The 115,343-nt window shown below is 69.6% G+C and carries 91 protein-coding genes and 5 pseudogenes (2 of these 96 only partly in view); 31 read left to right on the top strand and 65 right to left on the bottom strand.

Annotation, left to right across the window (positions count from 1 at the left end; translation table 11 throughout):
- The 4 genes from PBV52_RS35485 to PBV52_RS35470 form a co-directional block, all read left to right on the top strand.
- On the top strand, window positions 1–547 hold the end of the coding sequence (locus tag PBV52_RS35485; protein ID WP_274244017.1) for an SUKH-4 family immunity protein. 1,649 nt of this gene lie to the left of the window's left edge; 547 of the gene's 2,196 nt are visible here — the last part of the coding sequence; its start codon lies beyond the left edge, outside the window; the stop codon is at window positions 545–547.
- A gap of 262 nt (window positions 548–809) precedes the next feature.
- Entirely contained in the window at window positions 810–3,053 is a 2,244-nt protein-coding gene (locus tag PBV52_RS35480; RefSeq protein WP_274244014.1) for an SUKH-4 family immunity protein, read from the top strand.
- Between the two features lie 843 nt (window positions 3,054–3,896).
- Window positions 3,897–6,089 carry an SUKH-4 family immunity protein gene (locus PBV52_RS35475; RefSeq protein ID WP_274244013.1) on the top strand — a complete coding sequence of 731 codons (2,193 nt, stop codon included), beginning with the start codon at window positions 3,897–3,899 and terminating at the stop codon, window positions 6,087–6,089.
- Between the two features lie 560 nt (window positions 6,090–6,649).
- The gene (locus PBV52_RS35470; protein ID WP_274244011.1) at window positions 6,650–7,672 is read left to right on the top strand and encodes an LD-carboxypeptidase; all 1,023 of its coding nucleotides are present in this window, start codon (window positions 6,650–6,652) and stop codon (window positions 7,670–7,672) included.
- Between the two features lie 211 nt (window positions 7,673–7,883).
- On the opposite strand, the gene PBV52_RS35465 is transcribed toward PBV52_RS35470, so the two are convergent.
- The 4 genes and pseudogenes from PBV52_RS35465 to PBV52_RS35450 all read right to left on the bottom strand — a co-directional run bounded on the left by PBV52_RS35465 (window position 7,884) and on the right by PBV52_RS35450 (window position 10,739).
- Entirely contained in the window at window positions 7,884–8,360 is a 477-nt protein-coding gene (locus tag PBV52_RS35465) for a hypothetical protein (protein WP_274244009.1), read from the bottom strand.
- A 13-nt stretch (window positions 8,361–8,373) separates the two neighbouring features.
- Window positions 8,374–8,730, bottom strand: a pseudogene (locus tag PBV52_RS35460) (ATP-binding protein); the annotation flags it as partial.
- Between the two features lie 130 nt (window positions 8,731–8,860).
- Window positions 8,861–10,186, bottom strand: coding sequence for an SUKH-4 family immunity protein (locus tag PBV52_RS35455; RefSeq protein ID WP_274244007.1), 1,326 nt, complete (start codon window positions 10,184–10,186; stop codon window positions 8,861–8,863).
- A gap of 70 nt (window positions 10,187–10,256) precedes the next feature.
- Window positions 10,257–10,739, bottom strand: a complete 483-nt coding sequence (locus PBV52_RS35450) for a hypothetical protein (RefSeq protein ID WP_274244005.1) — start codon at window positions 10,737–10,739, stop codon at window positions 10,257–10,259.
- 752 nt (window positions 10,740–11,491) lie between these two features.
- Between PBV52_RS35450 and PBV52_RS35445 the strand changes: the two genes are divergently transcribed.
- A complete protein-coding gene (locus tag PBV52_RS35445; protein ID WP_274244003.1) occupies window positions 11,492–12,010 on the top strand; it encodes a hypothetical protein in 519 nt (172 codons plus the stop codon).
- 96 nt (window positions 12,011–12,106) lie between these two features.
- Here PBV52_RS35445 and PBV52_RS35440 read toward each other — a convergent pair whose 3' ends face one another.
- Window positions 12,107–12,499: a hypothetical protein gene (locus PBV52_RS35440; protein ID WP_274244000.1), complete on the bottom strand. Its 393-nt coding sequence runs from the start codon at window positions 12,497–12,499 to the stop codon at window positions 12,107–12,109.
- A 74-nt stretch (window positions 12,500–12,573) separates the two neighbouring features.
- Between PBV52_RS35440 and PBV52_RS35435 the strand changes: the two genes are divergently transcribed.
- From PBV52_RS35435 to PBV52_RS35415, 5 genes are all read left to right on the top strand, one after another.
- Window positions 12,574–13,236, top strand: coding sequence for a hypothetical protein (locus tag PBV52_RS35435; RefSeq protein ID WP_274243998.1), 663 nt, complete (start codon window positions 12,574–12,576; stop codon window positions 13,234–13,236).
- A 187-nt stretch (window positions 13,237–13,423) separates the two neighbouring features.
- The gene (locus PBV52_RS35430) at window positions 13,424–13,738 is read left to right on the top strand and encodes a type VII secretion target (protein WP_274243996.1); all 315 of its coding nucleotides are present in this window, start codon (window positions 13,424–13,426) and stop codon (window positions 13,736–13,738) included.
- Between the two features lie 112 nt (window positions 13,739–13,850).
- Window positions 13,851–14,513: a WXG100 family type VII secretion target gene (locus PBV52_RS35425; protein WP_274243995.1), complete on the top strand. Its 663-nt coding sequence runs from the start codon at window positions 13,851–13,853 to the stop codon at window positions 14,511–14,513.
- A 72-nt stretch (window positions 14,514–14,585) separates the two neighbouring features.
- The gene (locus PBV52_RS35420; protein ID WP_274243994.1) at window positions 14,586–14,987 is read left to right on the top strand and encodes a hypothetical protein; all 402 of its coding nucleotides are present in this window, start codon (window positions 14,586–14,588) and stop codon (window positions 14,985–14,987) included.
- 107 nt (window positions 14,988–15,094) lie between these two features.
- Window positions 15,095–15,400, top strand: coding sequence for a hypothetical protein (locus tag PBV52_RS35415; protein WP_274243992.1), 306 nt, complete (start codon window positions 15,095–15,097; stop codon window positions 15,398–15,400).
- Window positions 15,401–15,743: 343 nt separating this feature from the next.
- On the opposite strand, the gene PBV52_RS35410 is transcribed toward PBV52_RS35415, so the two are convergent.
- From PBV52_RS35410 to PBV52_RS35395, 4 genes are read right to left on the bottom strand one after another with little or no spacing between them, the layout of a single operon-like run.
- A complete protein-coding gene (locus tag PBV52_RS35410) occupies window positions 15,744–16,238 on the bottom strand; it encodes a hypothetical protein (protein WP_274243990.1) in 495 nt (164 codons plus the stop codon).
- Window positions 16,239–16,262: 24 nt separating this feature from the next.
- Window positions 16,263–16,700, bottom strand: coding sequence for a hypothetical protein (locus tag PBV52_RS35405; protein ID WP_274243988.1), 438 nt, complete (start codon window positions 16,698–16,700; stop codon window positions 16,263–16,265).
- 58 nt (window positions 16,701–16,758) lie between these two features.
- Window positions 16,759–17,919, bottom strand: coding sequence for a PE-PGRS family protein (locus PBV52_RS35400; protein ID WP_274243987.1), 1,161 nt, complete (start codon window positions 17,917–17,919; stop codon window positions 16,759–16,761).
- Between the two features lie 20 nt (window positions 17,920–17,939).
- The gene (locus PBV52_RS35395) at window positions 17,940–18,266 is read right to left on the bottom strand and encodes a hypothetical protein (RefSeq protein WP_274243986.1); all 327 of its coding nucleotides are present in this window, start codon (window positions 18,264–18,266) and stop codon (window positions 17,940–17,942) included.
- Window positions 18,267–18,474: 208 nt separating this feature from the next.
- Here PBV52_RS35395 and PBV52_RS35390 point away from each other — a divergent pair, with 208 nt between their 5' ends.
- Complete coding sequence (locus PBV52_RS35390) at window positions 18,475–18,978, top strand: hypothetical protein (protein ID WP_274243985.1); 504 nt, start codon at window positions 18,475–18,477, stop codon at window positions 18,976–18,978.
- 31 nt (window positions 18,979–19,009) lie between these two features.
- Entirely contained in the window at window positions 19,010–19,594 is a 585-nt protein-coding gene (locus PBV52_RS35385) for a hypothetical protein (RefSeq protein WP_274243984.1), read from the top strand.
- Between the two features lie 125 nt (window positions 19,595–19,719).
- On the opposite strand, the gene PBV52_RS35380 is transcribed toward PBV52_RS35385, so the two are convergent.
- Together PBV52_RS35380 and PBV52_RS35375 are read right to left on the bottom strand one after the other, a co-directional pair.
- Window positions 19,720–21,369: a PQQ-binding-like beta-propeller repeat protein gene (locus PBV52_RS35380; protein ID WP_274243982.1), complete on the bottom strand. Its 1,650-nt coding sequence runs from the start codon at window positions 21,367–21,369 to the stop codon at window positions 19,720–19,722.
- The gene (locus tag PBV52_RS35375) at window positions 21,369–22,856 is read right to left on the bottom strand and encodes a hypothetical protein (protein ID WP_274243980.1); all 1,488 of its coding nucleotides are present in this window, start codon (window positions 22,854–22,856) and stop codon (window positions 21,369–21,371) included. The genes PBV52_RS35380 and PBV52_RS35375 overlap by 1 nt, the downstream gene beginning before the upstream one ends.
- Before the next feature lie 1,014 nt (window positions 22,857–23,870).
- On the opposite strand from PBV52_RS35375, the gene PBV52_RS35370 reads away from it, so the two are divergent.
- Complete coding sequence (locus PBV52_RS35370) at window positions 23,871–24,491, top strand: hypothetical protein (RefSeq protein ID WP_274243978.1); 621 nt, start codon at window positions 23,871–23,873, stop codon at window positions 24,489–24,491.
- A complete protein-coding gene (locus PBV52_RS35365; protein ID WP_274243976.1) occupies window positions 24,488–25,039 on the top strand; it encodes a hypothetical protein in 552 nt (183 codons plus the stop codon). Before PBV52_RS35370 ends, PBV52_RS35365 begins: the two co-directional genes overlap by 4 nt.
- Before the next feature lie 24 nt (window positions 25,040–25,063).
- Here PBV52_RS35365 and PBV52_RS35360 read toward each other — a convergent pair whose 3' ends face one another.
- Window positions 25,064–26,299 carry an IS701 family transposase gene (locus tag PBV52_RS35360; RefSeq protein WP_274249791.1) on the bottom strand — a complete coding sequence of 412 codons (1,236 nt, stop codon included), beginning with the start codon at window positions 26,297–26,299 and terminating at the stop codon, window positions 25,064–25,066.
- A gap of 166 nt (window positions 26,300–26,465) precedes the next feature.
- On the opposite strand from PBV52_RS35360, the gene PBV52_RS35355 reads away from it, so the two are divergent.
- Window positions 26,466–26,870 carry a type II toxin-antitoxin system PemK/MazF family toxin gene (locus PBV52_RS35355; RefSeq protein ID WP_274243974.1) on the top strand — a complete coding sequence of 135 codons (405 nt, stop codon included), beginning with the start codon at window positions 26,466–26,468 and terminating at the stop codon, window positions 26,868–26,870.
- Between the two features lie 412 nt (window positions 26,871–27,282).
- On the opposite strand, the gene PBV52_RS35350 is transcribed toward PBV52_RS35355, so the two are convergent.
- Window positions 27,283–27,492, bottom strand: a complete 210-nt coding sequence (locus PBV52_RS35350; RefSeq protein ID WP_274243972.1) for a DUF397 domain-containing protein — start codon at window positions 27,490–27,492, stop codon at window positions 27,283–27,285.
- 8 nt (window positions 27,493–27,500) lie between these two features.
- The gene (locus PBV52_RS35345) at window positions 27,501–28,352 is read right to left on the bottom strand and encodes a helix-turn-helix transcriptional regulator (RefSeq protein WP_274243970.1); all 852 of its coding nucleotides are present in this window, start codon (window positions 28,350–28,352) and stop codon (window positions 27,501–27,503) included.
- A 237-nt stretch (window positions 28,353–28,589) separates the two neighbouring features.
- On the opposite strand from PBV52_RS35345, the gene PBV52_RS35340 reads away from it, so the two are divergent.
- Window positions 28,590–28,997, top strand: coding sequence for an ATP-binding protein (locus PBV52_RS35340; RefSeq protein ID WP_274243968.1), 408 nt, complete (start codon window positions 28,590–28,592; stop codon window positions 28,995–28,997).
- 185 nt (window positions 28,998–29,182) lie between these two features.
- On the opposite strand, the gene PBV52_RS35335 is transcribed toward PBV52_RS35340, so the two are convergent.
- The 10 genes and pseudogenes from PBV52_RS35335 to eccB form a co-directional block, all read right to left on the bottom strand.
- The gene (locus tag PBV52_RS35335; protein WP_274243966.1) at window positions 29,183–29,824 is read right to left on the bottom strand and encodes a hypothetical protein; all 642 of its coding nucleotides are present in this window, start codon (window positions 29,822–29,824) and stop codon (window positions 29,183–29,185) included.
- Window positions 29,825–29,838: 14 nt separating this feature from the next.
- Window positions 29,839–30,807 carry a WXG100 family type VII secretion target gene (locus PBV52_RS35330; protein ID WP_274243964.1) on the bottom strand — a complete coding sequence of 323 codons (969 nt, stop codon included), beginning with the start codon at window positions 30,805–30,807 and terminating at the stop codon, window positions 29,839–29,841.
- Window positions 30,807–31,130, bottom strand: coding sequence for a WXG100 family type VII secretion target (locus PBV52_RS35325; protein ID WP_274243963.1), 324 nt, complete (start codon window positions 31,128–31,130; stop codon window positions 30,807–30,809). The genes PBV52_RS35330 and PBV52_RS35325 overlap by 1 nt, the downstream gene beginning before the upstream one ends.
- 1,033 nt (window positions 31,131–32,163) lie before the next feature.
- Window positions 32,164–33,384 (bottom strand): type VII secretion-associated serine protease mycosin, encoded by a 1,221-nt coding sequence (gene mycP, locus PBV52_RS35320; protein ID WP_274249790.1) that lies wholly within the window; start codon window positions 33,382–33,384, stop codon window positions 32,164–32,166.
- A 202-nt stretch (window positions 33,385–33,586) separates the two neighbouring features.
- Window positions 33,587–35,035, bottom strand: coding sequence for a WXG100 family type VII secretion target (locus PBV52_RS35315; RefSeq protein WP_274243962.1), 1,449 nt, complete (start codon window positions 35,033–35,035; stop codon window positions 33,587–33,589).
- A gap of 158 nt (window positions 35,036–35,193) precedes the next feature.
- Window positions 35,194–35,289 (bottom strand): annotated as a pseudogene (locus tag PBV52_RS51875) (hypothetical protein); the annotation flags it as partial.
- A 212-nt stretch (window positions 35,290–35,501) separates the two neighbouring features.
- Window positions 35,502–36,635: a type VII secretion-associated serine protease mycosin gene (gene mycP, locus PBV52_RS35305; protein ID WP_274243959.1), complete on the bottom strand. Its 1,134-nt coding sequence runs from the start codon at window positions 36,633–36,635 to the stop codon at window positions 35,502–35,504.
- Window positions 36,636–37,154: 519 nt separating this feature from the next.
- Window positions 37,155–37,439 (bottom strand): WXG100 family type VII secretion target, encoded by a 285-nt coding sequence (locus tag PBV52_RS35300; protein WP_274243957.1) that lies wholly within the window; start codon window positions 37,437–37,439, stop codon window positions 37,155–37,157.
- 100 nt (window positions 37,440–37,539) lie between these two features.
- Complete coding sequence (locus PBV52_RS35295; RefSeq protein WP_274243955.1) at window positions 37,540–37,851, bottom strand: WXG100 family type VII secretion target; 312 nt, start codon at window positions 37,849–37,851, stop codon at window positions 37,540–37,542.
- Between the two features lie 217 nt (window positions 37,852–38,068).
- Window positions 38,069–39,640 carry a type VII secretion protein EccB gene (eccB, locus tag PBV52_RS35290; protein ID WP_274243953.1) on the bottom strand — a complete coding sequence of 524 codons (1,572 nt, stop codon included), beginning with the start codon at window positions 39,638–39,640 and terminating at the stop codon, window positions 38,069–38,071.
- Between the two features lie 532 nt (window positions 39,641–40,172).
- On the opposite strand from eccB, the gene eccE reads away from it, so the two are divergent.
- From eccE to PBV52_RS35275, 3 genes are all read left to right on the top strand, one after another.
- Window positions 40,173–41,495 (top strand): type VII secretion protein EccE, encoded by a 1,323-nt coding sequence (gene eccE, locus PBV52_RS35285; protein WP_274243951.1) that lies wholly within the window; start codon window positions 40,173–40,175, stop codon window positions 41,493–41,495.
- Window positions 41,495–42,337, top strand: a complete 843-nt coding sequence (locus PBV52_RS35280; RefSeq protein WP_274243949.1) for a hypothetical protein — start codon at window positions 41,495–41,497, stop codon at window positions 42,335–42,337. Before eccE ends, PBV52_RS35280 begins: the two co-directional genes overlap by 1 nt.
- A gap of 254 nt (window positions 42,338–42,591) precedes the next feature.
- Complete coding sequence (locus tag PBV52_RS35275) at window positions 42,592–45,792, top strand: SCO5717 family growth-regulating ATPase (RefSeq protein WP_274243947.1); 3,201 nt, start codon at window positions 42,592–42,594, stop codon at window positions 45,790–45,792.
- 67 nt (window positions 45,793–45,859) lie between these two features.
- Here PBV52_RS35275 and PBV52_RS35270 read toward each other — a convergent pair whose 3' ends face one another.
- From PBV52_RS35270 to rimP, 9 genes are all read right to left on the bottom strand, one after another.
- Complete coding sequence (locus PBV52_RS35270; protein ID WP_274243945.1) at window positions 45,860–46,807, bottom strand: bifunctional riboflavin kinase/FAD synthetase; 948 nt, start codon at window positions 46,805–46,807, stop codon at window positions 45,860–45,862.
- A gap of 155 nt (window positions 46,808–46,962) precedes the next feature.
- Entirely contained in the window at window positions 46,963–50,712 is a 3,750-nt protein-coding gene (locus PBV52_RS35265; RefSeq protein ID WP_274243942.1) for a trypsin-like peptidase domain-containing protein, read from the bottom strand.
- Between the two features lie 325 nt (window positions 50,713–51,037).
- A complete protein-coding gene (gene truB, locus PBV52_RS35260; protein ID WP_274243940.1) occupies window positions 51,038–51,943 on the bottom strand; it encodes a tRNA pseudouridine(55) synthase TruB in 906 nt (301 codons plus the stop codon).
- The gene (gene rbfA, locus PBV52_RS35255) at window positions 51,940–52,413 is read right to left on the bottom strand and encodes a 30S ribosome-binding factor RbfA (protein ID WP_274243938.1); all 474 of its coding nucleotides are present in this window, start codon (window positions 52,411–52,413) and stop codon (window positions 51,940–51,942) included. The genes truB and rbfA overlap by 4 nt, the downstream gene beginning before the upstream one ends.
- A gap of 48 nt (window positions 52,414–52,461) precedes the next feature.
- Window positions 52,462–52,758 carry a DUF503 domain-containing protein gene (locus PBV52_RS35250; protein ID WP_128435253.1) on the bottom strand — a complete coding sequence of 99 codons (297 nt, stop codon included), beginning with the start codon at window positions 52,756–52,758 and terminating at the stop codon, window positions 52,462–52,464.
- A gap of 220 nt (window positions 52,759–52,978) precedes the next feature.
- Window positions 52,979–56,095 (bottom strand): translation initiation factor IF-2, encoded by a 3,117-nt coding sequence (gene infB, locus PBV52_RS35245; RefSeq protein WP_274243934.1) that lies wholly within the window; start codon window positions 56,093–56,095, stop codon window positions 52,979–52,981.
- Between the two features lie 146 nt (window positions 56,096–56,241).
- Entirely contained in the window at window positions 56,242–56,538 is a 297-nt protein-coding gene (locus PBV52_RS35240) for a YlxR family protein (RefSeq protein WP_078916515.1), read from the bottom strand.
- Window positions 56,539–56,640: 102 nt separating this feature from the next.
- On the bottom strand, window positions 56,641–57,627 hold the full coding sequence (gene nusA / locus PBV52_RS35235) for a transcription termination factor NusA (protein WP_062702002.1): 987 nt from the start codon (window positions 57,625–57,627) through the stop codon (window positions 56,641–56,643).
- Between the two features lie 2 nt (window positions 57,628–57,629).
- Complete coding sequence (gene rimP / locus PBV52_RS35230) at window positions 57,630–58,136, bottom strand: ribosome maturation factor RimP (protein ID WP_274243929.1); 507 nt, start codon at window positions 58,134–58,136, stop codon at window positions 57,630–57,632.
- Between the two features lie 231 nt (window positions 58,137–58,367).
- Here rimP and PBV52_RS35225 point away from each other — a divergent pair, with 231 nt between their 5' ends.
- From PBV52_RS35225 to PBV52_RS35215, 3 genes are read left to right on the top strand one after another with little or no spacing between them, the layout of a single operon-like run.
- A complete protein-coding gene (locus PBV52_RS35225) occupies window positions 58,368–58,937 on the top strand; it encodes a hypothetical protein (protein WP_274243927.1) in 570 nt (189 codons plus the stop codon).
- Complete coding sequence (locus PBV52_RS35220; RefSeq protein ID WP_274243925.1) at window positions 58,934–59,401, top strand: ferritin-like domain-containing protein; 468 nt, start codon at window positions 58,934–58,936, stop codon at window positions 59,399–59,401. The genes PBV52_RS35225 and PBV52_RS35220 overlap by 4 nt, the downstream gene beginning before the upstream one ends.
- A gap of 51 nt (window positions 59,402–59,452) precedes the next feature.
- Complete coding sequence (locus PBV52_RS35215) at window positions 59,453–60,352, top strand: aminoglycoside phosphotransferase family protein (RefSeq protein WP_274243923.1); 900 nt, start codon at window positions 59,453–59,455, stop codon at window positions 60,350–60,352.
- 7 nt (window positions 60,353–60,359) lie between these two features.
- Here PBV52_RS35215 and PBV52_RS35210 read toward each other — a convergent pair whose 3' ends face one another.
- From PBV52_RS35210 to PBV52_RS35155, 12 genes and pseudogenes are all read right to left on the bottom strand, one after another.
- Window positions 60,360–60,464, bottom strand: coding sequence for a hypothetical protein (locus PBV52_RS35210; protein WP_274249788.1), 105 nt, complete (start codon window positions 60,462–60,464; stop codon window positions 60,360–60,362).
- A gap of 106 nt (window positions 60,465–60,570) precedes the next feature.
- Window positions 60,571–61,710, bottom strand: a pseudogene (locus PBV52_RS35205) (NADH-ubiquinone oxidoreductase-F iron-sulfur binding region domain-containing protein); the annotation flags it as partial.
- A 14-nt stretch (window positions 61,711–61,724) separates the two neighbouring features.
- A pseudogene (locus tag PBV52_RS35200) lies at window positions 61,725–62,045 on the bottom strand (FAD:protein FMN transferase); the annotation flags it as partial.
- 261 nt (window positions 62,046–62,306) lie between these two features.
- Window positions 62,307–62,636, bottom strand: coding sequence for a hypothetical protein (locus tag PBV52_RS35195; protein ID WP_274243920.1), 330 nt, complete (start codon window positions 62,634–62,636; stop codon window positions 62,307–62,309).
- 110 nt (window positions 62,637–62,746) lie between these two features.
- Window positions 62,747–64,450 (bottom strand): proline--tRNA ligase, encoded by a 1,704-nt coding sequence (locus tag PBV52_RS35190; protein ID WP_274243918.1) that lies wholly within the window; start codon window positions 64,448–64,450, stop codon window positions 62,747–62,749.
- 107 nt (window positions 64,451–64,557) lie between these two features.
- On the bottom strand, window positions 64,558–65,124 hold the full coding sequence (locus tag PBV52_RS35185; RefSeq protein WP_274243916.1) for a GNAT family N-acetyltransferase: 567 nt from the start codon (window positions 65,122–65,124) through the stop codon (window positions 64,558–64,560).
- 143 nt (window positions 65,125–65,267) lie between these two features.
- Window positions 65,268–66,116 (bottom strand): GNAT family N-acetyltransferase, encoded by an 849-nt coding sequence (locus PBV52_RS35180; protein WP_274243914.1) that lies wholly within the window; start codon window positions 66,114–66,116, stop codon window positions 65,268–65,270.
- A 277-nt stretch (window positions 66,117–66,393) separates the two neighbouring features.
- Window positions 66,394–67,551 (bottom strand): flavodoxin-dependent (E)-4-hydroxy-3-methylbut-2-enyl-diphosphate synthase, encoded by a 1,158-nt coding sequence (gene ispG / locus PBV52_RS35175; RefSeq protein WP_274243911.1) that lies wholly within the window; start codon window positions 67,549–67,551, stop codon window positions 66,394–66,396.
- 170 nt (window positions 67,552–67,721) lie between these two features.
- On the bottom strand, window positions 67,722–69,014 hold the full coding sequence (locus tag PBV52_RS35170) for an RIP metalloprotease (protein ID WP_274249786.1): 1,293 nt from the start codon (window positions 69,012–69,014) through the stop codon (window positions 67,722–67,724).
- A gap of 8 nt (window positions 69,015–69,022) precedes the next feature.
- Window positions 69,023–70,279 (bottom strand): 1-deoxy-D-xylulose-5-phosphate reductoisomerase, encoded by a 1,257-nt coding sequence (gene dxr / locus PBV52_RS35165; protein WP_274243910.1) that lies wholly within the window; start codon window positions 70,277–70,279, stop codon window positions 69,023–69,025.
- A 106-nt stretch (window positions 70,280–70,385) separates the two neighbouring features.
- Window positions 70,386–72,320, bottom strand: coding sequence for an acyl-CoA dehydrogenase family protein (locus tag PBV52_RS35160; RefSeq protein WP_274243907.1), 1,935 nt, complete (start codon window positions 72,318–72,320; stop codon window positions 70,386–70,388).
- A gap of 110 nt (window positions 72,321–72,430) precedes the next feature.
- The gene (locus tag PBV52_RS35155) at window positions 72,431–73,240 is read right to left on the bottom strand and encodes an endo-1,4-beta-glucanase (RefSeq protein ID WP_274243905.1); all 810 of its coding nucleotides are present in this window, start codon (window positions 73,238–73,240) and stop codon (window positions 72,431–72,433) included.
- A gap of 224 nt (window positions 73,241–73,464) precedes the next feature.
- Between PBV52_RS35155 and PBV52_RS35150 the strand changes: the two genes are divergently transcribed.
- The 3 genes from PBV52_RS35150 to PBV52_RS35140 all read left to right on the top strand — a co-directional run bounded on the left by PBV52_RS35150 (window position 73,465) and on the right by PBV52_RS35140 (window position 78,001).
- On the top strand, window positions 73,465–74,481 hold the full coding sequence (locus PBV52_RS35150) for a LacI family DNA-binding transcriptional regulator (protein WP_274243903.1): 1,017 nt from the start codon (window positions 73,465–73,467) through the stop codon (window positions 74,479–74,481).
- A gap of 140 nt (window positions 74,482–74,621) precedes the next feature.
- A complete protein-coding gene (locus PBV52_RS35145) occupies window positions 74,622–76,706 on the top strand; it encodes a glycoside hydrolase family 31 protein (protein ID WP_274243902.1) in 2,085 nt (694 codons plus the stop codon).
- A 107-nt stretch (window positions 76,707–76,813) separates the two neighbouring features.
- Window positions 76,814–78,001: a sulfotransferase gene (locus PBV52_RS35140; RefSeq protein ID WP_274243901.1), complete on the top strand. Its 1,188-nt coding sequence runs from the start codon at window positions 76,814–76,816 to the stop codon at window positions 77,999–78,001.
- A 36-nt stretch (window positions 78,002–78,037) separates the two neighbouring features.
- Here PBV52_RS35140 and PBV52_RS35135 read toward each other — a convergent pair whose 3' ends face one another.
- The 7 genes from PBV52_RS35135 to PBV52_RS35105 form a co-directional block, all read right to left on the bottom strand.
- Window positions 78,038–78,754, bottom strand: coding sequence for a hypothetical protein (locus PBV52_RS35135; protein ID WP_274243900.1), 717 nt, complete (start codon window positions 78,752–78,754; stop codon window positions 78,038–78,040).
- Window positions 78,755–78,786: 32 nt separating this feature from the next.
- Complete coding sequence (locus PBV52_RS35130; RefSeq protein WP_274243898.1) at window positions 78,787–80,997, bottom strand: glycoside hydrolase N-terminal domain-containing protein; 2,211 nt, start codon at window positions 80,995–80,997, stop codon at window positions 78,787–78,789.
- A complete protein-coding gene (locus PBV52_RS35125) occupies window positions 80,994–82,988 on the bottom strand; it encodes a beta-galactosidase (protein WP_274243895.1) in 1,995 nt (664 codons plus the stop codon). The genes PBV52_RS35130 and PBV52_RS35125 overlap by 4 nt, the downstream gene beginning before the upstream one ends.
- Entirely contained in the window at window positions 82,988–85,213 is a 2,226-nt protein-coding gene (locus tag PBV52_RS35120) for a sialidase family protein (protein ID WP_274243893.1), read from the bottom strand. The genes PBV52_RS35125 and PBV52_RS35120 overlap by 1 nt, the downstream gene beginning before the upstream one ends.
- A gap of 154 nt (window positions 85,214–85,367) precedes the next feature.
- Complete coding sequence (locus PBV52_RS35115) at window positions 85,368–86,327, bottom strand: carbohydrate ABC transporter permease (protein ID WP_274243891.1); 960 nt, start codon at window positions 86,325–86,327, stop codon at window positions 85,368–85,370.
- A complete protein-coding gene (locus PBV52_RS35110; RefSeq protein ID WP_274243890.1) occupies window positions 86,324–87,358 on the bottom strand; it encodes a sugar ABC transporter permease in 1,035 nt (344 codons plus the stop codon). Before PBV52_RS35110 ends, PBV52_RS35115 begins: the two co-directional genes overlap by 4 nt.
- A 27-nt stretch (window positions 87,359–87,385) precedes the next feature.
- Window positions 87,386–89,080 carry an extracellular solute-binding protein gene (locus PBV52_RS35105; RefSeq protein WP_274243887.1) on the bottom strand — a complete coding sequence of 565 codons (1,695 nt, stop codon included), beginning with the start codon at window positions 89,078–89,080 and terminating at the stop codon, window positions 87,386–87,388.
- 372 nt (window positions 89,081–89,452) lie between these two features.
- Between PBV52_RS35105 and PBV52_RS35100 the strand changes: the two genes are divergently transcribed.
- Window positions 89,453–92,290, top strand: a complete 2,838-nt coding sequence (locus PBV52_RS35100; protein WP_274243885.1) for a glycoside hydrolase family 3 C-terminal domain-containing protein — start codon at window positions 89,453–89,455, stop codon at window positions 92,288–92,290.
- A gap of 143 nt (window positions 92,291–92,433) precedes the next feature.
- Here the strand turns inward: PBV52_RS35100 and PBV52_RS35095 are convergent, their stop codons facing one another.
- The 3 genes from PBV52_RS35095 to PBV52_RS35085 form a co-directional block, all read right to left on the bottom strand.
- Complete coding sequence (locus tag PBV52_RS35095) at window positions 92,434–93,879, bottom strand: aldehyde dehydrogenase family protein (protein WP_274243883.1); 1,446 nt, start codon at window positions 93,877–93,879, stop codon at window positions 92,434–92,436.
- A 161-nt stretch (window positions 93,880–94,040) separates the two neighbouring features.
- Window positions 94,041–95,720 carry a PucR family transcriptional regulator gene (locus tag PBV52_RS35090; protein WP_274243881.1) on the bottom strand — a complete coding sequence of 560 codons (1,680 nt, stop codon included), beginning with the start codon at window positions 95,718–95,720 and terminating at the stop codon, window positions 94,041–94,043.
- 155 nt (window positions 95,721–95,875) lie between these two features.
- The gene (locus PBV52_RS35085) at window positions 95,876–98,284 is read right to left on the bottom strand and encodes an ATP/GTP-binding protein (RefSeq protein ID WP_274243879.1); all 2,409 of its coding nucleotides are present in this window, start codon (window positions 98,282–98,284) and stop codon (window positions 95,876–95,878) included.
- Between the two features lie 249 nt (window positions 98,285–98,533).
- Here PBV52_RS35085 and gabT point away from each other — a divergent pair, with 249 nt between their 5' ends.
- Window positions 98,534–99,868, top strand: coding sequence for a 4-aminobutyrate--2-oxoglutarate transaminase (gene gabT, locus PBV52_RS35080; RefSeq protein WP_274243877.1), 1,335 nt, complete (start codon window positions 98,534–98,536; stop codon window positions 99,866–99,868).
- Between the two features lie 220 nt (window positions 99,869–100,088).
- Window positions 100,089–100,922, top strand: coding sequence for a phosphatase PAP2 family protein (locus PBV52_RS35075; RefSeq protein ID WP_274249785.1), 834 nt, complete (start codon window positions 100,089–100,091; stop codon window positions 100,920–100,922).
- Here PBV52_RS35075 and PBV52_RS35070 read toward each other — a convergent pair.
- The 8 genes from PBV52_RS35070 to PBV52_RS35035 form a co-directional block, all read right to left on the bottom strand.
- Window positions 100,861–102,654 carry a chitinase gene (locus PBV52_RS35070; protein WP_274243875.1) on the bottom strand — a complete coding sequence of 598 codons (1,794 nt, stop codon included), beginning with the start codon at window positions 102,652–102,654 and terminating at the stop codon, window positions 100,861–100,863. The two genes, PBV52_RS35075 and PBV52_RS35070, sit on opposite strands and share 62 nt — an antisense overlap.
- 87 nt (window positions 102,655–102,741) lie before the next feature.
- Entirely contained in the window at window positions 102,742–103,194 is a 453-nt protein-coding gene (locus PBV52_RS35065; protein ID WP_274243873.1) for a hypothetical protein, read from the bottom strand.
- Window positions 103,195–103,329: 135 nt separating this feature from the next.
- Window positions 103,330–104,757 (bottom strand): FAD-binding oxidoreductase, encoded by a 1,428-nt coding sequence (locus tag PBV52_RS35060; protein ID WP_274243871.1) that lies wholly within the window; start codon window positions 104,755–104,757, stop codon window positions 103,330–103,332.
- A gap of 36 nt (window positions 104,758–104,793) precedes the next feature.
- Window positions 104,794–105,594 carry an ABC transporter permease gene (locus PBV52_RS35055; protein WP_274243869.1) on the bottom strand — a complete coding sequence of 267 codons (801 nt, stop codon included), beginning with the start codon at window positions 105,592–105,594 and terminating at the stop codon, window positions 104,794–104,796.
- Window positions 105,595–106,524: an ABC transporter permease gene (locus PBV52_RS35050; protein WP_274243867.1), complete on the bottom strand. Its 930-nt coding sequence runs from the start codon at window positions 106,522–106,524 to the stop codon at window positions 105,595–105,597.
- The gene (locus PBV52_RS35045) at window positions 106,524–107,669 is read right to left on the bottom strand and encodes an ABC transporter ATP-binding protein (RefSeq protein WP_274243865.1); all 1,146 of its coding nucleotides are present in this window, start codon (window positions 107,667–107,669) and stop codon (window positions 106,524–106,526) included. Before PBV52_RS35045 ends, PBV52_RS35050 begins: the two co-directional genes overlap by 1 nt.
- A 5-nt stretch (window positions 107,670–107,674) precedes the next feature.
- Window positions 107,675–108,922 carry a PotD/PotF family extracellular solute-binding protein gene (locus tag PBV52_RS35040; RefSeq protein ID WP_274243862.1) on the bottom strand — a complete coding sequence of 416 codons (1,248 nt, stop codon included), beginning with the start codon at window positions 108,920–108,922 and terminating at the stop codon, window positions 107,675–107,677.
- An 85-nt stretch (window positions 108,923–109,007) separates the two neighbouring features.
- Window positions 109,008–110,573 carry a gamma-aminobutyraldehyde dehydrogenase gene (locus PBV52_RS35035; RefSeq protein WP_274243861.1) on the bottom strand — a complete coding sequence of 522 codons (1,566 nt, stop codon included), beginning with the start codon at window positions 110,571–110,573 and terminating at the stop codon, window positions 109,008–109,010.
- Window positions 110,574–110,773: 200 nt separating this feature from the next.
- Here PBV52_RS35035 and PBV52_RS35030 point away from each other — a divergent pair, with 200 nt between their 5' ends.
- A complete protein-coding gene (locus PBV52_RS35030) occupies window positions 110,774–111,328 on the top strand; it encodes an NADAR family protein (protein WP_274243859.1) in 555 nt (184 codons plus the stop codon).
- Between the two features lie 192 nt (window positions 111,329–111,520).
- Here PBV52_RS35030 and PBV52_RS35025 read toward each other — a convergent pair whose 3' ends face one another.
- Complete coding sequence (locus PBV52_RS35025; protein WP_274243857.1) at window positions 111,521–112,141, bottom strand: DUF4190 domain-containing protein; 621 nt, start codon at window positions 112,139–112,141, stop codon at window positions 111,521–111,523.
- 364 nt (window positions 112,142–112,505) lie between these two features.
- Between PBV52_RS35025 and PBV52_RS35020 the strand changes: the two are divergent.
- Both PBV52_RS35020 and PBV52_RS35015 read left to right on the top strand, forming a co-directional pair.
- Window positions 112,506–113,677: pseudogene (locus PBV52_RS35020) on the top strand (adenosine deaminase).
- 62 nt (window positions 113,678–113,739) lie between these two features.
- Entirely contained in the window at window positions 113,740–114,423 is a 684-nt protein-coding gene (locus tag PBV52_RS35015) for a glycerophosphodiester phosphodiesterase (RefSeq protein ID WP_274243853.1), read from the top strand.
- A gap of 150 nt (window positions 114,424–114,573) precedes the next feature.
- Here the strand turns inward: PBV52_RS35015 and PBV52_RS35010 are convergent, their stop codons facing one another.
- Window positions 114,574–115,343 carry the 3' end of an RNA polymerase sigma factor gene (locus PBV52_RS35010; protein ID WP_274243851.1) on the bottom strand. It continues 937 nt past the right edge of the window, so only the last 770 of its 1,707 coding nucleotides appear in the window; its start codon lies beyond the right edge, outside the window; it ends in the stop codon at window positions 114,574–114,576.

The raw sequence follows: 115,343 nt of genomic DNA, 5'->3' as shown, positions 1-115,343 counted from the left end.
GCCTACCCCCGTCTCCGGACAGCGCGCCGCGCTCACCGCATGGTGTGCCACCGCATTCGGCGACCAGGCTCTGCGCCGCCTCCCCGTCGCCGCCCCGCCCGCCGCCCTGACCGAGCCAGAAGCCCGTGCGTTGCTCTGCGAAGTCGGCTTTCCTGAACTCGACGGAAGCGCACCGGCGTTCTTGACCACCGTGGCCGTGGACGAAGCCGGGCTCACACCTGTCGAACGTTCGGAAACCTCCGAGCCCGCTCACCTCCTGGGCCATTGGCTCGCCGAACCCATCATCCTGGAGGGCCGAAGCGGCCGGGTTCTGCTCGCCTCGGTCGCCGGAACCGAACTCCTCGGGAGCAGCCTGTCCCAATTCATGACCCTGGTCGGCCTGTACCGCCTCCTGCCCTTGAGCGACTTCCCCCGCAGGAGCGCCGAGAAGGCCGACGCTCACTGGAGCGTGAAGGCCTGGGCGAAGGAGGTCGACCCCGAAGCCGCCGCATCGTCCAACTGGCAAGCAGCACTGGGCGGATACCTGGACGACCCGGAATCGCTGTGACACGAGCGCCGGAGCCGCACCGGAACCCCGGTCACAGATCACCGAGAGGTATCGACATGCGCGGGACGACACCTGCTGAGAACTGAAGCCCATGACCCACGATGCGACATCCATGGGCCTCGGCACGGCAGGCCTCGCCACCACCGGCCCCGGCCGGTCCCCGCTCAGCGTCTCTCGACCGCCCGCCCCATTCACGCGGACCACATGATCACCGCGCAGGCGTACATGTCCGCGAGGGCCGCTCATGGAAGGGATCACCCCAGTGCCCGAGATCAACGCTGAGGACTGGGCTCGCATCGAGATGTGGCGGGAGCTGCCCGCACGGCAGCGGCGGGTGTTCTCTGTTCTCGGTCCGGCACTCAGCGGCAAGACCGCGTATCTACGAGCAGTGCAGGACCACTGGCCCAGCGCCACACTGATCGACTGCCGGGGCATGAGTGCCGACACGGTCGCTACTCGCATGCGTGAAGAGTGCCGTACCGCTCCTGCCGGTCGTCCCTGTGTCCTCCTCCTCGCCAATGTGCAGTACGCAGGTGAGGTCCTTACGTCGACCGAACCGGCCCGCGTGGCGGAGATCCTGGCTCCGGGATTCAGACGATTCGAAGGCCGTGAGGTCTGGGTCATGGCGGAGTACGACCCGGACCTTGTAGCCCCTCCACAGATCGCCGAATACGAAGTCGTCCTGCCCACGCCGACTTCGGCCGATGGTGCCGCCGAGGAGGAACCTGCTGCGGCCCGCCGGCTGGGGGCACTGGCCGCCGCCGAACTACGCCAAGTGTCGCTGCTTGTCTGGGAGTTGCTGTGCTCCGCAAGTGGTGTTCCTACAGCGGTGCAAGCCCTCCTCTCCTTCGCCGAGCAGCAACCGGATGTCCTGGTCGTGGACGAGGGCCGGTCATCGGTCGCTTTCCGGTCCGAAGCTCTCTTCCATGCACGGCGACGCAGGTGGCCCTGGGATTCCGGGGCCCAATCGCGCGCCGTCGAGGCGCTGGTGTCCGCGACGGCGGACGGCGGACCGGGGCTCTGGTCCGAGCAGGGGCCGGTAGGCCAGTACGCCGCTCACGCTCTTCCTCTGCATGCGGCGCTGGCTGGTGCGCTGCCCCGCCTCCTGGACGACGGGCGGCTGCTGGCCCAGTGCTCGGCGACCGCGCTGCGCGAGAGCCTGGCCATCGCCTATCCCGACGGAGTGCCGTACGCGAGCGTGGCAGCGATGCTGCACTATCTGGAGGTTCAGGGCATCTCCCCCTCGTCACAGGGTGAGTGGGTGGCCTGGCTCCATCACGCGGCACTCAGCGCGGGGCGCGCAGAGCTGGCCGAACAGCTACTGGCTTCGGGGGTTCCGTTGCCGTGGCGCACCATGTGGACCCACTGGCGCCCCATGGGCATCTTCGGCCAGATCCAGGACGAGGCTGGTCGTGTCGACGAACTGGGCGTGGCAGTCGGCGAGTCCGGCTTGACCGTCGTCACGGCCCGGGACGTGACCACGGGCAAGAACGCCTACCCGAAACACCAGTACATCCGTCAGGAGTGGAGCCCGGTGACCGGGGAGCCTGCCTCGGCTCCGGTCGAGGTGCGCGCCTCCCTGTCGGAAGGCGACCTCCCCTGGAGCAACGCACGCCGCTCTCCGAGTCCCGAGGCGCCCGCCGTTACCTTCGCCGAACACACGGACAGCGGCTGGCAACCGGGGACGTCCCCACTCCCTCATCCGCCCAACTGCCCGTCCGCGGTGACCCAGGGCCTTTACGTCGACGGGCTCTGGGTGCTCGCCGGCACCGGGGGCCTCCTCGCCGCATCCGTCCAGGCGGCTGGAAGCACCGCACAGGACACGTACCGCAAGCGGCCCCTGGTCGCCGCACACACCCGGCCCGCTCCATGGCCGCTGCCGCCGTCCGCGTCCGCTGCTCTACGCGGTGACGGAATGCGGGACTGGCTCGAGGAGACCTTTGACCCAGGGACCTGCCATCGGCTGGCCGAGGATCAGCTCCCCAAAGGACTGGACGACCCTGCCGCGCGCCGCTTCCTCACCGAGACAGGCCTGCCGGAGATCAGCGACTTCCTGCATCTCGCCATCACCCCGCGCGGCGACCGCTCCCTGCCCGAAGTGGCCTGGCCCGGTCGGGGCCGGGACGTGCCCCGGCAACGCCGTGCCAGGAGCGAGGCACCCAGCAACGGCCCGTTCTACGAGCTCGGTACCTGGATGTACTCCAGGCTCCTGCTCGACGGCAGCACCGGTCGGCTCTTCAGGGACACCACGGGTGGCTCGCCCGACCCCGTCGCCGGCAGCAGCCTCACACAGTTCTTCGCCATGGTCCGGTTGTACGACGAGTTCCGCAGGACACACTTCCCCTACCTCGCCGATCACAAGGACGCGCAGCGCAGCCTCGCCATCTGGTGCGAGCAGATCGATGGTGCCGCCGCCCGGGCCGAGGCCTGGACGCTCGTCCTCGAGGGGCACGACTTCGAGGACAGCACCTGGGACTTGGCCTCCTACGGGGCTGAATGGGTCTGACACCTGGGTTGGAGGCTTGCGACCGGAAGGTGCAAGATCACTGGCGTGTGCAGATGTACTCGCATCACCGGTGGCTCCAGCAGGGGACGGTCGGGGCTGATCACCGGTTGCGAATGTACTGCGACCTGGCCTTCCGCAAACAGCACTGCGGAGGAACGAGTGATCCTTGCTGACGCCGAGCGCGCTGTCAGTGACTGGCTGGTCGAGCCTGGGCAACGTGGATCGGTACTGCCCTTGCTGGGAGCCGCCGGGGTGTGTACGTCGCGCTGCGTCGCAGCGAATTCCCCACCCGGTACGAGGAACGGGACGCTCGTCGCGGCCTCGCGGCCTGGGCACAGCAGATCGACCAGTTGGCAGGATCTTCCGAGCCTTGGAGGGCCGCATTCGACGCAGAGTTGGATGTCCCGGCATCGTTGTGAAGCGGAAGCCCGCCACATGGCGCCGGCGCCCACCGTGAGCAGCAGGCGCTGAATCGGCCCGAGCCGCGCAAGGCCCGCCTGCTCGGCCGGTCGCCAGCAGTTCTTCCGTTCGACGCTCGACAACAGCCCAGGTAAGCACGGACCGCGGCTCCGACGCTCAACCCGCCTGAACCTGCTCGCGGTCCGGGCCATGACCTGGTCGAACATCGCCTGCCAGCGGGCAGGGTCTGCGCTTTGGCCTGCGGCCACCGCAGGCCCTTCAGGAGTCCACACAACCCCCGGTGATCACGCGGTGGCCGTACTCGTTCCAGCCGGAGCTGTACAAGATCGAGAACGTAGGCTGGAGTACTGGCCCGTCCCCGTGTGAACACACCGAAAGTCAGCAGATTCAGCGATGGCCCCTCCGACACCCCCTCCTTCGCCCATGCCACCCGAACAAGCCCTGGCCGAGCTCCTGGAGTGGTCGGACAGCGGGACCCAGCGAGTGGCCGAGCTGACCGGCCCTCCTGGGTCCGGACGGACAGAGATACTGCTGCGGCTGAGTGAGGCCCGCAGCGAGGCGGTGCTCGTGGATGCCACCGGGCTGACCTGCGAGGACCTCATCGACCGGGTCGTGACGGCTGCTGGGTTCACCGCTCTGCCGGAGAAGCGGGCGGACTGGGGATTCGAGCTTGAGGACTCCCCGCTCGGTGGCGGGCTGGTCATCATTGTCAATGCCCATCGTGCGGGCCGTACTCGGCGCTCCACGGAGCCCGAGCGCATGGTGCACCGCTTCACCGCCGAACTGGCCGTTGGCGGCGGTCTCAAGGTCGTGATCGAACGGGACCTGCCGGATGTCCGGTTGGCACACGATCACTTGGTCGTGGCACTGCAACCGAGCAGTTCCGAGGGAGCTGCGGGGCACCTGTCCGACAGCACGGACACCGAAGCGTTGCGTGCACTCGCACTGGCCGAGGTCCGTCGTGCTCCCTTGCCTGTGTGGACCGCCCTCGCCCAGGCGCTGGGGTCCCATGTGGGCCGGTCTCTGGATGTCGCCACAACGCTGGAGGCTTCTGGCGAGCTGCTGGAGGTGGAGGGCGACGGCTGGGTCCGCTTCCGTGACGAGCGGCACGCCGAAACGCTGCGTCGGACCACCGATGCCGAGATCGTACGAGCCGTGAATGTGGAGCTGGTCGCATGGCTGCGCGATCAGCCCGCGGCAGGGACGACCGGCCAGTACCTGACACAAGGGCTGGCGATGCACGCCGTGCAGGCCGGCGAGTTCGACTCCGTTCAGCGCTCCGGCAGGCTCGTTGCCCGTATCGATCAAGTCGCCCTGATCGACGCGGCCCACGCCGACGACTCGTATGTCGTGAACGGTGCGTCCCCGGCCGGGGACGCGGTCAACTTGTGGATGTGCGGCGTCGATTCCCTGTCCCAGGGTGAATGGGCCTCGTGGCTGCACCTGATGAGTACGGTGCGTGGCGATACGGAGACCGCCGCCCAGATCGCCTCGTCCGGCCGGCCGCTGCCGTGGCAGGTGCGCTGGGCCCATTGGCGGCCGCCGGGTGCCCTGAACGCCGCGTACGTTCGGCCCGGTCCACTGGGAGACCCGGTCATCGCCCCTGAGGACTATCTCCCTGGCCGGCACGCCGTTTCCGCTCCGGGGGAATGGGACGAGCGATACCGAGTCTGGGACGCCGAAACCGGCGAGGAGCTGGCCGGCCCCTGGCCGGAGGCGATGCCCGCACCAGGGCGGCGCGAGCCGCTCTGGCTCACCGACTTGGAACGCAACGTCACACCCGACTGGGACGATCTGACCGTGTTCGACACCCTGGAACCCCCCTTCGTGTCGGATCAGGTGAGGGTCGGCGACCTCCTGGTCGTGACGGGGCTCGGCGGCATTTTCGCGGTCGAGCTCCACGACCCCGCCGTAAGTCCGCGCATCAGCAAGGTGCACGGGGAGCCGCTCTTCGACGACTCCGGATTCCTCCCCGCGCTGCACCGCGGGACAGCACGGCGCCGAGGCTCGTACGACCCCGACCTCTTCGAACCGGGCGTCGTACGTCGCCTGCCCACCGGCCTGCTGCCCGAGGGGGTGACGGACGCCGAGGCACGCCGCGTTCTCACAGACGTCGGACTGCCCGCCTTCGAAGGCGCCGCAATCCGGCTCGAGGCTCTGGACGAAGTGGGTCTGGACGAAGTGGGTCTGTCCCCGCTCGCCCCTGGCGACCTGTCGGCAGACGCCGTCCCAGGCGCGTACTACAAGATCGGTACGTGGGGTGCCGGCGACCTGGTCCTGCACGGCGGAACGGGGCAGGTCGTCCTGTTCGGTGCGGACGACTGGAGCAGCGCAGAAGACGACTTCGACGCCTACTTCGACGACGAGCCCGACGATGGCGGAGGGCCCGACGACGGCGGAGAGCAGGAAACCGGCGCCGTGTTGATCGCCGGCGGCCTGGCCGCGTTCATCGACCTGCTCCAGCACTACCTTGCGGCCCGGTGCATGCTGGCCGCGGCGGGGAGCCGTACCGAGCGCGTCGCGATCAGAGACGATCTGGAGGACACGCTGCCCGACCTCGACGACGCAGACACAGACGCCACTTTCTGGACTGCTGCACTGCGAACCACCGACTGACCATAGGCGGCCACACTTGCTGTGCTGCGTTCCTTGGCCGCGTGGCGCATGGCGTGGCCAGCCGCCGATGGTCGTCATACCTGATATCGACCGAGCCGGGACACTCCGGGGTCTCGGCGAACTGGCCCGAGTCGTGAGGGACGTGCTCAGGCCGCTGACCGCGGTCGATGCCGTTCGGCTTCTCGCCGAAGTGCCGCCGTCAGCTCGTCGCCGATCTGACCGCGGGGCTCCCGAGAGACGTAGTGCAGGTCATCGATCTGAACGAGCCTGAATGGGCCGGTCCCAGCGTGGTTGTACGGCATGCGGAACCAGCCTTGAACCCCCGGTTCGGCGCCCCTGAGCTGTCCTTCACCGACGATCCCGCGAGCGCCTCGAACCGGCCGAGGCGATCGGCCGCCGGGCCGGGGGCAGCCATCTGATGGCTAGGGCGGTGCTATTTGGCTCCACCCGAGGCGACTCCAACTGGCCCCGGAGGGCGGCTTGTTCTGGGCCCAGGGGCTTCGTGGATGGACGCCGGTAAATGTGTCGCGTGTTACTGAGGGTGTCGGGATACTGCCTCGGTGACTCTTACTGCGCTGCCTCAACTGCTTCGACCTCGTGCCCTGAGGCCCGGAGATCTCGTCGTTATCGCATCGCTGTCTGGGCCGCTCCATGCCGCTTACGAGCCCGACCTCAAGCAGGCGGTGGTCGTGCTCGAGCGGATGGGATTCCGTGTGCGTCGGGCACCGCTCCTCGATGCAGGGCGGCACCGTTGGTGGAGCGCGGCCCGGCCGGCGGAGATCGCCGAAGAGCTCAACGCTCTTCTGCGGGACCCCGAAGTGCGCGCGATCATCGCGCATGACGGCGGCCAGACGGCGCTCGGCTACCTCGACCTGATCGACTTCGAGGCGATCACTGCCGACCCCAAGCCGATCCTCGGCTTCAGCGACATCTCGCTGTTGCATCTGGTGTTCTACGCGCGCACGGGTCTGGTCGGCTTCCATACCGACCTGGCCACCCCTGGACTCGGCGGACACTGGCAGCGCGCGCCCGCAGCACGCCAAGCGGAACTTGAGAAGCTCTACTCGACGCTGCTGACCGGTACGGTGCCGATCGGCGCGCTGCCGGCCACCCCGACGTGGGAGTGCTGGCGTGCCGGTCGCACCGAAGGCCGCCTGATCGGCGGAGTGATCAACCGCATCGTGCTGGCCCAGGCGACGCCCTACGCGCTGCCGCTCGAACGGTTCGACGGCGCGGTGCTGTTCTGGGAGGAGGCTGGCGGCCAGGCCGCGTATGTGTGGAGCTATCTGCAGGTACTGCGGCACGCCGGCATCCTCGATCGGATCTCCGGCATGGTCGTAGGCATCCCGGACGGGATCGACGGACTCGACTCGCCCGACGCGTCCCCGACCCTGCGCGAGATCGTCCTCGATGTCCTCGGCGACCGTGACATCCCGGTCCTGGGCAACGTCGAGTTCGGACACGCCGGCCCGAATCTGCCGATGCCGGTCGGTATCCGCGTCGCCCTCGACGCGCAGCAGCGGACGCTGTCGCTGCTCGAACCGGCAGTACGCCCGCTCACGGGGAGCGGAGCGGGCGGCTGAGCGATGCGGATCAGTGAACCGACAGCCTCGGCAGCACGCGCCACGATGTGAGTCACGGCGCTGATTGTGTCGGCGGGAAGCGGCAGCGCGTGCTGGTGAGTTCCGGGAACGCTTGATCGCCAAGCGGCTGTTGGGTCGGATCGGGTGGTGGTTCTCGCTCGCGGATGCTGGGAGATCCGGCCGGGGGAACCGGGGCGCCGGAGCGGAGTACTCAGGAGGGCCGCGCCTTGAAAATACGATTGCTCTGCCACGCTCCCCCCGGCTCGACGGCGACTTCATCAACAGGCTGGTCGTCAGCGGTCACGTCTGGGCTCTTGGTGAACCTGCCGACGAGGCGGCGCGGCAGGTGGAGCTGTGCAACCGCAATCTGTGCACGCTGGCGAACAACTTCTCCGACGCCGGCTTCACGCCCGTGATCGACTGAGTGATCCCCGACCACAGGCAGCTGGACTTCTTCGTCTCGCTCCTTCCGGCTCGGCATGTCCTGTTTGTCGCCCTCGCACCGGGTATCGAGGCGTGCCGGTACCGCGACACCCTCCGTGATCCGCGAGAACGGTTCGACTTCGATGGCTATGAAGATCTCGATGCAGACATGAAACGCGAGCTCGGCGACGCCGGCTGGTGGTTCGACACCGCGGCCCTGACTCCCGAGGAGACCGCTGACCGCATCATCCGGGAAGCGCGCCATCGCGCTCTGTGGTGAACGCTTCGTTGGAGGCGATCGCGATGCTGTTCTTCTCCTCCCTCTCTGTCAGAACCTGGAAGAGCATCTCCGCGCCGCGGCGGTCGAGTTCGAGATAGCCCAGCTCATCGATCTCCAAAAGGTCGACGCGTCCGTAGCGGGCGATGGTTTTGCCCAGCTGCTTGTCGTCGGCCGCCTCGACGAGTTCGTTCACGAGGGCGGCCGCGGTGGTGTAGCGAACCCGGTAGCCGGCCATGGCGGCCGCGGTGCCCAGGGCGATCAGCAGGTGGGACTTGCCGGTGTCGGAGTCCCCGATCAGACACAGCGGGTAGCCCTTGGCGATCCAGTCGCAAGTGGCGAGGTTGTGGATGACGGCCGGCACCGCGTGATGCTGCCCTCAGCCGACCACATCCGGGCATCGGCCGCGCGCGGGCCTCCACCAGACGGAGGACCGATGCCGTGGCGACCCGCGAGCAGCAACCCGGCGAACCTTCCCGGTCACGGCACTAGAAGCCGTCCACGCCCAGTTCCGTGATGCCTGCGTAGAGCCAGCTCCACACCACGCCGCTGGACGTCTCCGGATCGAACAGGCCCGGAGCCAGCTCCGCCACCTCATCCAGGAACACCTGCGCCACCACCTCCTGGTCCCCCTCCACCGGATAGGGATGCCAGCAGGCGTTGCTGTAGCGGTACACGGCCTCAAGGATGCGAGTGAAGACATCGAGGTCTGGCGCGAGTGGTACGAGCGTCCCGTCCGTCGGGCCGTCCAGCCGGCTCCAGATGTGTACGGACCCGTCGTGGCGGTGCAGATACAGCTCGCCGTAGTCGCACGTGCCGAAGGCGATCAGGTCCGCGGCGGCCATACCGCCGGGCAGGCCGTCCTCGGCCAGGTCGCCGTCGGCCGGGGGTCGCATGGCGTCGGCCGGATGGGCCTCGTACTCGGCCCCGTGGCACACCCACCACTTGGGCAGGCCGATGTCCCTCAAGTGCCGTCTGCTCCCGGGGTGTTCCAGCCCCGCGGGCAGGGCACTCTCGGCTGTGCGAACCACATGCCGCTCCCCGAAGGCGTCGTCAACCCGGGCCGCGGTCAGCGGACCGGACGGCCGCCGCTGCGCCGGTTCTGCGTCGAGCGGCGGGTCCTCGGACGACGTGGGGTCGATCCCGTCGCCGCGCGGCCAGTCCCGCAGCACCTCGGCGTCCGTCTCGAGCACCGCTATGCCGTGGGTGTCCTGGACGAGATAGCGGGTCCTGCCGCCCTCGGCCGCGAAGGCGACGGCTCCTTCCCAGCTCTCCGGGGCAGTCAGGTCCCAGTCGGACAGCTCCGGGGCATCCCACACCCCCGGCGGCAAGGGCGCTTCTGCCAGCGGTCCTTCATCCCGGACCACCCTCACCCTCCGCCCCGTCTCCGCATCGAGCCAGAGCGGGCCGCGGTGGTCGACCACCTCGATGAGCTCCCGCCCCTCGTACAAGCGGCGGTGGACCTGGTAGTAGTCGCCGTTCAGGCTCGGGTGGGCCATGAACCAGTTGGCCGGCCGCCACCACGCCCACACCGTTCGCCACGGCATCCCCGGTTCGGCCTTCGCGAGCCGCTCGGCGTACTCCTCGTGACCGGTCGCCTTCGCGGCGAAGTGCAGCCAGGAGCCGAACTCGGCTGCCGACACTTCCGCGCCGCCGAAGATCGCTTCAGCCTGGACAAAGACCTCTCGCCCCACGCTCTCCGCGCCGTTCGCGGCGGCGGCGAGGTGGTCACGCAACGCCTCGCGGTCAGCGGTCAACAGCCGCGCGGGGTCGGCCAGTACGTCGGCCAGTAGGTCGTCCAGCTCCTCACTCATACGGCCATCCTGGCACCCACCACTGACAACAGCCCCCGCAGCGCCTGCTGGTGCGCCCTTGCCGGGGCCGCTACATGAGCACGGCGTTCACCAGGGCACAGAGACCACAGCCCAGCAGCCCGCCGAAAAGCAGAATGAGGCCGGTGATGAACGTCCCGCGCCGCATGGTGCGGCCCTCGCGGCGGAAGGCGGCGCTCAGCGGGAACGTCGCCACTCCGAACATGGCGGCAGCGACGCACCAGACCTTGACAGCCTCGACGTAGAACGACGCGAAGGTGCCGCGGCGGAAATGCCCCGTGTCGTATCCCACCACCTGGAACTTCTCGCCCTTGCCGGAGTCCCCACCGGGCTCGAAGTCCGCCACGTCGGAGCGGAGCTTGCCATCGTCGGAGCGGAAGGTGCCGGAGCACTCCACGTCGTCCCCGATGACGTCCATGCCGCAACGCTCGACGGTGATCACCCCTTGCGTGCCACCGGACACCTTCCTGGGGCCTTCCTCGTAGCCCACCCCGACGAGAATCAGGCCGAAGAGCAGGATGAAAATGCCCAGCACTCCGGACCCTATACGGCCGCCAACGCCCCGTTCCGCGGCAGCGAAGCCGATGCGGGGCGCTCCCGTTCCGGCCTTCCGCAGGTTCCGCCCGCCGCTCGCGTCCGTCTTCAATGCTGTCCCGTTCCCCTACGTGATGCTCCGTGCCCCGACTTGACTCAGGAGATCTTGGCGAGGCCGGTTCGTGCAGGTCAAGCTGGGTGGAGCGGTATTGCGGACACCTCGCACGCAATCGTGTCGGTGTTCACGGCATACCTCCGACACCTGTACACATCCACCACGTTCCCAGGCCCCCCGAGGCCGCCCGGTCCGCCGATCTATGGGGCTGTCCGCGCTTTATCACTTCCTCACTTCTTCACTTCCTCATTCCTCACTTGCGCATCGAGGCATCCTCAGCTCCGCCCTTCACGCAGCCCGCTCCGGCTCCGACGGCCCCCTCCTGATCTCACTGATAACTTGCTGCTCTTATCAGTTCACTCCGTGGGAAACCAATGAGCCAGCCGCCGTTCCAACCGCCACCGCCGCCTCCGCAGCCACCTCAGTCACCCCAGCCGCCCCAGGACGCCTACAACCCGTACAACCAGCCCGCCCCACCACCGCAGCAGCAACAACAACCGGGGTTCGGTCCGCCTCCCTCTCCCGGGCAACCCCCGATGCAGGCCGGGCCGCCGCCCCCGCCCGGCCAGCCTCCGATGTACCCCGGAACGGCGCCGGTCCCGGGGCAACACCCGATGCACGCCGGACCGATGCATCCGATGCACCCCGCACCCGGGTTCCAGCCGCCCCACTTCGGGCAGCGTCCGAACGCAAGCGGTCACCCGGTGGGCGCGGTCTGGCTGGCCTTCTTCGTCTCGGTCGTCGTCTCGCTGATCTACACCGGTGTCATCTTCGCCACGTACAAGGACGTCACGCTCGTCACGGCCAACACCCTTTACTTGACCCACGCGCTGGTCAACGGAGCGATTGTCGGCGCGTTGGTCGGCTCGGTCGGGCACGACCACAATGGCGCCCGGATCGGTGGAACCGTCGTCGCCACACTCGGAGCCTTCTTCGGCTACACCAACGCCTGGCCGCTCATCGTCGCCGACATGCAGTCGCCCGGTGCCGTCTGGGACCTGCTGAGGTTCGACGCCTTCCTCCCGGCCAGGGCCTGGTGGAACGACGAAACCGGCGGCGGAGTCGACTGGTTCTCCCCGCTCGGCCTCGTGGTCGCCGCGGCCGCGGCTTGGGGCGTCGCCTACCTCATCGGCAAGAAGAAGCGCCGTCAGGCGTGAATTCTCATCAGGCGCCGGCCCGGGCCACTCCCTGGTGCCCGGTCGGTAGCCTGGCCCCTCCTGGCCCCTCCTGGCTCAAGCCCAAGTCTGCCTGCCTCAACGGAAAGCGGGGCTGTCCCCGAGACCCGCCAACACCCCCGCGATACAGGTCACCATCATCGCCCAGCGGGTGTGACCGATCCGGGCGAGCACAAACCCCCAACCACCGAGGGCCACCCCCATGGCATACGTGGCGACCCAGACCCCCAGCGCATCGCCCTGCCCGAGGCGTACGCCGATCAGGACCAGGCAGACGACGGCGACCAACCCGGCCAACGCCGCGTACATCCCCCGGGCCTGCCGCGCATCGCGTCGCCGCCCCTCCGCGAGCCCCGGGCGACCCTGAGCCTCGAACTGTGCCCTCAGCTCGTCCGTGCTCACTCCTGAGGACAGTGGTTGCTCACCCAGCCTGTCCGGCCTCTTCTCGGCCTCACCGCCATGTGTTGCCATGGCAGCGGAGCTTAGCGGTCAACGCCCAACCCAACGGGCGGGGCGTCGCGAAGACGTTCCGTACACTCCGCGCCATGTCGTTTTCCAGCGGACTCTCCCCCTCCCCCGCCGCCACTGTCGTGCGCACCGGCGGGCGAGCCTCGCGGCGGATGATCCCCCTTGGCATCGTACTCACGGCCATCAGCGCCTTCCTCCTGTTCGGCGGCATCGCGATAACCGCCGGGCTCGGCGGCGGCGGGCCGGACCCCAAGGGAATCGGGGGAATCGTCATGGGGCTGTTCATGGGCTTCATCAGCGTCGGCAGCCTGATCGCCGCCTGGTCGAGTCGGCACTCCAGCGTGAGCGTCGACCACACGGGACTGTGGGTCAGCAACGGCAAGGCGCAGAACGTCATCCCCTGGCAGAGCCTCGCCGGAGTGGGGCTGCACTGGAGCAAGATGGGCACGGGCAAGAGCAAGGTGAAGGTGTACTCCATCGAACTCTGCCCCAACGCTCCCATCGACCGCGACGACCCCGTCCTGTGGCCCCTGGTCCGCGACGAGGAGCCGCTGCACCCCACCCTCCCGCGGCTGCGCTACCGCCTCCCTGTCCCGGTGGGCTCCCGGAAGGCTCTGGTCACGGCGATCCAGCAACAGGTCCCCCAGCTGTGGCTCGGTGAGACCGAGCGCGAGGCCGGCTACATGGGCGTTCCGGATCACAAGGGGCATCGGGAGCGTGCACGCGGATCCTCGCGTTAGAGGGCCTGGCCCTTCATGAAGGATCCCCTTTCAACCCGCCAAGAATGGATCAAGGTTCAGGCACTGACGGCAATCCAAACCCCGGTCATAGTCAACAGGGCAGCACAGGATGCGCTGCCGACATCCATCCATGTGGCTTGCGGTAGCGTGTCGGAACGGCTGTGACTGAACGGACAAAGGTGAACAGATGGGGTTCAAGGTCCAGGCTGACGATCTGGAAGGCTATGCGACTCAAGTAGGCAGAGCCGCCGCTGACATTCAGCAGGCAAGGAAATACGCACAGGGCAATACCGACGTAGGCGTCTCCGACCAAGGACTGATCGAATTGATCATCGGCGCCCACCGGTCGGTGGTCGAAGAGGTCAACTCCGCCATGACACGGGCGGAGTCGGTGCTGCGCGCCGCAGAGACGGAAATGAGGAAGAGCGCCAACTACTACAGGACGACCGACGAATCCACCGCTCGGTCCATGGACGCCACCTTCCCGCCCAGCAAGCGCTGACTCCGCCAGCTCCCCGAGAGGCCCCTGCATGTCCGGGTTTGCAGACGCATCCGAGCCCACGAGCCACCTGACCGCCCCCAAGAAGCCCGAGGAGTTCTCACAGGGACTCCTGTTGGACGTCTTCAACGACGCGAGCGACCTCGTCAGCCCGTCGTACTGGATCACGGAGGCGTACAACGCGGTCTTCGGGTTCAACCCCCTGGACGAAGTCATCCAGTGGTTCGCCGGCGACTGGGAGTCCTTCGCCGAGTGCGCTTCGGTATGGCAGAACATCGGCAAGGCATGCGAAGGCGTGGCACAGAACCTGAAGTCGGGGAACTCCTCTCTCGATTCGGCATGGGACGGCAACGCCGCGGATGCGGCCTATAACTACTTTGACGAGCTGGCAAAGAAACTTACCGGCTGCCGCGAGACCTTCGATTCCCTGCATTCAACGTACGAGCGCCTGGCCCACGCCGCCTATTCGACGGCGGAAGCCATCAAGAGCGTCATCGGTGGCATCATCGACGGCCTGATCATCGTGGGTATTGAAATGGCCGCAGGTACCGCGCTGTCCTGGACAGGGGTGGGGGCCGTCGTTGGGTATGGACTGGCCGCCCTTGAGATCGCGCGCCTGATCAAGATGTGGGGCGACGCGACCAAGATGTTTGCGCAGGCGCAGACCATCGTCAACGGCGGAGTCGGAGTCCTGGAGCAGCTGGGAGCCGAGATCTACGGGCACTTCCAGAACTTCCCGTCGGTGAGCGGAAATTACGACAACCCCGCGGTCGCCTGACGCTATCGCCCGATCGCTCGGCAATTGCCGCCAGTGCTCAGCAATTGCCATTAGTAAGGAGAGATCCACACCATGGCTGAAGAGCGCCAGATCGGCGACGCAGACCTGATGGACATCGCACGGGACGAGGCACGGGCCCGCGCTCTGCGGAAGTCGCTGCAGCGCCTCGCCGACAGCCCGTCCGCGGGCGGTGCACTCCAGGAGATGGCCCGCGAGGTCCTCTCCGGGCGGGTCGGCCTCCGCGAGGCCGTGCGCGTGGGCGCGTACTCCGACGCCCTCGGCGAGCGCATCGCACAGGCTCGCCAGGAGTACGAGCAGCAGTCTCCGGAAGAGCGTGAACAGCAGCGCGCCGAGGCCGAACGCTACCTCGAAGCCCAGCGCGCCGAGATCGAACAGGAACGCCAGGAGACAGCGGAGCGCTCGGGGACGGCGCAGGGCCGGGCTCGCCACAGTGGCCACGGCTGGAAGCTCTGACGCTAACAGGTATCGGGTAACGGGCAGCCGCATACTGCGGGGGCCGGCGGATGAGTGAGCTTCCCGGCCCGCCACGCCGATCCAGGCGATCGCGTAGCCTGCCGCACATGCTGATGAACGACATGGGTGACGGCAGCCGCGAGCGACTGACATCTCGTACCTGGTGGAACGCGGCAATGTTCGCCGGCATCCTCAGCGCGATGGTGGCCCTGGGCGGCGTCGCGGCGACAGTCATGCCAGGCTTCGACGTCGCCATGCGCGTGGTGAGCGGAGCGCTGGCCCTCGTCGGCGCCGTAGGAGTATGGGCGGCCGTGCGCGGTTATCGCAGCCGCAGCGGCAAGCTGCTGGCGCTCGCCCTGACGTGTGCTCTGGGGAGCAGCGCGGCATTGGTGGTACTCCGCAGCGTGGCCTGAATCGGAGCGCGCCCCGAGCGTCACCGAGCGATGTGAGCCGATCGCGTTACGAGCTCTCGAGGTACGCCAGTGCAACCATCACCGGCAGGGAGACGAAGGCGAGCCCGAACGCCGTAGCCGACATACGCGTACGGATTTCCCTTTTGGCGCGGATCCCCAGATGAGCGGCGATCAGTGGGAGAACGCAACCAGCGAGAAAGCTGAAGTGCCAGCCGACATCCTCGACGAGGAAGACCGTGAGGCCCCAACAGGCTGGGACCGACCCGACGCTCAAGTAACACGAACGTGTGAGGAAGCGCTCGAGATCGTCGACCCCGCCGAGGAAACCCAAGATCCTTACCGCCTACTCCGTATTTCGCCCGGTGGTCATAACGACCGGTGCCCACCTGGGGACCCGGTCCACCACCGAGAATCCGTCGTCGGAGGCGGAGATGGCCAGGTCGAGCGCGCTCAGTGCCATCGCAAACTTGTCGAACGTCTTGGCCGCCTCGGCCCACATCTCCATGAGCCGGATGGCCTGTGCCGCGACCAGCGCGAACATGGCCACCGACGCATCCTGCCCACCGACGGGGCTCGCGTTGACGGCCTGGACGGCGAGCAGGTTTACCAGCCAGATGACGAGCAGATCGGCGTGGACCGACCGGCGTGAACCTATCAAGGCGCGTGCGAACGCATCAACGCACAGCCGGTCCGGGATCCTCGTAGGTTGTTTCAACCCAAAGGCGGCTGCCGCTTGTTGTGTACGGCGCGCAAGGGCGATAGTCGTCGGTACGGCATCGGGGGACCGGCCGCGATGCTGAGCCTGCGCCGCGCCGCGCCGCGCCGGCCATGAGGTCACGCTCGTCGAGCAGACGCCGCGGGTTCACCGAGGTCGGCGGGAATCCAGCTCGCACCCAACGCCTCGCACACCCCTCCGAACCTCAGCGCTGACCGGCCCGCCCGCCCCGTGCACCGGCGCATCCCGCTCGGCACGCTCTCGGTCCAGGTCCGCCTGCTGCCGAGCGTCCCATTCCGCGAACTGGACCTTGGACTGCTGACGATCCGCGTACGTCTGGTCCTCGGCCGCCCGGCGCATCTCGTGCATCCGCTGGAATACGGCCTCGGTGTAGCGCGGGTCCTGGAAGGCGTCCTTGATGTCGACGCTCCCGCTCAGCACGGCACGCGCCATCTCGCGCAGGTCCGGGCCGAGCGACGTCGCGCCGGCGATGGTGCGCAGGGAGCGGCGCATCCTCAGGGCCTGCTCGGGGTCCTGGGCGATCCCCATGAGTTCCTCGTCCTGGATCTCCCGGTCCGCGGTCATGGGTGCGGCACGTCCTTCCCGTTGGTGGTTGGCGGGGACAGCTGAAGCAGCGGCGGCGTCATCCGAACTCGCTTCGGGCCCAGTCGTCCGCGCCCCCCGAGGAACCGGAGGAGCCGGAGGAACCGGAGCTCACCGCGGAGGCAGTGGCCGCCGGCCTGTTGGACGCCTGCGTGGTGCCCGAGGAGCCCGAAGAGCCGGAACCCGACCCGGAGCCGGTGTCCGCAGCCCCGTCGGACGCCTGCATGCTCTGCGCACCGTGTCCGGACAGCGCGTCGACACCATGCTGTACCCGGTCCCCGGCCGCCCCGGTGACCCGCTCCGTCGCGGCGTCCACGGCGTTGTTCACGTGCGTGGTCGGGTCCACGTAGTCGGCGAAGGTCGATCCCTCGCCCCCGGTGACCTCGTTCTTCAGGCCGTCCACGTAGTCACCGGCCGCCGTCTTGGCGATGTCCGCCGTCTCACCGAGGTCGACGCCGGACCGCGCGTCGAAGTAGGTCTCGATGCTCTGCTGGCCGATGTTCTGCGCCATTCCGACGGCGGCCTCGGTGGCCTTCTCCTTGGCGGCGTCGACGACCTTCTCCTGGACGAACTGCTTACCCTGCTCCTTGAGCTGGTCCTTGGCGAACTGCTTGACCTTCTCCTTGGTGACCTTCTCGAGCTGCTCCTTGGCCATCTTCTTGACGGCGTCCATGGTGGCGTGCTCCATGGCCTTGGTGACCGCCTCCATGACCTCCCGCTTGAGCCTGTCCAGCAGCTCACGGACGATCAGCCGCGTGGCCTGTGTCGCACCCAGCGCGCCGACCTCGGACAGTCCGAAGGTGAAGGGAGCCGCCGCCTGCGCCGCGATGATCTCGATGGCCAGGGCGACGAGTTGCACGATCACGGCCACCTTCGCGGTGAGCACCGCCACCGCGGCCGCGTCGAACGCGAAGGCAATCACTTCGCACGCCATCTTGGCGTCCGGCAGGTATCTGTCCTCGCCGTTCGCGCCGGTATAAGCGCCCCAGTCCTTGCTGAACCCGTCAACAGCCATACCGAAGTTGTGGGAGACAACCGTGCGGGCGAGGCCTTCCCCGTGCTGTTGGATCTCTTCGAGTTCCTCACCGAAGGCCCGCCAGGTCTCTGCGACCTTGTGCAGTGCTTCTTCGTCGACCTCGGGCCAGGTGTATCCGAGGAGGTCCAGCACCCAGACAAGTTCGCCGGGCAGTGTGAGCGACATGCCAATAGCCCCGTATTTGATTAGAGTTCGCCGGAAATTCCGTTCAGCAGGCCGCTGTTCGACGCTTCCGATGCGTCGTAGTTACGCGCCATGTCCTGCAGGTTGTACCCGATCTTCTGCAGCCGATCCGCGAGACTTCCCATCGATGTGAAGATTCCGTCGCGAATCGGCGTGTAGACCTGGCCGAAGATCTCCCCGAAATCCGCATCCGCCCATGGCTCACCAAGCTCTTCGAGGCTGTCCTTGAACCGTTTGGACGCGGTTGAGAAATCACCCCCGAGGTCGACGAACTTCCCGCCCTGCCTGCGGAGTACGCCCGTGTCCACGTCAAAGGTTTCGAACTCCATTGCGCTCCCCCGAACTCCCCTGGCTGCACTTCATATTGAACGACAGACGGATACCTTAGACTCCTCGCGCACAGCACTGCCAAGCCCGCCAGTCAAGAGATCGTCAAGTCGAGCAAGGGGACGACAAAAAGTGGTGACAGTACAGTCGCGTCACGGCAACACAGGGAGCCTGTGGGCGGGAAGACTCCTCGGCCTGGGGCTGCTTCTGTTGGCCGCAGTCGTCGCCGTGGTGACCATTCCGGAACTGCGCAGTGAACTCGCCGGAGAGGGCACCGACGGAACCCTCACCGTTTCTTCATGCGAGACGCACACGAAGACCCACTACGGCACGCACAGACGTTCCACAGAACTGAAGTTCAGTTGCACCGGAAACTGGAGCGCACAAGAAGGCGAGGCCACCTACCAAGACGTGCTGGTGGAAACGTCATCGCGTTTCGAAAGCGGGGCGAAAATCCCCGTGGTTCAGGTGAACGACACCTTCGAACAACCGCAGGACCGCGACCCCGGCGACGACGCCGCGATTCTCGCGTTCTGCCTCTCGTTGCTGGCCTTCGGCATCTACTGCCTCCTCACCGGATTCGGCACCCGCAACGGCCCCGGTTTCACGGCCTCTTGGCAGAGCCTGCCGGCCCGAACCGTCACCGGCCCCGTCCTGGGTGGCCTCTGCGCCCTGGGCGTCCTGGCAGCCCTCGTCTGCGCCCTCGTCCTGTGACAGCCACATCCCCATTCCTGAGGAACCCTCAATGACACAAGTACACGGGAACGCCGCGCCGAACGCCGCCGAACCGGGAGACCGAGCAGGCCTCGGCCGCCTCATCGGCGCAGGCCTGATCCTCGTAGGCGTGGTCCTCCTGGCCCTCGGCGCCTACCTCGGCCCGTACACCTACGCCACCTCCACACCGGGCAAGCTCACCGTCGAGACCTGCACCGTCGACTACAAGTACCGCTCTAGCACGTCGAGCAGCTCGCGCAAGAAGACCAAGACCAGATGGTGCTACGGCACCTTCACCGCCAACGACGGCTCCGTGAAGGACCTCAACGCCGAGCTCAAGAGCGACGCCCTGCACCAGCGCGGCTACGTCATCGAGGCCCTCAAGACCGGCGACACGTCCTACAAGCTGGACCGCGGCTGGGTCGGCGCGATCGCCACCGGCTGCGCGTGGTTCTTCAGCGCCCTGTTCCCCCTCACGATCGGCTACTTCGGCATCGTTACCGGGTTCTCGTCGAGGCGGGCACCCAGCCAGGGCCTGTTCCGCACCTGCTTGGTGCTGGTCGGGGTGGGGGTGATCGGGTTGATCATCAGCCTGTTGGTGGGGTACTTCGCTTGACCTTTCGCGTGACCTTCGCATGACCTTCGCATGACGAAGGCGCCGGCGTTGATCTCGAATGCACTCGGCGGCGAGGCAGACCATCGTGGTCTGCCTCGCCGCCGAGTTGGTGTTGCTGTTGACGCCTATGAAGCGGTCGTGGGCAATGCCGCAAGGGAGAAGGAATCCCCGCCCAGGCCGGCGCCGACAGAGGTGACGTAGAGGACGCCCTTGTGCCAGAACGGCCACGCTCCGGTGCCTGTGTTCGTGTCCACCTCTTCCGGATACTCGACGAGTGTCGTCATCGCACCGTCCTTGGAGTCGAACTCCACCAGCTTCGGCTTCTCGGTGGCCTCCGTGACGTACGCCAACAGACGCTTGCCACCGGTTTCCCGGAGCGGGATGTACTCCATCTTGGGCGACGCCTTTGACCGCCACAGCTCCTTGCCGCTGTCAAGGTCATAGGCAACCATCGACCTGGGACTGCCGGCGCCCCCGTCCGGGTCATAGCCGCCCATGAGGAAGATGTTTCCGAAACCTGCGGCCTGACGCATCGGACTTCCGTTGTCTTCTGCACCACGAATGTATTTCTCCGGGTGCCCTTGGAACTCGCCGCCGCGCTTTTCGCCGGTCTTCTCATCGAGCGCATATACGCCGGCTTCATCGCCACTGATGACGAGAGGAGACGTGGAAACGGCGTGCCCTGCCGCTCCGTCGGCAAATCGCTTGGTCCACTCAGCCTTGCCGCTGCCGGGGTCGATCAGCGACACCTCGTCCCAGTCCTTGTCGCTGGAATCGTCTCCTTCGGTGCACGAGCGCACCCGGATCAGGTTCTTGCCACCGGTGTACGTACCCGCTGAGCAGCCACGTCCGTAATACAGGTCCTGTGTGTCCCAGACCTTGCTGCCGTCCTCCAGCCGCATCGGATCCCAGGCCTCGGCGCCGTCGGCCACGTTCAGCGCTACATACTCCGTATCCGTAGCGATCACCACCGCCTCACTGGAACGAGCCACCGACAGCCCATCACCCATGCCGAACTCGTCCTTCACCTTGAAGGCCCGCTTCCAAAGCACCTTGCCGGAGTTGAGGTCGAATGCGGCAACGTGGTCGCACTTACCCTTTGCCCCGGCCGTGGCCGAGGCGCCATAGGCAACGATGCCGACTCCGCCGTCAGAATCAGAAGGAGCCAAGCACGCCTGGTTGCCCGCGCCCGGCAGCGCTGTGGCCCAAAGCTGCTTACCGGTGTCGAGCGCGTACGCCTTCACGCCCCCGGACAGAGTCTGAACAACCGCCTTGTCAGTGAACCAAGTTCCGTCCACCTCCTGCTCGCTCAGGGACCACCCAGCGTCCGTCGGGACGCTGTACAGCGGCTTGGTGGCAGCGTTGGCCATCAGGTACCACGCGCCCCCGCCTGCCCCACCGAGCACGACAAGTGCGACAACGAGCAGCACGATCAGCCCGCTCTTCTTCTTCCTCGGCCGCGCACCCGGAACAGGCGCCCCGGGGAACTGCTGCGGATGCCCTGGCTGGCCGTAGCCCGGCTGGGGAGCCATCGGATACTGCGGGGGCGCCGACTGCTGGGGGTAGCCGTAACCGGGCTGCCCGGGCGGTGCCGCGGGCGGCTGCTGCGGATGGCCGTACGCCTGCTGCGGATAGCCGCATCCCTGCGGCGGTAGCTGGCCCTGCTGGGGTGGCATCGGAGGCTGCTGGGGTGGCACGGGAGGCTGCTGCGGCGGAGGGGGCTGCTGCCCGTAGGGACCGGAACCGCTGCCCGGCAAAGGTCCGTTGGTGCTCATCAGATGTTGCTCCTGACGTACTGAGCCCAGGCGGTCTCGAATTCACTCTCGTTCATGCCAACTGCCTTCTGCAGCTGCTGATCGAGGTTCGTGGGCTTCCTGTAGTGGTCTACGACGAACCCGAACAGCGCTTCCTCGCCGCCCTTCTCCGCGATGAAGCGGATGGCCAGATAACTGAGCGAGTAGTTCGCACCAACCGAGTTGTATTCCGCCTCGAAGTCCTGGCCGGGCAATCCGCCATCGAACTCCTCGCCCGCCAGGTCAGCACGCACCCCGGCGTCGCCCATGGCACGGTCGAACCGGTAGGAAACGTACTCTGCAAATCCCTCGACGACCCACGCCCGAATGCTCGTCTCCTCATCGGAGCCGTATGCGCCAGGGTCCTGGGGCTGGACAAGTGCGTGCGCGATCTCATGCCGGGAGATGTCTCCGACACCCCTTTGCCACCAGGACGCGGTGAATCGACTCGTCGAGGTGTCCATCTTGATACGCGCGCCACCGTATTCGAGCGCATCCTTGTCGCCGCCACCGTAACCAGCGTTGAAGGCGGGCATAGGCACACTCTGTCCAGCGTCCCACCCCACGTCTTGACCGTTGTTGTTGTACAGCTTCGTGTATGTCTTGCGGTCCGGCTCAAGTACGACGAAGAAGCCCTTGGGGGTGTTGGGAACCGACGATGCATTCGATGTCCACAGCTCAAGGTCGTTCTTGGCGCTTTCCTCGACGATGGGTGCGAAACGGCTGGCGTCGGCGGCGTTCTTCTTGGCCGAGATCGTGATGGTGTGCGCCTGGCGCTTGACGTACATGTCGTCGTACAGGTCCCAAGGGGCCGGATAGTAGACCGCGTTGGCCAATGCGCTGGCGCCCGGCGATCCCCCCACCTCACTGATACGCGGCTCGGCCGACTCGGACTCCTTTTCGACCGTCCATCGATACCACTCGGAGACTGGTCGGACATCAACGCCCTTGACCTGATGGACAAAGGCAACATCCAGCGCGAGCTTCACATCGGATCCCCACTCGTCCGAGCCGTCGCCCGTCTGCTGGAGCACCGTGTACTTGCTCTCCGCGAAGGGGATCTTCCGCAGGTTCTTGAAGATCTCGCGCTGCTTGTCCTTCGCCGCGCCGACGAAGGGCTCCAGGAACTCGTCTTCGTCCCCGCTCTTCAAGGCATTCGTACGGCCGTTGAGCAACGTCTCGATCTCATCCGAGCTCAAGATCTGCTGCTTCTCATCGCCACCACCCTGGGCGCCGGGCAGCGAACCTCCACCGGCAGCCTGGTACAGAGCAAACCCGCCGACCGCGAAGACGGCCACCACAGCCAAGACCAGCAGACCTATGACGACGCCCTTCAGCCCCTTCCCGTCGCCGGAGTTGCCAGGCGACGGTGGGGGTGGCGGCGGTGGCTGATACCAGCCTTGCTGCTGGACCGGTGCCCCGTACGGGCCGGCATTCCCCGGCCCTCCTGGTGGCGTCGAATAGGACATGACAACCTCTCACGCGGACATTCTGATGAGGGGCACGATGCGTCCGGCCACACGTGGCAGAGGACGGGTGACTCACCCAGGCCCTCAATGGGCGATGCGTGCAGGCTCTTTGAGCGGCACTCGCACTGCCCGACTCACCCTCCCCTTAAGTCACACAACACCCTATGACCTTTGCTTACGCAGCCCTTACCGGCTGCCATGGGGCTCCCGTGCAGAAACTGTGATCAAAGGTTGCGGAGGGCACTGTGCGGTTCCGCGAGCGTGGGAGTCGACATCCGATGGGATCTCGCTGAATGGTCAGGGCTCGCAGGTCATCGAGTGGCCCGAGCACAGCCAGTCGCCGTCCGGTGGGTTGTCGAGATCGTCGATGGATTGAACCAGCCCCCAAGCTACATAGAGAACAAAGGCGGCACACACCCACCAAAGCGCCCACAGCACTACCTTCTTACCGGAGGGACGCCGCACGCGCGAGGGACGACTGTGTGCGTGCTCCGCCTCCGGCACCGATCCGTCCGATGTGCCCGCCGCCGGCGCGCGCCCTGTATGCCGACCGACGTACCGGGGACTCAAGACGAAGTCCTGATCGTGTCCGAACTGCCCACGACATCGAAGTCACGTGCCAGGCCAACGGAGTTGAGGTGAGCGAGGTCGGCCTGCTCAAGTTCCATTTCCGAGGTCACCCCGAGCCAATGGAGTAGGACACTCTTGGATCTACGGAATCACGCATTGCATCCTCCATACACATCCGCGCTGTTGATCGCAGCCATGACAACCATCCTGGCAGGAGGCTTACCGGTCACGGGACTTGGACTGCAGGGGCGCGGGAGTTGCGAACATGGCGCCGAGGTCCGCTGTGAGCGGTACGGGACGCCTGGTCAGTACAGATATGGTGCCAATGAGCCTGGATGATCAATTGGCTCGCGTGGGCACGATGTATCCAAAGCTGAGCGGGGAGAATCCGGCTAGCGCAACGACTTCGGACAGGAACGGAAGCACCTCATGGACAGTCCACCCGTGGCACCCGACGTTGCGCAGGTGCTCAAGCACAACCGCACCCTGCTGTATCGGCACATAGCCGCGCGCCTCGCGCTCGCAGCGGCCCTCTTCGCCGTGCCGTTCGTGGCGCACCTGGTCGGGTACGACGCCGCCCTGCCGGCGTTCGGGATCCCGGCCGCCATGTTCGTGCTGATCTTCCTGGCGCTCCGCCTGCGTCACGGCTCGCGGCTCAAGGCGTGCGAGAAGGTGCTGCGCACCTACCCCCTGGAGTACCGCACCCGGGTGTCCAAGAAGGGCTCTGAATGGAAGTACCTCGGCGATGTGCACACCGTCCGGCTCTCTGTACGCGGACAGCACGGCGCCCCTTCGCTGCGTGCGGTCAACGCCTCGACCGTGCGCCGCTGGCCGAAGGAGGCCGAAGAGGGCGGCGCCTGGTTCGCCGGTGACCCGGCCTTCGGCGGCGTCATGATCGTGCCAGTGAGCAACAACATGCTCTTCGTGCAGCCCGCGGACTGGCAGAAGTACGAGCAGGAGCGCGCCGCGGCCGACCGGCAGCGCCGCGCCCTTGCCGAACAGGCTGGCATCTCCGGGCTGTTGGAAAAGGAGCCGAACATCATGCTGGGCGGGGTAGCCGGATGAAGCGCGTGTTCAGCTGGGTGTGCGGCATCCTCCTCGCCCTCGTCACCACCTTCTGGTGCGTCACCGCGACCGCCGACCTCGCCCTGTCCGCCGGCATCTACGGCACCCCGGGCACATACAAGGTGGAGCGCTGCTACGACACCAACTACAGCCGGAAGAATTCCAATTACGACTGCCACGGGGACTTCACACCGGATGGCGGGACCGCTGACGACGCCTTCTACATGCCTCTCGAGGACACCGGGCGCGACTACCCGGACGGCACCAAGTTCGACGCGCGCCAGGGCATCGAGCCGGAGACGATCCAACGGGTCGGGTTCTGGGGCGTCGTGGGCGAGCTCTGGCAGGTCTCGATCTGCGTGGTCGTCCTCGCGGCCCTCGCGTACCAGGCGATCAAGCCGCGCGGGGCGGACCGACGCCGCGAGGACCACCGCCGGGAGCCATCACGACGCCAGAAGGTGGCCGACCGAGTGGGCTACGCCGTCGTCGTCGCCATCCCCGTCGGCATCCTGAGCTGGATCGCGATGGCCGCGGAGCCCGCCTCCTAGTACTCCAGCCGCAGATCGCGATCTTCATGCTTGAGCGGCTTGTCGTCGGTAGTGGCTGGTCTGGGATCGGGCCTGGTGGCGGCGTCGCCAGACGGACCAGCCAAGCCGGTGGACAGGGTCAAAGACGCGTTGGATGACGAGCGTGATGAACAGTCGTTGGATCTCGTTGCAGGTGAGCGGTATCAGCTCGTCGGGTGAGGGATGACGGTCGTGTTCGTTCGCGCGGACGACGGCGAGGAAGGCGTGCGCAAGCATGGCCAGGGTGACCCAGCGGGACCAGGACGAGTAGCGCCGGACCTGGTGCTCGTCCAAGGCCGCCAAGCCTTTGCCGGACTGGAAAAACTCCTCGACCCGCCACCTTGATCCAGCGACGCGCACCAGGGTGGTCAGCGGCACTGCGGCCGGCGAGTAGCAGCGGTAGTACGCGAGTTCGCCGGTGCTGCGGTTGCGGCGGATCAGCAACTGCTGGCTCCCGGGCCGGGGGTCGGTGAGGTCGATGACGGCCCAGTCGTAGAAGTGGTGGCCCTTGGCTCCGACCCCTGCGGACAGCTTCTGCCAGGCCCTCTTGGGCACCTTCCTGGCCAGCGTGTCCGCGCGGAACTTCCCGGCGCCTGTGGTGACTTCGTGCGAGCAGGCCACCGCTAGGACGTAGCCGGTGCCGCGTTCCTCCAGCGCGGCGCGCAGCCTCGGGTTGCCGCCGTAGACCTCGTCTCCCGCGACCCAGGCGGCCCGGTGGCCGGCGTCCAGGAATCGGGTGACCATGCGGGCGGCCAGCTCTGGCTTGGTCGCGAACTCCGTCTTGTCACCGAGTCCGGCGGCCCGGCGGCGGTCGGGGTCGGAGGTCCAGGAACGCGGAACATAGAGTTCCCGGTCGATCGCCGCGTGCCCTCGCGGGGTCGAGTAGGCGAGGTAAACGGCTACCTGGCTGTTCTCGACGCGTCCGGCGGTGCCGGTGTACTGGCGCTGGACACCGACAGTGTCGGTGCCTTTCTTCACGTCGCCGGTCTCGTCGACCACCAGCACCGCCTCGTCGTCGTGCAGATGCTCCACCACGTAGTCACCCACGTCGTCGCGGACCTGGTCGGCGTCCCACTTGGCCCGCCCGAGCAGGTGCTGCATGCCGTCCGGGGTCCTGTCCCCGGCCCACTCGGCGATGGTCCAGCAGTTCTTGCGCGGCAGGTCCGACAGCAGGCCGAGTACCAACTTCCGGGCTCGGCGCCGGGATTCGACCCGCGTGAACCGTCCCGCTATCCGGCTCATCAGGCCCTCGAACGCCTCCTGCCAGTGGGCAGGGTTTACGCTGTGACCTGCGGCCACCGCGTGATCTTCAGTCTTCACACACCGATGATCAACGGTGGCCGCACCCGTCTCCACAGCGCGTCAGGCTCGCGCAGCGTCTGTCTGCCGTCCTGTGTCTGGAGGACTTGTGCAACGTGGCGAAGTCTGGTGGGTCCAGTTCGACGAGCGGAGGTTGGTCGTACTGCTGTCGGGAGACGAAGCGTCCGGGATCCGGGTGATGCAGGTCGTCGCTCCGGCGGGCGTCGACATTAGCGGTCTGGGCATCGAAGTGATGGTGGGCGCCGGTGAAGGAGTGCCGTTCGAAGGCGTGCTGCGGCTCGCGTTCCCACGTCCAGGCTTCACCCCTTGCACGTGGCTGACCACTGTGTCACGGGACGACCTGATAGAGCGGGCGGCCGTCCTGTCCTCGGCGAAGCTCAGCGAGATTGACGATGCCCTCCGACTCGCTGAACAAGCGCAGGAGCAGACCCCGGCGACGACCGCGAAGCTCAGCGAGATAAGGGACGCCCTCCGTCTCGGTGAACTCGGGTAGAGGGAGAAGGAGCCGACGGCGTGGGCGGTCTCGGCCAGATGGTCGACGCTGTCCGACTGCCGCCTCGGCGCCCCTCACCATCGAGATCACGATCTACGGCTGGAGTACTAGCCGACGTCGCTGCCCGTCGTGGGGCTGAACTCGATCTTCTGGCTCCGGCCGACAACGCGCGCACAGTGAAAATCGCCGCCCAACTCGCAATGTCGTCGGCCGCTGCGGATGTACGAGGTGCTCAACACGCTACGACCTTCGACGTCACGATCGAGGTCGGCCTTTGAGGTGGCTGATGAACGCCGTAAAGGCTCCGGTCGGAAAGGTGAGGATTGCCACGCCGGGACCCTCACGGCACCAGACGGTGGCCGATCGGTTGGGCTGTCCGTCGTGGTCGCCGCCTGGGCCTGATCCCTCGGGGCTACGGGCCTTCGACGTAACGCCCGGTGTCGGCCTTGAGGTTGCTGATGAAGGCCGTGAAAGGTCCGGTCGGGAACGAGAGCGTGCCCTCGGCCGGGGCCTTCGAGTCGCGTATCGCGACTTGGGTGTGGAGGTTCGCTATCTCTACACAGTTGTTGCCATCGCCACTGCCTGAGTAGGACGACTTCCGCCAGTTGTCAGAGGTGGTCACGGCGCGCCTCACAGTTCCTTCGCCAGTCTGTGGATGAAGTCACGCGACCGCTCGGGGTCGAGCGACACAGCCTCCACTTTACGGAAGAGCGTTCGATAGGCGCCAAGCTGGGCTTCGGAGTCTATGAATCCGGCCCCCTGAGGCGCATCGCGTACCGCCGTATCCAGCTTCGGCACGACACCACCCACGTACATCATTGAGTTTGTGGCGCCGGCGAAGCCGTCCAGGTCGAAGGGGATGACCCGCACCGTGATGTGGTCCGCTTCGGACAGTTCGAGGATGCGGGCGAGTTGAGCCCGTGTGGCGGTACGGTCGCCAACCCTGATGCGTAGTGCCGCTTCATGGATCACCGCTTCGTACGGGACTGGGGCCGGGTCCTCGATGATCACCTTGCGTGCCATCCGGTGGCGAACCCTCCGCTCGAGGTCGTCATCGGGCGGCTCGGGGACTCGGTACGAGAAGACGGCGCGGGCGTAGTTCTCCGTCTGGAACAGGCCCGGGACATGCAAGAACTCCACATCCAGGCGATACGTGCAGTGGTGTTCCAACTCGGCAAGGTCCAGAAACGAGTTGGGGAGCTTGCCTCGGTACTCCTCCCACCAGCCTCGGGACCGATCAGTCGCCATGACCACCAGCGCGTCAAGCAACTGGGCGTCGATACAGGAGTAGTTGGCCGCAAGGCGACGCACCGTGTCCTCACTCACACCCCCAACGCCGGACTCGATCTGGCTCAGCCGGGCCGCGTCGGTTCCGAGCAACGCGGCGGCATCTCGCCCCTTTAGCCCTGCCGCCTCGCGCAGTTTCAGCAGTTCGGTGCCCAGTCGCGCCTGCCGCGCGGTGGGTTGCCGTCTCCGCGGCATGAGTGCCTCCTTGCCCCAACGACCTTGGATCGGTGCCCCGTTCGGCGGTCAGATTACGGCAACGGCTTGCCGAGTTCCAATATTGGACCCTACTGTCGGTGTTGCGACGCACACACTGCGGAACACCGGGATCCCGGAAGCGCACTACTCCGTCCTGTCATGACGGCTGCGGCACTGCCACCGCCCTCCCTTCCGCTGAATGCGCCAACTCCCCTTCTACCGACAAGGAGTTCCGGCATGCCTGAAAATGAACCCTGGGAATACTCCCTCTACATCCCGAACGACCCACGCGCCGTCACCGTCTGTCGTCGTACCGTCCGCCTGATCCTCACGATGCACGGCTTGATCAACCTCGTCGACACCGCCGAACTCCTCGCGACGGAGCTGGCCTCCAACGCCGTACGCCACACCAAAGGGCCCGCCGCCCTGCGTGTACGGTGGCGCAGCGGAGTGCTGCGCATCGGTGCCTGGGACACTGACCCCGAGCCGCCCGAACCGCCATCGAAGCTGGCCAACTTGGTCGACGCGGAGGAAGGCCGCGGTCTCGCACTGGTCCGTGCCTGTGCCGACGTATGGGGCTGGCAGCCGCTGACCAGGAATGGCAACCGAGGTAAATGCGTATGGTGTGAGCTAGTTGCCGCGTAGGTAGGGCGATCAGGTCAGGGGGAGTCGACCGCGGTCGTCCTTGACGACGCCCTTTTTGCGCCTGCATCAAGGGACCAGGGCGGCCCACTGTCCAACTCAGGTAGGGATGCTGCGACGGCGCGCCGCCTGGGATCGGGCCGGCCGGTCCCAGGCGGATTTACTGACGCCAGTTCACAACTGGCTGCTCACCTCAGGTTCGGAATCGGGTCGAGGTGGCTCAACCGGAGCGGGAACGCGTCCGACATACGCCTCCACCCGTCGCCCCAGAACCTGACCGTGCACCATGAACCATCGACGAAGCCGATCTCGTGGTCGCCACCCATCACGTCGCTGCGGTCCCGGATCCAGGCCACATTACGAATGTCCGTGGCCCACCCCGCCTCAACCGGACCGGGTTCGCCGGTCAAGGAACGCACGCGGGACACGTACACGATGTGCAGGCGGTGGTCGGTCACCTGCATCACCACGGACGGCGGGTTCGCCGGGTTCTTCGTCCGAGGCGCCAGGCCGCGGGCCAGATGGCCGGCCATGCTGTTCCAGCCGCCGTGAAAAGGCTTGCCCGGCTTCCTCTTATCTCGCTCCGTGAACGCTTCGACCAGCCGTTCGAACGGGTTCAAGGTGGCCGTGACGACTCTCAGGAGCCCGGTCATCGGCAGCAGCAACCAGCCACCGAGCGCGATGCGTTCAGATCGTAGAACCCGCGGGCGGCGAAACCGGCCGGGCGACGGCGCCCGTTCGGCCAGATCGACCCCGTGCTCAGATCGCAGCACCTCACCTGCCGGAACCAACGACCTCGCGCGCTCGACCTTCTCGCGGACGAAGTCCACCCTGCTCGTTATGCTCACCCGAAATCGTCCCTCACTGTCCTTGCCGCACTCGAAGGAGTCACGTCCGTACGCTCGTCGAAACTCTTCGGGTCAGGACGCTGGTGGTACTCGTAACGCTCCTCCGCCACTCCCGGCCCGTCCTCCAGCAGACTGCCCTGGACCGCCCCTGCCGGGTCCGCACCGATGACGTCCTTGACGACGCCCTTCACGCCCTTCTTGACGACCCTATAGCCCGCATACATGGCCAGATCGTTGAGATTGCGCTCAGGGATTGGGTTGCCGCGCTCATCGACCTTCTTTATGTAGCGCATGAGGCCGCCCTTGAAATGCTTGGGCCCCTTACGCAGTGCATTCCGAAGCTTCATCATCTTGCGGAGCAGCTGCATGCGCTTGGCAAGGTCTGACAGAGCGTCCGCCAGTTTCGCCGTGATCTTCACGGCCTTCGCCGCCTTGTGGGCGATACCCGCGGCCGCGATGAGCGGACCGATGGCCGCTGCGGCGCCCGCCGTCAGAAGCGACAGGATCGCGGTGGTCGCGGCGGCCGCGAGCGCGGTCTCCACGATCTCGACGATGAGGTCGAGCATCAACTGCTCGGCGGCCGCGCACTCCTGGGCCGCCATTTCGAGGAGTTCGGCCATGGTGTCCATGTCCGTGGCCTCGCCCCTGAGGGCTTCCTCGAACTCGGCCATCATCTTGTCAAAATTGGTGAACGCCTCGCCCTGCCACTGGGTGGCGAGCGTACGTCGTTCGACGACCAGGTCCTCGATCACTCCGCGTACGTCATTGGCACCCTTGCGCCACTGAATCGCGGTCTCGGTGAGGAGTTCGTTGTCGCCACTGACCTGCTCGAGCAGTTCATCCAGGTTGAACTGCTTCATGATGCCCCGGATGATCTCGTCGAGAACTCCGGCGAGCGGGTTGCTCCAGTCCAGGACGAAGTTGATCCGGCTCAGGGCATCGCCCGCCGCCTGTCCCGCACCCATCAGTTGCCGCCGCCCATCATGCCCCTGTTGTCCATCTCTGTGCCGTCGTAGGCGGCAGCAGAATCCTTGAGCGCGTCGGCTATTGAGTGGAGCGTTTCGACGGCGTCGGTGAGGTCGTTGCCGGACTCCTTGTGCTGAGTGTCGTAGTCGGCCTTCAGATCGTCCGACTGCGGCAGCCTTCCGAATGTCTCCTGGGTGAGTTCCAGTTGCTGGGTACGGCTCCGGATGTTGTCGATCCGGCCGGCTGCGGCTTCCACAGCCCTGGCGTACTTGCGCAAGGCGTCGCCCTCGACATCGAATCCCCCGCTCATAGTTCCCCTCATCAGTAGTACGTTATTTGGATGATTGCGGCCGTTGCGCCGGCCATGACGAGATCCATTCCATCATGCGTGCTGCCCACGAAGGAATGGGTAACCCTGCCTCCGGCAACGTTCGGACAAGACTGTTGCGAAGCCCGTTGCCGGAGCACGGCCACCTCGACGGCTCCGCCCGCGCTGCGGCGGTTCTGGCGCAACTGGACGCAACAGCCAGCGGGCTTTCCCACTGCCCTGGTACGAGGTCAGTTGGACCGTGCGTAGTGCGCTGCGGCAGCACCGAACCCCGCCAGTGCTCTCCCGTAAGGACGCGCTGAAAGCTCGGCTATGCCGTCGAGAAGACCTTGTCGATCCTGCGCCATATCAAAGGCCGGGCCGGCCATCCGCTGGGAAAGGCGCCGCAATTCGCGACGCCTTTGTCCAACTCACTTGAGGCCACATCACCTGGCGACACATCAAGAAGACCCGGCAGCAGCCGGCGATTCAAGGACTGCCGCAGGCTGCCGCGCTACGCCGACAGGTACGGACGCGGAGGTGCGTGCAGAGCGTAGGGACCCGGGTGATATGTGCCGGGGCCGGCCAGCAATCGGAGTACCGAGTACCCGAGCGGGCTACCCCACTGAACGGCTACCTACTGATCCTGATACGGGGGTTGCTGGGGCGGCTGTCCGGGGGGATTGGGGTAGCCCTGATACGGAGTTTGCGGGTACGGCTGCTGAGAGGTCTGAGGGAACGGCTGCTGAGCCGGATACCCCATGCTCTGAGGGTAAGTTCCGGGGCCGCCGGGCGCGGAGCTGCGGCGGCTACGGGTTGCGGCGAAGACGACGCCGGCCCCAATCACGGCCCCGATGACGATCACGCCAAGGATAAGGACGATGGCACCCATTGAAGAAGGTCCCTTCTCATTCTCGGGCTGATTCGCTGCGTTGGAGTTTTCCTCGGTTACGCCCACGGGCAGTCGACCAAGGCCGCTTGCTCAAGCCTCCACGACCGAAGAGGGAGCACCGAAGCGTCCTCCGCCCGCAGAGAGGGACCGCCGTCCCTACTGCCCTTGCTGCGGGGGCTGCTGGGAATAGGGATTGGGGTGCTGCGGGGCCTGTCCCGGGGCAGTGGGGTACTCCTGGCTGGAACCGGAATTGGGGTAGGTCTGCTGCTGGGTAGGGGGGTACGCCGGGTACTGGGAGCCCGCACCGCCGGCGCCGGAGCCGCCGTTACCCCCGTTGCGGCGGCTGCGGAATGCCACGAAAGCGATTCCGCCGATGACCACAACGGCTGCGATACCTCCGACGAGGACGAAGATGTTACTGGAGGAGGACTTCTTCTTTTTGGCCTGGGTCGAGGTGCCCGTCTCCTCGGATGCCTTGCCAGAAGTCGATTCAGTCGACTTGAGCTGACCGAGAGGATTCTCCTTGGGCCCTGCGGGGATGTCCATTGTGACCGCCTGGCGAGGGCGAATGATCCCATAGCCATACTCCTCGTCGGGCGCCTTCAGCCCCTTGTGACCGAGGAATGAAGCCGACTTGATGAGGCGGTTGATTACCTGGCCTGCGGTGAGTTCTGGGTACTTAGCGCGGACCAAGGCGGCAGTGGCGGATACGTAGGCCGTGGCATCCGATGAGCCGTTTGACAAACTGTATTGCTGCGACCGAGTTGGATCCGCGGCAAGAATCTCAACACCTGGGGCCATGAGGGCAAGCCCCTTTCCAGTGTTTGAGCCCTCCCAACGGTTGCCTTCCTTATCAACGGCACCAACGGCGACAACGCCAGGCAGCGCTGCTGGCTCTTCGACAGCAATGGACCCATCATTACCTGCGGACGCAACAACAACCACGTCGTGGGCTTGCGCGTACGCGATAGCCGCACGACCGTCACTCAGAGTCTTGCCGCCGTCATTACCGAAAGAGAGATTGACGACCTTCGCACCCTGGTCCACTGCATACCGAACCGCTGCAGCCCAGGTCTCATCATGATTTGCGTCCTTCTCCGTCTGGATAGTACGCAGGGGCAGGATCTTTGCCTTCGGCGCGAGGCCCACCATGCCAGACGAATTCCCCGCGCCATGGCCGTGCCCAGCGATGAGACTGGCCATACTCGTCCCGTGTCCGACTCGGTCCTCCTGTGCGTTACCTCCGCCGGTGAAGTCTTTCCCCTTGAGGACCTGCCCAGTCAGATCGGGGTGACTGGCATCCACGCCGGAATCGACAACGGCTACAGTTACGCCTTCCCCTTGAGTCTCAGCCCAGGTGTCCTGCATCGCGAACACGTCCAAGACCCACTGCTGGTCTCTCACATAGTCTGCTGAGGCCGTCGGGGCCAAGGTGAGGAGCAAGGCTCCCGTCAACGCCACGACACCTGTCGTGGACCAGACTCGCTTGAAATGCAACTCCCTGCTCCTCACTCAGCTTTGGCTGGGTGTGCCAGCCTTCATACATGGGCTGACGACAATTTGTCGTCAGCCCGGTTGCTTACTCGATAGTCCGCGGTACATTCCGATTGCGGTCTTCTTCCGAGATCCAGGTCTCTTCATCCTCAACCAGGTAGTCGGGACGGTCACCCTGGCTGTTCTCGTCGTTGGGCCGTCGACCGTTGCGACCACCCATACCGCCAGCCATTCCGCCCCCCATGGCGCCACGCTGGGTTCCGCCACGGCTGCCGTGCAGGCCCGCGCCACCGCCAGTGCCCTTACCAGAAATCCCCTTGGCTGCACCGACCACACCGCCACGGGACTTGGCGAGCGCTCCACGCCCCCCCGCGCCAGCACCGCCTCGGCCAGCCGCGCCTGCTCCAGCTCCGCCCATACCGCCCATTCCGGCCCGGCCTCCGGCGCCGCGGCCTGCCGCCGCGCCGCCAGCCAGACCACCACGACCGCCTGCGGCTCCGATGCCGCCACGCGCGGCAGCACCGCGCCCGAGGCCGGAGGTTCCGCCAGGGGCCATGATGCCAGGGCTCTGACTTCCACCTGTACCGATGCCACCACCACCGCCACTCACGCCGACGGAACCCGTACTGGGACCAGTCCCCGTCAGGCCGGGGGAGATGCCATCCACCTTCGTCTTGGCTGTGGGGAGCTGCGAGCCACCTGTGATACCCGGATCACGAGGCACCGCGGGAGCCGGCTTGATGCTGGTGGTTCGGCCTGCACTCCATGGCTTATTACCCGATCCCGAACCGCTTGGACGGGACGCACCCACGCCGGGCGAGACGACAGGTGGCGGGTACTCCACGTTGCCGTTGGGTTCCTTGATGTTGCCCTTGTCATCGATAAGCAGCTTGTTCCTGTCCAGGTTTCCCTTAACCCGGATGTACTGGGCCGCAAGGTTCTCCATGACGGCAACACCGTTGAGTTGAGCCTCCCGGCTCGCACCAATCTTGCCCTCGTTGATTTCCGCTACTTCATCAGCGGTCAACTTGCGGTCCTTGAGATCGCCAGCTACTGCCTCGCCGTTGTCCCATTTCCAGTCGCTGAGGGCGTCACCGAGCTTGGCCCAGCCACTGGGTTCCTTGATCTCATCCAGCTGTGTCCTGTACGTGCGCAGCTGTGTGCCAGCGTCAGCCATCTGCGAGCTGTTGAGATTGGCATGCCACGCCGCGTTCCTGATGCTCTGAGAGATTTCTCGAGCCTTCTTCTCAAAGCTCCGAGCTGCATCCCCCTCCCAGTGCTCCAGGACATTGTCAACTGCCCTGTCGAGCAGGCCGGCGATGCCACCCTCTGCGCCGCCGGTAAGCATCTCCTCGACCTTGCCCCAATGGCGGCCGACATCCTCGATCGTGTCGGGATCGGTGCCCTCAAGCATCTGCTTGAGTTCTTTTAGCGAGTAGTTGATGAATTGAGTCTTGGTCTGAGGCCGATCAGGGTCCGCAACGCAGACGTCATTCACGATCTTGGGCTCAGGCAGGTCTTTGTCACCGGCCATTTTGAACTCCTCCCCTTGGTAGCTGCTCTCGATCCGGAACTTTTAGTCCCACTTGCCCTTCGGAGCCCCGGAGTCACCACCCATTTGCTGCTTGTTCGCGTACTCCTGCTCGGTGTACTTGTCCTTGACCTTGGAGGTGCTCGTGCCGAACTTGTCGATCAGACCGTGCAGGTTTTTGATCGCGGTCTCAAGGTCAGTCTTCGCGTTATGGTGCGCGCTCCGCAGGTCACCCGCCTCCATGAACAAGCAGGTGTTCCCGAACGCGTCCATCGGGATCTCCGTGTTGTAGCGCGACGTCTGTCCCGCTTTGTCCATGTCGTCCAGCAGCGTCCAGAGCTTCCGGATCACCTCGTCCAGCGCGCTGAGATCAACCCGCATTCCGTTACTCATACCCCGTTGTCCTCTCCCCTGTGTCTCAAGTTGTCAGCACCCACTCGGTGCCCAAGTCATCGCCCAGCACGACCCACTACCCAGCAACCCGTCCGGTCCGGCCAGCCCGCCCGGACTGCCCATCCCGCCGACTACGCCAGTCCCGCACAGCCACCCCACTCCCCGCAACCACAAGCGCCAGAGCCAGCCCCGTGCCCAACACGTAAATAGCCACCCGGCGTTCCCGCTCCGCCTCGCTCTCCCCCATGGTCACAGCCATAGGGATGACCCCACCAGCCCCGGCCGCAACCGGCGGATCCGGCTCCGGGGACTCACCCGGGGTCGACTCCTCCGACAACGCGGCGACCGGGTCGACGACGCCCCACCCGATGAAGGGGTTGGGCTTGCGTCCCGGGCGCTGGGCGGTTTCCTCGATGCGGGTGGCGATCTGGGCTGCGTCCCAGTCCGGGTACTTGTCCTTCAGCAGGGCCGCGATCCCCGCGACATACGGCGCCGCGAAGCTCGTGCCGTCCGCGGTGCACTGGCCGCCGAGGGGGACCGTGGAGACCATGCTGACGCCCGGTGCCGCGACGTCAACGAAGGTGCCCGATTGTGAGAAGGGGGCGCGTTCGTCGTTGCGGTCGGAGGCCGCCACCGCCAGGACGCCGTCGTAGGCGGCGGGGTAGGTCTTCGCGAACTTGCCGTCCGCTCCGTCGTTGCCGGCGGCTGCCACGATCAGGGCGCCCTTGCCCACCGCGTACTCCACGGCGGCCGCGAGTGTCTCGTCGTCCTTCTTGTTCTGGGTGTCCGAGGAGATGTTGATGATCTTCGCGTCCTGGTCGACCGCGTAACGGATCGCCGCAGCCATGGTCCCCGCGTCGCCCTGCTTCTCCTGCCCGCCCGTGTAACGGAGGGAGAGGATCTTGGCGTCCGGCGCGATGCCCACGAAGCCCGTGCCCTTGAGCGGGCGGGCCGCGATGATGCCTGCGACCCGGGTGCCGTGGCCTTCGATGTCCTTGGTGGCGGCGCCGTCGACGAAGGTCTTGCTGCCGGAGGCCATGGCGTTGGTCAGCTGGCGGTTGGAGGCGTCGACGCCCGTGTCGATCACGGCGACCGTGACGTCCTTGCCCGTCGCCTGTCCCCACAGCTGGTCCAGGAGGATCCGCTGGAGCGACCACGGCGTGGACTTGATGACCTTGCCGCCGAAGACGCACTCCGTGCTGTCCGCCAAGCCGAATTCCGTACCGGCCGACACGGTGCCGCTGGAACCAAGGGTGCCTGCGGCCGAGTGGCGCGTGGGCGCCGACGGGTCTGCGAATGCCGGCGTCGCCGACGCCGACGCACAGCAGATCCCCGTCACCGCAAGCACGCCAAAAACCCGCTGCAGTGCGCGGGTTCCACTGTTGCGGCTACGCGAGCGGGCTGTCCGGCCCTTCACGCTCAGGCCCCCCATGTTCAGGCCCCCAGGGCTTCCTTGCTTCTCTCGAAGCTGGGTCATGTGTGTGTGACGGATGTAGCTGAAGTAGCTGAAGTAGCTGATGCAACTGATGCAGCTGATGTAGCGATACGTGTGAAGAATTGCGGGACTTTCTGCGTGCAGCCCCACAGAAGCTGTTTGCCATCCCGCAGGAACTGTCCGCGAACCCGCAGAAGTTGTGTACGACCCCGAAGCAGAGGTCGGCCCAGTCGACGCCGGGGCGTCGGCTGGGCCGATTCTCTTCACCTCATGCCCCTCGGGCCGCCGACGGGCTCAGGCCCAGGTGTTGGCGTTGCTCTTCTCCGTGGCCTGGTAGTTCTCGGCCGCGCTCTGCAGCGCCGTGGAGATCTTCAGCAGGGTCGCGTGCAGGTCAGCGGCGGTCTGGTCCCACTCGCGCTGCTTGCGCTGGTAGCCCTCCTGCGCCTCACCTTCCCAGGTGCTGGCGACGCGCTTGACCGCGGCCTCGATGTCGTCGAGCTGCTGCTTGATGCGGCCGGCGGTGGACTTCACGTCCGTGGACGCGTTGGTGATGGTTGCGTAATTGACGAGGATCGACATCGTCGTTCCCTTTCAGGAAGAATCGAAGGAAGTCTGTGGAAATCGAGAGGAAGTGAAGTACTTCGGGAGGAAGTGGAGTACTTCAGACCGAACCGCTTGATCAGCCGAAGTCGGACATGATCTTGCTGATCTCGGAGTTCTGCTGCTCTTCCGACGCGGAGTAGTTGCTCCGCGTGGAGTCCACGGCTTCCTTGATGTCGTTGAGGATGTCGCTCATCCTCTTCGCGTCCGCGTTCCAGCGGTCCTGCAGCTGGCGGTACGACTGGGCCGCCTGGCCCTTCCAGCCGCCGGCGATCTGGTCGATCACTCCGTTGAGGCGGCGGATCTCGCCCTGCAGCTGACCGTTGACGGTGTTGATGTCACCGGAGAGCTTGGTGAGTTCGTCCTCTGTTACCCGGAACTGCCCGGCCATGATGAACCTTCCCCCATGTCGTCGTTGATCCGGGAAACCTGCACTGGTGCCCGGAGAAGCTTCGCACCGTTGAGCGCTGCAAACACTCTATCGCCAGCCTGTCACCAGACCACAGTCACGGCCAATCAGTTACACGGCTCACACACTTGAGCGATCATCTTGTGACCCGTGAGCCGTCTTACTTCCAAGTGCGCCTGTCCGCACCCCTGTTGGCCGGCTACTGGCTCTGTTCCTGAGCAGCGCTTCCGGTGTCCAGAGTGGGCCCCTTCGGAATGAATGTCGCCCACGTCTGCGGCACGAACGAGGGCTGGGAGACGTCCTCGTAACCCAGCCGCGTGCGCGCCTTGTCCGTCTCGCTGGCGTCACCGTTGGACGAGCCCGAGGACGAGCCGTTGCTGTTCCCCTTCGCCGCGCTGTCGTTGCTCTTCGGCAGCGAGTACCGCAGGCCCGTGTCCGTCAGCAGGTACTGCGCACCGCCGCCCTCTGCCGCACCGGTGACCTCCGTGAAGAGCAGGCCCGAGCCGGACGAGACGTAGGCGCTCAGTGAGTCGGCGACGATCCGCTTCGGGTACGTCGTCCCGGCCCAGGCCGCGAGCTGCGGCTTGTTGCCCTCGCCGATGGTGCCGTTGTAGACGCTGCACGAGGTGGTCCGGGCCTCGGCGGTCGCCGTGGCCGGGGAGTTGGCCTGCCGCGGAACGGTCTCGGGCCAGCCCTTGTCCGTGTAGAACCGGCTCGCGTCGCCGCCGTTGGCGTCGATGATCTGCGACGTCGAGAGCTTGATGTCGGCGCTCTCATCCATGCCCCACGCTGCCCTGATCAGGCCGGCGACGAAGGGCGTGATGGCGGCGACCTTGTCCTGGAGGACGACGTAGTACTGCGCGATCTGCGCATCCTGCGCCTTGATCACCCGGCCCACCTTCGTATCGGCGGGGAGCCCCTGTACCTGGGTCGGTCCGCCGGCGGCCGGAACCGTCGGGAAGGTGATCACCCCGGCGTCGTTGAGGGTGCTCAGCCATTCCGAGCTCACCAGCTGCGGTTCGGACCCCGCGGCCGTGGTGCCGATGGCGGCAGCGCGCAGCTTCTCCATGGTGGTGGTCTCGAGCGACGGGCCGCCCAGCAGGAACTTGTTGCCCTTGCTGTCGACCAGATAGTCCAGCTTGGTACGCGTGTCACGGACGTACAGGACCTCGCGGGGGCCCACCTTCCCCGCGTTGTTGAGTTCCTTGGCGTCGGTGGCGTTGAGGACGAAGACGGCACGGTCGATGGCGCGGGCCGCCCCCTCGACCGGACGCTCGCACACCGCCCACGTCTTCGCCTTCTCCGCGTCCTCCTTGGAGGGCAGCCGGTCGGGCGCGTACGGGATGCCGAGGGTCGCGCCGTGCGGGATGGCGCTCTTGTCGATCTCCTTGCCGGGGACCTCGATGACGCTGCCCTTGCCCTTGTCGAGGAGGAGCTTTGCGGAGGCGTAGTTCAGGACGGGGTGCAGCGTCTTGGTCTTCTTGCCGTTCGACGTCTTGTCGTTGAGGACGACGTACCGCGTCGTGGAGTCGCTGTCGACGATGATGTACTCACCCGGCGTGTCCCAGCCCTTGGGTGCCGTGGGCTTGATCACGCCCCACGCGATGAAGCCGATCACCAGCACCAGGCCCACCCCGAGGCTCGGCATCACCGTACGAATGGGACGCGGAGCGCCTTCCTCCGAGCCGCCCGGTGACGGCGCCAGGAACGCCGCGACGGTGCGCTTGCGAGCGAACGTGTAGGCGGCGAGCTCATCCCGACGCTTTGCCATGGTCCCCGTTTCTCCCGTTTGTGATGCTCGATCGTTTTGCTATGTTCCGGCCGCGTGCGTCGCATGCGCCGCGTCTGCCACGTCCGCCGCGCTTGCCGCGTTGGCCGCGTCTGTACTGCTCGATCGCGGTCGTGATGCTTCGATCACGGTCGTATTGTTTCGATCGCGATCGCCTTGCTTCGACCGCGATCGCGATGCTTCGACCGCTCTCGGCAGACCGATTCGGCCGCGCAGGCACCTACTATGCCCTGCGCCACGCGGCGACGATCCATCAGGTGTGCGGCCGCCCCCGCATCTTCACAGAGCTTCACGACAGCGCTCCACCATGCGGGGCCGGTCCATGACAGGCTGACCACCTGGGTTTTGGGTGTCCCCTGTGTCGCCTCGTGTTCCGCAGCGGGTACCGTGAGCCACCCGCATGGATGTTGTGGGCCATCGGTGCCCCTGGCCCGTCGACGGGATCTCGGACCTCTCGGACAGAGGATCCCACCCGACCAACGGCCACTGATTCGCGAAAGGGATGTCCCGGGGGATGACCAGCGCTACGAGCACTCGGCGCGGACGCCGCGCACAGCAGCAACAGGGAGGGCCGGGCGGCAGACGCTCGTCGACTGCTCCGGCCGCCCCCGCCGCCGCGTCGCCGCGCACGCTGCCCCGCCCCGGCGGTCTGGGCCCGGTGCGGCTGCAGCAGCTCATCCTGGTGGAGCTCGCGGCGGCGGTCATGCTGGCCGCCTGGGCCGCCGACCAGTCCTGGCTGCTGGTGCCTGCCGGTGTCGTGGCGGCACTGCTGCTGCTCCTGGCGGTCCTGCGCCGGGGTCGCCGTCCGCTGCCCGAGTGGTACGAGACGACCCGCGCGCTGCGGCAGCGCCGACGCGACGCCAAGCAGCCCGTGCCACCCGGGACGGACGCGATGCTGGCAGCGGTCGTGGAGTGCGATCCCGCCCTGCGGACGTACTCCTTCGTCTCCCGTGACGACCGCTCGATCGGCATGATCGGCGACGGGTCCTTCCTGACCGCCGTCCTGTTCGTGCAGCCCGGAGACCAGCCGCTGCGCCCCGGCGCCGCCGATCGGCAGCTGCCGCTGCGGCTGATCCAGGACGCCCTCGAGGTCGACGGGATCCGTCTGGCCTCCGCGCAGGTCGTGCAGCACACCCAGCCGGCGCCGGCGCCGCATCTGCCGCAGCAGTCGCTGGCCGCGCGGTCGTACGGCCCCCTGCAGGCGCAGGCCGGTTCGCCCGCGCTCCGGCTCACCTGGGTCGCCCTCAAGCTCGACCCGGAGATGTGCCCGGAGGCGGTTCAGGCCCGCGGGGACGGCGTTCCCGGCGCGCAGCGCGCCCTGCTGCGGGTGGCGGACCAGCTGGCGAGCCGACTGGCCGGGGCCGGCTTCAAGGCGACCATCCTGGACGAGACCGAGCTGGTGCAGGCGCTCGCGACCTCCAGCTGCCTGAACCCGCGCGCCAACGCCCAGCACGCTCAGGACGGGCGTACGCCCCAGCGCCGTACGGTCGAGTCGGTGCGGACCTGGCGGGTCGACGACCGGTACCACACGACGTACTGGGTCTCCCGCTGGCCGCAGTTGGGAAGCGGCGGTGTGGCGCTGCCCGAACTGGTCACGCGGTTCACCTCGTTGCCGGTGCTTGCCACGACGTTCAGCATGACCCTGAGCAAGGCCGGCAACCGGGGTGTCGCCCTCACCGGGCACGTCCGTGTCACCGCCCGCGGTGACAGTGAACTCGGCCAGGTGGGGCGCGAGTTGGAGCGGGCCGCGAGTGCCGCGAAGGTCGGCCTGGTCCGTCTCGACCGGGAGCAGGTCCCCGGAGCTCTCGCCACTCTGCCGCTCGGAGGTACGTACTGATGTCCCACCCCGCCTCGACCATGCCCCCGGGGCAGCAGGGCCGGGCCCCTGGGCGCACCCCGGCACACGTGGCCTCCCCCACCGACACCGGCATGATCCCCATCATCCGGCAGCCGGAGACACCGCAGCAGCAACGCCGCATCGTCAGCCCCGGGTTCGGGCTGCGCGGGCCGCGCCGCAACCGCCATGTCGTCACCGCCGACGAGCTCGCGGCGATCAGCATGCCGATCGGTGACGACGGCGTACTCATCGGCACCGACCCGGAACAGCAGCCGGCCGTGCTCGGTCTGTCCCGCCCGACCGCCTTCGACGTCGTGCTCGTGGGTGGCCTGTGGCTCGCCCAGGTGCTGGCGTTGCGCGCCGCCGCGACGGGTGCGCGCGTGGGTGTGGAGACCGGACGTCCGCAGGCCTGGCAGCAGTTGGCCCAGGCGGCCGGCGGCGGCCAGCAGTGCGTGACGGTGTATCCGGTGGGACGGGTTCCCGCGCAGGGGCCGTCCGTCTCGAGTCCGGTGGTGCTCTTCCGGGACTGTGGCATCCGCCCGCCGCGCGGTCGGGTGACGTCCGTGCCGTGGCAGGCCGTGGTGACGGTGCTGCCGTTCGTCAGTGAGCATGCGCCCCGCTGGCTGGCTCAGGCTCATTTGGTGGGGATTCAGCGCATCTCGCCCTACGAGACCGAGGCCGTACGTGACACCTTGGGGATCCCGGAGGAGCAACTTCAGCACCTGCCGACCCTTCACGACGGCGTCGCCCTGTGGTGCACTCGCAAGCATCAGAAGTTCGTCATGACCGAACCCACCGATGCGGAGACGGGCTTGCTCGGCGTGGCCCGTCGTATGGACTGACACGTCGTCGTCTCCGGGGCGGGGCGCCAACGAGGCCCCGCCCGCGGGGCTTTGCGTCCGCGCCCATGCGGCTCTTCCGCCCACACACCCGGGGCTATAGCGTCCGCGCCCATGGGGGCTTTTCCGTCCCGCCATGCGAGTGATTAGGCTTCTGGTGGTGCGGTGACGATCGCAGTCGCGTGGGACTAGCCACTCGGTCCGCCCGGCCGCGACGACGACCAGCTCAGCAGCAGTGGCTGACCAGGAGGCAAGCAGTGAACAGGGATCGGTCCGAGTACAACGGCGGGAGCCCTTCCTCGGACGGGGACGATCACGAGGTGGATCTCACCGGCGAGTTCGAAATCGTCTACACACCTCCCGCCTGGTACGCCCAAAGTACGCAAAGTGGTTCCACGACCGGCGGACAGCAGGACGCCGGCCGGCCAACGCCACCACCGCCGACCGGAGCGCCCGTCGGGTCGCCCACCGGGCCGCCCGGTGTTCCCGCACCGCCCGCTCCCGGACCGGCGCAGCCACCGGCCCAGGGCGCGCCCCAGCAGCACGCCCAGCCCGCGCAGCCGGCACAGCCCGCGCAGCCCACTCCGGCTCAGGGCACGCCCAACGCCCACCAACAGGGCCCCGCCACGGGTGGCTACGGCTTTCCGCAGCAGCAGTCCGCGCCCGGTGCCCCCGCGGCCGACGGCGCGGCGGCGCCCGGCGGGTACGGCTATCCCCAGCAGGCGCCCGGCGGGTACGGCTATCCCCAGCAGACGGGTGCCAGCGCGCCTCAGCCGGGGCAGGACACGTCGGGTGGCTTCGGCGTGCCCCAGCAGGACACCTCGGGCGGTTTCGCCGCCGCCCCTCAGCAGCACACGCCTGCCCAGCCGCCCGCCGCCCCTCAGCAGCACACGCCTGCCCAGCCGCCCGCCGCGCCCCAGCAGCACGCACCCGCCCAGCCGCCCGGCGCACCCGGCTTCCCCGTGCTGCGTCCGGTCGACGCGGACGCCCAGGCCGCCCCGCCCCCGACCGCCACCCCGGCGGCCGGCGTCCCGGCAGCGCCCGCACCCGAAGAGCCCGCCCCCGCACAGCCGGTGGCGGAGCCGGAGCCCGAGCTCAACCACGCCGCTGCCGACGCCGAGGCGGCGCTGCTGTTCGGCGGTGCCGACGACGACGTGGAGCCGGAGGAGGAGCGGAGCGACGAGGCGGAGTCGGGTGACTCCACCGGTTCCGTCCCCGGTGCGGAGGGCGACGAGTCGGCGTACGTCCAGGCCGACGCGGACTCCCCCGCGCATGCCGATTCCGAGGCCGCGCCGGTGACGGCGGAAGCAGAGCCGGAGGCAGAGGCGCAGGCACCGGCCGCGCCGACGCCCGCCGCTCCCGCGGACCCGGCCACGGCCCAGGGGCAGCAGCCGCAGGCGACGGGACAGGTCCCCGCGCAGCCGCAGGGGCAGCCCACCGGCCAGACCCCCGTGCCGCCTCAGGCGGGGCAGCCGCTTCCCCCGCTGCCGCAGGGCTTCGCGCCCGCGCACCCCGCCCAGGGAGTGCCGCAGCAGGCAGGACAGCCGGACCAGCAGGCGGCGGTGGCCGCCGCACAGGCCGCCGCTGCCCAGGCTGCTGCCGCTGCCGCCGCACAGGCAGACGGATACGGCTACCCCCAGCCGCCCGCCCAGCAGCAGCCCGCGCAGCCGCCGCACCAGACCCCGCCGCAGGGCACGTTCGGCCCGGCCCAGCAGGCCGGTTACCCGGCGCAGCAGCAGCCCGAGCACCCGGCGGCGCAGGCCGGACAGCCCGCCCCGGTCGACCCGCGGCAGGCGCCTCAGCCGGGACAACCACATCCCGGACAGCCGCACCCCGGGCAGCCCCAGGCCGCCGGGTACGGCTACCCGCAGCAGCCCCCGCAGGCCGCACAGCCGCATCCCGGACACCCCCAGCCGGGGCACCCCCAGCCCGGACAGCCGCAGGCGGACGGTTACGGCTACCCCCAGCAGCCGCAGCCCCAGCACCCCGCACAGCCCGGCTACGGCTACCCGCCCCAGCAGGGCGGTTACGGCTACCCGCAGCCCGCGCAGCCCCAGCAGCAGGCGCAGCCGCAGCAGCCCCCGGCCCAGCCCCAGCAGCAGGCGCCGCAGCAGCCGGCACCCCAGCAGAACCCCGCGGTACCGCCTGCCGCCTACGGCAACCAGGGCCAGGGCAACCAGGGCTGGAGCGCCCCGCCCGGCCCCCAGGCCGGACCCGGTGCTCCCCAGCAGCAGCAAGCCGCGCCCGGAACTCCGCTCGGCTACAACGCCGCCGTGGAGCTCTCCTCCGACCGGCTGCTGCGCAACCAGCCCAAGGCCCGCAAGAACAACCAGGCCCCGTCCCGTTTCAAGCTCGGCGCCAAGAAGGAGGCTGCGGAGCGGGAGCGGAAGCTGGGTCTGATCCGTACGCCGGTGATGTCCTGCTACCGGATCGCGGTCATCAGCCTCAAGGGCGGCGTCGGCAAGACCACGACGACGATGGCGCTCGGCGCCACGCTCGCCAGCGAGCGGCAGGACAAGATCCTGGCGATCGACGCCAACCCGGACGCCGGCACCCTCGGCCGACGGGTCCGGCGTGAGACGGGCGCCACCATCCGCGACCTGGTGCAGGCGATCCCGCAGCTGCACAGCTACATGGACATCCGCCGCTTCACCTCGCAGGCACCTTCGGGCCTTGAGATCATCGCCAACGACGTGGACCCGGCGGTCTCCACCACCTTCAACGACGAGGACTACCGCAGCGCGCTCGACGTGCTCGGCAAGCAGTACCCGATCATCCTCACGGACTCGGGTACCGGTCTGCTCTACAGCGCGATGCGCGGCGTGCTGGACCTCGCCCACCAGCTGATCATCATTTCCACCCCGTCGGTGGACGGTGCGAGCAGCGCCTCGACGACGCTCGACTGGCTGTCGGCGAACGGGTTCGCCGATCTCGTCCAGCGGTCGATCACCGTGATCTCCGGTGTCCGCGAGACGGGCAAGATGATCAAGGTGGAGGACATCGTCGCGCACTTCGAGACCCGTTGCCGCGGTGTCGTCGTGATCCCCTTCGACGAGCACCTCGCGGCGGGCGCCGAGGTGGACCTCGACATGATGCGTCCGAAGACCCGCGAGGCCTACTTCGACCTCGCCTCTGTCATCGCCGAGGACATCGCGCGCACCCAGCAGGGCTTCGGCAACCCGAACATGCAGTACCAGCAGCAGCCCCAGCAGGAGTACCCGCCCCAGCAGGGGTACCCGCCCCAGCAGGAGTACCCGCAGCAGGAGTACCCGCAGCAGCAGCCGCCCCAGCAGCCCTACGCCCAGCCCGGAGGCGCCCCGCAGCCGGGTCAGGGCTGGGGTCAGGCCCCGCAGCAGCCCGGGCCGGGGCAGGGCTGGCAGCAGCAGGCGCCGCCGCAGGATCCGCAGCAGGGCCAGCCTCAGCAGGGCGTCGTACCGCCCGGCTGGACGCAGCAGTAGTCCGGGAAAACCACGAAGGGCGGCCGGTGCCTGAGGCACCGGCCGCCCTTCGGCGTCGTAGGACCGGCTACTCGGCCGCCGCGATCAGCTCCCGGCAGCGCTTCACGTCCTCGGCCATCTGCTCCAGCAGGGCCTCCAGCGAGTCGAACTTCGCCTGGCCGCGGACGAAGGCGAGGAAGTCGACGGCGACGTGCAGGCCGTACAGGTCCAGGCCCACGCGGTCGATCGCGTACGCCTCCACCGTGCGCTCGGTGCCGTCGAACTGCGGGTTGGTGCCGACGGAGATCGCGGCCGGCATCACCTCGCCCTGGGCGTGCAGCCAGCCGGCGTAGACACCGTCGGCGGGGATGGCGGTGTGCGGCAGTGTCTCGACGTTGGCCGTGGGGAAGCCGAGTTCGCGGCCGCGCTGGGCGCCTCGCACGACCACGCCCTCCACGCGGTGCGGGCGGCCCAGGATCTCGGCGGCGCCGGTGACGTCGCCCTCGGCGACCAGGCGCCGGGTCAGGGTCGAGGAGAACGGCTGCCCGCCGCCCGCCTCACCGGTCACATACAGGTCGACGATCTCGACCTCGAAGTCGTAGGTCTTGCCCTGTTCGGCGAGGAAGTCCACGTTGCCGGCCGCGCGGTGGCCGAAGCGGAAGTTGGGGCCCTCGACGACCGCCTTGGCGTGCAGCTTGTCGACCAGGACCTTGACCACGAACTCGGCCGGCGACAGCTTCGAGAACTCGGTCGTGAAGGGGAGGATCAGCACGGCGTCCACACCCAGCTCGGCCATGAGGTCGGCGCGGCGGTGGTGCGGGGCCAGCAGGGGCGGGTGGCTGCCGGGGCGGACGACCTCGCTGGGGTGCGGGTCGAAGGTGACGACGACGGCGGGAACGCCCAGCTCACGGGCGCGGTCCACGGCATGCCGGATGATCAGCTGGTGTCCGCGGTGGACTCCGTCGTAGGAGCCGATGGTGACGACGCTGCGCCCCCAGTCCTCGGGGATGTCCTCCAAGCCACGCCAGCGCTGCACTGTGACTGCTCCTTGTCGCAAACTCGTCGAACTCGTCGAACCCGTGTCCGTCTGTGCCTCAGACGCTCTTACGCAGGTCTAAGGGTGCCATGCCGGGCGCCCGGTGCCCGCATCGGCATGGGGGCTGTGACCGGGTGCACGTACGGACGTGCTGGTCATGCGGGAACTCGCACGCCGGCCAGGTTCTCGATCATCCGGCGGGTGCTCGGTCCCACCACCGTCGCCCACTCCTGCGGGGTGTCGTTCAGCCAGCCGGCGATGCGCACGGCGAAGCCGGGGACGTAGCGGCCGAGATCGACCAGTCCGCGGTCGAAGCGGGCCGCGCCGTCCGGGGTGCGGACGAGGAGCACGCCCGTGTGGTGGACGAGGTCGCGGAGGCGCCCGTCGCCCCGGTCGCCGCTGTGCCGGACGGTGGCGTGCAGGAAGGCGTCCAGCACGGCGGGGCTGCGCTCGTGGTCCAGCAGGAAGTCCAGCAGCTCGCGGCGCAGGGCGCGGGAGGCGGGGGCGCCGGAAGCGGCGAGTACGGCGGCGAGGGCGGCCCGCACCTCTTCCGGACCGGCGTCCAGCAGGCCGGTCACCAGCGGGAACAGTACGGCGCGGCAGGCGGGGTCGTGGTCGAGGCGCCGGTCGACGTACGCGGCCACGTCCTCGGCGGTCTCGGGGTGCCGCTCCACCGCCTCCCCTACGAGGGTGGCGACCCGGCGGGCGAGGTCGGGCGTGGTGACGTCGGCGAGAGTGCGCAGCGCCTCTGCGCCGTCCGCTCGGTGCAGGCGCGCGCGGAAGGCGTCGAGGACCGGCTCGGGGTGCGTGGTCAGGGCGGTGACCAGGGCGCTGGGCGGGAGCTGCGGGTCGCCTTCCGCGAAGTGCCGTAGCGCCTGCGGGAGATGACGGGAACGGGTGCTGGGGTCGCGCACGAGCATGGCCAGCGCGCCGCCGTGCAGTGTGCAGTCGGCGGGGCGGTCGAGCAGGGCGAGGGCCGCGTGGCGCAGGAGCTCGCGGTCGGCCTCAGTGCGGGCATGGGGCGCGGCACGCGGCCCGTACACCACCGCCGCGACGCGTCGGGCGGGCCTGTCGTCGTGCGCCCAGCGGTCGACGGCGCGGCACATCGCGGACGGTTCCTCTTCGGCCAGCACGGCGAGCAGCTCGTCGGCCCGGCGGTGCGCGCTGTCGACCAGATTCTCCGTGAGGTCGTCCAGCGCACGGTCGCGGTGCGCGTACAGCAGGGCCTGGGCGGCGCAGGCGACGGTCGCGTGGGGGGTGGCGGGGAGCGGGCGGTCGTCGTCGAACCAGCGGGTGAGATGGGACTGTACGGCGGTGGGGGCGGCGGCGAGGAGGTGGGCCACGGCGTCGAGGTAGCGGGGGCGGTGGGGCGCTGCGGCGTCGGTCTGCGGTCCGTCGGCGAGGACGAGGCGGCGGAGCAGGTCGAGGCGCTCGGCGTCCGGGAGCGGCAGCGCGGTCCAGAAGGCGGGGCCCAGCTCGGGGGGCGCGCTGCGGTGCTGCCGGCTCCAGGCCACGATCCGGTCGGTGACCAGGCGCAGTACGTCCTGGTACGGCATCGCGTCGGGGACGCGCAGCAGGGTCTCGGCGAGGAGCCGGGCGGCCCACCAGGAGTGCCGGTCGGCGTCCAACGCCTGCGTCAACTCCTCCAGCCGCAGGGCGAGTTGGTGGACGCCCTGGTGACGTGTCAGGAGCAGGAGGGCCTGGACGACAGGGCCGATGCGGTGGTGCGGGACGGGCAGCGGATGGGCGGCGTCGGGCTCGGCGCGGCGGCGGTGGACCAGGGCGTGCAGGGCCTCGTCGAGGTCGAGGTGCATGCCCTGGATCCAGTCGGCGAGTTCCTCGTGGGCGAAGCGGTAGCCGTCGCCGGCGGGGACGAGGAGGCCCTCGGTGAGGACGGCGGACGCCCAGCCGGTACCGCCGCCGAGCCTCGCGGGGGCGGGGCCCCAGGGGAACACGGCCTCGAAGGACGTGCGGTCCAGCTCCCCCTGGCCGGGGCCGAGGCTGCGGCGGGCGGCCTCGTGGACCTGGCCGGAGACCTTGGCGGCGAGACGGCGTACGGCGGTGCCGCGCAGGCCGTTCTCGGCGGCGAGACGGACGGCGATACGCAGGCACATGAGGTCGAGGTGGGCGGAGAGGACGTCGTCGCGGTCGAGTGGGGGGTGGGGGGTGTCGGGGAGGGCGGCGCGGACCTCGGAGAGGAGGCGGAGGGTGAGGGGGTGGCGGGCGTCCGGGGCGGCCAGGGCGTCGTCCGGGATGCCGTAGCGGGCGCGGGCCTGGTGGGCCTCGTCGGGGGTGAGGTCGCCGAGCCGTACGCAGGGCGGGAACCGCCCGGACGTCCCATGCGCCGCCCGGTCGGCGGAGCCGTACAGCACTTCCTCCGGGAACTCGGCGCCCGCCCCCTCCCAGTACTCCGCCCTGCACGCCACCACCAGCCGCGCCCCCGCCACCCGCAGCCACTCCTCCGTGCCCTCGGTCCACTCCGTGAGGCGGTGGGCCAGGACGGGGGGCATTTCCTCCGGGCCGTCCAGGAGGAGCAGGAGGGGGCGGCCGGTGGTGCGGGCGAGACGGGCCAGGCGTTCCGGGGTCGTGTCGCCCAGGGCGGCGGGGTCGGAGCCGGCCGACACCGCCACGATGCGGGCCGCCCGGGTCAGCGCCCGCCGTGCGGCGTCGGCCACCGAGGTGTCGTCGCCCTTCAGGTCGGCGCCGCGCAGCCACAGCGTGGGCGCCGCTTCGGGACCGCGGTCGCGGCGGGCGGCCAGGGCCGCGAGTTCCGTCGTACGGCCGCTGCCCGGGCGCCCGACCAAGCCCAGTACGGACGCCCGGCTCTCGGCGAAGGCGCTGAACTCCCGTGCCGTCGAGGCCCGTTCGACCGGGGCCGCGCCTCCCACTCCCCCGGCGTCCGCCCGTCCCCCATGACCCGCCGGCGCCCCCGGCGGACCGTCCTGCCCGACCGACGTGGCCGTCAGCTCCAGTACGCCCGCCAGGTTGAGGTCGACGCCGTACGCCGGCACCGTCGCCGCGTTCTCCGCTAGCAGCTCGGCCAGCGGGCCGTCGGGCCGTGGGCCCAGCGGTACGGCGAAGACGGCGTCGCGTCGGCCGCACCGCAGTGCCGTGCCGAGGACGCCCACCACCGCACCGGTACCGGCGTCGAGCACGGGTCCCCCGGCCGCCCCTCCGCCCAGCCGCAGCGCGTCCCGTCCGGCCGTGCCGATCGCCAACTCCAGGGCGTCGTCGAGGAGATGGCAGCGGTCCGTCGCCGTGTACGTCACGGACGTCGCGCCCAGCACCCGCGCCTCCCGCCAGCCACCGGCCGCGATCCGGACGTACGCGCCGGTCTCGATCCGGTCCCGCACGGTCACCGGCAGCGGGTCCACGCCCAGCCCTTCGGTGCGTACGAGCGCCAGGTCGAGGGCGGGCAACGGGGTCACCGCGCTCGCGGGCACCACGCAACGGCGGTCGCCCTCGGCGGTGTGCAGGACCAGACGGGGCATGCCGTCGACGACCTCGTGGCTGGTGACGACCGTGCCGTGGTGGTCGGCCACGAAGCCGAGGCCGCGGGGTCGGCCGGCCGGGTCGTGGATGCGGACCAGGGCTGCGTCGCGGTGGCGGGCACCGATCCCGTCGCCGTCCGGGCGTTCACCACCGCGCCGTTCACGGGTCGCGCCCTGCCTCACGGAAGCTTCCCCGTCCGGCCACTCGCCGGTTCGAGGCCGGCCCGCGTGGCAACCCTGGTCGTCGTCGTGGAACTGGGAGGGGTCCCACTGGCCCGATGAGTCCCGCAGGCCCTGAGCACCCCACCCGGCGTCCCACGGGTCTCGGGCCCACGCCTCCCCCGTCACCCGCGTCCCGTCCGGCATCCCCGGCATCCGGCGGTCGCCGCCCGCCCGCGGGCCCCGTCCCGCCATCGTCGAACCTCCCCGCCGTACGCCCACACGCCCATACGCCCGCGCCCTGTTTTTTCGACGGTAGGTGCGATGTGATCAGCGGGACAGCCAGCGCGGCGAACGCGCCCCCTTCCGCTCCCTCGGTTCACTCCGAGCGCCTGCACGGACGGGTGAACAGGCGGGGGTCGCTGGATACACCCTAGGGGTGGGGGAACCGAGGGGGACCGTGGAGCGGCGGGCAGAGGACTACCCCGTGACCGCCGCTCCACGGGCGAAGACCCGAAGGGGGCCGGAGGCCAAGCGCCTCAGCCGGCCCATCAGCCGACCCGACCCCTCAGCCGGCCCCTCAGCCGAAGATGGCGAGGCTCTTCGCCTTGCCCTTGTGCTGCTCCACGAGCGCCAGGAAACGGCCCTCGGGGTCGAAGACGGCGACGGGGCCGGAGCCCGCGTACTCGTCGGGCATGTCGAGGCGGACCCCGTTCGTGAGCAGCCGGGCGCGCCTGGCATCCACGTCCCAGCGCGGGAACGCGGCCGCGGCGGCCTCGGCGATGGGCATCACGGTCAGCTCCTGCTGGAGCTGGTCCAGGGTCTTGGCGGCGTCCAGCTTGTAGGGGCCGACGCGGGTGCGGCGCAGCGCCGTGAGATGGCCGCCGACGCCCAGGTCGGCGCCGAGGTCACGGGCCAGGGCACGGATGTACGTACCGGAGGAGCAGACCACCGACACGACCAGGTCGAGGACGGCGGTGCCGTCGTCGGCGACGGCGTCCCGGATGTCGTACACCGAGAAGGACGAGACGGTGACCGGCCGCGCCGGGATCTCGAAGTCCTCGCCGTCCCGCGCCCGCTTGTAGGAACGCACGCCGTTGATCTTGATGGCGCTGACCTTGGACGGCACCTGCATGATGTCGCCGGTCAGCTTGGCGATCCCGGCGTCGATGCCGTCACGGGTGACCTTCGAGGCGTCGACCGACCCCGTGATCTCGCCCTCGGCGTCGTCGGTGACCGTGGTCTGGCCCAGGCGGATGGTGCCGAGGTACTCCTTCTCGGTCAGGGCCAGATGACCGAGGAGCTTGGTCGCCTTCTCGACGCCGAGGACGAGGACGCCCGTCGCCATGGGGTCGAGGGTGCCGGCGTGCCCGACGCGGCGGGTGCGCGCGATGCCGCGCATCTTGGCGACCACGTCGTGCGAAGTGAAGCCCGACGGCTTGTCGACGATGACAAGGCCGTCGGGCGTGGTGTGCTTCTGCGTCATTCCGCGGTGTCGCCGTCCGTCTCGGCAGTGCTGTCCGACTCGCCGTCGGAACCCGGCTTGCGGTACGGGTCGGCCTCACCGGCGTACTTCGCGCCCGCGGACGCCTCGCGCACCTTCTCGTCGGACTGGCGCGCCTTGTCGAGGAGGTCATCGATGGTGCGTGCGGTGTCCGGCAGGGCGTCGGCGACGAAGGCGAGGGTCGGCGTGAACTTCACGCCCGCGGCCGCCCCGACGGCCGAGCGGAGCACGCCCTTGGCGCTCTCCAGTCCGGCGGCCGCGGCCGCCCGCTCCTCGTCGTCCCCGTACACCGTGTAGAAGACGGTCGCCTCCCGCAGGTCACCCGTGACGCGGGTGTCCGTGATGGTGACATGCGAGCCGAGCCGCGGGTCCTTGATCCCGCGCTGCAGCTTCTGGGCCACCACCTCTCGGATGAGGTCCGCCAGCCTTTTAGCCCGCGCGTTGTCGGCCACTGGTCCGTCTCCCGTTCTTTCTTCTTCTACGTTCTTGGCTGTGGGTCGTCAGTCGTCGTGGTCACCGTGGAAGCGCCGCCGTACCGACAGCAGTTCCACTTCGGGACGCCCGGCGACCAGCCGTTCGCACCGGTCCAGTACGTCGGTGAGGTGCGCCGCGTCACCGGACACCGCGGCGATGCCGATCTCGGCCCGCCGGTAGAGGTCCAGGTTGTCCACCTCGGCCGCGCTCACCGCGTACTTGCGCTGGAGCTCGGCGACGATCGGGCGGACGACGGAGCGCTTCTCCTTCAGCGACCGTACGTCGCCGAGGAGCAGGTCGAAGGACAGCGTCCCCACGTACATGTATGTAACCGGTTCACCCGCCGGTACGGGATCGATGGTCCTGCCGGCCGTGTGGCCAGGGACATCAGAACCGTACAACGAAGGGGCCGGGCCGATCGACGGATATTACGCTCCGCAGACCGTGGAGCCCGGCAGTGCGCACACCGGTCGGGCACTCTCCGCAAACGGCGCGCTGGCCGACGGAACCGAAGTCCCGTCGGCCAGCACAAACCGTCGGCTGTTACGCCCGCGGCTTCTCGCGCATCTCGTACGTCGCGATGACGTCGTCGACCTTGATGTCGTTGAAGTTTCCGAGGTTGATACCACCCTCGTAGCCTTCGCGGATCTCGGTGACGTCGTCCTTGAAGCGACGCAGACCCTCGATGTTGAGGTTCTCCGCGATGACCTTGCCATCGCGGACGAGGCGCGCCTTGGTGTTGCGCTTGACCTCGCCGGAGCGGATGAGAACACCCGCGATGTTGCCCAGCTTGGACGACTTGAAGACCTCGCGGATCTCCGCCGTACCGAGCTCGACCTCTTCGTACTCCGGCTTGAGCATGCCCTTGAGGGCCGCCTCGATCTCCTCGATCGCCTGGTAGATGACCGAGTAGTAGCGGACGTCCACGCCCTCGCGCTCGGCCATCTGCGCGGCACGACCGGCCGCACGGACGTTGAAGCCGATCACGATGGCGTCCGAGCCCATCGCCAGGTCGATGTCGGACTCCGTGACCGCACCGACGCCGCGGTGCAGGACGCGGATGTCGACCTCTTCGCCGACGTCCAGCTGGAGCAGGGAGGACTCGAGTGCCTCGACGGAACCAGAAGCGTCGCCCTTGATGATCAGGTTCAGCTGCTGGACCTCGCCGGCCTTCAGCACCTTGTCCAGGTCCTCCAGCGACACGCGGCGCGTGCGCTTCGCGAAGGCCGCGTTGCGCTCGCGAGCGGCACGCTTCTCCGCGATCTGGCGGGCCGTACGGTCCTCCTCGACCACGAGGAAGTTGTCGCCCGCACCCGGGACGTTGGTGAGGCCCAGGACCTGCACCGGCGTCGACGGGCCGGCCTCGGCGACGTTGTTGCCGTTGTCGTCGAGCATGGCGCGCACGCGACCGTAGGCGTCGCCCACGACCATCGTGTCGCCGACCCGCAGCGTGCCTCGCTGGACGAGGACCGTCGCCACGGCACCGCGGCCGCGGTCGAGACGGGACTCGATCGAGATGCCCTGCGCGTCCTGGACCGGGTTGGCCCGCAGGTCGAGCGAGGCGTCGGCCGTGAGGACCACGGCCTCCAGCAGGGAGTCGATGTGCAGACCCTGCTTGGCGGAGATGTCGACGAACATCGTGTCGCCGCCGTACTCCTCGGCCACCAGGCCGTACTCGGTCAGCTGACCGCGCACCTTGGTCGGGTCGGCACCCTCGACGTCGATCTTGTTGACCGCGACGACGATCGGGACGTCGGCCGCCTTGGCGTGGTTGAGCGCCTCGACCGTCTGCGGCATGACGCCGTCGTTGGCCGCGACGACCAGGATCGCGATGTCGGTCGACTTCGCACCACGGGCACGCATGGCGGTGAACGCCTCGTGACCCGGGGTGTCGATGAAGGTGATCTTGCGCTCTTCTTCGTTGACCTCGGTCGATACCTGGTAGGCACCGATGTGCTGGGTGATGCCGCCGGCCTCGCCCGCGATGACGTTCGTCTTGCGGATGGCGTCGAGCAGTCGGGTCTTACCGTGGTCGACGTGACCCATGACGGTGACGACCGGCGGACGGACCACCAGGTCTTCCTCGTCGCCCTCGTCCTCGCCGAACTCGATGTCGAAGGACTCGAGCAGCTCGCGGTCCTCCTCCTCGGGGCTGACGATCTGAACCGTGTAGTTCATCTCGCCGGCGAGGAGCTGCAGCGTCTCGTCGGAGACGGACTGCGTGGCCGTGACCATCTCGCCGAGGTTCATCATGACCGCGACGAGCGACGCCGGGTTGGCGTTGATCTTCTCCGCGAAGTCGGTGAGCGACGCACCGCGCGACAGGCGAATGGACTCGCCGTTGCCGCGAGGCAGCATCACGCCGCCGACCGACGGGGCCTGCATGGCCTCGTACTCCTGGCGCCTCTGCCGCTTCGACTTGCGGCCACGACGCGCGGGACCACCGGGACGACCGAAGGCACCCTGCGTGCCACCACGGCCACCGGGACCGCCGGGACGACCGCCGAAGCCGGGACGGCCACCGCCGCCACCGCCGGGACCACCCGGACGACCGGCGAAGCCGCCGCCGCCACCGCCACCGGGACCGCCGGGACGACCGGCGAAGCCGCCGCCACCGCCGCCACCGGGACGACCGGCGAAGCCGCCGCCGCCCGGACGACCGCCGCCACCGCCACCGGGGCGACCGCCGCCACCGGGACCACGGCCACCGGGGCCACCGCCGCCGGGACGCGGGCCGGCAGCCGGACGCTGCGGCATCATGCCGGGGTTCGGACGCGGGCCGCCGGGACCGCCGCCGGGACGGGGACCGCCCTGCGGACGAGGCATACCGCCCGGGGTGGGACGCGCACCGCCCGGAGCCTGCGGACGGGGACCGCCGCCGGCGCCCTGGGGACGGGGACCACCCTGACCCTGCGGACGCGGAGCGCCGCCGGGAGCACCGGCGCCACCCGGGCCGCCGGGACGCGGGGCGCCGCCCGGACGGGGCGCCTGCGGGCGCGCCATGCCGGTGGAGCCACCAGAGGTGAACGGGTTGTTGCCCGGACGGGGACCGGCCGGACGGGCACCGGGACGCGGGGCGCCGCCACCCGGACGCGGAGCGCCGGGACGGTCGCCGCGGTCACCACGGCCCTGGCCGCCCTGACCACCCGGACGCGGAGCGCCGGGACGCGGCGCCTGGCCGGCCGGACGCGGGGCGCCCGGACGCGGGCCGGAGCCCTGGCCCTGAGAGGCGGCCGGGGCGGCGGGAGCCGACGGGGGTGCCGTGAACTCGGGCGTGGTCGGAGCCGGGGACGCCGGGGCGGGCCGCGGCGCGGGCTTCGGGCCCGGAGTGGGACGGGGGCCGGGAGCGGCCGGCGCGGCGGGAGCCGCGGGCTTCTCGGCGGCGGCCGGCTTGGGGGCTGGCGGGCGCGGGGCGGCCGGACGGGCAGCCTGCGCCGGAGAGGGGGCCGCCGGCTTCGCCGGGGCAGCCTTGCGGGCGGGGGCGGGCTTGCCGCCTCCGTTGCCCTGCTGGAGGGCGTCCGTCAACTTACGGACGACGGGCGCTTCGATAGTCGAAGACGCCGAACGGACGAATTCACCGAGTTCCTGGAGCTTGGCCATGACGACCTTGCTCTCAACCCCGAACTCCTTGGCGAGTTCGTATACCCGGACCTTAGCCACTTCGCTCCTTTTAGGTCCGGGTTGCGTCCGGACCGTCGCTACTTCATGGGCGTACTCATCGCGTGCTCATCGAGTGCTCATCGCAATCTCGACCTACTTCCAACTCGCGGGGTACCAGGGCCGCGCGGGGTTCCGCACGACGCTTCTTACGGTGTTGCCTGCTCAGCAACTGTTGTCTGCTCGACGTACTGGCGCAACGCCTTAATGTCGAGCGCTCCCGGGGCGCGCAAAGCCCGCGTGAACGCCCGGCGGCGTACCGCCTGGTCGAGACAGACCAGTGCGGGGTGTACGTACGCACCCCGGCCGGGCAGCGTACCGCGAGGATCAGGGACGCATTCGTCCTTGATCGCCACGATGCGCAGCAGATCAGCCTTGGCCGCTCGCTCCCGGCACCCCACACAGGTGCGTTCAGGGCATGCGCGGACGCGTGTCCGGCCAGACACTCTTAAGTCTACCTCCCCGTAGCGGCCTCACCCCTTTGGGGCAGGACTCGAACAGTTGCCGCGCAGTAACGTGACGTAATCTGAGCGACCTGCGGCCGGGATCTATTCCCCGGCCTGCTCGGTGTCCGGGCGGATGTCGATCCGCCAGCCGGTGAGCCGGGCCGCGAGTCGGGCGTTCTGCCCTTCCTTCCCGATCGCCAGCGACAGCTGGTAGTCGGGCACGGTCACGCGCGCCGAGCGGGCCGCCATGTCCACGACCTCCACCTTGGAGACCCGGGCCGGCGACAAGGCGTTCGCCACCATCTCGGCCGGGTCGTCCGACCAGTCGACGATGTCGATCTTCTCGCCGTTCAGCTCGCCCATGACATTGCGCACACGACCGCCCATGGGGCCGATACAGGCGCCCTTGGCGTTCAGGCCGCTGCGGGTGGACCGGACGGCGATCTTGGTGCGGTGACCTGCCTCACGGGCGATGGCGGCGATCTCGACGGAGCCGTCGGCGATCTCCGGCACCTCCAGCGCGAAGAGCTTCTTCACCAGATTGGGGTGCGTGCGCGACAGGGTGACGGACGGGCCACGGACGCCCTTCGCCACTCGCACGACGTACGACCGGATCCGCATCCCGTGCGGGTAGGTCTCGCCCGGGACCTGCTCCTGCACCGGGAGGATGGCCTCCAGCTTGCCGATGTCCACGAGCACGTTCTTCGGGTCGCGGCCCTGCTGGACCACGCCGGTGACGATGTCGCCCTCACGCCCCGCGTACTCGCCGAGCGTCGCGTCGTCCTCGGCGTCGCGCAGCCGCTGCAGGATGACCTGCTTGGCGGTGGTGGCGGCGATACGGCCGAAGCCGGACGGGGTGTCGTCGAACTCGCGGGCCTCCTGGCCCTCCTCGAGGTCCTCGGGATCCTCCTTCGCCCACACGGTCACATGGCCGGTCTCCCGGTTCAGCTCCACGCGCGCGTGGCGGCGGCTTCCCTCGGTGCGGTGGTAGGCGATGAGGAGGGCCGACTCGATCGCCTCGACCAGCAGGGGGAAGGAGATCTCCTTCTCCCGTACCAAGCCCCGCAGGGCACTCATGTCGATGTCCACGGCTACGCCTCCTCTTCCTTCTCGTTCTTGCTGTCCTTGCGGTTGAACTCGACCTGCACGCGCGCCTTGTCGATCTCCGGGAAGCCGACTCTGCGGGAGGTGGCCTTGCGGCCCTTCACTCCGGGCACTTCGAGGTCGAGGCCTTCGTCGTCGACCTTCAGAATCCTGGCCACCAGCTCGCCGCCCTCGGCCAGTTGGAACTTCACCAGCCGGTCGACGGCACGTACGTAGTGCCGGTGTTCCGTGAGGAGGCGCTCCGCGCCCGGGGTGCCGACCTCGAGGGTGTACTCGCCCTCGCCCATCGCGTCCGTCTCGTCGAGCTTCGCCGAGAGCGCACGGCTCACATCGGCGATCTGGTCCAGGTCCGCCCCGGCGTCGGAGTCGACGACGACGCGCAGCACTCGCTTGCGTCCGACCGAGTCCACCGCGATCTCTTCGAGATCCAGGCCCTGGGAGGTGACGAGCGGTTCGAGCAGTTCTCGCAGCCTCTCGCTCTGGGTGGTGCTCATCCGGGTGACTCCTCGGCCGCGTGTGCTGTTGTGGGATGGGTCGCGTGTCTGGTCAAAGGGTATCCGGTCGCGAGGGCTGTTGCCGTCCACCTGGGCGCGGGCGGTGCCGATGAGTGGTGCCGTCCGGTTGCGCGGGTACGGTGATCACGGGCCTGCGGCCCGCCGATTTCGTAGCTGCCTTCGTAGCCGCCTTCGTGGCTGCTTCGTACGAGTTCCCCGAGGACGACTGCCGTGCCGTACCCCTCGCCGCCGCGCTCCCCCTCGGGGCCGCGCAGAAGAACGTTGCTCGCCTCTGCCGCCGGGGCCGCCCTGCTGGTCGGCTGCTCCTCCGGGTCCGAGGACTCGGACGGCGGCACGAGCGGCAGTCCGTCGGTCGCCGAGCGGGCACGCGCGCGTGCGGCCCAGGACAGCGCGGGGCTGGTCGAGCGGTACGACGCGGTGCTGGCCGCCCATCCGGCGCTGGCCGAGCTGGTGGGGCCGTTGCGGGCGGAGGCCGTACGGCATGTGGAGGCGTTCGGAGGCGGCCTGAAGGCCTCGGACAGTGCGTCACCTTCCGCGTCGCCGTCACCTTCCGCGTCGCCGTCGTCGTCCGGTTCGCCGTCACCTTCCGCGTCGCCGTCGGCCGCCGTGCCCCTGGACGAGAAGGACGCCCTCGCCGACCTCGCCGCCACCGAGCGGGCGCTCGCGGACCGGCGGGCCAAGGCGCTGCTGGACGTGCCGGGCGAGTTGGCGCGGCTGCTGGCCTCGGTGGCCGCGGCCGGGGCCGCGCACGCGTATCTGCTGACGGAGGGGGCCAAGTGAGCAAGACGAAGAAGAAGCAGCAGCTGACGGCGCTGCAGGCGGCGCTCGCCGCCGAGCACGCGGCGGTGTACGGGTACGGCGTCGTCGGCGGCCGGATCCGCGAGGGACGGCGCTCCGAGGCACGCGCGGCGTACGACGCGCACCGGGCGCGGCGGGACGCGCTGGCGCGCGAGGTGCGCGACCTGGGCGCCGAGCCGGCCGCCGCGAGCGCCGCGTACGCGCTGCCGTTCCCGGTGCAGGACTCGGCCACGGCTGTCCGGCTCGCCGCCGAACTCGAGGACCGGGTGGCCGCGGTGTACTCCGACCTGGTGCGGGCAACAGAGGGTGAGTTGCGGGGCACGGCCGCCGAGGCGCTGCGGGAGGCTGCGGTGCGTGCGGTGCGCTGGCGGGGCGAGAGCGTAGCCTTCCCTGGGCTCGCCGAGCGGGCGGCCGCCGCGTCGGCATCGGCGGCGCCCACGGCGTGACCAAGGCCGGGGTACACGTAGTACGGGATACGGGAAGGGAACAACTCGCGCATGGCTTTCGAACCGCCGCAGCGTCTGGTCAGGGCGCTCGGTGAGACGGCACCGGACGGTGACGACTGGTTGGAGAAGCTGCCGGAGGCGGCCCACCAGGCCGTCGCGCTACGCGAGTTGACCGTTGAGCGGGTGCAGATGCCGGGCGGCCGCAGCAGCCTGGTGGTCCTGGTGCGGCGCCCTGATGGGACCCCCGCCGTACTGAAGCTCGCCCCGCCCCGGGCCCGCCCGGAGAGCGAGCGGGCGGCGCTGGCGCACTGGGGCGGTCTGGGCGCCGTGCAGCTGCTGGAGCCCTTCACGACCGAGGGTGTGCTGCTGTTGGAGCGGCTGCGTCCGGATCTGTCGGTGCGGTCGTTGCCGGAGGCGAAGGCGCTGCTGGAGGCGGCGGGGACGTTGCGGCGGCTGTGGGTGGAGCCCCCGGCCGAGCACCCCTTCGAGACGGTGGCCGAGCGGACCGGGCGGCAGGCCGAGGCGATGCGGATGACCGCGTCGGCGCAAGCCGAGGTGGCGGCGCTGGTCGATGCCGCGCTCGCGGCCCGCGAGGAGCTGTTGGCCGCGCCGCCTGAGCGGCGGTTGCTGCACGGGACGTTTCGGCAGAGCAAGGTGCTGGCCGGGGAGCGGATGCCGTGGCTGGCGGTGGGGCCGGACCCGGTGGTGGGTGAGTGCGCGTTCGATCTGGCTCGGCTGGTGCGGGATCGGGTGGAGGATCTGATTGCCTCGCCTTCGGGGGCGGCGACCACGCGGCGGCGGGTGAAGCGGCTTGCGGAGTCGTTGGAGGTGGATCAGGAGCGGTTGCGGGGGTGGACGTTGTTCCGGGCCGTGGAGTCAGGGGTTCGGGCGCTTCGGGTGGGGCGGCCCAAGGATGCGGAGCTGTTGCTGGAATTCGCCGGGTGGCTTTAGCGGTCCCTTAGGGAACTTCCCCCGCCGTCAGTTTCAGGGCCAGCACGGGACAGTCCGCCGCTGCTCTGCGGGCTCGTCCGACCGTGCGGGCGGGGACCGGGGTGCTGTCCACCAGGGGGTAGCCCCACTCGTCCAGCGTGATGTGGTCGGGGAGCAACTCGGAGCAGCAGGGGCGTGCGGTCGGTCGCGGTGCAGAAGCCGCTTGCGTGGGCGTCGAGTTCGTCGCTGAAGGTGGTCAGGGCGCTGCGGACCAGGCGGACCGTGCCGTCGGGGTGGTGGCAGGCGCCGCGGCCCTCGACCAAGCCGGCCCAGCGGGCTACGTCGGCGCGGGTGCTGCCCTGGGGGCCGGGGGCGGCCAGGGTGGCGAAGGCGGCGGCGATGCGCGGTAGGCCGTTGAGGCAGGGGCCGCACTGGCCGGCCGACTGGAGGGCCAGGTAGCGCAGGACGCGGGCGGTTTCGGCGAGGCCGCAGCGGTCGGCGGGGAGGGCGGCGAGGACTCCCACGCCCAAGTAGGCCGAGTCCAGGGTGAGTTGGGGTGCCTCGGCGGCCGGGACCCAGGTGCCGTGGTAGCCGCCCAGCAGGACGGCCGACATGCCGTCGAGGGGAAGCAGACGGTGCAGCGGCAGGCCGAACGGGGCCTCCACGACCCGGGGTTCGCATCCCGGCACATGCACCGTGCACAGCACGCTGCCCGGCTGGGCCGGGGTGCCGGCGGAGCGGAACCAGTCGGCGCCGTAGCGGGCGATCAGGGCGAGGTGGGAGAGGTGGGAGAGGGTCTCGACGTTCTGGACCAGGGTCGGGGCCCGGTGGACGCCGCGTTCACGGACCGGTGGGCTCTGGTACGTGGGCAGGGCGGCGCCTGCCGAGACGTACCGGGCGAGGGCCGAGGACTCGCCGGACAGGAACCGTTCGGGGAGCCGTACGACCCGGACGGGCACCGGGTCGCCGTGCCGCTGGGCCAGGGCCGGTTCCAGGTAGGACGCACCGTCCCCAACGGCCAGGTGGGCCTCCCCCGCGCCGACCGCGACGGCGGCCAGCTGCAGGCCGTCCAGGACGAGATGGGGTGACTGGCGCAGCAGGGTCCTGTCCTTGCGGCTCGCGGGTTCGCCCTCGGCGCCATTGGCCACGACGACCGGCGTGCGGCCCGTGCGCCGGCCCGCCTCGGCCACCGACAGCAGCTTGCGGTACACCGGGAACGCCGCTCCCCCGCGGCCGGTGAGGCCGGACTCGGCGACTGCGCGAAGGAGGCCGTCGGGGTCGCCGCGCGGCCTCCGCTGTGCAGGCCCACGGTGGCGTACGGCCCTTGGGTGGGCGTCTCGTCGACCGGACCCGTGACGTCCTGGACGCGGATCTGCCAGCCGCCCGCCGGGGGTTCGCCCGCGACGGCCGTGTCGCCGCCCAGGCTCACGAGCACCCCGCAGCCGGCCGCTTCGGCGAGCATCGCGGCCGCCTTGTCGGCCGCCCAGGCCTTGGCGGTGGCGCCCAGGTCCAGGCGGACGCCGGCCGGGACGGCGACCGTGCCCGTCTCCCGGTCCAGCCGCACCTGACGCCGGCCGGGAGCCCGCCGCACCGTCAGCCGTACCGGCCGGTCGTCCTCGCGGACCAGGGTGAAGTCGCGGTCGTAGCCGAGCGCTGCCATCGCCGAGCCGACCGTCGGGTCGACGGCGCCGTCCGTCGCCTCGGCCGCGCGCAGGGCGACCGCCAGGGCCTCGGCAAGCAGGGGGGGCTGACCCGGACCGGGCGGCCCGCCGCGGCGTCGAGGGCGGCGAGTTCCGAGTCCGTGCGGAAGCGGCTGCAGGCGGCGTCGACCTCGGCCAGGTGCCGGGCCAGGAGCAGGTTGCAGGAGTCCAGCAGTGCCGGGTCGGTGACGACGAGCCGGACGCTCGTGCCGAGGGCACGCCAGTCTGCGGCGGCGGTCGTGCGGGGGGGGGGGGGGTGCGCGGGGCTGTGCGCATCACGACGCCCCCGAGGTGGAGTCGGCGGAGCCGGAGCCGGTGCCGGTGCCGGAGGACGTGAGGCTGTCCGACGATGACTGCAGCGAGGAGTCGCTGCTCGAACCGTCCGAACCGCTCGACGAGGTGCTGTCGGAGGCCGAGTTGCCCGAGGAGGTGGAGCTGCTCGTCCCCGTGCTGCCGCTCGCCGCCGTGCCCGCGTCCGCCTGCATCGTGCCGATCAGGGCGAACACCCCGGCAGCCGCCGCGAGCGTGATCGCCGCCGTGGCCGCCGCCGTGCGTCGTGCTCCTCTGCGGACCGCTGCCGCGGCCCCCCGTTCCCTGGTACGCAAGACCGTTCCCCTCCGTAGTGACGCTCTGTCACGTCCTACGGTCGGGGAACGGTCTGAGAGAAACCTGTGAGGCGTCTTTGGCCCCGCGGAGACCTTTCTGAAGGGTTCCTTTACGCGGTCAGCCGGGCGATCGCCTCGTCCACCGTCAGCTCCTCGCGCTCACCGGTCCTGCGGTCCTTGAGCTCGACGACGCCCTCGGCCGCGCGCCGCCCGGCCACCAGGATCTGCGGTACGCCGATCAGCTCCGAGTCGGTGAACTTCACGCCCGGCGAGACACCCGCCCGGTCGTCGCACAGGACGCGCAGGCCGGCCGCGGACAGCTTCTCGGAGACGTCGAGGGCGAGTTCGGTCTGCAGGGCCTTGCCCGCGGCGACCACGTGGACGTCGGCCGGGGCGACCTCGGCCGGCCAGCACAGGCCCTTGTCGTCGGCGGTCTGCTCGGCGAGGGCCGCGACCGCGCGGGAGACGCCGACGCCGTAGGAGCCCATGGTCACGCGGACCGGCTTGCCGTTCTGGCCGAGGACGTCGAGCTTGAGGGCGTCGGCGTACTTGCGGCCCAGCTGGAAGATGTGGCCGATCTCGATGGCGCGGTCCAGCTTGAGGCCGGTGCCGCACTTCGGGCAGGGGTCGCCCTCCTGGACGACCACGACGTCGACGTACTCGCCGACCTCGAAGTCACGGCCGGCGACGACGTTCTTGGCGTGCGTGGCGTCCTTGTTGGCGCCGGTGATCCAGGAGGTGCCGGGGGCCACGCGCGGGTCGGCGATGTACTTGACCTTCTCGCCCAGGCCCTGCGGGCCGACGTAGCCGCGGACCAGGTCGGGGCGGCCCGCGAAGTCCGCCTCGGTGACCATCTCGACGACGGCCGGGGCGAAGTGGGCCTCGACCTTGCCCATGTCGACCTCGCGGTCGCCGGGGACGCCGACCGCCACGATCTCGCCGTCGACCTTCACCAGGAGGTTCTTGAGGGTGGCGGAGGCGGGGACGCCGAGGTGGGCGGCGAGGGTCTCGATGGTCGGGGTGTCCGGGGTGGGGATCTCCTCGAGCGCGGCCACGCCGTCGGCGTCCACCGGCTTCAGCTCGTACGAGATCGCCTCGGTGTTCGCCGCGAAGTCACAGTTGGGGCAGTCCGCGAAGGTGTCCTCGCCGGCGCCGGCCGGGGCGAGGAACTCCTCCGACTTGGAGCCGCCCATCGCGCCGGCGGTGGCGGCGCAGATGCGGTAGTCGAGGCCGAGGCGCGCGAAGATCTTCTGGTACGCCTCGCGGTGCAGGGCGTAGGACTTCGCGAGGCCCTCGTCCTCGGTGTCGAAGGAGTAGGAGTCCTTCATCAGGAACTCGCGGCCGCGCAGGATGCCGGCCCGCGGGCGGGCCTCGTCACGGTACTTGTGCTGGATCTGGTAGAGGATGACCGGCAGGTCCTTGTAGGAGGACGCCTGGTCCTTCACCAGCAGGGTGAAGATCTCCTCGTGGGTGGGGCCGAGCAGGTAGTCGCCGCCCTTGCGGTCCTTGAGCCGGAAGAGCTCCTGGCCGTACTCGTCCCAGCGGCTGGTCGCGTCGTACGGCTCACGCGGCAGCAGCGCGGGGAGCAGCACTTCCTGGGCGCCGATCGCGTCCATCTCCTCGCGGACGATGCGCTCCACGTTGGCGAGGACCCGCTTGCCGAGGGGCAGCCAGGACCAGATGCCGGCCGCCGTGCGGCGGACGTAGCCGGCCCGGACGAGCAGCTTGTGGCTGAGGACCTCGGCGTCCGCCGGGTCGTCGCGCAGCGTCTTCGCCATCAACTGGGACATGCGCTGGACCGGTGCGTTCGCCATCGTTCTCGTACTCCTGCTGGATGGGGGTCCCCCGCTCGAGCGCGGCCGAGTGTGGAGGAGGTTTATGGCAGGAGGTTAGCCGGGCGGTACGGGACGGTGGAAATCGGTTAACGGCGGCGGAGCGGGAGAGGGGCGCCCATCACGGCGTACGGCTTGGGGGCGCTGGGGAAGAGGACCTGGCGGGCGAGGTCCTGGTAGCCGAGGGAGCGGTAGAGGCCGCGGGCCGGGCTTTCGACGTCGATCGCCGACAGGATCGAGCGGGGTTCGGTGGCGTCGTCCGTGATCGTGGTGATCAGGGAGCGGCCCACGCCGCGGTTCTGGTAGCGGGGGTGGACGTGGAGTTCCGTGATGACGAAGGAGTTGTCGAGCCAGTCGTCGTAGCCCTGGGCCCGGAGGTACGGCTCCACGATGGTGGACCACCAGTGGTTGCGGTCGTTGGGCATGCCGTAGACGAATCCGACGAGGCGCTCCGCCGTGGTCGCGCCGAGGGCTCTTGCTCCCGGGTAGGTCATGTGACGCAGCACGATCTGGCGGCGTACGGCTACTTCGTCCGGGCCCAGGCCGAAGGCTACGGCTTGGACGGCCAGGGCCTCGTCCACACGGGCCGACAGATCCAGCGGGCCGATCACGATGTCGTCGGCGTGGCGGCGGTGGCCGTGACCGGGAAGGCGCATGTGGGGAGCCTACAGGTGGGTTCGCGCCGTGTTCCGGGTGCGGCTCGTCTGTGGTTGCGAGCGCCCACGCGGCGGGGCCGGATATCGAAACGGCCCCGCGCCTTGCGGAGTTGCCCGGCTGCCCCTCGAAAGGGAAGCGCCCTTTAGAACAGGACGCTCATGAACGCGCCGACCTCTTGGAAGCCGACCCTCTGATACGTCCTTCTCGCCGCCGTGTTGAAGTCGTTCACGTACAGGCTCACCACCGGGGCCACGTCCGCCAGGGCGTAGCGCAGGACCGCCGCCATCCCGGGGGCTGCCAGGCCCTGGCCCCGGTACTCGGGGGCCACCCAGACGCCCTGGATCTGGCAGGCGCGGTCGGTGGCGGCGCCGATCTCGGCCTTGAAGACGACCTTGCCGTGGTGGTCGAGGCGGGCGAAGGAGCGGCCGGAGCCGACGAGTTCCGCGACCCGGGCCTGGTAGAGCAGGCCGCCGTCGCCAGCCAGCGGTGAGACACCGACCTCCTCGGTGAACATCGCCACGCACGCCGGCATGATCGTCTCCATCTCGTCCTTGCGGATGCGGCGGACGTACGGATCCGGGGTGATGTCGGTCGGCATGCGGTCGGTGACCATGAGGGGCTGGTGGCCGCGGACGTCGCGGGCCGGGCCCCAGCTGGGCTCCAGCAGGCGCCACAGCTGGGCGGTCGATTCGGCGGGGCCGACGATGGAGGAGCAGCGGCGGCCCGCGCGGCGGGCGCGGTCGGCGAAGGCCCGGACGGCTCGCGGGGTGGCGCAGATCGGGACGAGGTTGGCGCCCGCGTAGCACAGGGACGTCAGCATGCCGCCCTCGTACCAGCCCCACATCTCGCCGCCGAGGCGCCACGGGTCGAGGCCGGCGATCTGGACGCGGGACGTCACGAAGGCGTTCGCGACCGGCTCGCGGTCGAGGACGGCGAGCGCGGCGTCCAGGTCGCTCGGTTCGAGCACCCGTGAGGTGGTCTGGGTCAACACGTACGGGGCCTCACGCTGGGGTTCTGCTGATCCCCGCACTGTACCTGCGGAAGCTTTGCCGTGCCGCCCTGTGGAAGTCGCCGCACGTTTGCACTGACCGTAGGCCGACGCACCGCCCCTGGGGGCCTGCGCCCCCCCAGACCCCCGCTTCGGCCCAGAACGGGCCTCGTCCTCGACCGCCGGACGGGCTGGATGATGCGGGCCGGCGCCAAGAGGGACCGAGGGGACGGACGCCGGGCGGGACTGGTGCTCCTGGCGGCGTCCAGGAAGCGTCCGGTCAGCCCGCCACCGAAATCGACGGCTCGCCGCTTGCCACGCCGTCCGCCTCCATCTGTTCGGCCAGCTTCATGGCCTCCTCGATGAGGGTCTCGACGATCTTGGACTCGGGGACGGTCTTGATGACCTCGCCCTTGACGAAGATCTGGCCCTTGCCGTTGCCGGAGGCGACGCCGAGGTCGGCCTCGCGAGCCTCGCCGGGGCCGTTCACGACGCAGCCCATGACGGCCACCCGCAGCGGGACCTCCATGCCGGTCAGGCCCGCCGTGACCTCCTCGGCCAGCTTGTAGACGTCGACCTGGGCGCGGCCGCAGGACGGGCAGGAGACGATCTCCAGGCCGCGCTGCTTGAGGTTGAGGGACTCCAGGATCTGGAGGCCGACCTTCACTTCCTCGGCGGGGGGTGCGCTCAGGGAGACGCGGATCGTGTCGCCGATGCCCTGGGAGAGGAGGGCTCCGAACGCCACCGCGCTCTTGATCGTGCCCTGGAAGGCCGGGCCCGCCTCCGTCACACCGAGGTGGAGGGGGTAGTCGGACTGGGCCGCGAGCTGGCGGTACGCCTCGATCATCACGACCGGGTCGTTGTGCTTGACCGAGATCTTGATGTCCCGGAAGTCGTGCTCCTCGAAGAGGGACGCCTCCCAGAGCGCCGATTCGACCAGGGCCTCGGGCGTCGCCTTGCCGTACTTCTGCAGCAGGCGCCGGTCGAGCGAGCCGGCGTTGACGCCGATGCGGATCGGGGTGCCGTGGTCCTTGGCGGCCCGCGCGATCTCCTTGACCTTGTCGTCGAACTGCTTGATGTTGCCGGGGTTCACGCGGACCGCGGCGCAGCCCGCCTCGATCGCCGCGAAGACGTACTTCGGCTGGAAGTGGATGTCCGCGATCACCGGGATCTGGGACTTGCGGGCGATGGTCGAGAGGGCGTCGGCGTCGTCCTGCGTCGGGCAGGCCACGCGCACGATCTGGCAGCCGGAGGCCGTGAGCTCGGCGATCTGCTGGAGGGTGGCGCCGATGTCGGACGTACGGGTCGTCGTCATGGACTGGACCGAGACAGGGGCGTCGCCGCCCACCGCTACCGTCCCGACCTGGATCTGCCTGCTCTTCCGGCGCTCGGCGAGCTTGGTCGGAACGGACGGCATGCCGAGAGAAATCGCAGTCATCTGCTGTGCAACCCCAAGTCGTGGATCAAGGTCCGGTTCCCGTACGCAGCGGGCTCCAGGCTTCGAGATTACGGCACGGGGCCTCACCCCAGCACATCACGGCCCGTAAACCCACCCAATGGAAGGCGGCCCGGGACATACGATCCCGGGCCGCCGCGAACTCCGTATGACTAGGAGATTCTGACCGGGTTAACCACGTCCGCGACCAGCACCAGCAGCGTGAAGCAGATGAAGATCGAGGCGACCACGTACGCCACCGGCATCAGCTTCGCCACATCGAACGGACCCGGGTCCGGCCGGCGCAGCACCTTCGCCGTGTTGCGGCGCAGCGACTCCCACAGGGCGCCCGCGATATGGCCGCCGTCGAGCGGCAGCAGCGGGAGCATGTTGAACAGGAACAGGGAGAGGTTGAAGCCGGCCAGCAGGAAGACGAAGGTGGCCAGCTGCTGTGAGGCCGGGATGTCGAGGGTGGCGATCTCGCCGCTGACCCTTGCCGCGCCGACGATGCCCATCGGGGAGTCCGGCTCGCGCGGGCCGTCGCCGAAGGCCGCGTCCCACAGTGCGGGGATCTTGGAGGGCAGGGCGACGAGGGAGTCGACGGCGTCGCCGACCCGGTCGCCCATCCAGGTCACGGAGTCGCCGAAGTCCTGTTTGACCACGCCCGTGGCGGCGCTGAAGCCGAGGAAGCCCGCCTGGACGTACTTGCCCTCGACGTACGCCCCGCTGGCGTCCTTCCTCACGACCCAGTTGGTGGCGATCTTCGCGTGCAGGGTCAGTTGCTCACCCTTGCGGTCGACGACGATCGGGACGTCCTCGCCGGCACTGTCCCGGATGAGGTCGGAGAGGGTGTTCCAGTCCTCGGTCCGTACCCCGCCGAAGGAGACGATCTTGTCGCCGGCCTTCATGCCCGCGGCCGCGGCCGGGGACTTGTCGTCGGACGCCTTGCACTCCTCGCGCTTCTCCTTCTGGTCGATGACGCACGGGGAGACCGAGCTGACGGTGGTGGTCTGCTGCTGGATGCCGAAGGCCATCAGCACGGTGAGGAACAGGGCCACCGCGAGGACGAGGTTCATGAAGGGGCCCGCGAACATCACGATGACCCGCTTCCACGGCTTGCGCGTGTAGAAGAGGCGGGTCTCGTCACCCGGCTTGAGCTCCTCGAACGCGGCCGAGCGGGCGTCCTCGATCATGCCGCGCCAGGGTGAGGTCGAGCGGGCTTCGAGGCGGCCGTCGGGGCCCGGCGGGAACATACCGATCATGCGGATGTAGCCGCCGAACGGGATCGCCTTGACGCCGTACTCGGTGTCGCCCTTCCTCCGCGACCAGAGGGTCGGGCCGAAGCCGACCATGTACTGCGGCACGCGGATGCCGAACAGCTTGGCCGTGGACAGGTGGCCCAGCTCGTGCCAGGCGATCGAGAAGAGCAGCCCGACCGCGAACAGCACTATGCCGAGGATGAACATCAGGGTCGTCATGCACAGGCCTCCGCCGTGTGTGCCGCCAGTTCCTGTGCCCGCCTGCGGGCCCAGCTCTCCGCTTCGAGGACGTCCGCGACGGTGAGTGAAGTTCCCGCGGGCGGGGTGCCGTGTTCCGCCACCACCCGCGTCACGGTCTCCATGATCCCGTTGAACGGCAGCGCGCCGGCCCGGAAGGCCTCCACGCACTCCTCGTTGGCCGCATTGAACACCGCGGGTGCCGTGCCCGCGAGCTCGCCCACGTGGCGCGCCAGGTTGACCGACGGGAACGCGTCGTTGTCGAGCGGGAAGAACTCCCAGGTCGACGCCTTGCTCCAGTCGAACGTGGGCGCGGCGTCGGGGACGCGCTCCGGCCAGCCGAGGCCGATGGCGATCGGCCCGCGCATGTCGGGGGGCGTCGCCTGGGCGATCGTGGATCCGTCGGTGAACTCAACCATCGAGTGAACATACGACTGGGGATGCACGACCACCTCAATGCGGTCGAAGGAAATGTCGTAGAGCAGGTGCGCCTCGATGACCTCCAGGCCCTTGTTGACCAGGGTCGCGGAGTTGATCGTGATGACCGGGCCCATGGCCCAGGTGGGGTGGGCGAGGGCGTCCTCGACCGTCACGTTCGCCAGCTCGGCCTTCGTGCGGCCGCGGAAGGGGCCGCCGGACGCCGTGACGACGAGCTTGCGTACGTCCGCGCGCGTGCCGGACGCCAGCGCCTGGAACAGGGCGGCGTGCTCGGAGTCGACCGGGATGATCTGGCCGGGCTTGGCGAGCGCCTTGACCAGCGGCCCGCCGACGATGAGGGACTCCTTGTTGGCGAGCGCGAGGGTGCGGCCCGCCTCCAGGGCGGCGAGGGTGGGCGCGAGGCCGATGGAGCCGGTGATGCCGTTGAGGACGGTGTGGCAGTCGGAGGCGGCGACCTGCGTGGCCGCGTCCGGGCCGGCCAGGATCTCGGGGAGCGGCTCCCCCGTGCCGTACTGGGCCGCCAGAGCTTCCCGCAGGGCCGGTACGACGTCCTCGCGGGCGACCGCGACGGTCCGCGCCCTCAGCCGGTACGCCTGCTCGGCGAGGAGGGCGACCCGGCCGCCGTTGGCGGACAGGGCGGTGACCCGGAACCGGTCGGGGTTGCGCAGCACGAGGTCGATGGCCTGGGTGCCGATCGAGCCGGTGGAGCCGAGGATCACCACGTCCTTGGGGCCGTCGCCCGCCACCGGGTCGTAGACGAGGTGAGGGTCGGCGAGGGGGGCTGGACTGTCGCTCATCCCCCCATTGTGGCCGCAACGGCTGTCGGGAAGGACAGGGCGTCCCCCTCGGCGGGTAACAGGATGGTGAGGGGTCACTGCGGGCAGTGACCCCTCGGGGTGTCCGTCACCTGATCGGGCGGTGCACGTTCTCCCGCTCGCTCGGGCCCGGTGTCGCGTCGGCGATCCACGGGGCGCCGTCGTCCGACGGGTCGACGATGCCGCTCTCCAGCCACTCGTACGTGCCCGACATCACGCCCTTGACGACCTTGCGGTCGAGGTCGTCGGTGTTGGACCACAGACGGCCGAAGAGCTCCTCCACGCGCAGGCGGGCCTGGTGGCAGAAGGCGTCGGCGAGCTGGTAGGCCTCACGGCCGTGCTCGCCCTGGCCGCGCAGGTGCTCGGCGCGGACACAGGCCGCGCTCATGGCGAACAGCTCGGCGCCGATGTCGACGACGCGGCCCAGGAAGCCCTGCTTGGTCTCCATGCGGCCCTGCCAGCGGGACATGCCGTAAAAGGTGGAGCGGGCGAGCTTGCGGGACGTGCGTTCGACGTAGCGCAGATGTGTGGAGAGGTCGACGCTGTGTTTGAACTCGCCGTACGAGTACGGCAGTTGCCCCTGGCCGGCGACCAGCTTCGGCAGCCACTTGGCGTAGAAGACACCGGCGTTCGCGCCCGCCTTCGCCTTGTCCTGGAGGGACTTGTCGGGGTCGATGAGGTCACCGGCGACCGACAGGTGGGCGTCGACGGCCTCGCGGGCGATGAGGAGGTGCATGATCTCCGTCGAGCCCTCGAAGATGCGGTTGATGCGCAGGTCGCGCAGGACCTGCTCGGCGGGGACCGCGCGCTCGCCGCGGGCCCGCAGCGACTCGGCCGTCTCGAAGCCTCGGCCACCGCGGATCTGGACGAGCTCGTCGGCGATGAGCCAGCCCATCTCGGAGGCGTAGAGCTTGGCGAGGGCGCCTTCGATGCGGATGTCGTTGCGGTCCTCGTCGGCCATCTGCGAGGCGAGGTCGGTGACGGCCTCCAGGGCGAAGGTGGTGGCGGCGATGAAGGAGATCTTCGAGCCGACGGCCTCGTGGTGGGCGAGCGGCTTGCCCCACTGCTCGCGGGCCGCGGACCACTCGCGGGCGATCTTCAGGCACCACTTGCCGGCGGCGACGCAGGACGCGGGCAGGGACAGCCGTCCGGTGTTCAGCGTGGTGAGCGCGATCTTCAGGCCGGCGCCCTCGGGGCCGATGCGGTTGGCGGCGGGGACGCGGACCTGGTGGAAGCGGGTGACGCCGTTCTCGATGCCGCGCAGGCCCATGAAGGCGTTGCGGTTCTCGACGGTGATGCCGGGTGAGTTGGTCTCCACGACGAAGGCCGTGATGCCTCCCTTGTGGCCCTCGGACTTCGGCACCCGTGCCATGACGACGAGGAGGTCGGCGACCACGCCGTTGGTCGTCCACAGCTTGACCCCGTCGAGGACGTAGTCGTCGCCGTCCGGTACGGCGGAGGCGGCGAGGCGGGCCGGGTCGGAACCCACGTCGGGCTCGGTCAGCAGGAAGGCGCTGATGTCGGTGCGGGCGCAGCGCGGCAGGAACCGCTCCTTCTGCTCCGGGGTGCCGAACAACTTCAGCGGCTGCGGTACGCCGATCGACTGATGGGCGGAGAGCAGGACGCCGATCGCCGCGGACGCGGAGCCGGCCAGGGTGAGGGCCTTGTTGTAGTAGACCTGGCCGAGGCCGAGCCCGCCGTACTTGGTGTCGATCTTCATGCCGAAGGCGCCGAGTTCCTTGAGCCCGTCGATCACGTCGTCGGGGATGCGGGACTCGCGCTCGATGAGGGCGCCGTCGACCTTCGTCTCGACGAAGTCGCGCAGTTTGGCGAGGAACTCCTCGCCGCGCTGGGCGGCCTCGTCGGTGGGCATCGGGTGGGGGTGGATGAGGTCGAGGCGGAAGCGGCCGAGGAACAGTTCCTTGGCGAAGCTGGGCTTGCGCCATTCCTGCTGCCGGGCAGCCTCCGCCACCTGGCGGGCCTCACGCTCACTGACAGTGGGTTTGGCGGGTACTGCGGACATGAGGCTCACCTCGCCGCGAATCGGGATCTTGGGCCGTTTGGTTACCGACGGGTGCTACTCGATCGTATGTACCCGATTCCGGGCGACCCCACCACCCTGCGTGCAGCCGTTCAGCCGATGTTGACGGAATACGCCTTCGTGTCCAGGCGGCCCGTGCCCTTGAAGACCTCGGTGCCGGCCTCGATGCCGGAGACGTACTTGTCGTTGCCGAGCAGATTGCGCCGGACGAGTGCCTGGGTGAAGTCGTCCAGGTTGAGCGTGGCCTTGGTGGTGTTGGTGCGGCGGACGAACGAGTGGACCTTCCAGCCGATGTCGCCCTCGTAGATGTCCCACATCGCGCCGCCCAGGCTGACGCTGCCGTACTTGGTGCCCAGCGGGCCTGCGCCGCCCTGGCGGTTGAGCCAGACCATGATCTCGTCGGTGGGCTGGTCCTGCCAGTCCGCGGTGTTCTTGGTGTGCAGCCACAGGTCGTAGGCGACGTTCATGGTGCCGGGGTTGGAGCTGACCGAGAACTCCCAGCTCGTCCGCACCGGCTTGCGGTCGCCGACGCGGACAGGCAGGCCGGTGGTCGCCTTGTCGACCTTCCAGCCCCAGTGCCAGCCGAGGACGGCGGACGCGTACGACTTCACGTCGTAGTCCTTGCCGGTGCTGCTGTTGGCCAGGCTGTAGTCGGTGCCCCAGGAGATCGTCGAGCCCGACTGGGAGTTGTCCCAGACGCATTGGGTGCCGGTGTACTTGCCCTCGTTCCAGAGGTTGTTGTTCACGTAGTACTTGCCGAGCGTGATCGTGTCGAAGGCCGTGCACTTCTTGCCGGACTCGTCCGCCTGGGCGACGGTGACACCGGCGGCGGCCGCGAGGGCGATCGCGGCTGAGACGAGGGTCTTCGCCTTCTTGGACAGGCGGGGGCGGCGGTGTTGCATCGGGGGTCCTTCCGGGGGACGGTGCGGGTACGCCTTCTCAGTGGCCGCCGACCGCCGGGAGGTTGCCCCCACGGCGCCGACACCCTCGTATGAGAAAAGCTGTCGAAGCGCTTCGACAACCTATGGACACCCACGCGCGCCAGAGCTAGTGTCGAACCACCCTCACACCCGCCCCTGTACGTACCGCGCACTGTCGAAGCGCTTCACAAAGCTTGGAGAGCTGGATGGTCACCCTCGCCGAGGTCGCCCAGCACGCCGGAGTCTCGGCGAGCACGGTGAGCTATGTCCTCAGTGGCAAGCGGTCCATCTCCACGACCACCCGGCATCGGGTCGAGCAGAGCATCCGCGAACTCGGCTACCACCCGAACGCGGGCGCCCGCGCCCTGGCCAGCAGCAAGTCGAACATCATCGCGCTGATGATCCCGCTGCGCACCGACATGTACGTGCCGGTGATGATGGAGATCGCCATCGCGGTGGCCACCACGGCCCGGACGTACGGATACGACGTGCTGCTGCTGACCGGCGAGGAGGGCCCCGACGCCGTGCGCCGGGTCACCGGCAGCGGGCTGGCCGACGCGATGATCCTGATGGACGTCCAGCTGGACGACGAGCGGCTGCCGCTGCTGCGCGGCACCGACCAGCCGTCCGTGCTGATCGGTCTGCCGGCCGACACCTCCGGGCTGACCTGCGTGGACCTCGACTTCAAGGCGACCGGCGCGCTGTGTGTGGAGCATCTGGCGATGCTGGGGCACCGGGACATCGCTGTCATAGGCGAGGCCCCGGCCGTCTACGAGCGGCACACCGGTTTCGCCGAGCGCACGCTGGACGGACTCCGGCTGCGTTCCCAGGAGCTGGGGATGCGGCTGCTGCACCGGCCCTGTGAGGGCGGGTACGACGCGATGGCCGTCACCCTCGCCCGCATCCTCGACGAGCGCCCGAGCACCACCGGGTTCGTCGTGCAGAACGAATCGGCTGTCGAGCCACTGCTCGCCCTGCTGCGCCAGCAGGGCCGCGCCGTGCCCGAGGACGTGTCGGTGGTCGGCATCTGCCCCGACCAGGTCGCCACCCAGGCCTCGGTGCGGCTGACGTCCGTCTCCATCCCCGCGCAGGAGATGGGCCGGCATGCCGTGCAGCAGCTGGTCGCCAAGCTCGAGGGGCGCGGGAGCGACGAAGTCGTGCTGATCGCACCCGAGTTGACGGACCGGGCGAGCACGGGCCCGGCGCCGTCCGCCGCCCACTGACACCCTCTGCCAAGCCCACGCACCGTGCCCCTTGGGGGCACCCCCATGTCGTCCCCGCTGCCCTCTTCAGGAGCGCCCCCGTGAATCACTCAGGTTTGCCTCGCAATGTTCGCGCCGGTCATCCCGGCGGACCTGCGTCCGTGCCGGGGGTCCGGGGGTCGTCCCCCGGGAAGACACAGCAGTCTGCCGAAAACCAGCCCCAGCCGGGCACGGTCAGCCTCGCGCAGTCGTCCCCGACCGTCGGCACGTTCCGTGAGCGGGACGGTGCGCTGGAGTGGAGCGGCCGCCAGGAGACCCTGCGCGTCGAGCCGTGGGGGCCGGACGCGGTCCGGGTGCGTGCCCGGCTCGGCGGCCCGGTCCTCGACGGACTGCCGGGCGCGCTCCTGGAGTCCGCCCCGGCGACCGAGTCGACGGTCAAGATCGAGGACGGGCTGGGGGTGCTGACCGTCGGCGCGCTGACCGTCGAGGTCGACGCCGAGGGCCTGATCCGCTTCCTGCGCACCGAGGACGGCACGGAGGTGCTCGCCGAGGAGCGCGCCCACTTCTGGTGGCCGGGACCGCGCCTCTACACCGCCGTGGGCAACGGCTACCACCGCCTGGAGCAGCGCTTCGCCGCGTACGACGACGAGAAGCTGTACGGCCTCGGCCAGCACCAGCACGGCCGGTTCGACCAGAAGGGCCTGGTCCTGGACCTGGTCCAGCGCAACGCCGAGGTCGGCATCCCGGTCCTGTCCTCCAGCCGCGGCTACACCCTGCTGTGGAACAACCCGGCGATCGGGCGCGTGGAGCTCGCGCACAACGGCACCCGGTGGGTCGCCGACTCCGCCCGCCAGATCGACTACTGGATCACCGCGGGCCACCCGGCCGACGGTCAGCGCCGCTACAGCGCGGTGACGGGCCGTACGCCGATGCTGCCCGAGTGGGCGGCGGGCTTCTGGCAGTGCAAGCTGCGCTATCGCACGCAGGACGAACTCCTCTCCGTCGCGCGGGAGTACAAGCGGCGCGGCCTGCCCATCGACGTCATCGTCTGCGACTTCTTCCACTGGACCCACCTGGGTGAGTGGAAGTTCGACCCCAAGGAGTGGCCGGACCCGGCGGCGATGGTGCGCGAGCTGGACGAGCTCGGCATCAAGCTGGTGGTCAGCGTCTGGCCCTCGGTCTCCCCCCTCTCCGAGAACCACCCGGTCATGGAGCAGCGCGGCTACTTCATCGGCACCCAGTACGGCCCGATGGCACACGCCGACTGGCCCGACAAGGAGGTGGCGTCGACGGTCCAGGTGGCCTTCTACGACGCCACCAACCCCGACGCGCGCGCGTTCGTGTGGTCCAAGGTCAAGCAGAACTACCTCGACCAGTACGGCATCACGGCCTTCTGGCTGGACGCCTGCGAGCCGGAGCTGAAGCCGGGCTTCCAGGAGAACCTGCGCTACTGGACGGGTCCGGGCCTGGAGGTCGGCAACATCTACCCGGCCGAGAACGCCCGCACCTTCTACGAGGGCCTGCGCGCGAGCGGCGAGGAGGAGATCGTCACCCTCAACCGCTCGGCCTGGGCGGGCAGCCAGCGCTACGGCGCCGCCCTGTGGTCCGGCGACATCGGCACCGACTTCCCGACCCTGCGCCGCCAGATCGCGGCCGGCCTCAACACCGCGCTGTCCGGCATCCCCTGGTGGAACACCGACATCGGCGGCTTCCACGGCGGCGACCCGGACGACCCGGCGTACCGCGAAGTCATGGTCCGCTGGTTCCAGTTCGGCGCGCTGTCCCCGCTGATGCGCCTGCACGGCTTCCGCGACCCGGGCATGCCGCTCGGCCCGCAGATGACCGGCGGACCGAACGAGGTGTGGTCGTACGGCGAGGAGGCCGGCGCGATCCTGGAGCGGTACCTGCGACTGCGCGAGCGCCTGAAGCCGTACGTCCTCGATGTCATGCGCGAGGCCCATGAGGAGGGCCTGCCGGTGATGCGCCCGCTGTTCCTGGAGTTCCCCGAGGACCAGGCGGCCTGGTCGGTCGACGACGCCTACCTCTTCGGCCACGACCTGCTCGTCGCCCCGGTGCTGACGGCGGGCGCGACGGCCCGGACGGCGTACCTCCCGGCGGGGGCGCGCTGGACGGACGCGTGGACCGGGGAGACGTACGAGGGCGGTACGACCGTGACGGTCGACGCCCCGCTGGACCGCATCCCGCTGTTCCTGCGGGACGGGGCACGGCTGCCTGTAGCGGAGTAGCCGTGTCGCAGGGGGTGGCCGGTGGGTGGAGGTCTGCCGGTCACCCCCTCGGCAGTTCACCCAACTCGCCATCCCCACAAGCAAGTTCGGCGGGATAGAGTCGCCGTGTGTCCTCGCCTCCGATAGCCCTCACCCTGGCCGATCTGCTACTGCGGCCGACCTTCGGCTCCCGTCGCGAGCACGACCGGGTCTTCGACCGGATCGCGGTGGAGGCCGGGGAGACACCGGGAGACCGGCAGTTCGTCGACGATTTCCGGGTGCTGCTGGGCTGGTGGGCGAAGGCCGAGAACCTGACCCCGGTCGGCTGGCAGTCCGCGCAGGTCTTCGTGCGCCGGCATCTCGCCAACCGGGCCCGCGTGCGTCGGTTGATCGCCGGGCATCCCGAGATCGAGCGGGAACCGATCGAGAAGCCGGTGTTCGTCGTGGGCCTGCCGCGCACCGCGACCACCGTCACACACGCCGTGCTGTCGCTCTCCGCCGCACACCGAAGCCCGCTGCTGTGGGAACTGCTCACGCCCGACCTGGAGTTGCCGCCCCGTCAGCGCCGGAAGGCGGTCACGGCAGGACGTCGGCTGGTGCAGGGCACCAACCTGTTCGCGCCGCGCTTCCGCGACATCCACGCGATGGCCGCCGAGGGCCCGGAGGAGTGCACCTTCGCCCTGCCGCACGCCCTGATGCCGCTGTCGCAGGCGCTGATCCCCGAGTACGCGGCGTGGTACCGGGAGCGGGACTTCGTCGACGACTACCGGTACCTCAAGCAGGTGTTCCAGGTCCTCCAGCACGGCCGCCCGCGCCGCCGCTGGATCCTCAAGTCCCCCATGCACCTGGGCAACCTCGACGCGCTGCGCACGGTCTTCCCGGACGCCACGATCGTGTGGTGCCACCGCGACCCGGTGACCGTGGTGGCCTCCTTCTGCAGCCTGATCGAGCACGGCATGGCCGTCAGCACCCGTCCCCTCGACCTGCACCGCATCGGCACCCTCTGGCTCGACCTGCTGAGCCACGCCATGACCCGCGGCCTCGCGGCCCGCGCCGCCATCCCGCCCCACGCCCTGGTGGACGCCCCGTACGCCTGGCTCGCCGCCGAGCCGGCCACGGGCGCGCCCAAGCTCTACGACGCGGTCGGCGCCCGCTGGACCGACGCCGAGGCCGCCCGGCTCCCCGGGGCCGTCGCCCGCCCGAAGGGCACCCGCCCGCACCGCTACGACCTGGCCCGCTACGGCCTGACCCGCGCCGACGTGGAGTCCGCCTTCGCCGACTACAACGCACTGCGGGCCGAGGTCGACCGCACCTGAGAAGGGACGCGGACCGACCCCGGCCCTGAAGGCATGTCAGCTGCTGCTGACGGTCAGGTTGTTGGTGTTGAAGTCGAGCCCGCCGGACGACGAGGTGATCTCGTAGCCGAACTGGACGTCACCGATGGTCTCGTTGCTGGACATCCAACCCTTGGTGCCCGCGATCCAGCTGAGGATCGGCTTGATGTTCACGGTGCCGGAGCTGGAGTCGGACGTCCGCAGGAACGAGAAGACCTCGTTCGCGCCGTTGTTGCCCTTGTAGACGTTCCAGGTGTGGCCACCGAGGCTGACGCTGCCCTGCGAGGTGCCGATCGGACCGACGGCGCCGTTGTAGTTGACCCAGAGCATGATCTCGTAGTCGTGGTCGGTGTCCCAGATGTCGTACGACGTGTTGTACGCGCCGGCCGACGGGACGGTGACGTTGTAGCTGCTGGTGAGCGAGCCGAGGGAGGCGATCGTCTTGTTGATCGCCTTCGTGGAGTTGGGGTAGGACTTGATGCCGCCGGTGTTGGGGTGGTTGGCCCAGACTCCCCAGTTGGTGCCGGAGTTGGCCCATATGCACTGGCTGCCGGCGCCGGAGCCCCAGATGTTGTTGTAGAGCGTGTAGCCGTTCAGGCTGGTGTTGCCCCACTGGTCGCAGGAGTTCCAGACCGCGGCGGAGGCGGGGGCGGAGGCGAGGCCGACGGTGGCGCCGAGCGCCAGGGCGGGGGCGAGCAGGACCTTGGTGACCCGGCTCAAGGTACGTGATGCCATGGTGTCCCTTCCATGGGTGGGGGGATGGGGAGCTACCACGCCCTCAGGGTGAGGACGTGGTCTTCTCCGGCAACCAGGTGGAGGGATTCTGTGCCGGAAGAAGTCCAGAGTTCGACGCGGTGGGTACGGCTCGGCCGGACGACGGCAGTGGCACCGTCCCGCGTCCAGGTGAGGTCGATCTCGGAGCCGAACCGGGTGCGCACTCCGCGCAGTTCGCCGCTGGGGTACGCCGTCGGCAGCGCGGGCAGCAGGACCAGTCGGTCCGGGGTCGACTGCACGAGCATCTCGATCAGTACGGCGGGCAGGGTGTGCGCGGCGTCCGCGTTGTAGACGTCGCGGTTCGGGTAGTGGGCGCTCATCAGGGAGGCGTGGAAGAAGTCGCCGCCCAGCACCTGGTCGAGGGCGTGGGCGACCCGGTCGCCGTCCCTGAGGCGGGCGGCGATCAGGGCGTGGTGGAGGTGGCCGTGCGCGGAGTCGTTCTCGGCGCCGCGCAGTTCGAGGGCGCGGTGGGCGGCCGCGGCGAGGTCGGGGGTGTCGTACGGGGTGATCTCGTCGAGCGGCCAGACGCCGTAGAGGTGGCTGAGGTGGCGGTGGTCGTAGGTGTCCTCAAGGCCTGGCCAGGCCCATTCGGCGAGGGCTCCGTCGGCGTTGATCCGGTGCGGCGGGAGGCGGTCGGCGAGGGCGCGCCAGCGGTCGGCCTCCGGGGTGTCCGGGTGGTAGTCGGCCGCCGTGAGCAGCGCATGCCGGGCCGCCGAGAGGTCCATGGCGGCGTTGAGAGTGCCCCAGCTCGCGTTCGCCGGGCGGTTCTCGGGTGAGTAGGAGGGGACGACGACCAGGTTGCCGTCGCTGTCGGTCCGGGTGAGGAAGTCCTCGTAGAACCGGGCCACTTCGGCGAGGACGGCGGTGGTGCGCGGGTCGCGGTCGCCGCGTGTCTCGTCGTGGTCGACGAGGGGTTTGAGGAGCCAGTCGGCGCCGGCGGTCCACAGGTGGAGGGGGTACTCGCGGCTGAAGTGGTAGAGGTGACCGGACTCGCCGTCGGTGTGGGCGGGGGCCACCACGCCGCGGATGCCGAAGATCGCGCGGGCGTTGTCGCGCCAGTGGTCGACCTGGCCGTGGATCAGGGCGGCGTGGGCCTCGGTGACCTCCGGGAGCGCTGCGGCGGCGGCCGACGCGGTCTGAAGGTTGACGTTGGCGTCGGTGGTGAACGCGCCAGACCACGCCGTGTCCCAGTCGCCGGTCCACAGGCCGGTGAGGCGGGGCGGGAGCATGCCGGAGGCGGAGAGGAGATGGTAGCGGCCGGCCGCGAAGAGACGTTCCAGCAGGGCGGGGCTCTTCGGGCGGCTCACCAACTCCGAGCCGGGCAGGGCCCTTTCGCTGTCGTCGGCGCCGAGGTCGAGGCCGACGCGGTGGTAGGCCGGGCGGTGCAGGTCGGTGTGGCGGGCGAGGAGGCGGTCGTACGGGTCCTCGTCGCCGTCGGGGAGCAGGGCACGCAGCGCTCGCGCCTCGGCGAGGGCGTCCAGCTCGCCGGTGTGCCGCTGGACCCGGGTGAGGAGGAGCAGCGAGCGGGCGCCCTCGACACGCATGCCCGGCAGGGAGGTGCGGGTGCTGCCGCCGGTGACCAGGGCGAGCGTGACGCCCGTGTACGCGCGGTCGCTGCCGAGGTAGCGGACGCGGAGGGTGAGGAGTGCGCCGTCGGGGGTGAGGACGGCACTGTGTCCGACCGCCAGGTTGTAGGGGGCGCCGGGCAGTTGGTGGTCCAGGGTCACGTCGGCGGTGAGGCCGGGTTCGGTGACGTACTGGACGATGACGTCGTCCGCGCGGGAGACGAAGACCTGGCTCCGCCAGCCGCCGCGAGTGGCTGTGCAGGCGCCGGTGGTGAAGTCGACCTCGCGGCGGTAGCCGTCGAGTTCCCCTTCGGCTGCCGACCGGCGCAGTCGTACCTGGAAAGCGGGATGGAAGGGCTGCACCCACTGCAGCTCCCGTCCGTCGGTGAAGCCCTCGGCCGCCGTGACGTCTCCGGCGAGCAACCGGTCCTGAAGCTGCGGGAGTTCGGCGGCGAGGGCGGGTGGACGGGCGTGTTCGCTGCCGTTGGGGCGGACCAGCGTGTGGTGATTGACGATGACCCGGTCGGCGTTCGGATCTCCGAACACCATGACGCCGTGTCGGCCGTTCCCGCTCAGGAAGGCGTCCTCCCAGCGGGTTGCGGGGGCGGGCTCCCAGGTGCCGTGTACGGGTCCGCTCATGGGGCGGCCTCCAGCACGGCCACGCCGTACCGGCCCAGCTCCACCCGGTCGGTGGCATCCGCGCCGGTCAGCAGGTCGCGGTAGCGGCCGGGCACCGGCACGGTGACGCCGTCGCGCCCGTGGTTGAGCAGGAACAGCAGCCCGCCCCGGCGGACCGCCTCCACCCCGGCCGGGAGCCCGGTGAGGGCCGGCCGTACGCCCGCGCCGGCGGCGATGTCGGCGAGCAGCGTGCGCAGGGTGTGCGGCTCGGGAAGGGTGGAGACGTACCAGGCGCGGCCCTTGCGCAGAACCGCGGGGAGCCCGTCCAACTCGCCGCCCTTGTAGGGCATCACGGCGTCCACGCCGTCCGCCGCCTCGATCTCCTCGGACCACAGGGTGCCGTGGAAGCCCTCGACATCGGCCTTCTCCCCCGCGTCGAGCGGCCACCACTCGTGCAGGACGCGGATCCCGAAGAGGTCGCGAAGACGGGCGTCCATGCCGCCCGCCCGCACCCGGTCGTCCTCGTCGGCGACGCCGGTCTGGAAGCCGGCGACGAGGGTGCCGCCGCCCTCGACGTAGGCGACGAGGTGGTCGATGGCCGCGTCCGTCATCAGGTACAGCTGCGGGACGACGACCAGCTTGTACGCGGACAGGTCGTGCTCGGGGTGAGCGAAGTCCGCGACGGTGTGCGCCTCCCACAGCGCGCGATGCCAGGCGCGGACCACCTGCGGGTACTCGGCCTCGGAGGACAGCCGCCCGTCCTGCTGGCTCGCCCACCAGGCGTTCCAGTCGAGGAGTACGGCGACCTCGGCGGCCTCGACCCGGGTGTCGGCCACCTTCTCGCTCAGCAGGGCGAGCTCGGCGCCGATCCGCTTGACCTCCTGGAAGGTGCGGCCGTGCTCCCCGGCGTGGCTGACCATGCCGGAGTGGAACTTCTCCGAGCCCTGCCGGGACTGCCGCCACTGGAAGTAGCAGACGGCGTCGGCGCCACGGGCCACGGCCTGGAGGGACCAGAGGCGGTTGAGGCCGGCCGGCTTGGGGTGGTTGACCCCACGCCAGTTGACCGGCCCGGCGGCCTGCTCCATGACCATCCAGGGACCGCCGCGGGCCTGCGAACGCGTCATGTCGTGCACCAGCGCCCCGTACTGCCCGCCGAACGGATCACGCGGATCCGGGTAGATGTCGACGGAGACGACGTCCTCCTGCTCGACCCAGACCCACGCGTCCTGCCCCTGCCAGAACGGCATGAAGTTGGTCGTCACCGGGATGTGCGGGGTGTGCCGGGCGACGATGTCGCGCTCGGCGAGGTAGCACTCCAGCAGCGCGTCGGACGTGAACCGCTTGAAGTCCAGAACCTGGGTCGGATTCTTCATGTAGTGGGCGTGGCGCGGCGGCAGGACCTCGTACCAGTCGCCGTATCCCTGGCTCCAGAAGGCGGTCCCCCAGGCCTCGTTGAGGGCGTCGAGGCTGGCGTACTTGTCCTGGAGCCAGCGGCGGAAGGCGGCCTCGGCCTCGTCGCCCCAGTCGTAGGTGCAGTACTCGTTGTTGATGTGCCACATCCGCAGGGCCGGGTGGCTGCCGTAGCGGGCGGCGAGGTCCTCGGTGATGGCCGCGGCGTAACGCCGGTAGGTGGCGCTGGAGTGCGAGAAGTGCTGCCGGCCGCCCCACCACTCGGTCCGGCCGTCCTCGTCGCGCGGGAGCGTCTCGGGGTGCAGCCGTCCCATCCAGGGCGGGGGCGAGGAGGTCGGGGTGGCGAGGACGACCCCGATGCCGTTGTCGTGCATGAGGTCCATCAGCCGGTCGAGCCAGCCGAACTCCCGTGCCCCCGGCCGGGGTTCGAGCTTCGCCCAGGAGAAGACGCCGAGGGTGACCGAGTTGACCCCGGCGTCCTTCATCAGCCGGACGTCCTCGTGCCAGGTCTCCTCGGGCCACTGCTCGGGGTTGTAGTCGCCGCCGAAGAGGATGCGGCCACGGGTGGCGTCGGCGAGGGTCGGCCGTTGTGGTTCCGACATCACACCGGGTCCCCGTACTGGACGCCGCGCCCGTTGGTGGCGACGTAGACGCGGCCGTGGATCCGCGGGTCGCCGGTGATCGCCTCGCCGGTCCAGCCCCACTGGTGCCGGTCGTCGTTGATCCGCACCCAGGTCTTCGCCTCGTCGTCCGAGCGGTAGACGGCGGTGATCGTCTCGGTGGAGCCGACCATGTAGATCGCCGGGTAGTCGGCGCCGGCGGCGGCCTTGCCGAAGCCGAGGGTGTGCGAGGCCCGGCAGCCGGCGACCTTGGTGAAGGTCGCCCCGCCGTCGGTGGACCTGTGGAGACCGTTCCCCTTCACGCTCAGCCACAGGTCGCCGGAGCGCCCGGGCGCCGCGACCAGCTCGAACTGGCTGTCGCCGGAGGGCAGTCCGCTCGCACGGGCGGTGAAGGTACGGCCACTGTCAGTGCTGGCGAGTAGCGTTCCTGTGTCGGTGTCGTACGCGTAGAAGAGCGTCGGGTCGGCCGGGTCGGCGACCGGCGTGGCGCCCTTCGGGAAGGAGGAGACCTCGGACCAGGTGGCACCGTTGTCCGCGGAGCGGTAGGCGGGGTACTTCGTGCCGTCCCAGTGCACGAAGACCCAGAGCAGCACGCTGCCGTCGGCGTTGGTGGCGATCGGCCCCGGTGCGTCCTTGGCGATGGAGGGCTGGGCCGCGAAGGGCGCCCAGGTCTGCCCGCCGTCGTTCGAGTAGGCGCCGTTGCCGTGGTCGCCCCAGCCGGCCCGGACGACGTAGGCCGGCTTGGCCGCGGCCTGGGCGAGTCCCGTCGCCGACCCGAACACGGGGTTCGATGCCATGCCGCGCGAGGGGGATGCCGTGAGCGACTCGTGGTACATCACGCCGATGTCCCCGTTGCCGCTGATCAGGTGCGCCTCCCCGACCGGGGGCGAGATCAGCTGGCGAACCGACGTCTCCTCCAGGCCGCGGATCTGCGGGGCCCAGTTCTTCAGGTCCCGCGTGCCGTAGAGGGTCGCGCCGGTGCCGTAGACGATGTGCCGGGAGTCGTACGGGTCGAGGGCGAGGGCCTGGATCCACCAGCCGAACTTCGGCTTGTCCTGGCCCCACTTGAGGAAGGGGGTCTCGGAGACGTCGAGGACGGCCGTGTCCTTCAGGGACGTCCAGGTGCGGCCGCCGTCGGTGCTGCGGAAGACCGTGTCGACCTCCGCCCAGCGGTTGTTGGTGGAGACGACGAGCGTGCCGGGCCGACGGGCGTCGACGGCGACGCCGCCGTACCCGAAGGTGTCGGCCGACCCGTCGGCCGTGGTGCCGCCGGGCTTCACGGGCGTGACCTCGGTCCACTTGCCGTTGAGGGTGCACAGCTTGTGCACGCTGCCGTCGGACTGGCCGTTGGGGCCGGGCGCGTTGGCGTACGTCACGTACAGGTGGCTGGTGCCCCGGTCGTACGCGGCGCGGATCGGGACCTTGGCGGCGGTGCCGGTGGGCTGGCCGGGGACGGCTTCCCAGGTGGTGCCGTCGCTGGTCCGGTACAGGTTCTTCGTCCCCGACGTGCCGTCGCCGTCGCCCCACCCGGCGTAGAGGGTGCGCCCGGCGGCGACGAGGAGGGTGACGCCCTGGCCGCTCGCGCTCGGGGCGCCCGGGAAACCGGAGGCGGCGGCCCAAGTGGCCCCTCGGTCGGTCGACTTCAGCAGCCCGTCGTGCCGGGTGCCCAGCCACAGCGTGTTGCTGTCCCTCGGATCGACGAGCAGCCGCTCGCCCGCACCCCGGCCGTCCTCATTGCCGCCGAGCTTCACGGTGAGGTCGGTGCGGGCCCAGGTGGCGCCGCGGTCGTCGGAGCGCAGGACGGCACCGTTGGTGGCCCAGGACTGGGCGTAGGTGCCGAGGGCGAGGTAGATGCGGCCCGGGTGGGCGGGGTCGACGGCCATGGCCTCGACGCCGAGGAGGTTCCAGTCGTCCCAGCCGAGGTGGTCGGTCAGCGGGACCCAGTTCGCGGTGCGGTCGTCCCAGCGGTAGGCGCCACCGATGTCGGTACGGGCGTAGGCGAGCCCGCGCACGGAGGGGTGGAAGAGGACGCCGGTGACGAATCCGGTACCGCCCATGACGGCGGTGCGCCAGCGGTACGCCTGGCCGGCGGCGGCTGTGGGCTCGGCGGCGACCGCGCGCCCTGTGAGGGACGGAAGCGTGGTGAGCGCGGCGGTGGCCGCGGTCCCGGCGAGAACGGTGCGTCTGCTAGGGCGGGACGCATGCATGACACATACCTCGTCGTTCTGAAGGAAAGGGGGAGTGAAGCGCCCCGAAGGGGCGCGGGGCTCTATCGATATGCGGCTCCGCCGCGTGGGCGCGACCAACCACAAACAACCCGCAGCCGCCGAACAACCGAAGCACCCATCGAGTGGGCGCCGATCAGCCCTTGACGGCGCCGGTGAGCATGCCCTTCTTGAAGTGCTTCTGGACGAAGGGGGACAGCACAGCCACCGGCAGCAAGGCCATCACCATGACCGCCATCTGAACGGCCAGCCCCGACAGCTGACCGGTCTTGATGGCCTGGCCCAGACCGACCGGCGCCTGCTGCCTCTGCACCAGCTGGATCATGACGTTCTGCAACGGCATCATGTCCTGCTGGTTCAGATACAGCGACGCGTTGAACCAGGCGCTCCAGTACCCGACGGCGTAGAACAGCGTGATCACCGCGAGAACCGCCCGCGACAGCGGCATGACGATCCGCCAGAGGATCCGGAGATCCCCGGCGCCGTCGATGCGCGCGCTGTCGATGAGTTCCTGCGAGATCCCCATGAAGAAGCCGCGCAGCACCAGGATATTGAAGACGCTGATCGCGCTCGGCAGGATCAGCGCGAGATAGGTGTCCGTCAGTCCGAGGGACTGCACCAGCAGGTAGGTGGGGATGAGGCCGGCGCTGAAGAACATGGTCGCCAGCAGCAGCATCAGGATCCAGCGGTGGCCGAGGGACCCGCTGCGGGACAGACCGTAGGCGCACAGGACGGACACCGACATCGAGAACAGCGTGCCGACCAGGGTGACGAGGATGCTGATGATCGCGGCGCGGGTGACCTGGCCGCCGCTGAGCAGCTCCTCGTAGGCGATGAAGGTGATGCCCTTGGGCACCATCACCAGGCCGCCCGCCTCGTCGATGGTCTTCCGCGAGGAGAGGCTGGTGACGATCACGATCCACAGCGGGAAGAGGATCGCGAGACAGGCGAACGACAGGGCGATGCCCTTGCCCGCGAGGCCGGCCCTGGAGGGACTTTCCTCCCACGACGGGCGCGGAGGCGCGGCCCACCAGCGGGGCGCCTTCTGCTGTACCGGCTCGGTGTCCTGGCGCGGCTCCCACATCACGGACGTCATTTCTTGTACACCCCCTGCTCGCCCATGAGATGGGCCACCTTGTTCGCGGCGAGGACCAGGCCGATGCTGACCACGCCCTTGACGAGACCGGCGGCGGCCGCGTAGCCGAAGTCCTGGTTGCGCACGCCGTTCCACCACACGAAGGTGTCGAGGACCTCCCCCGCGCCCGGTCCGACGCCGTCGCGTTGCAGCAGGATCTGTTCGAACCCGACGGTCAGGGCGTCGCCGACACGCAGTACGAGCAGGAGGGCGATCACCGGGCGCAGGGCGGGAAGCGTGACGTGCCACATGCGGCGCCAGCGTCCGGCGCCGTCCATCGCGGCGGCCTCGTACAGGTCCGGACTGACCGAGGCCAGGGCGGCGAGGAAGACGATGATCCCCCACCCGGCGTCCTTCCACACGCTCTGCGCGGTGATCAGGAAGGGGAAGGTGTCCGGGTTGGTCATGATGTCGAGGCCGTCGTACCCGTTCTGCCGGAGCAGCTGGGAGAGCATCCCCGCGCCGCCGAACATCTGCTGGAAGACGGCGATGACCAGCACCCAGGAGAAGAAGTGCGGGAGATAGAGCACGGCCTGTGCGAAGGCCCGCACGCGGGGCCGGACCACGCTGTTGATGAGCAGTGCGAGCAGGACCGGGATCGGGAAGAACAGCAGGAGCTGGACGAAGAACAGCACCAGCGTGTTCTCGACGGCGTTCCAGAAGGCCGAGTCCTCGAAGATCCGCTGGAAGTTCTCCATGCCCACGAAGGGGCTGTTCAGCATGGAGATGATGCCGTTGTCGCTGATGTAGGGGTCGTAGTCCTGGAAGGCGACGACGTTGCCGAGGATCGGCAGGTAGTTGAAGACCAGGATCAGCACGATGGCTGGCAGCGTCATGAATATCAGGACGCGGTCGCGTCTGAACCTGAGCCCGAGGCTCAGTTTGCCCGAGCCTCGTTCCTCGCGGGCCCCGGTGACGTCGGCAGACGCCCCCGGGTTCTTCACCGGCGTGCTGGCCTCGGCACTGCTCCGAGGCACCGTGCTGTGGGACACAGCCGTTCTCCTTGCCTCAGAGCCTGGTCAGCTCGCCGCCGAGCCGTTCTCGTCCAGAAGCTTCTTGTACCAGTCGCGCAGCTTGTCGCCGCCCTTGCTCTTCCAGTCGGAGACGGCCTGCTGCATGTCGCTGATCTTCTTGTGCCCGCGGATGATGTCGTCCTCGAGCTGCTCGAAGTCGTTGGCGAGGTTCGTGTAGCGGGAGGGCTCGGTGATCTGCAGGCCCCAGAAGGACGACTTCTTGGTGAAGGCGCCCATCCGCTGCTCCCACTCGACCATGGCCTTGGTGTAGTCCGGCAGGTCGGGGTGGGCGGTGGTGGCGGCGGGGCTCGCCACCATGACAAAGGCGTTGAGAACCTCGTTGTTGCCCTTGTCGTTCTTGACGGGGACGCCGTCCTTGATCGTGTAGTGCGTGCCTTCGACGCCGTAGTTGGTCATCATCCACTCCTTGGTGCCATACGGCGCCGCGGTGACGTTGGCGACCGCCAGCGCGTCGTGGATGACGGACTCGGAGGCCTTCTTGCTGATGAAGGCGAAGATGCCGGCCGGGTTCTGGGCGTACAGCGTCGGGTCACCGCCGTCGTGGTTCCAGATGTCCATGCCCCAGACCTTGAAGTCGGGGTTCTGGGTGGCCTGGGAGGCCTGCTGGCCGTACCAGTTGACGATGTTGTTGTTCCAGATCAGGAACTCGCCGGCGGCGAACTTGGGGGCGGGGTCGGTCGCCTGGCTCTTGCCCAGCTTGAAGTCGGGGTGGACGACACCGGCGGCGAACAGCTTGCGCGTCCACTCGATGGCTTCCAGGTACTCCGGGGTCTCGATGCGGTTGATCAGCTTGCCGTCGACGAGGTTCCACCAGAGCGGCTTCTCCCCGCCCCCGAGCACACCAAAGGTGTTGAACGCGGTCCACTTCATGTCACCGCAGGCCCACCGCTTGGCTCGGGCGTTGGTGATGTCCTTGCACAGGGCCATGAACTCGTCGGCGGACCGCGGGACTTCGTAGCCCTCCTTGTCGAAGATGTCCTGCCGGTAGAGGGGCACGATGGTCGCGACGGACGGGGCGGGCTGCGGCAGGCCCATCAGCTTGCCGCCGAAGATGGAGCGCTGCCAGGCGTCGCTGGGGATCGCCGCGAGGTTGGGGTACTCCTTGACCTTGTCCCCGGACAGGTACGGGCCGAGGTCGGCGAACTTGCTGATGATGGCGCTGGGTATCTTGCCCATCATGTTCCAGCTGGGGACGACGACCACGTCCGGGACGTCGCTGGAGGCGAGGACCGCGCCGAGCTTCTGGTCGTAGGTGTTGCCGTCCTGGTTGCGCCACTGGACGTCGACGCCGATCAGGTCGTTCATCGACGTGTAGTAGGGGTTGTTCTGCTTCGGCGGCGAGCCCCAGAACGGCGACATGATGGTGACCTCGCCGCCCTTGCCGAGCTTCTTCGGGACCGAGGTCTTGAGGGTGGCGACGTCGAGCTTGGCCGTGAAGCCCATCGACGAGCCGTTCTTGGACGGGATGTCCGGCGTCACCACGTTGCTGGCCGCGTACGCCGGAAGGATCTTCTTCGCGTCCTTGCCCGACGTGGTCCCGTCGCGCGAACCCCCGTCCGAACCGCCGCAGGCGGAGAGCAGCGGCATCCCACCGGCCACCGCTGCGGTGGCGACCGCCGTGGAGGCGAGGAAGCTTCTCCGGCTGGGTCCGGAGGAGGCGGAGGCGGCATTCGGCGTCATTGCGTCAACCCTTCATGGCGCACCTGGACACCCGGCGGTGGGCCGTCGGCTGCGGTGTCTTAAGTGGATCTGGCTGAGCTGAAGCGCCCTTCGACCACTGGCCGAGGGCCGGGCACCCCTGAAGTGGGCGAGCCTCGTAGTCGAAGCGCTTCGATGTTGCTGCGAGGTTAAGTGAAGGCATGGGGGCGCACAAGAGTCGCTTCCAAGATTCCTCCGGGGTGTGGAGGATCCGACCGCTCTCTTGTGTCGCTTGAAATAACGGTCAGGAGTCGGAGTTGTTGCGCCGGGGTGTCTTGACACCCACCCCCGGATCGAATGAGCATCGAAGCGCTTCGAAAGCGCCTCGCCGCTCCACCGCAAGGGGATCCCCACGTGACCGCACAAACGCCGCCTACGCCGCCTTTCCGCGATCAGCGACTGCCGTTCGCGAAGCGCATCGACGACCTTCTGTCGCGGCTCACGCTCGACGAGAAGATCGGCTTCCTGCACCAGTTCGCGCCCGCCGTGGAGCGGCTGGGCGTCGACGGGTTCCGCACCGGTCAGGAGGCCCTGCACGGTGTGGCCTGGATGGGCCCGGCCACCGTCTTCCCGCAGGCGGTGGGCCTGGCCGCGACCTGGAACACCGACCTCGTACGACGCGTCGGCGAGGCGGTGTCCAAGGAGGTCCGGGCGATGCGCGCCCGCGACGACCGCGTGGGCCTGAACGTCTGGTCCCCCACCGTCAACCTCCTGCGCCACCCGCTGTGGGGCCGCAACGAGGAGGGCTACTCGGAGGACCCCAAGCTCACCTCGGCCATCGCCACCGCCTACACCCGTGGCCTGCGCGGCGAGCACCCGACGTACTGGCGCACCGCGCCCGTCCTCAAGCACTGGCTGGCTCACAACAACGAGACGGACCGCAGCGTCACGTCCTCCTCGGTCCGCCCGCGCGTCCTGCACGAGTACGACCTGCGCGCCTTCCGCGAGACGGTCGAGGCGGGCGCGACGGCCGGCGTGATGCCGGCGTACAACCTGGTCAACGGCCGCCCCAACCACGTCTCGCCGTATCTGCGCGAGCACCTGCGCGCCTGGACCGACGAGGACCTGCTGGTCTGCTCGGACGCGGGTGCGCCGTCCAACCTGGTCGATTCCGAGCACTACTTCGACACCCACGAGGCGGCCACGGCGGCCGCGATCCTCGCCGGCGTCGACAGCTTCACCGACCACGGCACCGACAGCTCGAAGATCACCGCACGGGTCCGCGGCGCCCTGGAACAGGGCCTGCTGACCGAGTCGGACATCGACACGGCGGTCCGCCGCCAGCTCTCGGTCCGCTTCCGCCTCGGCGAGTTCGACCCGCAGTACGACCCGCACGCGCTCACCACGGACTTCGACACCCCGGCCCACCGCGCCCTCGCCCAGGAGGCCGCCGAGCAGTCGGTCGTCCTGCTCAAGAACAGCGGTGGCCTGCTGCCGCTCGCGCCCGGCACCCGGCTCGCGGTGGTCGGTCTGCTCGCCGACGAGTGCAAGCTCGACTGGTACAGCGGCACGCTCATCCACCGCTCGACCCCGCTGGAGGGCCTGTACGAGCGGTTCGGCGCGGAGCGGGTGGAGTTCGCGGAGGGCGTCGACCGCATCCGCCTGAAGACCTCGGCCGGAACCTTCCTGCACGTCCCCGAGGCGGACGCCGACGACGAGGTGCGCGGCGCCGAGGGCGCCCTCGACCCGGCGCTGCTCGCCGGCCGGACGGACCTGCCCCCACTGACCACCGACCCGGCCGGCACCGAGTTCGCGCTGGTCGACTGGGGCGAGGGCGTGCTGACTCTGCGCGCCCCCGACGGCCGCTACCTCTCCGTCGCCGAGGACGGCTGTGTCCGCGCCTCCGCCGACCAGCCCGGAGGCTGGGTCGTCCAGGAGACATTCCGCCTGGAACCCCATGCGAACGGGCACCTCCTCCGGCACCTCGGTACGGGTCGCCACGTCTCAGTCGCCGCCGACGGCGTCAGGGTTGCCGAAGCGAATCCGGAAATCTTCGAGCTCATCGTCGTCGAAAGCGCCGAAGACGCAGTGACCAGGGTCACCTCACAGGCGGACGTGGTCCTGGTGGTCGCGGGCAACGACCCGCACATCAACGGCCGCGAGACCGAGGACCGCACGACGCTCGCCCTCCCCGCCCATCAGGAGCGCCTGCTGCGCGCCGCCCGCGCGGCCAACCCGAAAACGGTGCTGGCCCTGGTGTCGGCGTACCCCTACGCCGTCGACCCGGCCGCCCTCCCGGCGATCCTCTGGACCTCCCACGGCGGCCAGGCGGCCGGCACCGCCCTCGCCCGCGTCCTGGCCGGCGACGTCTCCCCCGCCGGCCGCCTCCCGCAGACCTGGTACGCCGACGACGCCGACCTGCCCGACCTCCTCGACTACGACGTGATCGGCGGCCGCCAGACGTACCTGTACTTCGAGGGAACCCCGCTGTTCCCGTTCGGCCACGGCCTGTCCTACGCGGCCTTCTCCTACGCCGACCTGGAGACCCGCGTGACGGACGACGCGCTGCACTTCTCCTTCACGGTCACCAACACCGGTGACGTGCCGGCCGACGAGGTCGCCCAGCTCTACACGCGCGCGGTGGAGCCGACGGTGCCGCGCCCGCGGCGGGAACTGGTGGCGCACAGCCGGGTGCGGCTGGAACCCGGCGAGCAGTCGACCCTGACCTTCGAGGTCCCCTTGCCGTCCTTCGGCTTCTGGGATGTGGCGCGGGGCGCCTGGCGCCGCGAGCCGGGCCCGTACGAGATCCTGGCCGGCGCCTCCAGCGAGGACATCCGTCTGCGGACGACCCTGCTCCTGGACGGCGAGGCGGCCGCACCGCGCCCTGTCCTGCGACGCGGCCTGGACGCGGCCGACTTCGACGAGCACAGCGGCGTGGCGATCGTCGACCGCACGAAGGCGTCGGGCGACGCGGTGACGCCGGCGCAGGGCAGGTCGGCCGAACTGGTCTACCGGGACTGCGACTTCGAAGGCGGCGTCACGGCGGTGACGGCGACCGTGTCCGGCGACGGCGTGGTCGAGGTGTCGCTGGACGGGGGCGCGGTGCTCGCCGTACTGACGTCGCAGGCGCCGGATGCGAGTCCGTACGACTACTCGACGCAGCGCGCCGAGATCATCGCCGAGGGCGTCCGGGACGTCCACCTCAGGCTGCGCGGCCCGGTGCGGCTCGCGCACGTCGGCTTCTCCGGTTGAGGGTCCGGAAGAGGCTGACGTAAAGAAGGGGCCCGGCACCGGAAGGCATCGGTGCCGGGCCCCTTTTCATCCCGGGATGCGGACCACTCTACCTGAAAACGATTGTCACAAGCTAGGGGGGATTCCGAACCGGATCAGAGAGCTCACAGAGCGAGGCCGGTGAGGACCATCACCCGCTCGTAGGTGTAGTCGTCCATCGCGAACTTCACTCCCTCACGGCCCACACCGGACTGCTTGGCGCCGCCGTACGGCATCTGGTCGGCGCGGTAGGAGGGCACGTCACCGATGACGACGCCGCCGACCTCAAGGGCCCGGTGGGCCCGGAACGCGGCCTGCAGGTCATGCGTGAACACACCCGCCTGGAGGCCGTACTTGGAGTCGTTGGCGGCGGCGAAGGCGGCGGCCTCCCCCTCGACCTTCTGCACGGTGAGGACGGGCCCGAAGACCTCCTCGCACGCGAGGGTGACGTCGGCCGGTACGTCGGTGAGGACGGTCGGCGCGTAGGAGGCGCCGTCGCGCTTGCCGCCGGCGAGCAGGGTCGCCCCCGCGGCGACGGCTTCGTCCACCCAGGTCTCGACGCGCTTGGCGGCGTCCTCGCTGACGAGCGGTCCGACGTCGGTCGCGTCGTCGCTCGGGTCACCGGTGACCTGGGCCTCGACGGCGGCGACGACGCGCGGCACGAGCCGGTCGTACACGGACGCGTCCGCGATCACCCGCTGCACGGAGATGCAGGACTGGCCGCCCTGGTAGTTGGAGAAGGTGGCGATGCGGGTCGCGGCCCAGTCGAGGTCCGCGTCGGAGGCGTAGTCGCCGAGCACGACGGCCGCGCCGTTGCCGCCCAGCTCCAGGGTGCAGTGCTTGCGCGGCACCGAGTCCATGATCGCGTAGCCGACCTTCTCGGAGCCGGTGAAGGAGATCACGGGCAGGCGCGGGTCCTGGACCAGCGCGGGCATACGGTCGTTCGGAACCGGGAGGATGCTCCAGGAACCGGCCGGAAGCTCGGTCTCGGCGAGGAGCTCACCGATGACGAGCCCGGAGAGCGGGGTGGCCGGTGCGGGCTTCAGGATGATCGGCGCGCCGGCGGCGATGGCCGGGGCGATCTTGTGGGCGCACAGGTTCAGCGGGAAGTTGAACGGCGCGATCCCGAGGACGACGCCCTTGGGGAAGCGTCGGGTGAGGGCGAGGCGCCCCTGACCGCCGAGGTCGGTGTCGAGCCGCTGGGCTTCGCCACCGTTGAACCGCCGGGCCTCTTCGGCGGCGAACCGGAACACGGACACGGCACGGCCGACCTCGCCCCGGGCCCACTTCATGGGCTTGCCGTTCTCGGCGGAGATCAGCCGGGCGATCTCCTCGGTCCGCTCGACGAGCCGCCTGCTGACGTGGTCGAGGGCGGCGGCACGCACGTGGGCCGGCGTCGCGGCGAAGTCCTCGCGGACGGCGTACGCGGCGGCCACGGCCTCCTCGATCTGCGCGTCCGTCGGCACACTCACCTTGCCGACGACCCGCCCGTCCCACGGGGAGGTGACATCGAAGCTGTCCTCGCCACTGACCTGGCGACCGGCGAGCCAGAAAGCGTGGGTGGAAGTCATGTGGATTCCCGGCCCTTCCGCGTTGGGGGTGTCCTGGTGTGTCGGGGTCCACGGTAGGGGGGCGGGGACGGAGGGGCGTTTGTCCGCGATGTAGTGGTGGGGAGTCGGGCTTCGACGGATTGGCACAGCGGCGTCTCTTCAACCCACCCCGCCTACTCCGCCTACTCCGCCGACGTCGCCTTCAAGGCGAGCCAAAGCTCCATCCGCACATCCGCGTCATCCAGCGACCGCCCCAGAATCTCCTCCACCCGCCGCATCCGATACCGCAACGTGTGCCGGTGCACCCCCAGATCAGCGGCCGCCGCGTCCCACTGCCCGTGCCGCGACAGCCACGCCCGCAGCGAGGCCACCAGATCCCCCCGCCCCGTCGCGTCGTGCTCGTGCAGCGCCCGCAGCAACCCGTCCGCGAACGCCTTCACCGCATCGTCCGCGAGCAACGGCAACACCGACCCCGCCGCCAGCTGCTCGTGCTCCACGCACACCCGCCCGCGCCGCCGAGCCACCGACAGGGCCTGCTCGGCCTGCTTGTACGCCGCCGCCGCGGCGATGGGCCCGGCCGGTGCCGAGAGCCCCACGACCAGCTCGTCCTCGCCGGCTCCCCCCGGCTGCTCGGGTACGTCACCCGCGCGCGCCGCCTCCAGCGCCGCCGCGTACTTCGCGCACGCCGCCACCGCCGCACCCCCGTCCGCGGCGAGCACCACGAGCCGCGCCGCTTCGCCCTCCCCCTCCGGCACGACGAGCACCGCCTCCCCGGCCCGAGCCGCCGCGGACTCCACGATCTCGGTGAGGGCGCCCAGCGGATCGCCGTTCGTGTCGGACGCGGCGGCCAGCACCGCGGCGGACGCCTTGGTGAGCGCCACCCGCGCCCCGGAGTCCACCACCCGCGCCGCCGACACCGGCGCCGCCTCGGCGACGATCACCCGGAAGGGCGCGTCCAGCAGCTCGCCGTACAGATCTCCCGCCACGGCCCGCGCATGGTCCGGCTCCCCGGCGAGCAGCATGCGCAGCACCGCCGCGCCCACCCGCTGCTCGGCCGCGTGCAGCGACCGCGACCGCTCGGTGGTCAGCGTCAGCAGCGCGATCGCCGAGTACACGGCGTACCGCTCGGCCGTGCCCAGCGCCGCCGCCGTCCCCACGGCCAGCGCCGCCCGCGGCCGCCGCCCCGTGCCCAGGGTGTGCAGCTCGACCCGGTCCTCGTGTTCCGGCCCGCCGACCACGGACGACGCCGGCGCGGGCCGCTCCCGCAGCCGCTCCACGTCCGCCGTGAGCCGCGCCGCCCGCCGCCCCGCCCACTCGGGCGCCGTCGCGACCACGGCACCGGACGCGTCGTACAGCGCCGCCCAGCCGTCCACCTGGGACGCCAGCGCGGCCAGCAGCCCTTCCGGCCCGTCGGTCAACGCCTGCTTCGTCAGCTCCCGCTGCGCCGCGAACCCCGCCGTCACCGCCCGGTACTGGTCCGCCGCGATCGCCGCCGACACGGCCTTGCTGATGGCGAGGAAGGGAGTGCGGCGCGGCACCTCCAGCAGCGGCAGGCCCTCCTCCTTCGCCGCTTCGACCAGCGCCGTGGGGATTTCTTCGTAGTTGACGCCGACCGCGAACCCGAGCCCGACCACACCCGCACCGACCAGCCGCCGCACATAGCGCCGCATCGCCTCGGGGTTCTCCGCGTCCAGCTTGAGCGCGGTGATCAGCAGCAGCTCCCCGCCCTCCATGTAGGGGACCGGGTCGGCGAGCTCACTGACGTGCGCCCAGCGCACCGGCACGTCCAGGCGGTCCTCGCCCGCCCGCACGGTCAGCTTGAGCGCGGAGTGGTGGACGAGCGAGGCGAGCGTGGGGGGCATGAGGCCTTCAATATCGAGGTGATCGGTGTGATCGGCGTGATGGCGGTGATCATCGGCGTGACCCCTGTGATCTTTTGGCCGCTGTGTATGAACGACCTGTGCCGATTCTGCCTCACCGTACGGTCACCGCGTGACCTGGCGCCCGGATACCGAGGTCAGCCCCGCAGATCCACCAGCAACGGCGGCGCGTGCTCGCCCTGGACGCTGGTGAGCGACAGCACCGCATGCCCCGGCGGCACCCCGTGCGCCAGCTCGGACGCCGACCACCGCTCCCGCTCGACCTGCTTCACCGTCACCGCGTCCGTCGTCACGGCCTTGCCGGTGACGAGCTTGCGCAGGGCATGGATCAGGCGGGTCATCGGCTGGTCGGCGAAGACCGTGTGCTTGGCCACCTCGCGCGTCTCCACCCATTCGGTGCCCCAGGTCTGCGCGAACCGGCTGCCGTCCCAAGTCGTCACGCCGGAGAACGCCATACGGCAGCCGATCGCCCCGTACAGCGGACCGTGCAGGGCCTCGGGGACGTCGCCGATCGTGCGCAGGGCGAGGACGACGCCCGCGTTCTGGGAGCGCAACCGCTGGATCCGGCGCACCGACTCGGCGGTGACCGCCCCGGTGGCGTCGTCGAGGACCAGGCAGGCGAAGTGGCGGCGCTTCCCGCCGCGTACGACCGCGCTGAACTGGGCGAGGACGAGCCTCGTCAGCAGGCGGGCGGCCTCCTCGTGGCCCTGTTCCGGGAGGTCGATGCGGACCCGCAGCGGATGATGGGCCACGGCACGCAGGGAGAACGGCCGGGTGTCGGCGCCCCCGCCGAAGAACTCGGTGAAGGCCGGCCGGTTGAGGAGGGCGAGCCGGTCGGCGAGGGCGCGGCCCACATCGGCCGGGCTCCCCATCTGCCGGACGCGGGCCTGGAGTTCACGGCGCATCACGGTGTGGCCGTCGGACGACAGCGCGTCCTCGAGGGCGGACAGCGCCGACGGTTCGCCCTCCAGGAGCTCACGCAGTACCGGCAGGGTCGGGAAACGGCCGTGCACCGCCCGGTAGGGGCCGAGCAGCTGCGCGAGCGCGGTGGCGGCGCTCTGGCTGCCCACGGTGTCCAGGTCGCCCACCAGGCCCTCGGCGAGGATGGCGGCCGCCTCGTCCGGGTCCTCCGACTCCGCGTACGGATCCAGGTCGTGGGCGGAAGTGGGATCCCCGATCCGTACGACCACGTCGAACGCCGCGTCCGCGGCGAGCCGGGTGCCCGCGGCGGAGACCGCGACGACGGCGCACCGACCGGTGAGCGCCTGCAACGCGAGCGACTCCGTCACGGGCTCGATCAGGTTCCGTGTCTTGCCCGCCCCGGACGGTCCGATCGCGAGGAGCGAGGTACCCAGCACGTCCGGGCCGAGCGCGGCGCCCACGTCGTGGTAGGCGCGCGGAGCCCGTTCGGCGGCCACCCAGCGCCCGATGCGCACCTGTCCTTCGAGGAGGTCGTGGCCGGCCGCGCGGCGTGGCAGGTCCCTGGCCCCGGAGGGGTGGGTCCAGGACGCACCCCCCTGTCGCAGCACGGTGTCGCGGAAGGTCCCGAGAGAACCGTCCTGCCTCGCCACGGTCCAGGCGTGCTCCAACCGGGCACAGTCCACGTCGTTCATACGGTGGCCGGCCACCTCGCCGGTCAGCAGGTCGGCCGCCTCGTGCTGTCCCGCCCGCCGGAGGTCCGGCCACTCGGCGCGCGGCCGGTCCATGGCCGGCGCCGTGTCTTCCCGCGCTGCGGCACCGCGCGCGGCGAGGCGCGCCTTCACGTACCCCCACCAGTCGCCGACCCGGGCGAACGGCCACAGGACCAGCAGGGTGACGACCGTGTACAGACTGTCGGTGAACAGCACCGAGGTGAACAGGCCGAAGCCGCCCGAGATCAGGGCGACGAGGGAGAACAGGGGGGCGACGACGGGAAGGGCGTCCCAGGAGACGCCGGGAAAGGCGCTCGGGAACACAAAGCTCAGCGTGACCAGGGCGCCCAGGGCGGCGAGCAGCGCCCGCGCGGGCTGTGGCCGGTTGCCCACGAAGTGGCGGACGACATCGGGCCAACTGCCCAGTCGGCCCATCGCGTAGACGAGCACGGCGAAGAAGAGACCGTTGTAGACGACGAGGGCCTCCAGACCCTGCCAGTCCTTGGCGGACGCGAGCGTGCCGCCCCACCACCAGTCGTCCGGTGTGAACAGCCGCAGCAAGGAGTACTGGTAGGGGATGCTGCCACGCCGCCACAGCGACCACACGAGCAGCGCCACGACCAGCGGAACGAGCAGCCCGACGACAGTGACCGGCGCCAGCCGTTCGGCACCTCCCTGCGCGGCCTTCGGCAGCCGGTATCCGAACCGCCAGATCCCGGGCCGGGCGTCCGGCCGGGGCTCATTGAGCCAGTCGGCCACGGACCCGGGCCGTGTCTGCGCGAACCGTTCCGGCCCGCCCTGCCCGGGTGCCTGCGTCGGCCGCGGCGGCACCGCAGGCGCCTGAGGGGGCACCGCCGGACGCGGCACAGGCGTCGCGTGCGCACCCCGCGCGTCCTGCGTCCCGTCGCTGTCCATCGCCCTTGCCCCCTGACCAGCCGCTCCGTCCACCATCAGCGAGCCAATCTAACGCCCTCTCCTGAGGAGTTCACCGCTTACGCGGCCGACGGAGCGGAAGACGGGTCCCGGGCCCGACGGCGTCGCTATGTCCACCACGGACAACCGGACTCGCCGACAACGCCCACATGGAGCATGCCGACCCCCCGCTCCCCGCCCTAGCCTGCGAAAAAGAGAAGACAAGCGTCCGCAAAACCCCAGGAGCCCCTCATGAGCGCACTTCCGCAGGAGCGCCGCGTCGTCACCGCCATCCCCGGCCCGAAGTCGCAGGAGCTGCAGGCCCGCCGTACCGCCGCGGTCGCGCAGGGCGTGGGCTCCGTGCTGCCCGTGTTCACGGCGCGTGCGGGCGGCGGAATCATCGAGGACGTCGACGGCAACCGGCTCATCGACTTCGGTTCGGGCATCGCGGTGACGTCCGTCGGCGCCTCCGCCGAAGCCGTCGTACGCAAGGCGACCGCGCAGCTCGCCGACTTCACCCACACCTGTTTCATGGTCACGCCGTACGAGGGCTACGTCGCCGTCGCCGAGGCGCTGGCCGAGCTGACGCCGGGCGACCACGCCAAGAAGTCGGCGCTGTTCAACTCCGGCGCCGAGGCCGTCGAGAACGCCGTCAAGATCGCGCGGTCCTACACCAAGCGCCAGGCCGTCGTCGTCTTCGACCACGGCTACCACGGCCGTACGAACCTCACCATGGCGCTGACCGCGAAGAACATGCCGTACAAGCACGGCTTCGGCCCCTTCGCGCCCGAGGTCTACCGGGTGCCGGTGGCGTACGGCTACCGCTGGCCGACCGGCGCCGAGAACGCGGGGCCGGAGGCCGCCGCGCAGGCCATCGACCAGATCACCAAGCAGGTCGGCCCGGAGAACGTCGCCGCGATCATCATCGAGCCGGTCCTCGGCGAGGGCGGCTTCATCGAGCCGGCCAAGGGCTTCCTCCCGGCGATCAGCCGGTTCGCCTCCGACAACGGCATCGTCTTCGTCGCGGACGAGATCCAGTCCGGCTTCTGCCGTACGGGTCAGTGGTTCGCGTGCGAGGACGAGGGCATCGTCCCCGACCTGATCACGACCGCGAAGGGCATCGCCGGCGGCCTCCCGCTCGCCGCCGTGACCGGCCGCGCCGAGATCATGGACGCCGCGCACGCGGGCGGCCTGGGCGGCACCTACGGCGGCAACCCGGTGGCGTGTGCCGGTGCGCTGGGCTCCATCGAGACGATGAAGGAGCTCGACCTCAACGCCAAGGCCAAGAACATCGAGGCGATCATGAAGGCGCGCCTGGCCGCCATGGCCGAGAAGTTCGACATCGTCGGTGATGTGCGGGGCCGTGGCGCCATGATCGCCATCGAGCTGGTCAAGGACCGCGCCACGAAGGAGCCGAACCCGGAGGCCACCGCCGCGCTCGCCAAGGCCTGCCACCAGGAGGGCCTGCTGGTCCTGACCTGTGGCACCTACGGCAACGTGCTGCGGTTCCTGCCCCCGCTGGTCATCGGCGAGGATCTGCTGAACGAGGGCCTCGACATCATCGAGCAGGCCTTCACCCGCATCTGAGGTCACGGCAAAACCACTGGTGAGCCGGGTTCTCCGTCCGGGGAACCTCATCCGCCCCAGCCTTGGCACCGTCCGCGGTTCCGGGGCTGGGGCGGCTGTAGTCAGAGCGTGTGAAGAAGGTGTGCGAGGTGGATGGCAGGACGCGATTCCGTCTGTCTTACGCCCTCCGGCTGTCGTAGGTTCTACCCAGATGAGAGATACACCCCGCCCAGAGGGGACTCTGGGTGACATCAGGCCGGGGCCTCCCCAGCTTCGACCTGGTCGTGCCCTCGCGCACACAACCGGAGCCTCCGGCTCCGGATCTCCTCACCGATCGGACAGTCGCCCGCCCCAAACCCCCCGGGGCGGCCGACCATCCGATCCGGACGGGCGCCTCGGAACCACCCCCCCTGTTCCGGGGCGCCCGACCTCCCTCTTCCTCCTTCTCGCCCTTCCGGCCCTCCTCTTCGCCCTGTCCACCTGGCAGGTCGTCGCGGACGGGCCGCTTGTGCGTGTGGACGAGCGGGTCAGCCGGGCCCTGGTCCGTCCGGACCGCTTCTCCGAACTCCTGGCCGACCTGGGCAATGTCCAGGTCGCGGTGCCGGTCCTCGCCGTGGTCCTCGTCCACACCGCTTGGCGGTCCCGCCGCACTGGTACAGACCGGTGGTGGCTGCCGGCCACCGCGGCGGCCGTCCTGATGGCACTGGTCCCGGCCCTGATCGTGCCGCTCAAGGAACTCACCGACCGCCCGGGCACCCCGGCCGTCCCCCCGGCGACGGGTTACTACCCCTCCGGCCACACCGCCACGGCCGCCGTCGCCTACGGCTCCGCGGCGCTGCTCCTCCTCCCCTGGCTCCGCACCGCCTACGCCCGCCGCGAGCTCCTCATCGCCTGCGCGGTGGTCAACGCGGCTGTCGGCTTCGGCCTGGTCCGCCGCGGCTACCACTGGCCACTGGACGTCGTGGCCAGTTGGTGCCTGTGCACGGTGCTCCTGTCCTTGCTCTGGCTGTTCCTCAGCCGAAGTAGCCGTCGAACGCCCGCTGGAACTCCCAGCCGCCGTACCGGTCCCAGTTGATCGACCACGTCATCAGGCCGCGCAGCGCCGGCCAGGTGCCGTGGGTGGCGTACGAGCCGCAGTTCGTCTTCCTCGTCAGGCAGTCGAGGGTCTTGGTGACCTCGGCCGGCGGGATGTGGCCGTTGCCCGCGTTGGCCGAGGCGGGCATGCCGATCGCCACCTGGTCGGGGCGCAGGGGCGGGAAGACGTTGCTCGCGTTGCCCGCGACGGGGAAGCCGGTGAGCAGCATGTCGGTCATGGCGATGTGGAAGTCGGCGCCGCCCATGGAGTGGTACTGGTTGTCCAGGCCCATGATCGGGCCCGAGTTGTAGTCCTGGACATGGAGGAGCGTCAGGTCGTCGCGCAACGCGTGGATGACCGGGAGATACGCCCCTGCCCTCGGGTCCTGGCCGCCCCACTGGCCGGTGCCGTAGTACTGGTGGCCGAGCTGGACGAAGAAGGTCTCCGGGGCCATCGTCAGGACGAAGTCGTCGCCGTACCTGGCTTTCAGGGTCTTCAGGGCCGAGATGAGGTTGCCGATCACCGGCGTCTTCGGGTTCTTGAAGTCCGTGTCGTCGGCGTTCAGGGAGAGCGAGTGGCCCTCGAAGTCGATGTCCAGGCCGTCGAGGCCGTACTCGTCGATGATCTTCGACACCGACGTCACGAAGGTGTCCCGCGCCGCCGTCGTCGTCAGCTGCACCTGCCCGTTCTGGCCTCCGATGGAGATCAGCACCTTCTTGCCGGCCGCCTGCTTGGCCCTGATCGCCGCCTTGAAGTCGGCGTCGCTCTCGACGTTCGGGCACTCGGTGGCCGGGCAGCGCTCGAAGCGGATGTCGCCCGAGGTGACCGACGTCGGTTCGCCGAAGGCCAGGTCGATGACGTCCCAGCTGTCGGGGACGTCGGCCAGGCGCGTGTAGCCGGAGCCGTTGGCGAAGCTCGCGTGGAGGTAGCCGACCAGGGCGTGGGCCGGGAGGTCCGTGCCCCCGCCGCCGGGGCCGGCGGTGGTCGTGGCCGTCACGGCGTCCGACTTCGCGGACTCGCCCGCCTCGTTCACGGCGCTGACCTGGAAGCCGTACGCGGTGGAGGGCGAGAGCCCGCCGACCGTGGCCGAAGTGCCGCTCACCGTCTGGACCTTGGTGCCGTCGCGATGGACGGCGTAGCTCGTCGCGCCCGTGACCGCCGACCAGGACAGGGCGACGCTGGACGACGTGACGGTTCCGGTCTTCAGGCCGGTCGGCGCTGCGGGTGGCCGGCCGGCGTCCACGCCGGGTCCGACGAGGGAGATGTCGTCGGCGTGATAGGCGCCGGTGCCGTACCAGCCGTGGGTGTAGAGCGTGACGCGGGTGGTGGAGGGGCCGGTTCGGATGGTCGTCGTGAGCTGCTGCCAGGCGGGGGCCGACTGGGTCCAGGTGGAGACGTCGGTGGTGCCGGTGCCGCTCGCGCCGAGGTAGACGTAGGAGCCGCGGACGTAACCGGAGAGTGTGTACTGGGAGTCCGGTTTCACGGTCACCGTCTGCGCGCAGCGGGCGTTGTCGGCTCCGGCCGGGGTCGCCTGAAGTGCGTAACTGCCGCTGCGCACGGGTGAGTTGACGGTCGTACCCGCCGTACAGGTCCAACCGTCCAGGCCCGACTCGAAGCCGCCGTTGCGGGCGAGGTCGGTGTCGGCCGCACGGGCGGCCGACGAGAGTGCGGTGAGGCCGGGCAGGGTCAGGACCGCGGCGGCGAGCAGGGCGAGAGGTCTGGAGCGATCCACAAGTGCCTCCAGGCATGGGGGAATTGGAGGGTGGAGCGGCCCACAATTTGGTCCAGACCAATCTGCCTTGTCAAGAGTTCCCGCAGGCTAGCCCTCCCCTTCCGTGGCAAGCCCCGCCGCCGCCTCGTGCATGGCCAGTTCGAGGAGGGCCGGGTCGGTGAGGGTCCCGCTGCCATCCGGCGGGACCAGCCAGCGGACGCCGCCGGTCGAGCGCCCCGGGTACGGGACGACGATCCAAGTGCCGGCCCCTGCGGTACGGATGCCCGTGCCGAGCCAGCGGGCGGCCGTGCCCGGCGGCACGAAGAAGCCCATCCGCGAGTCGCCGAAGTCGACCAGGACCGGGCCGAGTTGGTCGATGATGCGGGTGAGGACATCGAGGGTCGGATAGCCGAGCTCGCCCGGCAGGATGAGTACGTCCCAGGCCTTGCCGGCCGGCAGCAGCGCGACCCCGAGAGGGCTGCGCTCCCACTCCCAGCGGCAGGCCTCGGGATTCGGCGCAACGGATGCCAGCCACTCGACCGCCGTCTTCGCCCCTGTCATGACGGTGACCTCCCTGTTCTCTGCGTGGACGCTGATCTCGTCACGAGGGAGAGGGAGGTCACCTGCCAGGCATTACGCGGGTTCTCGCCACCAATTCACAGTGACCTGGGTCACATTTTCTGCCCCGAGTCAGGTTCAGCTGTCGAAGCCGAGGCCGAGTCGGTCCATCGCCTTCAGCCACAGGTTGCGCCGTCCGCCGTGCGCGTCGGCGCGGGCCAGCGACCACTTGGTGAGCGCGATACCGGTCCAGGCGAAGGGCTCCGGCGGGAACGGCAGGGGCTTCTTGCGGACCATTTCGAGCCGCGTCCGCTCCGTGGGCTCCCCCGCCAGCAGGTCCAGCATCACGTCCGCGCCGAACCTGGTCGCACCGACGCCGAGACCCGTGAAGCCCGCCGCGTACGCCACCTTGCCCTGGTGGGCCGTGCCGTAGAACGCGGAGAAGCGCGAGCAGGTGTCGATCGCGCCGCCCCAGGCGTGCGTGAAGCGGATGCCCTCCAGCTGCGGGAAGCAGGTGAAGAAGTGCCCGGCGAGCTTGGCGTACGTCTCCGGGCGGTCGTCGTACTCGGCGCGCACCCGGCCGCCGTAGGGGTAGATGGCGTCGTAGCCGCCCCAGAGGATGCGGTTGTCGGCGGAGAGGCGGAAGTAGTGGAACTGGTTCGCCGAGTCGCCGAGGCCCTGGCGGTTCTTCCAGCCGATCGACGCGAGCTGGTCCTCGGTGAGGGGCTCGGTCATCAGGGCGTAGTCGTAGACCGGGACCGTGTAGGCGCGGACCCGCTTGACCAGGTTCGGGAAGATGTTCGTGCCGAGCGCGACCTTGCGGGCACGGACCTGGCCGTAGGGGGTGCGTACGGCCATGCCGGCGCCGTACGGCTTCAGGGTGAGGACGGGGGTGTGCTCGTGGATACGGACGCCGAGGTCCAGGCACGCCCGCTTCAGTCCCCACGCCAGCTTGGCCGGGTTGACCATGGCGACGCCCCGGCGGTCGTAGAGGCCCGCCTGGAATGTGGGTGAGTCGACTTGGGCCCGTACCTCCTCGGTGTCCAGGAACTCGATGCCCTCGGCGAGGCCCTTGTCCCGCAACTCCTCGTACCAGTCGCGCAGTTCCCACGCCTGGTACGTCTCGGTGGCGACGTCGATCTCGCCGGTGCGCTCGAAGTCGCAGTCCAGGGAGTAGCGGGCGACCGCCTTCTCGATCTCGTCGAGGTTGCGGGCGCCCAGCTCCTGGAGCTTGTGGATCTCGTCCGGCCAGCGGGCGAGCCCGTTGGGCAGCCCGTGGGTGAGGGAGGCGGCGCAGAAGCCGCCGTTGCGGCCCGAGGCGGCCCAGCCCACCTCGCGGCCTTCGAGCAGCACCACGTCCCGCTGCGGATCGCGCTCTTTCGCGATGAGCGCGGTCCACAGTCCGCTGTAGCCCCCGCCGACGACCAGCAGGTCGCAGGTCTCGGCGGTGGTGAGGGCGGGCTCGGGGTGGGGCTTGCCGGGGTCTTCCAGCCAGTACGGGACCGGCTGGGCTTCGGAAAGGGATTTCGTCCAGTTGTTGCCACGACTCATGGCGCTTGGGGCCATGATTTCAACTCCCTACAGGGTGTTTCTTTTTTGGCTTTACGCCTTTTGCTTGTTTCTGCGGTTTCCGATGACCATGGAGGTCAGGACGAACAGTACGGCGACGACAAACATGGCCGTACCGATGACATTGATCTGAACGGGCGTTCCCCGCTGGGCCGAGCCCCAGACGAACATCGGGAAGGTGACGGTGGAGCCCGCGTTGAAATTGGTGATGATGAAATCGTCGAAGGAGAGCGCGAAGGCGAGCAGCGCGCCCGCCGCGATTCCGGGGGCGGCGATCGGCAGGGTGACCCGGACGAACGTCTGCAACGGTCCGGCGTACAGGTCCTGCGCGGCCTGCTCCAGCCGCGGGTCCATCGACATCACGCGGGCCTTCACCGCCGTCACGACGAAGCTCAGGCAGAACATGATGTGGGCGATGAGGATCGTCCAGAAGCCCAGCTGGGCGCCCATGTTGAGGAACAGGGTGAGCAGCGAGGCCGCCATGACGACCTCGGGCATCGCCATCGGCAGGAAGATCAGCGAGTTCACGGCGCCGCGCGCGCGGAAGCGGTAGCGGACCAGCGCGAAGGCGATCATCGTGCCGAGGAGCGTGGCGCCCAGCGTCGCCCAGAACGCGATCTGGAGGCTGACCGACAGCGAGCCGCACAGGTCGGACACGCCGCACGGGTCCTGCCAGGCGGCCGTGGAGAACTCCTGCCATTCGTAGTTGAAGCGCCCCTTCGGTTTGTTGAAGGAGAAGACCGTCACGACGACGTTCGGCAGGAGGAGATAAGCGAGCGTCAGCAGTCCCGCAATGACGACGAGATGGCGCTTGAGCCAGTTGACGAAGGTCATTTAAACCAGATCCTCCGTGCCGGACCTACGGATGTAGACGGTCACCATGACGAGAATGGCGGCCATGAGGATGAAGGAGAGGGCCGCGGCCGTCGGATAGTCCAGAATCCGCAGGAACTGCGTCTGGATGACGTTGCCGACCATGCGGGTGTCGGTGGAGCCGAGCAGATCGGCGTTGACGTAGTCGCCGGCCGCCGGGATGAAGGTCAGCAGCGTGCCGGAGACGACACCCGGCATCGACAGCGGGAAGGTGACCTTGCGGAAGGTGGTGATCGGCTTGGCGTACAGGTCGCCCGCCGCCTCGTGCAGCCGGCCGTCGATGCGCTCCAGCGAGGTGTAGAGCGGCAGGACCATGAACGGCAGGAAGTTGTACGTCAGACCGCACACCACCGCGAGCGGCGTGGCCAGCACGCGGTCGCCGGAGGTCATGCCGAGCCAGCTGGTGACGTCCAGGACGTGCAGCGTGTTGAGGGCGCCGACGACCGGGCCGCCGTCCGCGAGGATCGTCTTCCAGGCGAGGGTGCGGATCAGGAAGCTGGTGAAGAACGGCGCGATCACCAGGATCATGATCAGGTTCTTCCAGCGGCCCGCGCGGAAGGCGATGAGGTAGGCGAGCGGGTAGCCGAGGATCAGGCACAGGATGGTCGCCGAGCCCGCGTAGAGCACCGAGCGCAGGAACTGCGGGTAGTACTCGGACAGGGCGTCCCAGTAGGTGGCGAAGTGCCAGGTGACCTTGTAGCCCTCCTCCAGCGAGCCCGTCTGCACGGACGTGGAGGCCTGGTAGATCATCGGCAGCGCGAAGAAGACCAGCAGCCACAGGATGCCGGGGAGCAGGAGCCAGTACGGCACCAGGCGCCCGCGTTTGCGGGGCGGCTTCTTCTCGGGGGCGGTCGGGGTGAGAGGCGGGGGCGCCTCGGTGAGCGTCGACATCAGGAGGCCGCACCTTCCTCGACGCCGGCGTCGATGTCCTGCGCGGCGTCGAGGCCGAAGGTGTGCGCCGGGTTCCAGTGCAGGACGACCTCGGCGCCGGGTACGAGCCGGTCGTCGCGGTCGATGTTCTGGGCGTAGACCTCGAACTCGGGGCAGACGGGGCTGTCGACGACGTACTGCGTGGAGACGCCGATGAAACTGGAGTCGGCGATCTTGCCGGTGATGCGGTTGCGGCCCTCGGGGATCTCGCCCGCGTCGTCGGCGGGGGTGAGGGAGATCTTCTCCGGGCGGACGCCGACCAGCACCTTGCCGCCGGTCGTCGTGGGCGCGCTGCACCGCGCCTCGGGCAGGACGAGCTTGCCGCCGCCCGCCTTCAGCACGATGTCGTCGCCGCTGATGGAGCCGACCTCGGCCTCGATGAAGTTCGAGGTGCCGAGGAAGTTGGCGACGAAGGTCGTGCGCGGGTTCTCGTACAGGTCGGTCGGCGAGCCGAGCTGCTCGACGCGGCCCGCGTTCATCACGGCGACCGTGTCGGCCATCGTCATGGCCTCCTCCTGGTCGTGCGTGACGTGGACGAAGGTGATGCCGACCTCGGTCTGGATGCGCTTGAGCTCCAGCTGCATCTGGCGGCGCAGCTTGAGGTCGAGGGCGCCGAGGGGCTCGTCGAGGAGGAGCACCTTGGGGTGGTTGATCAGTGCCCGGGCCACGGCCACCCGCTGCTGCTGGCCACCCGACAGCTGGTGCGGCTTCTTGCGGGCCTGCTCGCCGAGCTGCACGAGGTCGAGCATGTCCTCGACCTGCTTCTTCACCGACTTGATGCCGCGCCGGCGCAGGCCGAAGGCGACGTTCTCGAATATGTCGAGGTGCGGGAAGAGGGCGTACGACTGGAAGACCGTGTTCACCGGCCGCTTGTACGGCGGGAGGGCGGTCACGTCCTGGTCACCGAGGTGGACGGTGCCGGAGGAAGGTTCCTCCAGACCGGCGATCATGCGCAGGGTGGTGGTCTTGCCGCAGCCGGAGGCGCCGAGCAGGGCGAAGAAGGAACCCTGGGGCACGGTCAGGTCGAGCGGGTGTACGGCGGTGAAGGAGCCGTAGGTCTTGCTGATGCCGGAGAGGCGGACGTCGCCGCTGGTTTCGTTCGTCATTGGTGTCACGCCCCTGTGAGCTTCGCGAACTTCTCTTCGTAGGCCGTCTCTTCCTTCGCGCTCAGGGAGCGGAAGGCGCGGGACTGGGCCTGCATGGCCTTGTCGGGGAGGATCAGCGGGTTGTGCGCCGCGTCCTCGTCGATCTTCGCAAGCTCTTCCTTCACGCCGTCGACGGGACAGACGTAGTTGATGTAGGCGGCGAGCTCGGCGGCGGGCTTCGGCTCGAAGTAGTAGTCGATGAGCCGCTCGGCGTTCGTCTTGTGACGGGCCTTGTTGGGGATCAGCAGGTTGTCGCTGGAGGTCATGTAGCCGCTGTCCGGGATGAGGAAGTCGATGTCCGGGCTGTCGGCCTTGAGCTGTACGACGTCACCGGCCCAGGCGAGGCAGGCGGCGAAGTCGCCGCTGGTGAGGTCGGAGGTGTAATCGTTGCCGGTGAACCGGCGGATCTGCTTGTTGTCGACGGCCTTCTGCAGGCGTGCGATCGCCGCGTCGTAGTCGTCGTCGGTGAACTTGGCCGGGTCCTTGCCCATGTCGAGCAGGGTCATCCCGACGGTGTCGCGCATCTCGGTGAGGAAGCCGACGCGGCCCTTGAGCTTGGGGTTGTCGAGCAGGTCGGAGACCGTCTTCACCTCGACGCCGTCGAGCGCCTTCTTGTTGTAGGCGATGACCGTCGAGATGCCCTGCCAGGGGTAGGAGTACGCCCGTCCCGGGTCCCAGTCGGGGCTGCGGAACTGCTGCGACAGGTTGGCGAAGGCGTGCGGCAGGTTGGACGGGTCGAGTTTCTGGACCCAGCCGAGGCGGATGAGACGGCCGGCGAGCCAGTCCGTGAGGACGATGATGTCGCGTCCGGTGTCCTGGCCGGCCGCGAGCTGCGGCTTGATCTTGCCGAAGAACTCGTTGTTGTCGTTGATGTCCTCGGTGTACTTGACCTTGATGCCGGTCCGCTCGGTGAACTGCTCCAGCGTCGGATGGTGCTTGCCGCTGTCGTCGACGTCCATGTACTCGGTCCAGTTGGAGAAGTTGACGACCTTCTCCTCGGCCGAGTGGTCCTCGGCGGACGTGCCGCCCTGGGTCTTGCCGGCCGCGGGGATCCCGCAGGCACTGAGCGTGCCCAGCCCGCCCAGCGCGAGCGCGCCGCCGGTGGAGGCGCGCAGCAGGGAACGCCGGGTCATGGCGGCCCGGCCATTGCGCAGACTGCGCCGCATGGCGGCCACTTGGGCCGGGGACAGGCGGTCGGGCTCGTACTGCTCCATGCGCGTGGTGCCCTTTCGGGAGAGATCGGAAAGGTTGGGGAGGCCGGTCGTGGGTCGGGCGGCCGGCTGCTCCCGCCTGATCTGGTTATCGGTCCCCGAAGACGGTGCGGTGCCAGTCCTTCCTGGGCACCGCGGTGTTGTCGAACATGACGTGCTTGATCTGCGTGTACTCCTCGAACGAGTACGTGGACATGTCCTTGCCGAAGCCGGACGCCTTGTAGCCGCCGTGCGGCATCTCGCTGATGATCGGAATGTGGTCGTTGACCCAGACGCACCCCGCCTTGATCTCGCGGGTGGCCCGGTTCGCCCGGTAGACGTCACGGCTCCAGGCGGAGGCGGCGAGCCCGTACGGGGTGTCGTTGGCGAGCCGGATCCCGTCGTCGTCGCTGTCGAACGGCACGACGACCAGGACCGGCCCGAAGATCTCGGACTGGACGATCTCACTGTCCTGGGCGGCGTCGGCGACCAGGGTGGGCCGATAGTACGCACCGTTCTCGAGGTCGCCCTGTGGGGCCTCACCGCCGGTGACCACGCGCGCGTAGGCACGCGCACGGTCGACGAACCCGGCGACCCGGTCGCGCTGGACGTGGGAGATCAGCGGCCCGAGATCGGTGCCCGGCGCGAACGGATCACCGAGCCGGACGCTCTCCATGAGGGCGGCGGTCCGCTCGACGAACTCCTCATAGAGCGGTCGCTGCACGTACGCGCGCGTGGCCGCCGTGCAGTCCTGCCCGGTGTTGATGAGCGCGCCCGCGACCGCGCCGTGGACGGCGGCTTCGAGGTCGGCGTCGTCGAAGACGACGAAGGGCGCCTTGCCGCCCAGTTCCAGGTGGATCCGCTTCACGGTGCCGGTGGCGATCTCGGCGACGCGCTTGCCGATTGCGGTGGAGCCGGTGAAGGAGGTCATGGCGACGTCGGGATGGCCGACGAGATGCTCGCCGGCTTCCCTGCCGGTCCCGGTGACGATGTTGATCACACCGTCGGGGATCCCGGCGTCGGTGGCGGCCTGCGCGAAGAGGAGCGAGGTGAGCGGGGTGAGCTCGGCGGGCTTGAGCACGATGGTGTTGCCCGCGGCGATCGCCGGGAGGATCTTCCAGGCGGCCATCTGGAGGGGGTAGTTCCAGGGGGCGATGGACCCGACGACGCCGATGGGTTCGCGACGGACGTACGAGGTGTGATCGCCGGAGTACTCCCCGGCGGACTGGCCGGCGAGGTGACGGGCGGCGCCGGCGAAGAAGGAGGTGTTGTCGATGGTCCCCGGCACATCGAACTCACGGGTCAGCTTCAGCGGCTTCCCGCACTGCAGGGACTCGGCGCGGGCGAATTCCTCGGCGCGGTCGGCGAGGACGGCGGCGAAGCGGTGCAGCGCGTCGGAGCGCTCGCCCGGGGTGGCCGCGGCCCAGCCGGGAAACGCCTCGCGCGCGGCGGCGACGGCGGCGTCGACGTCATCGGTACCGGCCAGGTCGTACGTGTACACCTCCTCGCCGGTGGCCGGGTCGACGACGGCGTGCGTACGGCCCGAGGTCCCCTTCGCCGGTCGGCCCGCGATGTACTGCGCGCCCTCCGCGAAGCGGTCCTGGGCCGGGAAACGTTCCGGGGTGGCGGTGTCCGGGGTTGCGGTGTCCGGGGTGGCGGTGCCCGGGTTCTGCATGTCGCTCTCCTCCGTGTCCCCGTGGTGGGGCCGGCGTGGCTCAGGCTCGATTTGAGTGCCGATCCTGACAGAGCAGGTGGACTCCAACAAGTGATTCCGTTGTTGCCTTTTGGTTACGCGACGGAATCTGTCGACCAGGTGTCGAGTCGGCCGGAAAAACGCGGGACGCATTGTCGGTGGTGCGTGCCAGACTCGGCGGCATGGCGAAGATCGATTCTTGGGATGTCCTGATCAGGGAGGTCCGCGCGGGGGCGAGGGTCAAGTATCTGCACTTCTGGGGGCACCGGCCGAGGCCGGACGGCCAGGTGGGCGCGAGCTGCCTGAGCCAGTGGTGGCCGTCGCCGTTCACGGTGGACGGGGTGGAGTACGCGACCGCCGAGCACTGGATGATGGCCGGGAAGGCACGGCTGTTCGGGGACGTGGAGGCGGAGCGCGGGGTGCTGGGGGCCGGGCATCCGTCGGTGGCGAAGAAGGCCGGGCGGCTGGTGCGGGGGTTCGACGACGCGATATGGGAGCGGGAGCGGTTCCGGATCGTCGTCGAGGGGTCGGTCCACAAGTTCGGCGCGCATGCGGATCTGCGGGAGTTCTTGCTGGGTACCGGGGATCGGGTGCTGGTGGAGGCCAGTCCGGTGGACCGGGTGTGGGGGATCGGGCTCGCGGCGAGTGATGAGGGGGCGGGGGATCCGGAGCGGTGGCGGGGGCCGAATTTGTTGGGGTTCGCGTTGATGGAGGCGCGGGAGCGGTTGCGGGGGTAGGGAGGTTTTCGCCCTCGCCGCCCCTACCCGTCCCATCCCTGGGGGCTGCCGCCCCCAGACCCCCGCTTCGGCCCTGAACGGGCCTCGTCCTCAAACGCCGGACGGGCTGAAAAACCAGCCCCTCCGGCGTTTGAGGAGCGGGGGTCCAGGGGGCAGAGCCCCCTGGCGGGGGCGAGGAGAACCCGGCGGTGCCTACGACGTGGCGATCACAAGCGCCACCATGACCAGCCCGAGCACCACGCCCGCCGCCCCGCAGATGACCCCGGCCAGGGCCTGCCCCGGATTCGTCGCCTCGCCCCGCCGGGCCTTGCCCCGCCCGATCGAACCGAAGATCAGAGCCAGCACACCCAGGATGATCGCCACCGGCCACAGGCAGAAGACCGCCGCGGAGATGATCCCGAGCACCAGCCCGGCCGTACCCATCCCGTTGCTCGGCATGGCCTGCATCCCGGGCCAGCCGTAGTAGCCCCCGGCACCGGGCCCCGGCGGCGGATACGCGTAACCGCCGGGATAGCCGTACGGAACCCGCCCCGGCCCGTCGGGACCGATGGGCGGCGGCGGGACGGGCTCACCGTGAGCGGCGTAGGGACCGGGCGCGGTCGGCGGCGCGAAGGGATTGGCAGGTGCGCCGCCCGGCGTGGACGACGTGGGCCCCGGCGGCGCGAAGGGGTTCCCTGTCGGGCCGTGCGGCGGCGTCACCGGGCCCGGCCCGGCCGACGGGTTCATCCACGGCGACGCCGGCGGTACGGCGTCCCGTGGCTCGGCCGGCCCGCCCGTGGGCGGCATGGACGTGACCGTCTGCTGATCGTGCACGGCCGGAGCGGGCCAGAGTGGCGGCTCGTTCGAGGCGAGGGTGTACCCGGGACCGCCCGGCGCGGGGGGAGCCGGCTGCGCGCCCGCGACCGGAGGCGCCCACGGATCCGGTTCGGATCGAGCCTCCGGCGCACTACTCGGTCCCGCCGCCCCCGGCTTGTCCAACGACGTCTTCTGCTTCTTCTCCAACGAAGTCCCCGACCCCGCTACGGCCGCGTCTCCCGGTACCCCGGTTCCCCCCGGCGCCACCGATCCCCCCGCTCCCCCTGATCTCCCCGATCCCTCCGGCGCCTCCGGCGTCTGCGCGTCGTCGGACATGCGCGGGCCCCCTCTGTCGTACGTGCCGTCATGCTAAGGCCCGGGCATCACCGCCGCGGCCCCGGCCTACGATGATCCCGAGTAACCGATCAGCCGATCACCCGCGTCCCGCCGAGCCGCACACCCGGCCGCGGACGCCGTTCCCGGGGAGGAACCTTGACCGACCGTCTCGTCGACGCCCGCGTCCCGCGCGACCTGCACGCCTTCATCGCCGGACTGCCCAAGGCCGAACTGCACGTCCACCACGTCGGCTCCGCCTCCCCCCGCATCGTCGCGGAACTCGCCGCCCGCCACCCCGACTCCAAGGTCCCCACCGACCCCGAGGCCCTGGTCGACTACTTCACCTTCACGGACTTCGCCCACTTCATCGAGGTGTACCTGTCCGTGGTCGACCTCATCCGCACCCCGGAGGACGTGCGGCTGCTGACGTACGAGGTGGCCCGCGACCTGGCCCGGCAGCAGGTGCGCTACGCCGAGCTGACCATCACCCCGTTCTCCTCCACCCGCCGCGGCATCGACGAGAGCGCGTTCATGGCGGCGATCGAGGACGCCCGCAAGGCGGCCGAGGCCGAGTTCGGGACCGTGCTGCGCTGGTGCTTCGACATTCCCGGCGAGGCCGGTCTGGAGGCCGCCGAGGAGACCGCGCGGCTCGCCACCGACGACCGGGTGCGCCCGCAGGGCCTGGTCTCCTTCGGGCTCGGCGGGCCCGAGATCGGCGTACCGAGGCCGCAGTTCAAGCCGTACTTCGACCGTGCGATCGCGGCCGGACTGCACTCCGTGCCGCACGCCGGCGAGACCACCGGGCCGGAGACGGTCTGGGACGCCCTGACCCACCTGCGCGCCGAGCGCATAGGGCACGGCACGAGTGCGGCGCAGGACCCGAAGCTGCTCGCGCACCTCGCCGAGCACCGGATCGCGCTGGAGGTGTGCCCGACCTCCAACATCGCCACGCGCGCGGTCCGCGACATCGACGAGCACCCGATCAAGGAGTTCGCGAAGGCCGGGGTCGTCGTCACCATCAACTCCGACGACCCGCCCATGTTCGGCACCGACCTCAACAACGAGTACGCCGTCGCCGCGCGCCTTCTCGACCTGGATGAGGGGGGCCTGGCCGACCTTGCCAAGAACGCCGTGGACGCATCCTTCCTCGACGGGCCCGGCAAGGCCCGGATCAAGGACGAGATCGACACGTACACGACCACGTGGCTCGCCTCCTGACGCCCCCGGACTGACGCCCCGCGACTGACGCCACTCCACCGACGCCCGCCACAATGACGTCCATGCAGAACGTGACCGCCGTCGCCCACCGCGGCGACCCCTACCGCGTCCGCGAGAACACGCTCGACTCCCTGCGCTCCGCGCTCCACATGGGCGCGGACGCCGTGGAGATCGACGTACGGCTCACCAAGGACGGCGTGCCGGTGCTGCTGCACGACGAGACGCTGAAGCGGCTGTGGGAGCAGGACCGGCCGCTGCTCGCGCTGTCGGCGGCCGAGGTGCGGGGGCTGACGGCGGGCGGGGTGCCGACGTTGGAGGAGGCGCTCGCGGCGTGCGACGGGAGCCGGGTGATGCTCGACCTGCCGGGCACGCCCGATGTGCGGGCGGCGCGCCGGGTCGTGGACGTCGTGCGCGGGTGCGGGGCGCAGGACCGCGTGTACTACTGCGCGGGCGCCCGCGCCATGCTCGCCGTCCGCGCCGCCGACCCGGCCGCCGAGATCGCCCTGACCTGGACGACCCTCGCGCCGCCGCGCCCCGCCCTGCTGGCCGCGGTACGCCCGCACTGGCTCAACTACCGCTTCGGCCTGGTCGACCAGGCCCTCGCCGAGCGCGTCCACCGCGACGGCTACCTGCTCTCCGTCTGGACCCCGGACACCCGGCGCTCCATGCGCCGCCTGCTGGACCTCGGCGTCGACTCGATCACGACCAACCGCGTCGACGTCCTCCTGGGGTTGCGCACCGCCTAGGCACGGGCACCGGCCCGGCCCGGTCCAGTCCCCCGGCGTTCAGCGGCTCGCAGCCGAGGTCGCGTACGAGTCGTCGTACGACGGACAGGGCCACAGGTTGAAGGCCTTGACCACGTGCGCGGCGGGCGCGGCGGCGGCGATGCGCTGGGCCTACACGCGGGAGCGCTGAGGCACCGTCGCCGGATCGGCCGGCCTCTCGCGGGTGACGTACTGCGGCACCGGCGCGGTGTCCTTGCCGTTGTCGCGGACCAGGCCGTAGCGGAGGGCGCCCTGGGGTGGTCCGTACCGCACGTCCTCGTTCACCTTGTCCCAGCTCGACGGCATGACGGTCAGGCCGTAGGAGGCGCCGCGCTCGTTCTGGTTGAGGGTGACGGTGCCGTCGATGTAGAAGTACTCGTTCTGCCACATCTGCTGGGTGCCGTCGGGCAGCACCGTGTAGCCGATGTCCGGGCCGCCCATGCCGGTGACGTAGCCCCGGTCGGAGCCGTCCCCGACGACGTCGTCCATGCGGCGGCCGCCACCGGAGGCGACGTGGAAGATCTTGCCCTTCAGACCGGTCCAGGTCGGCATGGTCAGCCCGCCGGGCCGGTCGTGCGGCGCGATCTGCCAGCGCACCAGGACATAGCCCTGTCCGCTGAGCGTGACGTTCTCGCCGCGGTGCTGCATGACGGCCTTCGCGCCCCCGGTGCTGGTGATGCCGGACTCGGGGCGACGGGGGAGGGCGGCGGGCTCGGTGTTCGGGTCCGGGGCCTGGTCGACGGCGTCGACGACCGTGCCGTACAGGTCGACCTGCTTCGTCGCCGACGGCGAGGGTGACAGTGACGAGGAAGGTGTGGCCGTCGGTGTCACGGACGGCTTGGACGACGGCGGGCGGGCCGTGCTTGCCGCCGTGGGGGCGGCCGCGCGCGGCGGGGCGTCCG

This window comes from Streptomyces sp. T12 (assembly GCF_028736035.1).
Lineage (GTDB): Bacteria > Actinomycetota > Actinomycetes > Streptomycetales > Streptomycetaceae > Streptomyces.
This window is presented reverse-complemented; position numbering and strand designations above follow the sequence as displayed.

What these genes read in the sequence shown, in the direction of transcription:
- PBV52_RS35155 (WP_274243905.1), bottom strand. Translation starts at nt 73,240, where the DNA reads ATGCAACACCGCCGCCCCCGCCTGTCCAAGAAGGCGAAGACCCTCGTC.
- PBV52_RS35330 (WP_274243964.1), bottom strand. Translation starts at nt 30,807, where the DNA reads ATGGGTGCGGGACAGGCGGCGGGCGATGCCCTGAGCCGGATCAACTTC.
- PBV52_RS35160 (WP_274243907.1), bottom strand. Translation starts at nt 72,320, where the DNA reads ATGTCCGCAGTACCCGCCAAACCCACTGTCAGTGAGCGTGAGGCCCGC.
- PBV52_RS35440 (WP_274244000.1), bottom strand. Translation starts at nt 12,499, where the DNA reads ATGGCAACACATGGCGGTGAGGCCGAGAAGAGGCCGGACAGGCTGGGT.
- PBV52_RS35125 (WP_274243895.1), bottom strand. Translation starts at nt 82,988, where the DNA reads ATGTCGGAACCACAACGGCCGACCCTCGCCGACGCCACCCGTGGCCGC.
- PBV52_RS35325 (WP_274243963.1), bottom strand. Translation starts at nt 31,130, where the DNA reads ATGAGGGGAACTATGAGCGGGGGATTCGATGTCGAGGGCGACGCCTTG.
- PBV52_RS35385 (WP_274243984.1), top strand. Translation starts at nt 19,010, where the DNA reads ATGACACAAGTACACGGGAACGCCGCGCCGAACGCCGCCGAACCGGGA.
- truB (WP_274243940.1), bottom strand. Translation starts at nt 51,943, where the DNA reads ATGACGCAGAAGCACACCACGCCCGACGGCCTTGTCATCGTCGACAAG.
- PBV52_RS35055 (WP_274243869.1), bottom strand. Translation starts at nt 105,594, where the DNA reads ATGACCTTCGTCAACTGGCTCAAGCGCCATCTCGTCGTCATTGCGGGA.
- PBV52_RS35400 (WP_274243987.1), bottom strand. Translation starts at nt 17,919, where the DNA reads ATGTCGCTCACACTGCCCGGCGAACTTGTCTGGGTGCTGGACCTCCTC.
- PBV52_RS35170 (WP_274249786.1), bottom strand. Translation starts at nt 69,014, where the DNA reads ATGTTCATCCTCGGCATAGTGCTGTTCGCGGTCGGGCTGCTCTTCTCG.
- PBV52_RS35030 (WP_274243859.1), top strand. Translation starts at nt 110,774, where the DNA reads ATGGCGAAGATCGATTCTTGGGATGTCCTGATCAGGGAGGTCCGCGCG.
- PBV52_RS35185 (WP_274243916.1), bottom strand. Translation starts at nt 65,124, where the DNA reads ATGCGCCTTCCCGGTCACGGCCACCGCCGCCACGCCGACGACATCGTG.
- PBV52_RS35380 (WP_274243982.1), bottom strand. Translation starts at nt 21,369, where the DNA reads ATGAGCACCAACGGACCTTTGCCGGGCAGCGGTTCCGGTCCCTACGGG.
- PBV52_RS35190 (WP_274243918.1), bottom strand. Translation starts at nt 64,450, where the DNA reads ATGGCGAACGCACCGGTCCAGCGCATGTCCCAGTTGATGGCGAAGACG.
- PBV52_RS35250 (WP_128435253.1), bottom strand. Translation starts at nt 52,758, where the DNA reads ATGTACGTGGGGACGCTGTCCTTCGACCTGCTCCTCGGCGACGTACGG.
- PBV52_RS35340 (WP_274243968.1), top strand. Translation starts at nt 28,590, where the DNA reads ATGCCTGAAAATGAACCCTGGGAATACTCCCTCTACATCCCGAACGAC.
- PBV52_RS35095 (WP_274243883.1), bottom strand. Translation starts at nt 93,879, where the DNA reads ATGACTTCCACCCACGCTTTCTGGCTCGCCGGTCGCCAGGTCAGTGGC.
- PBV52_RS35115 (WP_274243891.1), bottom strand. Translation starts at nt 86,327, where the DNA reads ATGACGTCCGTGATGTGGGAGCCGCGCCAGGACACCGAGCCGGTACAG.
- PBV52_RS35050 (WP_274243867.1), bottom strand. Translation starts at nt 106,524, where the DNA reads ATGTCGACGCTCACCGAGGCGCCCCCGCCTCTCACCCCGACCGCCCCC.
- PBV52_RS35395 (WP_274243986.1), bottom strand. Translation starts at nt 18,266, where the DNA reads ATGGAGTTCGAAACCTTTGACGTGGACACGGGCGTACTCCGCAGGCAG.
- PBV52_RS35040 (WP_274243862.1), bottom strand. Translation starts at nt 108,922, where the DNA reads ATGGAGCAGTACGAGCCCGACCGCCTGTCCCCGGCCCAAGTGGCCGCC.
- PBV52_RS35360 (WP_274249791.1), bottom strand. Translation starts at nt 26,299, where the DNA reads ATGAGCCGGATAGCGGGACGGTTCACGCGGGTCGAATCCCGGCGCCGA.
- gabT (WP_274243877.1), top strand. Translation starts at nt 98,534, where the DNA reads ATGAGCGCACTTCCGCAGGAGCGCCGCGTCGTCACCGCCATCCCCGGC.
- PBV52_RS35475 (WP_274244013.1), top strand. Translation starts at nt 3,897, where the DNA reads ATGCCACCCGAACAAGCCCTGGCCGAGCTCCTGGAGTGGTCGGACAGC.
- PBV52_RS35105 (WP_274243887.1), bottom strand. Translation starts at nt 89,080, where the DNA reads ATGACGCCGAATGCCGCCTCCGCCTCCTCCGGACCCAGCCGGAGAAGC.
- PBV52_RS35085 (WP_274243879.1), bottom strand. Translation starts at nt 98,284, where the DNA reads ATGGACAGCGACGGGACGCAGGACGCGCGGGGTGCGCACGCGACGCCT.
- PBV52_RS35035 (WP_274243861.1), bottom strand. Translation starts at nt 110,573, where the DNA reads ATGCAGAACCCGGGCACCGCCACCCCGGACACCGCAACCCCGGACACC.
- ispG (WP_274243911.1), bottom strand. Translation starts at nt 67,551, where the DNA reads ATGACTGCGATTTCTCTCGGCATGCCGTCCGTTCCGACCAAGCTCGCC.
- PBV52_RS35015 (WP_274243853.1), top strand. Translation starts at nt 113,740, where the DNA reads ATGCAGAACGTGACCGCCGTCGCCCACCGCGGCGACCCCTACCGCGTC.
- rimP (WP_274243929.1), bottom strand. Translation starts at nt 58,136, where the DNA reads ATGAGCACCACCCAGAGCGAGAGGCTGCGAGAACTGCTCGAACCGCTC.
- PBV52_RS35315 (WP_274243962.1), bottom strand. Translation starts at nt 35,035, where the DNA reads ATGGCCGGTGACAAAGACCTGCCTGAGCCCAAGATCGTGAATGACGTC.
- PBV52_RS35375 (WP_274243980.1), bottom strand. Translation starts at nt 22,856, where the DNA reads ATGTCCTATTCGACGCCACCAGGAGGGCCGGGGAATGCCGGCCCGTAC.
- PBV52_RS35150 (WP_274243903.1), top strand. Translation starts at nt 73,465, where the DNA reads ATGGTCACCCTCGCCGAGGTCGCCCAGCACGCCGGAGTCTCGGCGAGC.
- PBV52_RS35365 (WP_274243976.1), top strand. Translation starts at nt 24,488, where the DNA reads ATGAAGCGCGTGTTCAGCTGGGTGTGCGGCATCCTCCTCGCCCTCGTC.
- PBV52_RS35430 (WP_274243996.1), top strand. Translation starts at nt 13,424, where the DNA reads ATGGGGTTCAAGGTCCAGGCTGACGATCTGGAAGGCTATGCGACTCAA.
- PBV52_RS35420 (WP_274243994.1), top strand. Translation starts at nt 14,586, where the DNA reads ATGGCTGAAGAGCGCCAGATCGGCGACGCAGACCTGATGGACATCGCA.
- PBV52_RS35445 (WP_274244003.1), top strand. Translation starts at nt 11,492, where the DNA reads ATGCACCCCGCACCCGGGTTCCAGCCGCCCCACTTCGGGCAGCGTCCG.
- PBV52_RS35130 (WP_274243898.1), bottom strand. Translation starts at nt 80,997, where the DNA reads ATGAGCGGACCCGTACACGGCACCTGGGAGCCCGCCCCCGCAACCCGC.
- dxr (WP_274243910.1), bottom strand. Translation starts at nt 70,279, where the DNA reads ATGAGCGACAGTCCAGCCCCCCTCGCCGACCCTCACCTCGTCTACGAC.
- PBV52_RS35120 (WP_274243893.1), bottom strand. Translation starts at nt 85,213, where the DNA reads ATGCATGCGTCCCGCCCTAGCAGACGCACCGTTCTCGCCGGGACCGCG.
- PBV52_RS35435 (WP_274243998.1), top strand. Translation starts at nt 12,574, where the DNA reads ATGTCGTTTTCCAGCGGACTCTCCCCCTCCCCCGCCGCCACTGTCGTG.
- PBV52_RS35300 (WP_274243957.1), bottom strand. Translation starts at nt 37,439, where the DNA reads ATGTCGATCCTCGTCAATTACGCAACCATCACCAACGCGTCCACGGAC.
- PBV52_RS35215 (WP_274243923.1), top strand. Translation starts at nt 59,453, where the DNA reads ATGGCTTTCGAACCGCCGCAGCGTCTGGTCAGGGCGCTCGGTGAGACG.
- eccE (WP_274243951.1), top strand. Translation starts at nt 40,173, where the DNA reads ATGACCAGCGCTACGAGCACTCGGCGCGGACGCCGCGCACAGCAGCAA.
- PBV52_RS35135 (WP_274243900.1), bottom strand. Translation starts at nt 78,754, where the DNA reads ATGGCATCACGTACCTTGAGCCGGGTCACCAAGGTCCTGCTCGCCCCC.
- PBV52_RS35065 (WP_274243873.1), bottom strand. Translation starts at nt 103,194, where the DNA reads ATGACAGGGGCGAAGACGGCGGTCGAGTGGCTGGCATCCGTTGCGCCG.
- PBV52_RS35280 (WP_274243949.1), top strand. Translation starts at nt 41,495, where the DNA reads ATGTCCCACCCCGCCTCGACCATGCCCCCGGGGCAGCAGGGCCGGGCC.
- PBV52_RS35465 (WP_274244009.1), bottom strand. Translation starts at nt 8,360, where the DNA reads ATGGCGCGCTTCCCGGATGATGCGGTCAGCGGTCTCCTCGGGAGTCAG.
- PBV52_RS35045 (WP_274243865.1), bottom strand. Translation starts at nt 107,669, where the DNA reads ATGACGAACGAAACCAGCGGCGACGTCCGCCTCTCCGGCATCAGCAAG.
- eccB (WP_274243953.1), bottom strand. Translation starts at nt 39,640, where the DNA reads ATGGCAAAGCGTCGGGATGAGCTCGCCGCCTACACGTTCGCTCGCAAG.
- PBV52_RS35415 (WP_274243992.1), top strand. Translation starts at nt 15,095, where the DNA reads ATGCTGATGAACGACATGGGTGACGGCAGCCGCGAGCGACTGACATCT.
- PBV52_RS35405 (WP_274243988.1), bottom strand. Translation starts at nt 16,700, where the DNA reads ATGACCGCGGACCGGGAGATCCAGGACGAGGAACTCATGGGGATCGCC.
- PBV52_RS35265 (WP_274243942.1), bottom strand. Translation starts at nt 50,712, where the DNA reads ATGGCGGGACGGGGCCCGCGGGCGGGCGGCGACCGCCGGATGCCGGGG.
- PBV52_RS35295 (WP_274243955.1), bottom strand. Translation starts at nt 37,851, where the DNA reads ATGGCCGGGCAGTTCCGGGTAACAGAGGACGAACTCACCAAGCTCTCC.
- PBV52_RS35345 (WP_274243970.1), bottom strand. Translation starts at nt 28,352, where the DNA reads ATGCCGCGGAGACGGCAACCCACCGCGCGGCAGGCGCGACTGGGCACC.
- PBV52_RS35090 (WP_274243881.1), bottom strand. Translation starts at nt 95,720, where the DNA reads ATGCCCCCCACGCTCGCCTCGCTCGTCCACCACTCCGCGCTCAAGCTG.
- PBV52_RS35455 (WP_274244007.1), bottom strand. Translation starts at nt 10,186, where the DNA reads ATGAGTGAGGAGCTGGACGACCTACTGGCCGACGTACTGGCCGACCCC.
- PBV52_RS35060 (WP_274243871.1), bottom strand. Translation starts at nt 104,757, where the DNA reads ATGGCCCCAAGCGCCATGAGTCGTGGCAACAACTGGACGAAATCCCTT.